Source organism: Serratia aquatilis, from assembly GCF_044865145.1.
GTDB lineage: Bacteria > Pseudomonadota > Gammaproteobacteria > Enterobacterales > Enterobacteriaceae > Chania > Chania aquatilis.
Genome location: NZ_CP173186.1, coordinates 1786853 through 1902195, shown reverse-complemented (window position 1 = coordinate 1902195; position 115343 = coordinate 1786853). Strand labels below are relative to the sequence as shown.

Here is a 115343-nt window from a genome sequence, read left to right as displayed (position 1 = left end):
GCCCTCTATTTGAGGGAACCCGAAAGGAACTGCTGCAGACGCGGGCTTTTAGGATTACCAAAGACCTCGGTTGGTGGCCCCTGTTCTTCAATCAACCCCTGATGCAGGAAAATAACGTGGCTCGATACGTGCCGCGCAAACTCCATTTCATGAGTTACCACCACCATGGTTTTCCCCTCTTCTGCTAGTTTCTGCATAATGCGCAATACTTCACCCACCAGCTCTGGATCCAGAGCCGAGGTCGGCTCGTCAAACAGCAATACTTCAGGTTCCATAGCCAGTGCCCGTGCTATTGATACGCGCTGCTGTTGCCCACCAGAGAGGTGCACCGGGTATTTGATTCGAGCACGTTCATCAATCCCCACCTTGTCGAGGTAGCGTATTGCACGCTCACGCGCCTCGGTTTTGCTCAAACCTAAAACCTGAATCGGTGCCTCCATCACGTTCTCCAACACCGTCATGTGACTCCACAGGTTGAAATGCTGAAATACCATCGTCAGACGGGTGCGCAAAAGTTGCAGTTGTTTCTTGTCGAACACCTTTAGCTGCCCGTCTTTATCGCGCACCATACGAATATCTTGGTTATTCAGGCTGATCGCTCCTTCACTTGGTTTTTCAAGGAAGTTAATGCAGCGCAGAAAAGTACTTTTACCGGAGCCAGAGGAACCAATAATACTGATCACATCCCCCGCGTTGGCGAGCAGCGAAACCCCTTTCAGCACTTCATGGTCACCATAACGCTTATGTAGTTCGGTGACGGCCAATTTATTTTCAGACATGGTGTTATTCCCGTCATTCATCGATGGGTTACGTGAGCCATCCAGCGCTTCTCAGCCTTACGAAATAGGCTGATCAACGTGTAAGACACTATTAGGTACAGCACCGCAGCAATACCGAATGCATAAAAAGGCTGATAGGTTGCCGCATTAATATCGCGGGCAATCTTGAGCAGATCGGGAACTGTAGCGGTGAAAGCCAGTGCCGTGGAGTGCAGCATAAGAATGACTTCATTACTGTAGGCCGGTAATGCCGAGCGCAATGCTGAAGGTAAAATAATGCAGCGGTACATTTTAAAACGCGAGAAGCCGTAGGCATTGGCCGCTTCAATTTCCCCGTGCGGAACTGCTCGAATAGCACCCGCGAAAATTTCCGTGGTATAGGCACAGGTATTAAGGGTAAATGCCAAAATAGTACAGTTTAATCCACTACGGAAAAATGCATTGAGAAAGTCGGTACCACGCACGATGTCCAGGCTATACATACCGGAATAAAACACCAGCAGTTGGACGTACAGTGGTGTGCCGCGAAACACGTAGGTATAAAACCACACCGGGAGCCGTAGCCAGCGAATAGAAGAAACCCGCGCCACCGCCAGCGGAATCGCAAGTAGCCCCCCCATCACCACCGATAAAATCAGCAGCCATAGCGTCATCGCCAAACCGGTAAAACGGTAGCCATCACTCCATAGCAAAGGCTGCCAGTACTGATGCAGGATATCGATCATAGTTCGGCCCTTTTGACGCCTAAAGAATAACGCCGTTCAAGCCACAGCAACACGCCGTTGGAAACGGTAGTGAAAAACAGGTATACCGCACCGGCAACAATGGCATACAAGAAAGGTTGATAGGTTCCTTTGCCCGCCAATTGCGTCGCTTTAACTAAATCGTTCAGGCCCAGAATAGAGACTAGCGCCGTAGCTTTGAGGATGACCTGCCAGTTATTACCAATGCCAGGTAAGGCAAAACGCATCATCGCAGGGAACATTATGCGGCGAAAGATCTGCCCATTGGAGAAACCGAAAGCGGTAGCAGCTTCGATTTGCCCACGAGGTACCGCCAGAAAGGCACCACGGAAGGTTTCAGTGAAATAAGCGCCGTAGATAAACCCGAGAGTAATGATGCCAGCACCGAGTGGATCAACATCGATCTGGGAAAAACCGAGGAACTCAGTGAGGCTGTTCAAGGCAATCTGTAGACCGTAAAAGATAAGCAACATCAACACCAGATCGGGCACGCCACGGATCAAGGTGGTATAAGCGCCGAATATGGCTGATATGATAGGATTTTGTGAAAGTTTCCCACCGGCACCGATTAAACCAATCACCACCGCCAGCAGAACGGAACTGAGGGCAAGCTCCAGCGTAACCAGAGCACCCTCGACTATCAGTTGGGAATAGCCTTGCAGCATTTACTTCACCCTGTCGTCATTGGATCTCGAACCAGCAGGTACAGCTTTGGTTCGCGCGGGCCCGGCTAAACCGGACCCGCAGCTACAGCATGATACAGAACGGGGTATCAGCCACCGTAGACGTCAAAGTCGAAGTATTTTTTCGCAAACTTGTCGTAAGTACCGTCTTTACGCATTTCAGCAAAGGCTTTATCCAGTGCCGCTTTTAATTCCGTGTCATCCTTGCGCAAGCCCATCCCAGTACCTACACCAAAGAATTTATCATCTTTCACCGACTCGCCGGCGAATGCATAATCCTTCCCAGGCGGTTGTTTCAAGAAGCCGTCACTGCCTGCCACCTCATCCTGGAAGGCCGCATCGATGCGCCCAGATGCCAGGTCGGCATATACCAAGTCCTGATTCTGATACGGCACAACCGTTACCCCTTTCGGCTGCCACATAGCGTTGGCATAGGCTTCCTGAGTCGTCCCCTGCAACACGCCTACACTCTTACCCTGCAATGCTTCCGCAGTCGGCAGGACCTTGGAGCCTTTTGGTGCGATCAGGCGCGCATTGGCCGCATAGAGTTTGTCTGTAAAGGCAATCTCCTGCTGACGTTTTTCGGTAATCGACAAGGAAGAAATAATGGCATCGATCTTCTTCGCTTTCAGAGAAGGGATTAGCGCGTCAAAATCGCTTTCAACGAATGTACACTGAGTATTTATGCGCTTGCACAACTCTTTGGCCAGATCGATATCAAACCCGACTAACTCGCCCTGCGCATTTTTAGATTCAAAAGGCGCATAAGTTGGATCGGTACCAATTTTAAGCGTTGTTGGTAAAGCAGCGAATGCACTACTCATTGCGCTCAGCGCCAAGACCAAAGGAAGAACCAAAACTCGCTTTTTCATAGTCACCCTCAAATTGATTTTTCCGATGCCACTACGGGCACTACCTTCATTCACCCAATCATTTGCAGCAATCGTGCCAGATCTCCGTTACATGCCAGGCAGAAAGACTCCAACCCTGGCAAAACGATTTCTATAGACCAGTGCTCCAACAATTGAACGGCCAACAGCAGTCGCACCTCGGCTCCCCAGTAAAAGCTGAAAACCTGATATTGCGTGCTTGATGGAATTAGGCTGTGTCCCTCAATTGCACCTAAACACTATTGGCGATCATTTGAGGGACACAGCCTGGGATCATTATGGTGCATAAACCGCACTAAATCAGTGCTGTGTTGCACAAATGTTTAAATTTAGGGATTAGCGTGTTAATTAGCGCCTTGCCAGCGGGTAAACAGATCTTGCGGGAGTTCGATATCAAACTGGTCGATCACCCGGTTAACGGTCTGATCGATAATGTCGTTCAGCGTTTGCGGGCGATGATAGAAAGCGGGAACCGGTGGCATAATTATCGCCCCAAGTTCTGCCGCCTGGGTCATCAGGCGCAAATGGCCCAAATGCAGTGGCGTTTCACGCACGCACAGTACCAAAGAGCGACGTTCTTTAAGTACCACATCGGCTGCACGAGTAAGTAGCCCATCGCTGTAACTATTCACAATACCCGATAATGTCTTGATTGAGCACGGTAAAATGGCCATTCCCATGGTTTTGAAAGAACCAGAGGAAATACTGGCGGCGATGTCGCGCGAGTCATAGACCACATCGGCCAAAGCCTGAACATCGCGTAGACTCAGCGAAGTTTCCAATGCCAAGGTCTGCCGAGCCGCATTGCTCATCACCAGATGGGTTTCCACGCCTTCCACGCCACGCAAAACCTGCAGCAAACGCACGCCGTAGATTGCGCCACTGGCGCCGGAAATACCGATAATGAGTCTTTTCATCAAGCTGGCCTCTGCCGGGGAATATCTGGTTAGAATAGTCGAATCCGGGCCGACTTTGCAGCAACCTTTGCATATTAGCAAGCAGGGAAGGCGTGCACCGCAGCGGACGCCACGGTGCACCATTTTGGCAAGGGCTTATCCCTCGTTGTGCATTTCCAGATTTTCAGCTTCAGTCTGGCCGCGTAGCGCCTTGGCATCATCATTGCGTAGCGCTTCCAGATACTCCAGATAGCTCTGATCGACATCTTTGGTCACATAAATGCCGTTAAACACCGAACATTCAAACTGAACGATATCCGGGTTATCTTCACGCACCGCCTCAATCAGGTCATCCAGATCCTGGAAGATCAAGCCATCTGCGCCAATGAGCTGACGAATTTCATCCACTTCACGCCCGTGGGCAATCAGCTCCGTAGCGCTAGGCATATCAATGCCGTAAACATTAGGGAAGCGGATTTCCGGGGCCGCAGAAGCCAAATAAACGCGTTTTGCCCCTGCGTCACGTGCCATTTCCACGATCTGTTCAGAGGTGGTACCACGCACGATAGAGTCGTCGACCAGCAATACATTCTTGTCACGGAACTCGGCACGGTTGGCGTTTAACTTGCGGCGCACCGACTTACGGCGAGCTTGCTGGCCCGGCATGATAAAGGTACGGCCCACATAACGGTTTTTAACAAAACCTTGGCGATAGGGTTTATCCAGGATGCGCGCAATTTCCAGCGCGATATCACAAGACGTTTCCGGAATAGGGATCACGACGTCAATATCCAGGTCTTCCCATTCGCGGGCGATCTTTTCACCCAGCTTCTGGCCCATGCGCACGCGTGCGCTATAGACAGAGATTTTATCCATGAAGGAATCAGGACGGGCAAAATAGACATATTCGAACAGGCACGGGTTGGTTTTTGGATTTTCTGCACATTGGCGAGTAAACAGTTGGCCCTTTTCGGTGATATACACCGCTTCACCAGGCGCAACGTCACGCAGGAACTCAAAGCCCAGCGTATCCAGCGCAACGCTTTCAGAGGCGACCATATACTCACAACGGCCATCTTCCAGCTCACGTTTACCGATCACCAACGGACGGATGCCGTTCGGATCGCGAAACGCCACCAGGCCGTGGCCGATAATCATCGCCACGCAGGCATAAGCACCGCGCAATTGCTGGTGCATCGCCGCAACCGCAGTAAAAATATTGTCTGACTCCAACGGGTAATGTTGGATACGGTCCAGCTCGGTAGCCAGCACGTTCAACAAGATCTCGGAATCGGAAGTGGTATTGATATGACGGCGGCCACTTTCAAACAGCTTTTGGCGCAATTGATTGGCGTTGGTGAGATTGCCGTTGTGTGCCAGCGTTATGCCAAACGGTGAGTTAACGTAGAAGGGCTGAGCTTCTGAAGCGCTGGAGCTGCCAGCCGTAGGGTAGCGCACATGGCCGATGCCTATGTTGCCCTGCAAACGCAGCATGTGCCGAGCTTCAAACACATCCTTCACCAAGCCATTTGCCTTACGCAGGCGAAACCCATTATGGTCATCAATGGTGACGATGCCTGCGGCATCTTGCCCACGATGCTGAAGCACCATTAACGCATCATAAATAGACTGGTTTACCGGCGTGAAACCGGCGATACCGACAATACCGCACATGTTGTCTTTTCCTCTAAGCCGCTACCGCCCCGGTAAATGGGTTGGTAAGAAACTCGACGTGCTCTGCAGGTAGTCAAAGAACCACCTGATGATGTAACTGAACTGGGGGATCAACTGTGATTGTTTCCAATCCGCACTTTGCGACAGCGTAGTAAAGGTATCCAGGAAGAATAGTATCGCCGCCACAATCAACACGCCACGTAGTGCGCCGAAACACACACCCAGCACTCGATCGGTACCCGATAACCCGGTTTTCTCTACCAACGAACTAATCACATAGTTAACGATAGCGCCCACAATCAGCGTTGCGATGAACAAAAAGGCAATCGCAATGCCGTTCCGCACCAGCTCATCTTCAAAACGAGTGAAGTAGGCTGCAAGGTAAGGATAGAAATGGCTGGCAACAAAGAACGCGCAACCCCATGTTACAAGTGACAACGCTTCGCGAACAAAACCTCGGATCAGGCTTACCAAAGCCGAAAATCCAATCAACGCTATAATGACGTAATCAATCCAGACCATGAACTATTCCAATGATGAATCGCCCCTGCATCCAATTCGCGGCGAATTCTAACAGAAAAAGAAAACGTTTGCGTAGCGGATTTCCCAACACGCAAAAAATAAAAAACGGTGGTGAAAATTCTCTAGCGCCACGTCTGCATAAGTGGAAAGGCTCCGTTTTACCGGCGTCTTTCCACTCGATGCCATACCAAGATTAACGCACGCCATAAGCCTTGATCTGCCCACTCAGGCCACTGATGGCATTCAGTTCAGGCAACGAAGACTGCAGCTTCTGTTTTGACGCATCGGGGCCGACAAAAATCCGGGTGATCTCACCTTGTACCGGTGTTGATGGCACGGTATAGGCACGATAGCCAGACAGGCGCAACGAGGCAACGATCTCGTTAACCTTGGCGGCGTTTTTCAAGGCGCCTAATTGCACCACAAAAGCTTGCCCTGCTGGGGCTTTTTCTTCTACTGCGGGTTTAGGCTCTGGCTTAGGTTTAGGCTCTGGTTCAGGCTTCACCTGCGGTTTAGGTTCAACCTTCGGTGGCAGTACCGGTTTAGGTTTCACTTCTACCGGCTTAACTTCGACCGGGTTCGGCTTCACTTCGACCGGTTTGGTCTCTACCGGGCTTGGTTTCACTTCTGCCGGTTTTGGTTTAACAGGCTGGAGTGGCTTGGTTTCAACCGGAGGCGCAGCTGCGTTGGACTGCTGCTGACGTTGATTCTGGTTGGCAGCTTGGTTAGCTGCCTGCTGGGCTGCCGCCTCGGACGCTGCTTGTTGTTCTACCAATGCCCCGGCACCTTCCGGTGGTTGGGAAGGTAAAGGTTGGCTCGCCGGTGGTATTAAATCGGTTTCATGGGCATCACCCGGCTTTGGCACCAGAGGAATAGCTGCAAACTCATCCTCGTAATGCTTTTTCTTTCCATCCAGCAACCCCGGCAGGATAATCACGCCCAGGGCCACCAGAATCACCGTTCCAACCAGTCTGTTCTGAAATTTACTTGCCACTCACACTCCCCGCCTCTCGTCTAACGCCGCCATCACATGTGCAACGGTGTGGAACGAACCACAGACGATCACAATATCCTGAATATCTGCATCCTGCATAGCTTGACGCCAGGCAGTTTCGACATCGGCAAACTGCTGCGGTTCCGCCAGATGTTGCGCCAGTAACTCAGCACTGGCACCCCTTGGCCCCTCAAGCGGCGCGCAATACCATTCATCCACCTGCTCACTCAGGCAAGCTAAAGTTCCGGCAATATCCTTGTCAGAAAGCATACCCACTACGGCTCGCACCTTGCCCTCGCCTCGCGGAAGTTTCACCAGCCGCTCAGCCAGATAGGCAGCCGCATGCGGGTTATGCGCAACATCCAGAATCAACAGCGGATTGTGCTGAATAATCTGGAAGCGGCCAGGCAAAGTCGCCTGCTGCAACCCGGCAAAGATCGCCTTCTCATCGATTTCTAACGCAGAATAATGCAGCGCGGCCAAAGCCGTAGCGGCGTTGGCCAGCGGTACGTTAGGCGTCGGTAAGTCTGTCAGATGTGTACCGTCGCACTGCCATTGCCAGCGTTCGCCCTGCTGTTCGCTGAAGGCCCAAGCTTCACCCCGGCGATACAGTAGCGCTCCCAGATTTTCCGCCACCTGGCCAATGCTTTGCGGCATATCAGGCTCCCCCACCACGGCTGGATTGCCGCCACGGAAAATACCTGCCTTTTCACGGCCGATACTCTCGCGATCGCTTCCCAGCCAATCGGTGTGGTCCAAAGCGATACTGGTCACCACGGCAACATCGGAATCGACAATATTGGTGGCATCAAGACGCCCACCCAGCCCGACTTCAAGGATAACCACGTCGAGTTTAGCCTGCTTAAACAGCTGTAGCGCAGAAAGGGTGCCGAATTCAAAATAGGTCAGCGAGATTTCACCACGGCCTGCTTCAATCGCGGCAAACGAACGGCAGTGTTCTGCTTCGCTGAGTTCTTCCCCCTGAATACGCACGCGTTCGGTATAGCGGACCAGATGTGGCGAGCTGTAAACGCCAACACGCAATCCGGCGGCCATCAAGATGGCCTCCAGCGTACGGCAGGTTGTCCCCTTGCCGTTGGTACCGGCAACGGTGAATACCGTTGGAGCAGGAGTGAGTAAGTCGAGGTGTGCCGCAACGCGCTGCACGCGTTCCAGACCGAGCTCTATCGCCTGGCTGTGCAGACGTTCCAGATAATAAAGCCACGAGCTCAATGGCGACGTGGCTTGGGGAATTTGGTGGTTTTGCATGAGTCCCGTCACTGACTTTGGGTTCAAAATCCGTATGGCGCACCACCTTCACCGCGGTTAAGGCGATGCTCTACGTTCTCCGACCGCCGCTTGCCGCAAAATGGCGGTTGGAAAACGCACCAGCCCATTGCTGGTGCGTTATTGCACGGATCAGGCTTCTGTCTGATTTTCCTCTGCGACTACCGGCACAGCGTCGTCAAAAAGCGGCTGCGGCTGATTAGTCAGTTTGGAAAGGATGCTGGCCAATGTCTGGCGCATCTCCGGGCGACGGACGATCATATCTATCGCGCCTTTTTCAATCAGGAACTCACTGCGCTGGAATCCCGGCGGCAGTTTTTCGCGTACGGTCTGTTCGATAACACGTGGACCAGCGAAACCGATCAAAGCTTTCGGCTCTGCGATATTGATGTCACCCAGCATAGCCAGGCTGGCAGAAACCCCACCCATGGTAGGATCGGTCAGCACTGAAATATACGGCAGACCACGCTCTTGCAGCTTGGCAAGCGCGGCGCTGGTTTTTGCCATCTGCATCAGCGACATCAGCGCTTCCTGCATACGCGCACCGCCACTGGCGGAGAAGCAGACCAGCGGGCAGTTATCTTCCAATGCGTGTTCAACCGCCCGGACAAAGCGAGCACCAACAACGGAAGACATTGAACCGCCAATAAAGGCGAATTCAAAGGAGACAGCGACAATTGGCATGCCGTATAGCGTGCCCTTCATCACCACCAGTGCATCTTTTTCACCGGTCGTTTTCTGTGCCGCAACCAGTCGATCTTTATATTTCTTGGAATCCTTGAACTTCAGAACGTCTTTTGGCTCCAGTTCGCTACCCAGTTCCACCTCACTGCCTTCATCCAGCAGGGTATGCAAACGCATACGGGCTGGCATACGCATGTGATGGTCGCACTTGGGACACACTTCAAGATTACGCTCCAGCTCGGCACGATAGAGAACCTGGCCGCAGCTATCGCATTTGGTCCAGACCCCTTCAGGAATACTCGCCTTACGGGTTTGAGTAACATTGCTTTTGTTAAGAATTCGTTCAATCCAGCTCATCGATGACCTTTCTGTTTGAACCTGGCAGACGCCAGTCCGCTGTTCATGCTTTAACAATCCCCCCGAAAACACACCCAACAATAAATACCCGAATCAGGCACTAACTCCAGGGTTGTTCGCAGGAACAGACCATAAATGTCGCTCATTAAACCATATCGGTCCGACACTGTGGATAAAAAACTGGTCGAACCGATGTGCTAAGCGATGTTTTTACTGTTTTTGCTGGCGCGCGGCAGCACGTTTATGGCGCCATATTTCAATAATGCCCGGCAGAATTGAAACAAAGATGATCCCAACGATCAACAATTTCAGGTTTTCCTGCACGATCGGCAAGTCACCAAAAAGATAGCCAGCATAAGTGAATGAGAGCACCCAAAGTAGCGCACCAATCACGTTATAGGCAGCGAAATGACGATAAGACATGTGCCCCATACCGGCCACGAATGGCGCAAAGGTACGGATGATCGGTACAAATCGCGCCAGAATAATGGTTTTACCACCATGTTTCTCGTAGAACTGGTGGGTTTTATCCAGATAACTGCGGCGGAAAATTTTCGAATCCGGGTTACTGAATAATTTTTCGCCGAACAACCGCCCAATAGTGTAGTTGACGGCATCTCCCAGTATGGCAGCAACCAGCATCAGCGCCACCATGGTATGTACGTTAAGATCGTTGGAAGGTAAAGCAGCCAAGGCACCGGCGACAAACAGCAGGGAATCACCCGGCAGGAATGGGGTCACCACCAGCCCGGTTTCACAAAACAGGATCAGGAACAGAATGCCGTACACCCACACACCATATTGCGCGACCAACTCGGCCAGATGCGCATCAATGTGCAAAATAAAATCAATCAGAAACTTAATGATGTCCATAAACTCTCTCTTTTCTCCGGGTGGCTCACTCACCCGGCGCAAGCATCGGTGAACAACGCATTAATCTGCCATCAGGCTGTTTAATCGTCGGCTAAAAACAGCGGCCCCATTGGGGGCCGGGGTAAATCAAACAGCTCTGGATAATCAACGGCGACCAGATACAGCCCTTCAGCCTTTGCCGTTGCGGCCGCCAGATTGCGATCCTTCAACGCCAGCAGTTTAGCCATCCAGTTCTCGTCCTGATTGCCACAGCCAATTTCCATCAGGCTGCCCACAATGTTGCGAACCATATGATGTACAAAGGCATTGGCTTTTATATCGACCACAATATATTCGCCATAGCGTGCAACCTTAACGTGCTTTACGTTACGCCAAGGAGTGCGTGACTGGCACTGCACCGCGCGGAATGAAGTAAAGTCGTTTTCTCCCAACAAAGCCTGCGCTGCTCTATGCATGCGATCCGCATCCAGCGGGTGATAGAAATGGGTCACCCCTTGCTGTAAAACCGCCGGACGGTAGCGATGGTTATAGATGATATAGCGATAACGGCGTGCGGTTGCACTGAAGCGTGCATGAAAATCGCTGTTCACTTCTTTCACCCAGCGCACAGCGATATCCGGCGGTAAATGGCTATTCACCCCCATCGTCCAGGCCGCGTCCTTACGGCGTGCGTGGGTTTCAAAATGCACCACTTGCCCGGTGGCATGCACGCCTGCATCGGTACGCCCGGCACAAAAAACGCCTATCGGCGCATCTGCCACCTTACTCAGGGCCTTTTCCAGGCAAGCCTGCACGCTGGTAACCTCTTGCTGACGCTGCCAGCCGTAATAGCGGCTACCGTCATACTCGATCCCCAGCGCAATCTTTAGCATTGGCTGGGTTGGCAACTCCACTTCAGACATCAGTACATCTGCTCCTGCAACAAGCGTTCTGCGGTTTCGATTGCCATCAGTGCGCCGCCAAAGCGAACGTTGTCGGCTACTGACCAGAATTGCAGTATTTCTGGAATACCGTAATCGTTACGCAAGCAGCCGATGCTCAACACATCACTGCCTGACGCTTCCGTCACCTGAGTCGGATAATCGTCTTCTTCACTCAATTGAATATCTTCTGCCTGCTCCAGTTCGTTGCGAGCTTCTTCCGCAGCGATCGGGCGCAACGCTTCCAGATGGACGACTTGAGCATGGCCATAAAACACCGGGGATTGGATGCAACTTACCGAGATAGGCAACCCTTCGTCCTGTAGCACTTTGCGAACCTGATCGACGATCAGGCGTTCTTCCCTTACGCTGCCCTGCTCATCATTGAGCAATGGCAACAGATTGAACGCCAACTGCTTGGCAAATACCCCAGGTTCTGCAGGAATACCGTTCAACAGACGTGCACTCTGCCCGGCAAGATCGTCCACCGCCACTTTACCGCGGGCTGAAACCGACATCAGCGTAGTCACATGCAAACGAGATAGCCCCGCCTGCTCGGTCAGCGGTTTAATCGCCGTCAGCAGTTGGCACACCATGCTATCTGCCACCGCGACGATATTTCGGTTGCGGTACTCTGCCAGCACCTGCGGGTTCACGCCAGGCACCACCAGCGGCACATCCGGCTCCAAGGCAAATTGCCCACTGGTGTCGATCACCAGGCAGCCCATATTGCCAGCATCATCCGCATAACGGGCTGCGGCCTCGGTACCAGCAGCAAAAAAAGCCAACTGCGCCTGGGACCAATCAAACTCTTCGACATTCTGTACCAACAGGGATTTGCCGTTAAAACGCACCGTCGCACCAGCACTACGTTCACTGGCTAAAGGAAAAAGCTCACCCACCGGGAACTGGCGTTCCTGTAACAATTCCAGCAACGCTTCACCTACTGCGCCAGTGGCACCAAGCAGAGCGATATTCCAGCCATCAGACATTGGGAGTTCTCCAGAGTGTTTCATTCAAATACAAACGGGCGTCGATTTCAGGCCAAAGTCTAAAAGACAACGGAGAGATACAACGCCCGGATAAAAAAGGGTAAATCAGGTTGCTTAAGATAACCTTACGCAGCTTGTTAGCGAACACCAAAACCCAGTTTTTGCAGCAGTTCGGCACTGGCGCTGTCATCACACAACACCTGCAACGAAGACCACTCCCGGCGTTCCTGATAATGCTTGCGCAGACGATCAAACTCACCCGGCAGACCGGCAACTTTGCGTAATGGGGCATCATCGCGGCGCACATCATACACTAAGTGCATCAATCGTTTTAACTTGCCTTCATCCAGTGGCCCATTTAGGCGAACTTGACTGAATTCCGGGATCGGCAGTAGGGCAGCAAGCTCGATAGACTGTGGTTGTCCAAGGTGACGGGAAAAAGCCTCAAAGACCTGGGTGGTCCCACGTGCTTTGCCTTCCAGCGTGTAACCAGCAATATGCGCGGTTGCAATATCCACCCAATCCAGCAGCGATAAGGAGAGATCTGGTTCTGGCTCCCATACGTCCAGTACCGTACTGAGCCTTTTCCCCTGCTCCAGCACCTTGAGCAACGCAGCGTTATGCACCACGGCTCCTCGGCAGGCATTGATCAGGATCCGATCTTCCGGCATAGCTTCAAGCAGCTCTGCGTTAACCAAATGCAAAGACTTATAGGGGCCGCTCTTGTTCAATGGCGTATGGAAAGTCAGTATATCTGCCTCAGCCACCAGTTTTTCCAACGGCCAGAACTCCCCTGCGTCGCCACGAACGACACGCGGCGGGTCACACAATAATGTGCGCACTCCCAGCGCGTTAAGACGTGCATCAAGACGTGAACCTACGTTACCGACGCCAACAATCCCCACGGTTTTATCACGCAGATGGAAACCGTCGCGCTCCGCCAACAATAGTAATGCGGAGAAAACATATTCCACCACGGCGATGGCATTGCAGCCCGGTGCCGCTGAGAAACCAATTCCCGCCTGCTGTAACCAGGCTTCATCAACATGATCGGTACCCGCTGTCGCCGTACCGACAAAGCCAATACTCGTCCCTGCCAGTAGTTCCTGATTCACTTTAGTCACAGAACGCACCATCAGCGCGTTGGCACCGGCCAGTGCATCGCGCGGGATTGGCCGGCCAGGCACGGCCTGTACTTCGCCCAGGCGACCAAAAAGGTCTACCGCATAGGGCATATTTTCATCAACCAGGATCTTCACGATATTCTCCAACAATGGGGGCTCAAGCAGAAAATAGTTTGCCACCGAATGGCCAAGAAACCCAATATTGTTACGCGCGACGTAAGCGTTCCGGTGTAGTTCCAGCAATTTGCTGGAACATGACAATAAACGCTGAAGCCGAGCTATAACCCACTTCGAGAGCCACATCCTGGACGGTTTTCCCCTGTTCGAGCAATGAGAGCGCATGCAGAAAGCGCAGGCGTTGCCGCCATTCACTAAATGACATCCCCAACTCTTGCTGGCAACGGCGCGATAAAGTGCGTTCGGTGGTATAGACCCGTTCAGCCCAGACCGCCAGCGACGTATTGTCTGCCGGGCAACGCTCCAGCGCCTGCAAAACCGGCCCGAGAAATTTGTCTTGTGAGGTGGGCAGATAGGTCTGCTGGATCGGCGAAATGCGCAGTTGGTCGATCATCACCTGGCACAGGCGCAACTCTTCTTCGCTGTGTGGCTCCAACATTTTTCGCGCCAGACAATCTTCGACAATCGCACTGAATACTGGGGAAACGTTAATCAGGCAAGCCTGTTCTGGCAGCCCCACACACCAGGACTTGGCAATATTAATGGTGCGAAACAGCGCGGGTTTGTGATTATAGCTGGAGTGTTTCATTCCGGCTGGCAGCCAGACAGCAAACTCTGGCGGGGCAAGAAAACGCTGGCCAGCGATATTCAGGGCTATCACCCCGGTTTTAACACAAACCAGTTGCCCCCAGTCATGAGAGTGCAGCAGATACTCAGTATCCGCATTGGTTTCTTCACAGCGAAAGAAAAGCGTGCGCGGTGCCGCGACATCGGCGGTGGGAGATTTACGGGTTTCAGCCATAGTGAAGTTGTCTTGATTTAGTCAGATCTTGTCTGGTTATCACTATATATAATAAATCAGACATGGGTAAACTAATCTGCTTGCTGTATGTTGTTGAGAATAATTATCATGAATGCACTTTTTCCTCTATTGGCCGTACTCATTTGGTCGATTAACGCCGTGGTCAGCAAAGTGTCGGCAACCGCCATCGACCCAGCCGCTATCTCTTTCTATCGCTGGCTGCTAGCGCTAATCGTGCTGACTCCTTTCGCGTTGCCGGGAGTGATCCGTCATTGGCCGTCCGTGCGCGCCAATTGGTGGAAACTGATGATCCTGGGCTTGCTTGGCATGGTGTTGTACCAAAGTTTGGCTTACTACGCCGCACACACTGTCAGCGCACTCTTTATGGGGATCATTAACTCATCTATCCCACTGCTGACGGTTCTGATCAGTATCGTTGCGCTGCGTATTGCGCCAACCGTCGGTATCGCCTTAGGCACCCTGCTTTCTTTAGCAGGACTGGTCTGGCTGGTCAGCGCAGGTCAACCCGGTTTGCTATTGCAGCACGGTATCGGTAAGGGGGAGTGGATGATGTTTGGAGCTTCAGCTTCCTACGCACTTTATGGCGTGCTGACTAAACGCTGGGCGATCCCGCTGCCTAACTGGCAATCATTGTATGTACAGATCCTGTTTGGTGTGGCATTGCTGCTGCCAAACTTCATCATGACCCCGGACGTGCAACTCAACAGCCAGAATATCCCGCTGGTACTGTTTGCCGGTATTCCCGCGTCTATCCTTGCGCCATTCCTGTGGATCCTCGGGGTCATGCGTCTGGGGGCCAATAAAGCCTCCATCTTTATGAACCTGACCCCGGTTTTCACCGCCGTGATCGCCGTGTTGTTCCTGCACGAACAGTTACAGAATTATCATCTGATCGGCGGCGGGATCACCCTGCTGGGGGTTATTCTGTCACAGCGCCTGCGAACGCCGCTGGTGCACAGTAAAAAGCAGGTCAGCGGTAAGGGGTGATTCGCGGGTAATAAGGTCACTCAGGTTGAATGCTAATTGCAGGGCCCAAGACGTGGCACGGCACCCTGCTCGGGAGCTTTCACCTAGGCTGTGTCCCTTAATTGCACGCGAGCGCCGCTGGCGGTCATTTGCGCGCAGGGCAAGGCGTGAGCCGCGAGGTTTGGTGGACCAAATAAGCGGCGAACAACGCCGCAATGCGCGCAAATGGCCCCAGCCCGAAGGGTCGCGCCCCAAAAGCCCGTTTTCTGTGTTGTCGGGCTTGAACAGAGGGCCATTCTGCCCTTCACCCTCCGCCTTGATAACGGGCTTTTGGGTCTGCGACGGCACCACGGGCAATTAAGGGACACAGCCTAGCAACATAAGACTACAGGGTGCTTAGCGACCGAAATAAATACTCCCCCCTGTCTCAACGATGTGAAAAGTAACACTCGTTTAAAAAATATAATCAAGACAGCAAATTAAAACGGATCCGTACCAGCAGACCGCCTAACTCAGGGGAACTCAGCAACTCCGGGCGAGTACCATGATAAGCAGTGATATCTTTCACCAATGCCAACCCCAAACCTGCCCCCGGCTGTTCACCCACGTTATCCAAGCGATGAAACGGCTGGAGCGCAGCCGCAGTCTGCTCCTGAGAAATGCCCGGCCCACTGTCTTCAATTTCCAACAGCACCCCCTCGCCAGCCACCAGTAATCGTGCCGTCACAATCCCTCGGTTTGGCGTATATTTCAGCGCATTGTCCAACAGATTGGCACAAAGCTCCGCCAGTAACAGCGCCTCACCAGATACCCAGCATGTCCCCACACCTTCATAGCCCAGATCGATCTGCTTGCTACGTGCCTGAGACAAGCGAGAAAAACAGGCATCCTTTAATACCTGTGCCAGATTAACCGGTTGCAGTTTTTGATCGGTACGGTGTTCATCGGCTTTCAGCCGGGAGAGTGACAGAAGGCGGTCGGTTAGCGCTATGGTGTTGTCCAAGGTGGTACTCATGCCATCAAGGCTTTCTCGCCATTGTTCTGGCCGATCGCTTGCCAAGGCTACAGCTACTTGAGTTTTCAGCACCGTCAGCGGTGTACGCAGTTGGTGAGAGGCATCTGCACTGAAGCGTCCCTGACGCGCCACCATTAATCGTAGCCGCTCAATGTAGCGGTTAAATGCCAGTAACAGCGGCTGCATTTCAGACCATGGCAGCACTATCGGCAGCGGTGTCAATTCCCCCGGATCGCGCCGCAGCATCAAGCTGGAAAGCCTGCGTAATGGTTTCAATACCTTTTTCAGCAGGATATAAGCCAGGATCAACGTCAATACCACCACGGTTCCCTGACTGAGTAGCGCGCTCAACAGCATCTGCCGCGCCAGGTAACGCCTTGATTCCAGCGTCTCCGCCACCAGAATGGTCGCCATCCCCTCCACACCGGAATCATTGACCGGTTGGAACAAGGCGGCGACACGGATCGGAACCCCCTGATATTGCGCATTATAAAAATGTACCAAGGCAGGGTAGAGATTAGAGCGCGGAATATAGGGCGGTAATTTTGGTAGATCGTCATACCCCGAGATGCTTTTTCCCTCGGGTGAAATAACCTGGTAATAGAGTCTATCGTTCATATTGCGTTCGAAACTGTCTAGCATCACGTACGGGACATCAACTTCCAACCGTTGATTGCGTACCACCAATCGTTCCGCTACGGTACGTGCGGAGGCCAGTAAGGTTCTATCGTAAGCCAATGTGGCCGCATGCATGGCGCTGAAATAGTGGGTGTAGATCGAAATCCCTCCCAGCACCAACAGGGGTAAACCAAAAAACAGCAATAATTGGTAGAACAGTGAACGCGGTGCTTTAAACCACTTCATTGCACAGCTCCAGGCTATATCCCAGGCCACGTATGGTCATGATCGACACCGTGCTACCCAGCAGTTTCTTGCGCAGACGGTGGACGTAAAGCTCGATACTTTCCGGATTTGCCTCGTCAGAAAGCGTGAATACCTGTTCAAACAGTTGCTGCTTGGCAACGGGACGACCACGGCGATGCATTAACGTTGTCAACACCGCCAGTTCACGGGGCGTCAGTTGTAACGGTTTCCCGTCCAACAGAAAATAGCCTTCGTCATGGTAGGTCAAGCCACCATATTCCAGGGCCTGCTGCGTCACGCCAACGCTGCGCCGCAGTAATGCCCGGATACGCGCCTCTAACTCATCAAGCTCGAATGGTTTAGTGAGATAGTCGTCAGCTCCCAGATTCAGCCCTTTGACCCGGTCGGCCACTTCTGCCCGCGCCGTCAACAATAGCACTGGCAAAGTCTGCCCCCGTTTGCGCAGCCGGGCCAGCAACTCCAAGCCATTCAACCTTGGCAACGCCACGTCCAGCACCACCAGAGCATAGTTTTCATTCAATAACAGATGGTCTGCAGCCAGGCCATCGGCAGCGGCATCTACGGCAAACCCAAGGCCGGTCAGTGCCTTTTGCAGCCAATGAGATAACTCGGGGTGATCTTCAACCAACAAGAGACGCATATCACATCCTGTAAACTTTTCCGGGCACTGAAAGGTAAATGAAAGGTTATTGTTTTAACAATTCGGCAACCCCTTGTCAGTTGGGGCAATCACAATCTAAAAGAAAACCAATGGGAAAGGATATGAAAAAAATAATTACCCGCACACTTACCGCTACGGCCTTGCTGCTCGCCACCAGTCAAGCATTCTCTGTAGAACAGCCCAACCGTACAGAATGTATCGCTCCGGCCAAGCCAGGTGGGGGCTTCGATCTCACCTGCAAACTGATCCAGGTTTCATTACAGGAAACCAAAGCCATCGATAAACCGATGCGCGTGACTTATATGCCGGGTGGTGTTGGTGCTGTTGCTTATAACGCTATCGTCGCCCAACGACCAGCAGAGTTTGGCACCGTGGTCGCTTTCTCTGGTGGGTCGCTGCTGAATCTTTCGCAAGGCAAGTTTGGCCGCTACAACGTCGATGATGTGAAATGGTTAGCCGCCGTTGGCACAGACTACGGCATGATCGCCGTGCGCGCCGATTCACCTTATAAGAACTTGAAGGACCTGATGGATGCCTTCCAAAAGGATCCAAACAGCGTGGTGTTTGGTGCCGGTGCCTCCATTGGCAGCCAGGATTGGATGAAAACCGCCCTGCTGGCCCGCCAGGTTGGTGTCGATCCTCACAAAATGCGCTATGTCGCCTTTGAGGGTGGCGGTGAGCCGGTAACTGCACTGTTGGGTAACCATATTCAGGCGGTGTCTGGCGATCTGAGCGAAATGGTGCCTCACCTGAAGGGCGATAAGTTGCGCGTATTGGCGGTATACGCCGAGGAACGTCTACCGGGCGAACTCGCTAACGTGCCTACCGCCAAGGAGCAAGGGTTCGATCTGGTGTGGCCGATTATTCGCGGTTTCTATGTTGGCCCTAAAGTCAGTGAGGAAGAGTATCAGTGGTGGATCGATACCTTCAAAAAAATGATGGATACCGAAGAGTTCAAAAAACAGCGCGACCTGCGCGGCCTGTTTGAATTCAATATGACCGGTAAAGAGCTGGATACCTATGTGAAAAGCCAGGTTAACCAGTATCGCGAGCAGGCAAAAACCTTCGGGCTAGCCAAATAACCAAAGGGCATTCCATGAGCGATCGAATTTTTGCTGGCCTGTGGCTGCTACTGTGCCTCGGAGGGCTGTTTATCGGTTGGGGCATACAGAGCGAGTACAGTTACGAACCTCTAGGGCCACGGCCCTTCCCGCTGGCCATTCTTGGGCTGATGGCACTGTTTGCCGTGCTGCTGTTGTTACGTAGGCCGCAAGTTATCGAATGGCCGCATAACAAAGTGCTGCAACGACTGTTGGTGCTGGTAATCACGCTAGTGCTGTATGCCTGGGGATTCGAGTGGCTCGGTTTTCCTTTGGCTACCGCCTTGCTGACTTTCAGCATCGGCCTGCTATTCCGGGCCACCGTGGTGGCAGCGCTGATCTCTGGCGCAGTGATGGGCGTTTCGCTGTTCTTCGCCTTTGATTATTTGTTGGATGTCACACTGCCAATCGGCGTTTGGCTGAGTTAACGGGGGCAATGATGGAAACCTGGATGTATTTGTCTCAAGGGTTCGAAGTGGCACTGGTGCCACAGAACCTGATCATTGCCTTAATCGGTTGTTTTGTTGGCACCATCGTCGGGCTATTGCCAGGCTTGGGCCCGATTAACGGTGTAGCAATCCTGCTACCGCTGGCTTTCGCACTGAAGTTACCGGCAGAGTCCGCTCTGATCCTGTTGGCTACCGTCTATATCGGTTGCGAATATGGTGGGCGCATCTCGTCAATCCTGCTTAACGTGCCGGGTGACGCAGCCGCGATCATGACGGCACTGGATGGCTACCCTATGGCGCAGCAGGGGCGAGCTGGCGTGGCGCTTTCCATTTCTGCGGTCAGTTCCTTCGTCGGTTCACTGATTGCCATTACCGGGATTATTCTGTTCGCCCCCTTGCTGGCTCGCTGGTCACTGGCATTTGGCCCGGCGGAATACTTCGCTTTGATGGTGTTCGCGATTGCCTGCCTTGGCAGCATGATGAGCGAGAATCCGATCAAATCGCTGCTTGCTGCTTTGATTGGATTGGGGCTGGCTACGGTAGGCGTCGATGCCAACACCGGTGTTTACCGCTTCACGTTCGACAGTGTGCATCTCTCTGATGGTATTCAGTTTATCGTGGTGGTCATCGGCCTGTTCTCCGTCAGTGAAATTCTGCTGATGCTGGAAACCACCAGTACCGGGCAAAAGTTGATCCGCAAGACTGGCCGCTTGCTGTTCAACCGCAAAGAGGCTGCAGAATGCGTTGGCCCCACCCTGCGTTCATCAGTGATTGGTTTCTTCGTTGGGATCTTGCCTGGAGCCGGGGCAACTATCGCCAGTGCGCTCACCTATATGACGGAGAAGCGGATCAGCGGTAATAGCGATACCTTCGGAAAAGGGGATATTCGTGGCGTTGCCGCACCAGAGGCAGCCAATAATGCCTCGGCCTGCGGTTCGTTTATTCCCATGTTGACATTGGGCGTGCCGGGTTCGGGTACTACTGCGGTGATGATGGGGGCCTTGACGCTCTACAACATCACGCCGGGACCGGGCATGTTCACCGAACAACCGGATATTGTCTGGGGGCTGATTGCCGCATTATTGATTGCCAACGTGATGCTGTTAATCATGAATATTCCGTTGATTGGTCTGTTCACCCGCATGCTAACCGTACCACTGTGGTTCCTGGTGCCTGCAATTGCCGCCATTTCTGCGGTAGGGGTCTACGCGGTTCACAGCACCACTTTCGATTTACTGCTGATGGTTGGGTTGGGGGTGTTTGGCTATATACTGCGGAAAATGCATTTCCCTATGTCGCCGCTGATCCTGGGTTTCGTTTTGGGAGAAATGCTGGAGCAGAACCTGCGCAGAGCGTTGTCTATCAGCAACGGCGAGTTCGGCATTCTGTGGAGCAGCAGCATCGCGCAATGTCTGTTGGTGCTGGCCGTTGCCGTACTGGTATTACCGCCAGTTTTGCGCAAACTGCGCCATCGCCGTCGCATTACCTCAGAGGCCACTGACAGCAAATAAAAATAACGGGCAGGTAATCCCTGCCCGCCAGACTGCTGACAAACCCAGTTATTAGGGAGAGCGTATCGATGGGGTCGTAACGGCGTAAGCCGTCGGAGCGCCCCCTCGGTGCGCTAGGCCCGGGTATCTCGGGTCGGAAGGCGACTTTGTCATCAACCTTAACGGGCAGGTAATCTCTGCCCGCTTTATTAACACTGGTAACCCAGGTTAAAAACCAGCCCACCATAGCCGGAGTTTCATTCCCCAGTAGCTGGTCCAGCCGGTAGTACTCTGCACCACCTTACCCTGGGATATCACAACAAAGGTTGGCGTCACGCCAATCTGCCAGCGTGAGGAGAGCTCCCCCCGTTCATCGTTTACTACCGGTAGCTTTAGTCTTTTACCTGCCAGCCACTGCTCGACTTGCAGATCGTTCCCTGAACGCAATGCGACGGTCAGCACGTTGCCACCATTCGCCGCCAGTCTGCTCACGTTAGGCGTGGTAAAACGACAGACACCGCACCAACTCGCCCAAAAATAGACCAGCAGGGGCTTATCCTCGCTCAGTTGCGCCAAGGACACCGGCTCGCCGTCCAACGTCTGTAGCATTTGCTGGTTAAAGGCTGGTGGAGCCTGCGGCGCGCGCCACCAGTCCATAACCAACACCACTCCCACCACGATCAGCAGCAAGATCAGTAATTCACGTGCCCAGCGTTTCAACTTAGCCATTTTTTATCTTCGCCAACTGCTGCTGTACCAACGCCTCCAGCTCCTCATAAGACACCGCGCCCGGCAGTATTTGGTCGCCGATCAGGGTGGCAGGTGTACCTTGCACAGCAAACTGCTCCGCCAGTTTCATGTTGCTGCGCAGCGTGGTCATGCTCTGCTCGGTTGGTGCGACCGGCTGCACCCCGGTTTTCTGTTGTGCTGCGGCGATACTGGCACTGTGATGGAAGCCTTTCTTGGCCATCAGACGTTGATGCAACGGCCAGAACTGTTCCGGGTGCTGCTGCCAAGTGGTCAAGGCCACGCGGGCAGAGCTAACCGAACTGTCACCCTTGAACGGCAACAGTTTTATTACCAGTGCCACATCGGGATAATTCTTGACGATCTTCTCCAGATTGGGATCAAACTGCTTGCAGTAGGGGCAATTATAATCAGTGAAAGCCACCAGCGTCAGCTTGGCATTCTTCGCCCCCAGTCTCGGGCTGGCCGGATCCTCAAACAGGATTTTGCTATTTTGTTTGAGCGCTTGGCCGATCTGTTGGCTGGCGTTTTGCTGTTGCCAGGCATCTGCAGCCTCCGCCAGAATTTCCGGGTTGGATACCAGGGTTTCACGGATTAACACCTTGATTCGCGCCTCTTGCTCAGCGGTAAACGGCGCTGCGGCCCAGACCGGGGTAACAATCAACATCAGTAAAATCAGAAAATTTTTCATTATTGGGTTCCTTTGGCTGCGGATAGAGCTTTCAGTACGGCTTCACGCGTTAACAGCGGTGATAACACCTCGCCATCTTGGTTGCCGGGACCATAAATCTGGTTAAAGGGGACGGCTACACTGCCACGCCGCTGCAAGAAGGCTGAAATCTCTGCAGATGGGCGGCTCCAGTCGCCACGCAGTGCCACAACATCATCAGCACTCAGCGCCTTTTGCACATCGTCACGCAGCAATACGTTGAATTTGTTAGCTTTGCAGGTCACACACCAATCGGCAGTGACATCGACAAATACCCGTTTGTGTTGAGCTAACGCCTGAGTGATCGCCTGTTCAGAAAGGGGTTGCCAAGCGATATTGTCGTGCAGGGGTTGTCGCCCAGCGCCCACGGTCAAGGAATTGACCAGCAATACCAGGCCGGCGACTACCAACGTGCTGGCAGTGGCGATACCCGCAGCGCGGCGGCCTAAGCGTATCCCGATTGCCAGCAACAGTCCTGTTAGCAGCAGAGTGCCAACAATCAGCGTTGGCTTCGCGCCAATATGGTTGGTCATCAGGCTTAGTAGCCACAATGAAGACAGCAGCATCAGCAGGCCAAGCCCCCACCTGACGCCATTCATCCAGCGGCCAGGGCGCGGTAAACGCAATGCCAGCGCAGGCCAGGCGGCAATCAGCAACCATGGCAAACTCATGCCAATACCCAGGGCCACGAACATGCCCCAAAGTACCGGCAGTGAGGCTGCTAGCGCAAATGCCACCGCAGTACCGAGGAAGGGCGCAGAACATGGCGTTGCCAATAAGGTGGCAAAGGCCCCCTGCCAGAAATGACCACTAAGCCCTTGCCCATTATGGGTTGCCAGCTTGGTATTCAGCGAAGAAGAGAGTTGCAGGTGGAACAGGCCAAACAGGTTGGCGCTGAACAGCAGCGTTACCAGAACCATAAAACCGATAAACCACGGATTTTGGAACTGGATCCCCCACCCCAGCGCATGATTACTCAAGCGTAGCAGCGTCATCAACAGCGCCAATGCCATAAACGACGCCACAATACCTAATGATGAAGCCAGGAATTGCCAACGCACTCTGTGCCTATCACGCTGCTCAACCTGCAAAATCGAACCTAGCTTCATCCCCAGCACCGGCAGTACACAAGGCATCAGGTTCAGAATGAAGCCGCCCGCCAACGCCATCAACACCGCTTGCCATAGCGGGAAACCGAAAGATGAAGGTAAACCGAGAGACCCGCCAATGGTCAACGTAGTTTCCTGCGCCATGCCCCCATCGCCGATCACTAACCGCAGTTGCTTGCCGCGCAGATCAGGCGCTCCCTCTCCCCAGCCATCACTGACGGGAACCCGTGCTTGCATATGCGTACCATCGCTGCTCACCACGGGCTTGCCAAGATCCGCATCAGTCAGAGTATCGAAAAACAGTTCGGGTTTTTGCCAGCCCGCCGCTCGCTCAGCGCTAATCTGCAACTCGCCGTGCTGATAACCGACACGGATGCTATCTACCAAACCGCTGGCAATAGGCACCTGTCCCATTGCCTGGGCAAAGTCATGATCAAACTGGGGATCGGCAGGTGTAGCGAGATCCAGAGTAAATGGGTAGTCGGTCAGGATACAGACATTGCTACAGGTGGATAGCGTGAGCGTTCCTGCCAACTTACCTACCCCCCCCTTCAGCACCAAAGGAAGTGTTACCCGGTCGTGATAACCTTGGGTGGAGATGCCTGCCACCTCGAAACGTTGTGGCGTTGGCCAATACCAGGTTGCCGGTGGCGGCTCCCCTTGCCAGCTAATGGCTGGTGCAATGCCCCCCTCGCCCGGTGAACGCCAGTAGGTTTTCCACCCTTTTTCCAACTCGACGGACAGCAGCACACGGGTTTGCTCACCCTTGCTGTTATCCGCACGGAGTCTGACCTTGGCATGATCGTTTTGTGGGCTTTGCAGCCAACCGCTATCTGCCGCCTGAAGCGTAGGCAGCCACAACAGTAGCAGGCAAGCAAACGCCAGCCTGATGAAATTAAACATATTTTTTTCTCCGTAAATAAATTAATCACCACGTATAACGAGGGATTAACTCATTCACGGAACACGCATAATCGCAGATGTACCCGCAGGGTGGTTGGGGAAATAACTCGCGGTGGAGGGAAACGCAGACGTGGAGCCATGATCGGGGTCAGAAGCGCCAGCAGTATTCCCATCCCGAACAGCACAGTTTCAAACATCACGGGTGATGCAGCCAACAACGATTTGGCACTCAGTTCACATGGAGTGGAAGTAGATTCGGATTCGCTATCATCGTTAACCGTGGTCTGGCTAGCGCTGACGTTGGGCAACCCCAACGCCAGTTGCAACGAATGCAACCCTGCCATACGCTGCGTGACGCAAGTCAGCACAACCAGGCAAGTCAGGTATAAAAACCATTTTGCAATCCGCTGTCGATTAATCACTGCGCCCCCAATACGTTATCTGCGCTTATCTTAGCGGCGCAAACAGGATAAGCAACGATTAGCCTGTAAAGAAATGTCTTGCAGACAGTATTGATGACCTAAGATTACAGGTATCATAGCGGGCTGTACCCATTATTTAACAGCGCTGGCGGTTAATTAAGGGGCAGCCAAGATTAAGCCTGAGCTTTTCGCCGGGTTAGCCGATTTTTTACTCAGCGAAGGACAGGTGATATGCAACCTTTGAGTGGACCAGGCGCGCCCAGCGCCCTCAATCACCCTCCGACTCCGGGCAAAAGCTCGCCCGCCGATGATGAGCCGCTTTCCCCAGCCCAACGCACCGCGCTGGAAAAACTGTTGGTGAAAATCATGGCACTCAGCCCGGCCAAATCCGCCGAGATTTGGGCCACGCTGCGGCATGAACTGGGCGCTGATAACAACGGTGAGCTGTTGGCCCGTCATTTCCTGCCAGCCGAGCAGTTACTGCAAAATAGACTCGCTGCCGCGCAACAAGGCCACGCCAACCGCCAACTGTTGCAACAGCTTACCGAGCTACTGCCGCAAGGCAATAATCGCCAGGCCGTCAGTGATTTTATCCGTCAGCAGTTCGGCCATACCGTGCTGAGCCAACTTAGCCACCCGCAATTGCAGCAGGTTTTGAATCTGTTACAAACTGGTGAGCTGGCCATTCCCCATCCCCAGCAAACTACCACCAGCGATCGCCCGTTGTTGCCTGCAGAACACCAACATCTTCAGCAACAGGTCACCAGACTCAGTGCCGTCACCGGTGAAACACCAGCCAAAATATGGCAGGCGTTGTTCGACTTGGTAAGGGTAAAAATCAACGATCCGCTCCCTGCACGTCACTTTCAGTTACTCAGCCAGTTTCTGCAGGTAAAAATAGCGCTTAGCTCGCAAACATCGCCTACGTTGCACAACCTGTTGGCGGTGTTGAAACAACCCGCAGGCCAGCAGGAACAGCAACAACTCAGCGACTATTGCCACACGCGTTTCAATGGCAGTCTCAATACGCCGCTCACACCAGCACAGTTGAGTGATGTTATCCAACAGCTCTTTATCCGGCGTTTAGATAAAGCAGCTCCACTGCTCAGGCCTGGCGAAAACCCTGCGGTGCAGCAACCACTCAACCCACTGCAATCTAGACTCAACAAACCGCGAGTGCTGATTGCCATAGCTATCGTTTTGCTGCTGCTATTGTTCTGGGTGTTTTAGCAACCGCATTCTGGTGCTTCTTCCTGCCCTTGCATCGAGCCGGTTTCATCGCCGATGGCCAACGGCAGGCCATCGCGTAACCAGAAATCCAACCCGCCTATCAGTTCTTTGACCTGAAAACCGAGTTTTGCCAGCGCGTAGGCTCCTTTTGTGGAGCCGTTGCAGCCGATACCGTCGCAATAGGTGATATAGACTTTGTCACGAGCGAGCCTCCGGGTGCTGTTTTCGTCCATTGAGCGATGTGGAAAACTCACCGCTCCCGGAATATGTCCAGCGGCATATCTTGCGGCAGCACGGGTGTCGATTACCACAATCTCACCGATGCCGTTGCGCAGATCTTCCGCAACATCGGCTGAGTCGGCGTAATAACTGAGTTTTGCCAGCAGATAATCCAGACTCTGTTGAGCCGTCACCGGGGGAAAAGCCAAAACCAATGAAGTTGCATTCATAATCACACTCCCGTGCAAAAGATTGATGACAATTGTGCCGAATTTTGGCCTTATAAGTAATACCCATTTTATCACTGCTATAAGACCAATTATGTCCCAGGTATTGCTAGCCCTGTTTCAACAAAGTGACAAGTGTGGGCTACAGCCAGATCACACATGACCTGTACCACGGCTGACCTATCTGACACCTTCACATCAATACCCTACCGGTGTTGCGTTGACTCTGGAGCGGCGATTGGCGTTGTTGGAGATAGCACAGCGCACGCATGGTGTTTGATGGGCACTGTGCTCAGTTGATGCAGGCAGTGACGGCAGAGTTTATTCTGCAGGGATATTTTGCATCCCATATCCGCTATATGCGTCAGCTCTATCGTAGCCGTCGAGACTGGCTGCTTTTGCAGATAGAACAGAACCTGAGCCACTTTGCAACACCACAACCTACAGCTAGCGGGTTGCAACTGGCCATTTGGCTCCCTCAGGGCCAAGAGAGGGCATTAACTCAACAGGCGCGAAAGTCCGGCGTCATTACGCCTGGTTTGACGGCCCAGTATCAGACCGCTAGCGCACAGCGCGACGGTTGGTTACTCGGCTTCTCAGCCTTAACGCCGGGAGAAATCACCCAAGCGGTAGCGCAACTTGGCAAAATCCGGCTCGCCTAGGCCCCTTTATTCCGTGCCATATCTCGCATTCCTAGAGTAAACAGCTTTGCGGGATTGGACAGCAGACAAATTTGGCTTTAAAACCATGATAAATCCACTATAAGGAACACTGATGAGCAGCAGCATTACCGAACAGCTTACCGAACGCTTTTTCCGTTATCTGGCCGTTACCAGCCAAAGTGACGCCGCAGCCACTACGCTCCCCACTACGGCAGGTCAGCATGAGATGGCACAGCTGTTAGCCGCCGAGCTGCGCCAGCTTGGGCTGGAAAATGTGCAAGTCGACGAGCATGCTACGGTCACCGCCCGTAAACCGGGTAACCAGCCCGGCGCGCCGCGCATAGGCTTTATTACCCATATTGATACCGTTGACGTTGGCCTGTCTGCCGAGATCCACCCGCAATGCCTGCGCTTCAGCGGCGAGGATCTGTGTCTGAATGCCGAACAAGATATCTGGTTACGCACCGCCGAGCACCCAGAAATCCTGGCCTACATGAACCAGGATATTATCTTCAGCGATGGCACTAGCGTACTTGGCGCAGACAACAAAGCTGCCGTAACCGTAGTAATGACCATGCTGGCCAACCTGAGCGCCACCGATCGCCATGGTGATATTGTCGTAGCATTTGTACCGGATGAAGAGGTGGGTCTGCGTGGTGCCAAGGCATTGGATCTGGCACGTTTTGACGTGGACTTCGCTTATACCATCGACTGCTGTGAACTCGGCGAAGTGGTGTATGAGAACTTCAACGCTGCCGGGGCAGAGATACTGATCGAAGGCGTAACCGCACACCCCATGTCAGCCAAAAATGTGCTGATCAACCCTATTCGCATCGCTACCGATATTATCAACCAGTTCGACGTTCAGGATACTCCAGAACATACCGAAGGGCGTGAAGGCTATTTCTGGTTCAATGACATGGTCGCCAATGCCAATAACGCAACGCTTAAGGTGTCGATCAGGGATTTCGATCTGGCCGCTTTCAATAATCGCAAAGCGCGCCTGCAGGAAGTGGTACAACAGGTTGCGGCAAACTACCCACGAGCCAAAGTAAGTTGCACTGTGCAGGATATTTACAGCAATATCAGCAACTCAATCGGTGAAGACAAACGTGCCATTGAACTGATCTTCGGTGCGCTTGCCGCTCATGGCATTACCCCGAAAGTGATCCCAATGCGTGGCGGTACCGACGGGGCAGCCCTCTCCAGCCGTGGCTTGATTACGCCAAATTACTTTACCGGCGCACACAATTTCCACTCGCGCTTCGAATTCCTGCCGGTCGATTCATTTGTGAAGTCTTATCAGGTGACTCGCAGTATCTGCTTGCTTGCCGCACGCGGTTAACACTGCCTTTTCATTTGTTGCTGCAGCCGAAGTGCCGCAGCAACAAAGCAATCTAACCGTGGCAGAACAACGTTTTTACAGCAACATTCCCCAGCCGACCAATGTTGCCCAGGCGAGAAACGGCAGAGAATAGTAGTGGAACTTTAGCCAAATCATGCGTTCTCCAGCCATTCGCAAGGCAATCAGATTAGCCAGTGAGCCTATCGCCAAACCGAATCCTCCGGCATTGACCGCATAGGCGACCAATACGCTGGAAGGCACGTAACTCAATAGCAATATAGTGGCTGGAACATTACTGATCACCTGAGACAAACCGATCCCCAACATGTAGACACTGCTATCAGGCAAAGAGGCAATTCTCGTCAATAATGGCTGCACGGCGGGTAACTGAGTGAGTAAGCCAATATCGATAAACATGGCGATAAATACAAAGATCAGGCTCCAGTCTATCTGTAACAACACCTTGCGAGCCATTATCAGAAAACAGAGAAATACCACCAGCATACCGTAGAACGGCACATCAAAGTTTAGGCAGACCAGAAAGACCACATACAAAGCCACGCAGCTCATCAATAGACGCGTCTGGTAGGGATAAACCTGGGTGTTAGGCGTTTTACTGATGCTTCTTGCCGAAAAACTAAACCAGGTTAAAACCAGCAGGCTCAGCATCATCACCAGGCTGAAAGGAGCCATCAGCCCCACAAACTCCATAAATGTCAGTGATGACTTGCTCCACAACAGTATATTTTGTGGATTGCCTATCGGTGTCAGTAACGATCCGGCGTTGACCGCCAGTGCCTGGAAAATAATCAACCGGCCAACGGGCAGAGAGGAAAGTTTTCTCAGTGTCAGGGTGAGAGGAATAACAATAAAAAGCGCTACATCGTTGGTGAGAAAAGAAGAGAGTAATGCAGCGGAAAACACCAGAAACATCGCCAACCAGCGTTCACTGCGCAAAGTGTTAATGATCTGGCGACCAATAAAATCAAAATAACCACTGATTTCCACCCCTTTGGTTAACAGCATTAACCCAAGCAGAGTGACAATTGTTCGCCAGTCGACAAAGTCGCAAAGCACCGCTAACGGCTGCGGAGCCATAGCAAAAAGTAGCATGCCCGCTAGCACTAGCATGTGCAGAAAACGGTCAAGCATAAATGGCCTCAATAGACCAAGAACAGCATTTGAACTCATGTTATAACTCTCACTTTCCAAGCCTGATGACAACTTAATGACTCTGGCAATGCTGTCTGATGACGTTAGCTGAAGCGTTCAAATTACGCCAGAAAAAAAGCATTTATTACCGATTTCCCCTTTTCATTTGCCGAGCTTTGCTCTATTTGTAGCGCCATTGTTTGTTTTTAAGGTGTTTTCAATGACTCACTCTATTGCTAAAAGTCTGCTATTAATTACAGCACTTTTTCTACTAACCGCCTGCAATCAACCTGAACCCCGCACACAAATCGATATTGAAGGCAAAACCATGGGCACCTTCTACAGCGTGAAGGTCAGTGGTGCTATCTCACAAAGTAAACAGCAACTACAGCAGGAGATTGAAGCCTTGCTGGAACAGGCGAATGACGATATCTCGACTTATCGCCCCAACTCACTGCTTTCCCGTTTCAACCAGAACGCCAGTAAAGACCCACAACCCATTCCACGCGGTATGGCAGACATCATCCTGACGGCCCAACGGATTGGCCGCGATACCGACGGGGCAATGGATATTACCGTGGGTCCGCTGGTTAATCTATGGGGATTCGGCCCGGATAAACATGCGGCTAAAATACCGAGCCAACAACAGATCGACGATGCACGCAGCCGTACTGGCCTGCAGCATCTGAAATTGCTCAGCGACTACCAGGGCGAATGGTTACAAAAAGATCTCCCGGGGATGTATGTCGATCTCTCTACGCTCGGCGAAGGCTATGGTGTGGATCTGTTAGTCAAGCTGATGGCACGCAAGGGCATTACCAACTACCTGGTTTCAGTCGGCGGCGCTGTTTCTTCACGCGGGGTGAATGGGCAGAACAAACCTTGGCGTGTCGCTATTCAAAAACCGACCGACAGGGAAAATGCCGTACAGGCATTGGTTGATTTGCAAGGTTATGGCATCAGCACCGCAGGAAGTTATCGTAACTATTTCGAAAAGGATGGGCAGCGCTATTCCCATGTGATCGACCCTGTTACCGGCTGGCCAATCACCCATAAACTGGTTTCAGCCACGGTCATTGCGCCCACCGCGCTCGAAGCCGACGGCTGGGATACCGGATTAATGGTCTTGGGCACAGAAAAAGCCCTGAAGCTGGCGGAAGAGAAAGGGCTGGCAGTCTATCTGATCACCAAAACCGATGATGGGTTTAGTGCGGTGATGACGCCACAGTTCAAAGCGTTTTTGGTACAGTAAGTTTTATCTGGCGGCCTGCATGACACGAAAATTGTCGGCACAATAGAAAACGGGCACATGTAATTGTGCCCGTTTACCAGAAATTTGAGTTTCCGATGCTTATTTTTGCAGTTTACGCATTACCAGAGTGGCGTTAGTCCCACCAAAACCAAAGCTGTTCGACATTACGGTAGTCAATTCACGCTTGGTTGGCTCGGTGATGATATTCATACCCGCCGCTTTTTCATCGAGATTTTCGATGTTGATGCTCGGGGCAATAAAGCCGTGCTCTACCATCAACAGGCTGTAGATCGCTTCCTGCACGCCAGCAGCACCCAGAGAGTGCCCGGTCATTGCTTTGGTAGAGGAAATTGCCGGGGTGTTGTCACCGAAAACTTCGCGGATGGCACCCAGTTCCTTCACGTCGCCTACCGGCGTAGAAGTCCCGTGTACGTTCATGTAGTCGATAGGGGTATCTACGGTCTGCAATGCCATTTTCATGCAACGTACAGCGCCTTCACCAGACGGTGCAACCATGTCGGCACCGTCAGAGGTTGCTCCGTAGCCGATGATTTCCGCATAAATGTGCGCACCGCGCGCCAAAGCGTGTTCCAATTCTTCAACAACGACCATACCGCCGCCGCCCGCGATAACAAAACCGTCACGTGCAGCGTCATAGGTGCGTGATGCTTTTTCAGGCGTGTCATTGTAGTTGGTAGAAAGTGCGCCCATGGCATCAAATTCACAGGCCATTTCCCAGCACAGCTCTTCACCACCACCGGCAAAAACCACATCCTGTTTACCCAGTTGGATCAGTTCCATAGCATGGCCGATGCAGTGAGCGGACGTTGCGCAGGCTGAGCTGATAGAGTAGTTCACACCACGGATTTTGAATGGGGTTGCCAGACAGGCAGAAACCCCGGAAGCCATCGCCTTGGTAACCATGTACGGACCAACGCCACGCAGGCCCTTGGCACGCATACCATCTGAACCCGCAACCTGATTGCGCGGAGAACCGCCACCAGACCCCACTACCAGACCGGTGCGATCATTGGAAACCTGATCCGGTTGCAGACCAGAATCTTGAATTGCCTGTTCCATGGAAAGATAAGCATAAACGGACGCATCGCTCATAAAGCGCATCACTTTACGGTCGATCAGACCGGTAGTGTCCAGTTTAACATCTCCCCACACGTGACTACGCATGCCGGAATCTTTTAGCTCCTGAGAGAAGGTGATCCCAGAGCGACCTTCTTGCAGGCTTGCCAGAACCTCCTGCTGGTTGTTACCAATGCTGGAGACGATTCCCAAGCCAGTAATCACTGCACGTTTCATTCAAGTACCTCTTCCACAATTTACATTCGGGATTTTGCAACGCACTTTAGCGTACAGATGTACGCCGAACAAGTCCGATCAGAGTAATTCCAGATTATCTTCATCCTGTTTGCACCCCGGAGTGCCCACCGTTAAAATCCCATTACCCCTTGAGTTATGAGCAATACACTGTGAGCAACGCCCCCATCCAAACCGCAGCATTAAGTTGGAATGAACAGGGTACACCTGTTTCTAAACAGTTTGATGACGTCTATTTTTCTAATCAGGATGGGCTGGAAGAAACCCGTTATGTATTTCTTGCTGGCAACCGGTTACCGGAGCGTTTCCGTGAACATCTGCGCCCACTATTTATTGTGGCAGAAACCGGTTTTGGCACCGGCTTAAATTTTCTTACTCTATGGCAAGCCTTTGACCGCTTCAGCCAGGAAACCCCGGCGGCCTGCTTGCAACGTCTGCATTTTATTAGCTTCGAAAAATTCCCTTTACAGCTGGCCGATCTGGCGGCGGCTCATGCCCAGTGGCCTGAGTTAGCCCCTTTCGCTGATCAGCTCCGTGCACAGTGGCCGTTACCGCTACCGGGTTGCCATCGCCTGCTGCTGGCGCAAGGGCGTATCACCCTCGATCTGTGGTTCGGTGACGTTAATACCTTATTGCCCGATTTTGACGCCAGTATGGATGGTCAGGTTGACGCCTGGTTTCTTGATGGATTCGCACCGTCAAAAAATCCTGATATGTGGACAGAATCGTTGTTTACTGCCATGGCGCGCTTTGCCCATCCCGAAGGGAGTTTCGCTACTTTCACTGCGGCGGGCTTTGTTCGCCGTGGCTTACAGCAAGCCGGTTTTGAGGTGGTCAGACGCAAGGGATTTGGCCAGAAACGCGAAATGCTCACCGGGACACTGCCTGCCAATGCCCAGAAAGCCAGCCATAAAGCGCCGTGGTTTTTGCGCCCGGCAGCTGGCAACACCGATGATATCGCCATTATCGGCGGCGGCATCGCCAGTGCACTCACCGCCTTGGCCTTATTGCGTCGTGGTGCCAGAGTCACTTTGTACTGTGCCGATCCCCAATCTGCGGAGGGCGCATCCGGCAATCGCCAGGGTGCTCTTTACCCGCTGCTGAATGGCCGTGGCGATGCGTTGGAAAGCTTCTTCACAGCCGCGTTCCCCTTCGCCCGCCGTCTGTACGATTCGCTGCTCAAACAGGGGGTTGAGTTTGATCATCAATGGTGTGGCGTCAGTCAATTGGCCTACGATGAGAAGAGTGCCGGGAAAATTGCCAAAATACTGGCTAGCCCTTGGCCAGAATTACTGGTGCACCCCGCCGACCGCAACACGCTTAGCGCCATGTGCGGCGTTGATAGCGGGTTTGGCGGTATTCAATATCCACAAGGCGGTTGGTTGTGCCCGGCAGAGCTGACCAAAGCCGCGCTTGCCCTCGCCGAGCGGCAGAGGCTAATCTGCCATTTTAATCATGCGCTTGAAAGCCTGAACCGCAGCGAAGAAAACTGGCAACTCCATTTCTCCTCAGGGCAAACCCGCAGTCATGCAACGGTGATCCTGGCTAATGGGCACCAATTAACCACATTGGCACAAAGTGCCGCTTTGCCGATGTATGCCGTACGTGGTCAGGTTTCCCATATTCCTACCTCACCAGCATTAAGTGAGTTAAAACAGGTCTTGTGCTACGACGGCTATCTGACGCCCGTCAATCCGCAAAATCAGCAACATTGCATCGGTGCCAGCTACCAGCGGGGGGAAACAGGGATGGAATACCGTGAAGCTGAGCAGCAGGAAAATCGTCAGCGCCTGCTACGCTGCCTGCCAGAACAGAGCTGGCCACAACAAGTGGATATCAGTGGGCATCAGGCTCGCTGCGGCGTGCGCAGCGCTGCGCGGGATCATATGCCAATGGTTGGCGCAGTACCTGACTATCCAGCCACACTGAATCAATACAGGGATTTACAGCAGCAGCGCCAACGCGGGCAGCAGGTTGCCGACGCACCGCTATATCCTGATCTATTTATGATTGGTGCGTTGGGTTCGCGCGGTTTATGTTCAGCGCCTTTGTCTGCAGAAATACTGGCGGCGCAGCTGTTTGGCGAACCTTTGCCAGGGAATAGCGAGATGCTGGCGGCGTTAAACCCCAACCGCATGTGGGTCAGGAAGCTATTGAAAGGGCGGGAAGTCTGATTGCATTTGCAAGTTGGGCCAGCGAACTGGCCCTAACAAAATAGATTAAGCTGAGGGTAACGCTGCTTGGTAAAGGGTTTCCCACATTCCCTGCACTAGTACCTGGTCCGGGGGGGAAAGTTCACCCGCCTTGATGGCCTTATCCAAGCTGCTCAGTACACGCGCTTTAAGCTGCTCGGCGCTATGATCACCCTGCTCTTCCGATTCCGCCACGGCCAGGGTCAGATGACCGCGCAGGTAGCCACCGGCAAACAGTTCATCATCGCTGGCGTGCTCAACCATGTCATCAATCAGCGCTAAAATGCGCGCTTCGAATTCTGCGATCATCAAATTTCCTCGTTAAAAAAACACTGGGGGTTAGAGATCTTCCGGGTAAGGAAAATGTTCAGCCACCAACGGGGGAGTATTGTAAAACGATTGTAACGCACGAATAAAGCGGGCAGGCCGTGTGGGTATTCCCTGTTCCAGCAGTTCCAATACCCGCAAGCGTACTTTTCGCTGGAAAGTGATACGGTCTGGCTCGCAATCGCCATTAAGATTGTCACAGCTCACGTTGAACGGAAAACCTGCGGCAACGCAAAACATCCACTCCAAAGCCTGTGGTTTGATCTCGACGACTTCAAATTCACTTTGCGTCTGGGCATCACGCCCGTCCGGGCAATACCAGTAGCCAAAGTCTACCAGCTTGCGGCGTTCAGCCCCGGCAATACACCAGTGGGAAATTTCATGCATTCCACTGGCGTAGTATCCGTGCGCAAAGACGATACGGTGATACGGATACTGCTCATCAGCAGGGAGATAGATGGGTTCATCGTCGCCTTTCACCAGGCGAGTATTGTAATCTTCGCTGAAGCACTGATTGAAAACTTCAATCAGGTCCGCATATTGGTGTCTGTCAGACATAAAAGAAAACTCAATTAACCACAAAATTTAGCTGGGTATTGTACTCTAAATAATTCGAGTTGCATGTAGGCAGCAAGTCTGAGAGTCGCCAGGAGCATAGCCCACTATGTGACTGGGTGAGTAAGCGCAGCCAACACCCAAGCAACTTGAAGTATAAAGGGTATAAACACATTAAAAGTACAGCGCCAACCACTGCTGGATTTCCGTACCGTGATTGTCATAGAGCAACTTGCAGCTCATCACCAGCGAAACCACCACAATCATTGGCCGAATCAGCTTTTGCCCACGCGTCAACACCATATGGGCACCCATACGCGCACCCAATACCTGCCCCACCAACATCACTAAACCGATGGTCCATATCACTTTGCCACCAATAATAAACAGCACCAGGCTGCCCAGATTGGAAGTGAAGTTCAGCACCTTGGCATGAGCAGTGGCTTTGGCAAGGTTAAAGCCACACAGCGTCACATAAGCCAACGCATAGAAGGAACCTGCGCCAGGGCCGAAGAAGCCGTCATAGAAACCCACACAGCCGCCAGCAACCAGCCCAAATGGTAAAGCCCCCAATCGGCGTTGACGGTCATTCACCCCCAATCGCGGCGTCAGCAGAAAATAGATGCCGATACCAATCACCAGCAGAGGCAACATTTGGCGTAGCAGATCGGCTCGCATGTGCTGAACCAAAATGGCACCGATCACCGACCCCACTAGCGTGAGAAAAATTGTCAGTTTCTGAGTATTAAGATCAACGGCACCACGGCGGATAAAATACAGACTGGCTGAAAACGAGCCGCCAACAGACTGCAATTTGTTGGTAGCCAACGCCTGAGCGGGGGGGACACCGACAGCCAACAGTGCCGGAACGGTCAAAAGCCCGCCACCGCCGGCAATTGAATCAATAAAGCCGGCAAACATTGCTACAAAAAACAGTATCCCGAGTAATTCAGGACCGAACACCAGCCCATCCATAAAACGCCTACCTGTAAGAGTGAAGCCACACCCAGCGGCTCTCAAGTTGTGCCCGTAGGCACCAACGCCGTGGTTTGGGACAACGGAAAAAATCCGTCAGACCAAGTCCCTTAATCGCACCTGCTCCGAAAAACCCTCCTCAAGAGTGAGGGCTAAAAGCTGGGCGGCACCCTGTTCAATTAAGGGACCCAGTCTGGAGTCAGCGGCGGCTAAAGTGGTTGTCCAACAGTGCCTGACAGGTTGGTGGAAGCGGTGGTGGCTCCGTCTTGACCGGATTGGCATTGGGCTGGTGAGGCTTGAACCAACTGGCCAGTTCAGCGCCACAGCCGTCCCCGGCTGGCGGTATATCCTGATCTAAACATTCCAAGCTGCCTGCCGGACAACGCAAACGTACGTGCATGTGCGCTCGGTGACCAAACCAAGGACGAACCTTATGCAACCAGTCGCGGTCTGCCCCGGCATCCTGGCATAAACGCAATTTGATCGCAGGGTTAACGAAGATACGCGTAACTTCGCTATCCTGTGCCGCCATCTTGATCAACGACGCGATCTGCGGCTGCCAATGGCGGTCAACCACCTGCTTACCATTGGCAGACACCAGATCGATGGGCTGCGGTTTAAGCAGTTGCTGCGCAGTCCAACGCTGACGCGGCAGCTGCAACCAGATGTCCACATCCAAACCGGATTGGTGGCTGGCATGGCCGCTACTGAAACGCCCGCCAGCTGGCATCGCCATATCGCCGATCAGCACGGTACCCAAGGCCTTCTGATTGGCCTTGTTGCTCAGGCGTTGGATGAATGCCAGCAGATCCGGGTGACCAAAGTAACGCCGCTGGTCAGTGCGCATCACCTGATAATCAGGCGAATTCAAAGGCAAAGGCTGTGCGCCAATGATACAACCATTAGCGAAACCGCCAACGGCCTGTGGAGCACCGCTGACCGGGTGATCGATTTTTTGCCACGGCGTCAATGCCATTACCGAACCTGATACCATCAGGGCAATCAGGCCTAATATCCCATTCTTCATCGTGATTACCAGCGCGGAACGTCTGAAATTACATCACCATTTTGTGCACGCTGGCGCAATAGGTGGTCCATCAACACAATCGCCATCATCGCTTCGGCAATCGGCACCGCGCGGATCCCCACACAGGGATCGTGACGGCCACGAGTGACCATTTCTACCGCTTCACCTTGGCGATTAATCGTCCGGCCCGGCACCATAATGCTGGAGGTAGGCTTCAGTGCCAAGTGGGCGATCACCGGCTGCCCGCTGCTGATCCCACCAAGAATGCCGCCAGCATGGTTGCTCTGGAAGCCTTCAGGGGTGATCTCGTCACGGTTTTCGCTACCGCGTTTGGTGACAACCGCAAAGCCATCGCCAATTTCTACGCCCTTCACCGCATTGATACTCATCAACGCGTGCGCCAGATCGGCATCCAGACGATCAAAAACCGGCTCACCAAGACCCACCGGAACATTTTCGGCAATAACGGTGACTTTGGCACCAATGGAGTCGCCCTCTTTCTTCAGAGCGCGCATCAGTTCGTCCAGCGCCTCGAGCTTATCCGGGTCCGGGCAGAAAAACGGGTTCTGTTCAACCTGTTCCCAATCTTTTAGCTCACAGCAAACGTCGCCGATCTGTGCAAGATAACCGCGTACCTTAACGCCAAATTTTTGTGCCAGATATTTCTTGGCAATAGCCCCGGCAGCAACACGCATGGCGGTTTCACGCGCCGAGGAACGCCCACCACCACGGTAATCTCGCACGCCGAATTTCTGCTCGTAGGTGTAATCAGCATGGCCGGGGCGAAACACATCTTTGATCGCACCGTAGTCTTGAGAACGCTGATCGGTGTTTTCGATAATCAAACCGATGCTGGTACCGGTCGTCACGCCTTCAAACACCCCGGAGAGAATACGCACCTGATCCGGCTCGCGCCGCTGGGTGGTATAGCGTGAAGTCCCTGGACGACGGCGATCAAGATCTTGCTGCAAATCGTCTTCTGTCAGTGGGATACCCGGTGGCACACCGTCTACGATACATCCCAGCGCCACACCGTGAGATTCACCAAATGTGGTGACGCGGAAAAACTGCCCAATACTGTTCCCTGCCATCACGGCTCCTTATCGTTGGTTATTTTCCCGCTCAACCTGCAAACGGGGCTCAGGTTATTGTTTAGCTGCGGTAGATACTAAAGTGATCTTTGCAGTCAATCAGCTGTTGTTTGGTGAGCATAAATACGCCATCACCGCCGTTATCAAACTCCAGCCAGGTGAAAGGAATATCCGGGTATTGCTCCATCAGATGAACCATGCTGTTGCCCACCTCACAAATCAGCACGCCATCATCGCTCAGGAAGTCTGGTGCACAGGCCAAAATGCGGCGAACCAGTTTCAGGCCATCGGTGCCCGCAGCCAGACCGAGTTCCGGCTCAAAACGGAACTCTTGCGGCAGATCGGACATGTCTTCCGCGTCCACATAAGGTGGATTGGTGACGATCAAATCATACTGGATAGCGGGAACGTCACGGAACAGATCGGAGCGGATCGGGATCACCTGATGTTCAACCCCATGCGCCTGGATATTACGCTCGGTCACCGCCAGCACATCGGTAGAAATATCCACAGCGTCGACTTCTGCTTCCGGGAAAGCGTAACCACAGGCGATGGCTATACAACCGCTGCCGGTACACATATCCAGGATATGGCGCGGCGGGCGTGGAAGCAGAGCACTGAAACGGTCGTTAATCAGTTCACCAATCGGTGAGCGCGGTACCAGCACACGTTCATCAACGTAGAACTCCAGATCGCAGAACCAGGCCTTATTGGTCAGGTAAGCTACCGGGATACGCTCGTTGACACGGCGGATCACCCGCTCAACGATGCGTTGACGCTCACTGGAGGTCAAACGCGCGGTACGCATATCTTCAGGAATATCCAACGGCAGGAACAGGCTGGGCAGAACCAATTGCACAGCTTCGTCCCACGGATTATCGGTTCCGTGACCATAATAGATATTGGCTGCATTGAAGCGGCTGACGGCCCAGCGCAGCATATCTTGAATGGTGTGCAGTTCACCCACTGCTTCTTCGACGAAAATTTTGTCCAATTTGCCCTCCGGCAAGCTCGATGATTCATGATTTAGCCGCATAGTTTGCCACGAAGCCCGCGACAAATCAGCAGCTATGTGAAGTTGCCAACTTATGGATTAACCCCCTGCACGGCAGCGCGGATAAAGCCTGCTCATCGTTGGTTGTTATTGAAGTTGAGTTTTGCATCGACAGAAAGTCTTGACGCGGTAAACTAAGCGAGCTCCTACGAATCAGTTAAGTATTTTCGTAAAACCCTAAGGTTCCGACGGCACAAACACATATTTAGGAACAAAATCGCAGCCTAGTTGATATTCGGTGAAAAATTTAATGAAGAATAAGCACCCTCTGAGCAAAGATGAATTACAGCTCTTCAGAGAGTCGGTATCTGGGGCAAAAAAATTACAGCAGGACACCATTGTCCATGCAAAACCTAAAATGAAAACCAGGCAGATGGCACCGCAACGTCTGCTGCAAGAGCAGGTAGATGCCAGCTTTTATTTTTCTGACGAATATCAGCCGCAACTGGATGATGAAGGCCCTACACGCTATGTACGCCCCGGCTTTAGCCACTTTGAATTGAAAAAACTGCGCCGGGGTGATTACGTTCCGGATCTGTTCCTCGATCTACACGGGTTGACCCAGTTACAGGCCAAGCAGGAATTAGGGGCATTGATCGCCGCCTGCAAACGCGAACACGTTCACTGCGCCTGTGTAATGCATGGTCATGGCAAACACATTCTAAAACAGCAGACGCCGCTATGGCTGGCGCAACACCCGGACGTGTTGGCGTTCCATCAGGCACCTAAAGAGTGGGGTGGGAATGCGGCGGTATTGGTGTTGGTTGAGCTGGCTGAGTAGATGAGTAAAAATGAGCAAGGGCGATGATTAGCATCGCCCTTGGGTATAGCGGTAATCAAACTTTGGCAACGAGCTGAGATGGACCGATCTGCCATTCAAATTTACCGCTGTCGCCATCAGGATCCAATTCAACGCAGGCAATGGCTGAGGTAGCAAACATTGGAGGGCATTCGCTCGGGCACAATTCAGCTACCAGGTAGCCCACCAGCGGCAGATGGGAAACGACCAACACTGCCCCCACGCCCTCTTTGGCCAGCGCAAGCAGATAACAACTTACCAGACCGGCGTCACCGCCTGGCGTCAGTTCAGGCATCACTTCTTGGCCTTCTGGTAACGTTAATGCCTCACGTACCGTTTCCAGCGTCTGCTCGGCCCGTAAATAAGGGCTGACAAGCACCCGTTCAATATCCACTGACTTGCTGTTCAGCCAAGCTGCCATCCGGCGCGACTCATCACGGCCACTAACAGTAAGGGGCCTTACCGAATCGCTGGCTGCATCAAGTGCCGCCTCTCCATGACGCATAATCAAAACTTGCATATTGCACCGCTATTGTTGACAAAATAACGCTATACAGAAACGCCGAATTACTCTCAAAGCAAAGAACTTAAAACAATAAAGGCCGTCTCTAGGGCGGTCGCGCATTTTGCCTGAAAGTTCACGTAAAGAAAACGCTGTTTTTTTGCATCAACGACGCTGTCAGGTAAATTTACCGCTCATAATAGCACCTATTTGACTGAGTAAATTTAAACCTGAACGCTATAAATAATTGTTGGCGCTGGGATGCTCACCAACAAAGCGCTACGTTACCCCTCCCCGATCCCCCTGTACAGCCTTCAACATTGCCCTTATTGCAAGGAGTGATAGCGATCACAGTACGGCCCTGATCAAACTGTAGCGCAAACAGGGCCGCTATGCAGGTTAACTTACTTGCGGATAAAACCGTTCTTGCTGCTGGGCCATGCGCTGTAAGCGTTCGCACGGCGCAAAGCGTTCACCATGGTGCTGTTGCAGATAGCGCAGGGTTTGCACCACTTTCTCCGCACCCAGTTGATCCATATAACGGAAGGGGCCACCGAGGAAAGGCGGGAAACCAATCCCAAACACGGCACCGATATCCCCATCGCGGGCGCTACGGATCACCCCCTCATCCAGGCAACGCGCCGCCTCATTGAGCATCATCATCACACAGCGCTGCGCAATCACCCCATGTTCAATATGGGGCTTGGCGGTGATCCCCAGCAGCGAATAAATCGAGCTATCGGCACTCTTGCGCTTCTGCCGCCGTTTCCCTTCTGCTGGGTAGAGGTAAAAACCGCGCCCATTCTTACGCCCTTTGCGGCCATCCTTCAGTACAGCGTCGAATGCTGCGGGCGCGGCAAACCTCGGCCCCAATTCTGCCGTCAGGATCGGAGTGATCTTGGTGCCAACATCAATACCCACTTCATCCAACAGCATGATCGGGCCGACCGGGAAACCAAAATCGACCAGCGCTTTATCCAAGGATTCTATCGGCTCACCTTCCAACAGGCAGCACGCAGCTTCATTAATATAAGGGGCAAGAATTCTGTTAACATAAAAGCCCGCACGGTCGGCGACCACTATCGCGGTTTTCCCCTGCCTGTGCGCCAGAGCGACGGTAGTGGCGATGGTTTCTTCGCTGGTCGTGGCGTGCGGTATCACCTCTACCAGCGGCATTTTATCCACCGGGCTGAAGTAGTGCAGGCCAATCACCTGCTGCGGCCTAGCAGCATTGGCGGCAATCTGTCCGATCGGCAACGATGATGTATTCGAGGCAAAGATGGTGTGCGGTGCGGCATAGCGTTCAATATCAGCGACCATCTGCTGCTTGAGTGCTATATCTTCAAATACCGCTTCCACTACCACGTCGACACCCGCAAAACCGCTGTAGTCGGTTGAACCAGAGATTAGCATCATCTGTTTCTGACGTTCTGCAGGCCGCATACGCTTGCTGCGCACCCTTTTGCTAAGTAGATCCCAGGTGTACTTCAACGCATGGTTGATACCTAGCTCATTTACATCTTTGATTCGCACCGGCAACCCACCACGGGTGGCAGTGACACAGGCAATCCCGCCCCCCATCAAGCCCCCGCCCAGCACACCGATACGGTGCAGCTCGCGGGGTTTAGCATCACCGCCGCGTTCTTTCTTCAACGCCGTTGAAGCAAAGAACAGGCTGCGCAACGCTGCAGACTGTGGTGACATTGCCAACTCACCAAAAGCAAGAGCCTCCGCTTCATAGCCACTGGCACTCCCCTGCTCCAACCCGGTGCGTACTACCTGAATAATGCGCTCTGCAGCTGGATAATTGCCGTGGGTTTTCTCCTGGGTTTTCTTGCCTACAATGCTGAACAACAGGCTTCGGCCCAATGGGCCGTTAAGCAGACGCTCCTGCCACGGCAGAGCGCGGCGTGATTGCCAACCTTGCTGCACGCGTTCAATCGCGGTTTGCAACAAAATGGAGAGCGGCACCGCATCGTCCACCAGCCCCATCTTTAACGCCTGACGTGCACGGATGGATTTACCGGTAAGGATCATATCCAGCGCCTTGCTGGCACCGATCAAGCGCGGCAGACGCTGAGTGCCTCCCGATCCCGGCAAAAGCCCAAGCTGCACCTCAGGCAGGCCCAACTGCGTTTTATCATCCAACGAACAAACGCGACTGTGACAAGCCAAGGCCAATTCCAGGCCACCGCCCAGGCAGGCACCATGAATAGCCGCCACCACGGGTACGGGGAACGCGGCAATCTGCGCAAAGGTACTCTGCCCTTTCTTCGCCAACAACTCGGCCTCTTTGGCGGTATTGCAGGCGGCAATCATGGTGATATCCGCCCCGGCAATAAAAGAGTCTGCTTTCCCGGACAGGATCACTAACCCTTCTAGGGTGGTGAGCTGTTGCGCTTTCAGCAGCACATCGTTGAACTGCTCAACAAATTCCGCTTTCAGCGTATTAACCTTTTCCCCCGGCACATCGATGGTAATCACGCCGATATTGTCTGGGCGTAGCGTAAGATGAAACGCCGAAGGTTTAGCTCGCTGCTCATGCAATGCGTTTTCGACACTCATTATTCCACCTCTACAATCATCGCGGCACCCAATCCCCCGGCCGCACAGGCCGTGGTCAACCCTAAACCGCCGCCGCGCCGTTTGAGCTCATACAAAGTCTGAGTGATCATGCGTGCACCCGTTGCGGCAAACGGGTGGCCGTAGGCAATGGAGCCGCCCAGTACGTTGAATTTCTCCATATCGACTTCACCAATCGCCTGTTCGCGGCCCAGTTTCTGTTGGGCAAACTCAAGGCTGGCGAACATTTTCAGATTGGCCAGTGTTTGTGAGGCAAAGGCCTCGTGCATATCGATCAAGGTGAGGTCGGCCAGAGTAATGCCAGCACGATCTAACGCCAGCGGCGTGGCATAGGATGGCCCGAGCAACATATCTTCCCAGACATTAATAGCAGCGAAGGCGAAACTGCGTAGATAACCCAACGGCTCCAAACCCAGTTCTTTGGCACGGGACTCGCTCATCATCAGCACCGCCGCTGCGCCGTCGGTTAATGGCGTACTGTTGGCAGCCGTAACGCTACCATGCTTGCGATCGAAGGCCGGTTTCAGCTTGGCGTAAGAGTCAATACTGGAATCTTTACGGATATTATTATCTTCATGCAGCGGAGTTTTATAAGGCGGTACATAGGCGGTCATGACCTCGTCTTGCAACAGCCCCTGTTCCCAGGCTTTGGCAGCCAACTGGTGCGAACGATGCGCCAAGGCATCCTGTTGTTCACGGGTTATGCCATGGCTTTTAGCCATTTGCTCCGCGGTATCCCCCATGCGCAGGCCGGTAGAGTATTCAGCCACGGCAGGGGGAACCGGCAGTAAATCACGAAATTTAAGCTTGCTAAACAGCTTCAACCGTTGCGACAGGCTGCGCGCCTTGTTCACATCCACCAGCGTTTTTGCCAATGCTTTACTGACGCCAATCGGCAGCACGGAAGAAGAGTCAGCCCCACCGGCAATACCAATACTGATGCTGCCTGCCATAATGCTTTCCGCTACGTTAGCGATCGCCTGAAAACTGGTAGCACAGGCACGCGAAACACTGTAGGCATCGGTACTGACGTTCATACCGGTACCAAGCACTATTTCCCGCGCAATATTAGGCGCTTCTGGCATTTGTACCACTTGGCCAAACACCAATTGCTCGATCAAGGCGGGATCGAGACCACTTCGTGCCAGTAATTCGCTTACCGCAATTTTGCCAAGATCCACTGCAGGAATGCCGTGATAGGCGGTCGCCTGTTTAGCAAAAGGTGTACGTATTCCCCGAACGATAGCGATACGATCGCCATGGCGTGTAACCAACGGCAATGGCTTACTCATAAGCACTCCTGAATGTAGGCCGTTAACACAACGGACAGAAGAGGTCCGACCTGATGCGGTCATTGTTAACCAAATGTTTATATTTGGCAAACCGAGAGAAGTGAAAACTGGGAGCGGGAGCAACTTTCGAGGAAGCGATCAACCTGCGTGACAACGCTCACGCAGGTTTACACAGGGTCTTTCACCTTACAGCCAGAGCAAAACCCATGGTAATGGAGCAAAAATTAACGCAGGCCGAGCTGAAATATCAGCGTTTCTGCCTGGCAGGCGAAGGTGAAATCAACATCCAACTGTACGCCACCGTCAACAGGTTTAATGCTACTGCTGATGTCACACGGGTCAGATTCAACGCCACGGGCCTTTTCAGTCAATGCCGCCAAGGTTTTCTCTGCATCTTGCTGATTGGTAAATACTTGGCTATAAGAAGCGGTACAATCCGTATTGTCCATCACGGTACCCACATCCACACAGCAACAAGCCGCAGTTTCCTGAGCATTACACTTATTGATTGCATCTGACATATTCGAAATCTCCTCAGGGTGGCTTTTACGCTCACCTAAATAGCCATTTATGATCTGGCGCAAATATACAAAACACTGTTTTTATTTTACGCCTCGGGCTAACCAATCACTAGCCTTACTTTTCTTAAGTATTTTAAGTGGTGGAAAAAACAAATGAAAATCGTCATGTGCTAAAAATTCGTTGGAATTTTGTTGTGCAACACCATTTTTCTGTTATCCAGATCTCCTTTTTGCTATCAATCGCAAAAAAGTTCAAAACAAAGTTGTAACATTTCGACAGGTCGGACCTATAATTCAGCCACTGGTCTGATTTGTCAGAATGATAGCGGACCCTAAAATCGCGCGCTCTGTGTTACGTTGTGTAACATTGCTTAATGATAAACATATAAAATGAGGTTTTGGTCATGAGCCAGAAAAACCTGTTTACCAAATCAGCTCTTGCAGTTGCAGTGGCAATCATCTCTTCTAACGTAAACGCCGCAGGATTCCAGCTAAACGAATTTTCAGCCGTTGGTTTAGGCCGTGCCTATTCCGGCGAAGGTGCAGTGGCCGATACCGCAGCATCAGGTAGCCGTAACCCGGCAACTATGATGATGTTTAACAGCCCTTCTTTCTCTTCAGGTGTCGTGTTTATCGATCCTGATGTTAATATCTCTGGCACTTCTCCTTCTGGCCAGAGCCTGAATGCCGATGACATCGCCCCGACCGCTTGGGTTCCTGACCTTCACTATATTCATCCAATTAATGAACAGTGGGCAGTGGGTGGTTCTGCGACCAGTAACTACGGTCTGGCAACTGAGTACAGTAACAGTTATCCGGCGGGCTCGGTCGGTGGCACCACAGACCTGACTACCGTGAACCTTAATTTGAGTACAGCCTATCGCCTGAACCAACAATTCAGTTTCGGTCTGGGTTTCAATGCGGTGTATGCCAAGGCCAAGATTGAGCGCTATGCGGGCGATCTGCCACTTCTGCTCGCTTCCCAAGGGAGCAAGCAGGGGATATTAACGCCTCAGCAGGCTGGCGCTATTGCTGCTATACCTGGCGATACACAAATTACACATCTGGAAGGTAATAAATGGGGTTACGGCTGGAACGCGGGTATTTTGTATGAGTTAAATGAAAACCACCGCTACAGCTTTACCTACCGTTCCGAAGTAAAAATCGACTTTGAAGGCGATTACAGAAGCAGTCTGCCTTCCGCCTACAACGGACTGTTAGGGCAGTTTGGTCTGCCAACCGGTACTGATGGCAATAACGTACCAGGGGAGTTAACCCTGAACCTGCCGGAAATCTGGGAAGTATCTGGTTATAACCGAGTGGCACCTCAGTGGGCTATCCACTACAGCATGGCCTACACCAGTTGGAGTCAATTCCAGGAGTTAAAAGCAACCAACAGTAACGGTCAAACGCTGTTCCAGAAGCATGAAGGCTTCCGTGACGCTTATCGCATCGCGTTGGGTACCACCTACTACTATGACGATAACTGGACCTTCCGTGGCGGTATCGCCTTTGATGACAGCCCGGTCCCAGCCCAAAACCGCTCTATCTCGATCCCAGATCAAGATCGTACCTGGCTAAGCGCCGGTGCAAGCTATGCATTCAACAAAAATGCCTCTGTTGATGTGGGCGTTTCCTACATGCATGGTCAGAGAGTCACCATCAAAGAAGGCCCTTATACTTTCGACTCTGAAGGTAAAGCCTGGCTGTACGGTGCTGGCTTCAACTACCGCTTCTAATCCTCTCCTAGTTAGCAAAAGCGCCTCTCACGGGGCGCTTTTTAATTGTATTTCTACAACCCTTTTTGCAATGCATCGTAGGCGGCAATCACCGTTGCCATCTGAACGGTATGCCCGCGAATAAAGCCTGCACCATAAATCGTTTCATCCGGATATTCGGTAAGCAAAGTTAACGGCACTGTATGGCGTTGATCCTCGCCAATCAGGCACGGAAAACCGTTGATCATGCGAAAGCCAGTTTCCCCGGCATGTTGCTCAAACAGGGCAATCTGCGCACTGTTCTCGGTAATCAGCCCATCAATCGCCGCCAGTTGGCGCGTTACTGCATCAAGCAGCCGCTCGGCAGCGTTCTCCCAGCCAGCGTGATGGCGCACGATGAGAAAAAATCCTTTGGGCAAGGTCCACATTTCGAAACCACGGGGAACATAACCAGAAAATGGTCGTGTCCACTCATGAGCAGGATAGCCGTGCAAATTAACATGCAGCTTGGCGTTGGTCAGAACTTCAGCTTGGGTACGGATGGCTTTTTCCCACAGAACCTCACCGGTACGGTATTCCAGATCGTCTCCCAGTGCGGTATAACGCGCGGCATGATGCATATGGTTTGGCTGGGTGGCTCGGAGCCGGTGATGCAACGCGTAGCCATCGGGATTCTCCTGCGGCGAGATAGAGAAATGGCCCCCTTCGCGAGCACTCAGATTCTGTGCGGCACGCAAGGCTCCCACCACACCAGAGGTTTCGTTGGCATGTTGCCCGGCACTGATCATGATTGGCTGGTCGGTCCCATGAATATAACGGCCATAAACGGTTCGGCCTGAACGGGCGGTTGCCGTGAATTCATTGCCTCCCAAACTGGCCAACTCTTCAATAATCTGCCCGGCATACAGCGGTGCCGCCGCCGTAGACAAAACTTGAGTCTCGCCGGTGCTGTCCTGTGTCGACAAGCCTCGCAATGTGATAGTGACAGCGGGATCGCCGCTGGTATAGCGAATATCAGGCACTATCTGCCCTGGCTGCAGACCACGATCCCCCAACGGGCGCCCAGACTTACGCTGGAACACTTCAAGCAGTGAGAAATAAATATCCTCATGCAACCCTTCGGCCAGGCTGATCGCTTCATGGCCATAAGCCAGCGGTTGGTCTTTAACCGGGATTTGCACAGCAATATTCAATTCCGCAAAGTAGGGTTCATTATCTCCCCACTTATGATCCACAACTGCCGTAATGGTTTGCTGGAACAGTTGCTCAAGGTCGATTTCGAAACGTTCGCTGGTTTTACTGCCTTGATGAGTCACCACCAGCCAACCGGTTGGCGAGAGCAGCGTCTCACCAATGCAATCTAGATGGAGCCGGTTGGGAGCAAAAACCTGATGCTGTTCCCGCCGGCCATCCTGATAGGTCAGCGTTACGTCATAGACTATATCTTGAATAGATTCCGTCCGTTGTGCGGCAACAAACTGCACCGGCACTTCCCCCAACAGCGCGCTCAACGGATAGCTTTCCAACAGAAAACGGTTGTGTGCACAAGCCGGATGACTTGGATAGCGGATCACAACCTCCGCGAGTTGGCTGCAATCAATCTCTTCAAGAAAGAAATGCAGTAGCGGCTTATAGGCACTACGAAAGATGGCGTTTACACCACAGGCTTGCAGTTTTGCCGCTGCAGTTTGGCGGCTTTCGCGATCGTCAAACAGCCACGCCTCAACGCTGGCACCCTGCATCGCCGGTTCGGTATAGCGCGCAACCAACTGTTCAAGACTGTGCTCGATATGTTGCTGAAAAATAATGCTCATCGTGATGCCCTTCCTGTTGGATCGAGGCTGTCACGCAGCCAATCCCCCAATAGATTCAACCCAAGAACCGTCAACAGAATAGCCAGCCCTGGAAATACGCTAATCCACCAGGCCGTTTGCAGATAGGTGCGGCCATCAGCCAGCATGCCTCCCCAGCTTGGAATGGTGGGATCGACACCGAGACCTAAAAACGTCAGGCTGGATTCCAGCAGAATGTTATTCGCCACATTGAGTGTACTCAGCACGATCACCGGGCCAAGCAGGTTTGGTAACAGATGCTGGAAGATAATACGCCAATCTTTCACGCCAATTGCATGTGCCGAAAGGATAAATTCACGCTCGCGCAGCGCCAGTACCGAACCACGCACCAAGCGGGCATATTGCACCCATTGCGAGACGATCAGCAGGATGATGGTATTCATCAGCCCGCCACCGACGATGGCAATAAAGGTGATCGCTAACAGAATAAACGGCAATGCCAGTTGCACATCGGCAAAGCGCATCACCACCATATCCCAGAATCCGCGATAATAACCGGCGATCAACCCCATAGTTACGCCAATCACCACGGCACCAATCACCGAAGTGAACCCCACCAGCAGCGATATTTTACCGCCGGTAATAACCCGGGCCAGAACGTCGCGCCCCAGTGGGTCGGTCCCCAACAGGTGTGATGGATTGCTGAACGGCGTTATCAGGCGCGCCATCAGATCCACTTTTTCACCGCCATCGGGAAACAGCAGCTCGTGCATTTTAGGGTCATTGTTATACGGATTCCATTTCTCGCCGGGGTAGTACATGGAGTATGCCGTGTTGTCGAAATCGAAAGTCCAGCCGCCCCAAGACTGTTGGAACATCGCCCCGGTTTTCCCCTGCGGAATAATATCGTTGAGCAGTACGTTGGTTTCATAAGGCTTGATGGTGGCATTGATGCCGATCATTTGCAGGTAGCTGGAAACCGCCTGCACCACCTCGTTAAAGGTGGCGTCATTACCGCGAATATCTATCTGAATTTTGCTGCCGGGTTTAACTCCCACTTCAGTCAGCAGTTTCTTTGCCATGACCGGGTCATAAGGCAGTGGCTTCATTTCCGGGTCACAGCCGAAAGAGCGCGCACCTTGCAGGCTGGCAATAGGTTCTGCCTGCCCACCGAGAATCGATTTGATGATCGTGTCGCGATCAACGCCGAGTATCATCGCCTTACGCAATCGCTCATCCATAGTGATCCCTTGGCGGGTGTTGTAACGCAGTGAGTAAATGGTCGGGCCATCGGTGGTCACCACCGCCAGCTTCGGGTTAGCCTGGATGGTGGGGATCATGCTGATGGGAACGGTTGGTGGGATCGCCAAGTCAACACGGCCAGCCTGTAACTCTGCAACGGCGGTAGCGGGTTCGGTGATGAAGCGATACTCCAGCTCGGAAAGTTTTGGCAGGTTGGCTTCTACAGAGATGGGGTCATCCGTGTTGACTGCGGCGGCGGCTGCTATCTTGTCGCTCATCCAATATCCCTTAATGCTGGCTTGGTTATGTCACCATTTTATTTACATTGTGTCAATTTAATGTAATTGAATTGTTAATATCGTATCTGTAATGCGCAAGGTGTCTAGGCTGTCTGAGGTTCTGACGAGAGTTCGCATGGGGCACAACATCGCTAATGAGGGAAAACTGCCTAACTGTTCGAAGTACGCGTCAGCCGATAAACGCACTTGAGGGGACTTGAAATGTGGGTAAAAAATATGAAAAAACGTAAAAAGCCCCTTAATATCATGGGCTTTTTACAGTAAATAATTTAGAGACGAAAATGACGACTAGCCAGTTTCAGTCCGAAACGCTTATTCCGCCGAGTCGATCTCATCCAAATCGCCCTCAATTGCCTTGGCATTTGGGTTTTCTTGCGCTTGGAGCCGCCCACCATTAGCCAGGAAATCATGACGCTGGAAATAAGCCTCACGCACCATCAGATAAGGATCGGAAGAGTTACGCAGCAAACCGTCGGAATCTAGTAGTTGAGCGCGGGTTTCAATCCCTTCCACTACCCATTTGCCCGCCGACATCCAGAAAGTGAGGTAGCTCAGCACCGGATAAACGCTATCTGCCCAGTCGCCGCCGTCTTCACGAATAGTGAAGTTACCGTAAACCGGCAGGTGCACATAAGGGCCGTAACCGACACCATAGCTGCCCAGCGTACCACCGAAGCGGCGTGGTGCTTCACGCGCCAGTTTCGGGTTAGCCATGCCAGCCACGTCGATCAACCCGCCCATCCCTAGAAGGGTATTGAGGAAGAAACGGTTAAAGTGGATCATCCCCTGGTATGGGTTGCCTCGCAGGAATTCGTTCACCATGCTGGCAGGTTCTTCCAGGTTGGAAGTAAAGTTGCTCAAACCATTGCGTGCTGGGGTAGGCACATAGTCACGCCATGCAACGGCAACCGGACGGAGCACATAGGGATCCATCACATTAAAGTTGAAGTTAAACATCGCCCGGTTAAAGCCCTCAAGGGGATCGGAACGCCCTTGTGGATCATTACTTGATGAACTGGCGCATCCCACCAGTAATACCGTCGCGAAAGCCAGCCCAGTCAGGCGGAAATTCATATATTTCTCCATGAAAATCTATTGATTCTTTTTATCAGGGAACCTGTTTGTCTATCTGAACGCTGACCTGTTCCTTGCCGCTAAACGCCTGCAACCCGCTCTCACCAAACCACTCCCCCGCCTGCGGTGTAGTCAGGTTATCCTGCGAGAGCCGAACGCGCACTTTCACTTGCTGCAATGCCGACAACAGACGTTCAGGCATCATAGCGTTACTGTCATCCAGAGAAAAGACCATAGGAAAACGGCTAACAGGAAGCTGCTTAACCGCTATAGGGACCGGACTTGTTCCATCAGTCACTGAAACGATCAGCATACCTTGTGGCGCAAGTGCTTTCTCTGCCTGTGGTGACAGTGTGACATTAACGGAAAGTTTAACAGTTTCTTCCCCCGCCTGAACCTTTGCTTGTTCAATACTGCGCTTTATGACTTCAACGCGCTGATCGTCTGCCGGAAGTAACTTAAGCATCACTTGCCAAGCCCCAATCGCCTGTTGGTAATCTTCCTGTTCAAAGGCATTAAACGCCAGCAGGCTCAATACGCGCAGATTGGTATGATCTTCAGCCACCATTTTACGCAGCATTTCGGTCGCTTGCTTGTTATCTTGCGGATCATTGGACCGCGTCAGCACTTCGGCATACGCCAAACGCACATCGATATTATTCGGATCCAAACGGTATGCACGCGCAAACGCCTGCGTCGCAGTGGTGGCATTATTCATCGCCATACCGACACGGCCAAGCATCATCCAGTCGTTGATATTCCTATCGTCATTTTGCAGTGAAGTTCGTAGCCCAAGACCAAGCCGAGCAATCTCCTCCATGCTAAGCGGCTTGGCACGCTCGTCGGCAACGCGCTCACGCAACTCGGGCATTTGCGATTCTACTTGATGCCAGGCCATTACCTGAGACAATCCGCCCGTTTTCAGATAAAACCCAACGGCGACCACTACCAGAACCACCACACCGGGTAGCAGAGCCCAGCGATTGATAGGCTGTGCCGGTTGCGCCTGCTGGCCCGGAATATCATTTAACAGGTTTTGTTGTAACTCTTTCACCAACTCAGAGCGCTCAGCGATTACCCCCAGTTCCTCATCCTGCTCAAGTTCACCGAGACGCTCCTGATAGAACGCTTTATTCAACGCATCGCGGCTAGCCGCACTATTCTGTTTGCCATAGCGCATCGCAGGTACCACCAGTAAAGCGGCACTGCCGACCAACAGCACAATTATCATCAGCCAAAAAGCCATTAGGGTTTCTTCCTATCGGTCTCTTCCAGTAGCGCTGCAAGACGCCGTTGCTCCTGATCGGAGAACGCCTCATTACCAGGCCTCACCCGGCGATGTCGAGTCCGCAATATCACCACAGCCCCACCAATCATTACAAATAGCAGCGGCCCGAGCCACAGGATCAGGGTTGCCGGTGTCAGCGGCGGCTCATAGGTAACAAAATTGCCGTAACGCGCCACCATATAATCAACCACCTGCTGCTTGCTTTGCCCCTGCATCAGCAACTCATAGACCTTGGTACGCATGTCCTCAGCGATGATGGCATTGGAATCCGCAATACTGTTGTTCTGACATTTAGGACAACGCAACTGCTCGGTCAACTGGCGGTACTGCTGTTCCTGCTCGAGCGAGTTGAATTTGTAGGTATCGATTGCCGCAGCGGCACTCCAACTTAATAATGCCGCCAACAGCAAGGTTATCAGTCTCATGCATCACCTCCGTATTTACGGTACAGCGGCAATACCTCCTGCTGCCAGACGCGTTCATTCATGTCCCCGGCATGGCGATAGCGAATGATGCCGTCACCGTCGATCAGGAAGGTTTCCGGTGCACCATAAACGCCAAGATCCAGCCCCAGCATGCCATCGCCGTCATACAGACTGAGTGCATAGGGGTTGCCCAACTGATTCAGCCAGTTCACCGCTTTAGCTCTGTCATCTTTGTAATTCAGCCCCACTACGCGTATCCCTTTCGCAGCCAGCGTGTTGAGATACTGGTGTTCCGCACGGCAGGTTGGGCACCAGGTCGCCCAGACGTTAAGCAACATGGGTTTGCCATTGCGTAGCACCGCCTGATCGAAGGTTTTACCAGGCTGTTCGAGCGACTCCAGCTTGAAGGTGGGTACCGGTTTACCGATCAGCGCGGACTCGAGCATCGTAGGGTCTTCCCCTTTGGCGTTTCGCGTCAATTGCACCAACAATGCCACCACCAGCAATAAGAACAGGATTAATGGAATAAAGAGTAATTTACGGTTCATACTGCCCCCTCTTGCTTGGCCGCTTGTTTGAGTTTTTTGCTCATGCGATAGCGTGGGTCAAGAATACACAGCACGCCACCCACTGCCATAAACACGCCGCCGTACCAAATCCAGCGCACAAAAGGCTTGTAATAGAGCCGCACGGCCCAGGAGCCATCGTCCAGCTCTTCCCCCAAAGCCGCATACAGGTCACGGGCCAGCCCACCATCAATCGCCGCTTCCGTCATTACGCTACGTGCCACGCTGTAGTAACGTTTTTCCGCATGCAGCGTTGCTTCCGCTTTGCCGTTACGGGTCACATCAATAATGCCGACAGCGCCGGTATAATTCGGCCCACGAATGTCATGAACATCACGGAAAATAAAGCGATAGTCATGTATTCCCACGCTATCACCGGCCTTCATGCGCACATCGCGTTCGACGCTGTAATTCTGGCTAAAAGCAATGCCAATCACCGTCACCGCAACGCCCAAGTGGCCTAAAACCATCCCCCAGTGGCTACGGGAAAGGTGTGTCAGACCGCGCCAGAAGCTATGACGATGCGTAGCGCGCTCATGGAGTTCCATCAGGGTCAGCACAATCACCCAAATCGCCATAATCAGCCCGACCACCGTCATGCCGACAATCCGATCCTGTAGCAACCAAGGTAAAAGAATTGACAACACCAGTGTAACCACCAAAGCCACGCCCAGGCGGCGCCACAGTTTAGATGGTTCGTCGCGGCGCCAGCGAACCAGCGGCCCAATCCCAAGCAACAGTGCCAGCGGGGCCATCAGCCAGGTAAACATGGTATTGAAGAAGGGTTCACCAATAGAAATACTACCCAATCCAAGCTGTTTGTGTACCAGCGGTAACAAGGTACCCAGCAACACCACCAGCATCGCGGCAATTAGCAGAACGTTATTCCCTAGCAGGAAAGTTTCGCGCGAGAAGGTTTCATGCTGTACCCGGCTGCGCACCTGCCCACCCTTCACCGCATACAGTAATAACGAACCGCCAATCACCAGCACCAAATAGGCAAGGATGAACATCCCACGCGCCGGGTCGGAGGCAAAGGCATGTACGGAAACCAACACCCCGGAACGCACCAGGAAGGTGCCCAGCAAACACAACGAGAACGCGCTAATCGCTAGCAACACCGTCCAGGCTTTGAAGGTTCCGCGTTTTTCCGTCACCGCCAGCGAGTGGATCAGCGCGGTGCCAACCAACCAAGGCATAAAGGAGGCATTCTCCACCGGATCCCAAAACCACCAGCCGCCCCAGCCCAGTTCGTAGTAAGCCCAGGCAGAACCGAGCACAATTCCCAAGGTCAGGAATACCCAGGCGGCGGTGGTCCATGGGCGTGACCAGCGCGCCCAAGCGGTATCGAGCCGCCCGGCCATCAGTGAGGCTATGGCAAAGGCAAAGGCCACCGAAAACCCGACATAGCCCATATACAGTAAAGGAGGATGGAAGATAAGCCCGATATCCTGCAACAGCGGGTTAAGGTCAGCGCCTTCGATAGGGAAACCTGGCAAGGTACGGACAAAAGGATTTGAAGTCAGAATAATGAACAGCAAGAACCCGGCGGTGATCATTCCCATCACTGCAAGCACTCGCGCTACCGCATCCTGCGGCATAGCCCGGCTACACAATGCCACCGCCAGCGACCAACAGCTCAGCAACAGCACCCACAGCAGTAACGAACCTTCATGTGCACCCCATGTCGCCGCAATGCGGTAGTACACCGGCAATTGCGTATTGGAGTTGGCCGCCACATAGGAAACCGTGAAATCATTGGTCACAAAGGCATAAACCAGGCAGGCAAACGCCAATGAGATGGCGGCAAACATGCCATAGGTGAGTGGCCGAGCTACCGCCATCATGCGCGCATCCTGACGCGCAGCGCCCCATTGTGGGTAAATACTCAACAGCAGCGAAATCGCCAATGCCAGGCACAGCAGAAAACTCCCGACTTCTGGCATCATGACTTGCTGCTCCCTTCTTGCGGGCTGGCATAGGTTGAAGCCGGGCCCTGGTGATTTTCTTTCATTGCATCTGCGACTTCAGGCGGCGTGTATTTCTCATCGTGCTTGGCCAACACTTCGCGGGCATTAACCACGTTGCCCTCCCCCAGCACCCCTTGAGCAACAACCCCCTGCCCTTCACGGAACAGATCCGGCAGAATGCCTTCGAACGTTACATCAATTGCACCACGGGCGTCATACACCTTGAAACTCACCTGCAGGCTTTTCTGGTCACGCTTGACCGAGCCCGGCATTACCATGCCGCCGATGCGCAAACGCTGACCTACCTGCGGTTTCTCATGATTTTCGCCCTTACCCTGCAGAATTTCTGTGGGGGTGTAAAACAGATCGATGTTGGAACGCAATGCATACAGCAGCAACGTGGCGGTAAGCCCAATGCCAATCAGGACAACAAGGGCCAGGTAAAGGCGGTTTTTACGGCGTGGATTCACGATAATGTCCCCCGCGAGTTATCAGACTGAGCTATGGCTGATTTTTGTTTTGATTGGTGAATACGCCGTTCGCGCGCCACTTGGCGATGGACTTCAGCCAGCAGTTGTTTACGCTGCCACAGGGTATGGAGCAGTAAACCCAGCAGTGGAAGTAACGTTGCCGCTACCGCCAGCCAAACATAAAACGCGTAACCGCCCATGGCGAAGAACGCCTGCCAGGAACTGAATGCGGCACTCATAGTGGACGCTCCTTGTTAACCAACTCAGCCACCCAAAGGCGGTGACGTTCCTGGATCAGGATCAGGTTGCGTAAACGCATTAGCGTCAACGTAATGAAAAACAATAAATAGCCGAGGATTGCCCAGCGCAGCGGGGTGCGCATAGTGGGGGCAATGCTTTGCTGCATATTGGTGGAGCCCTGATGGAGGGTATTCCACCATTCGACAGAGAAATGAATAATCGGAAGATTTATCACACCGACCAGCACCAGAATACCCGCTGCGCGCCCGGCAAGGCGGCGATCGTCGAAAGCGTTGTAAAGCGCAATAATCCCCATGTAGAGGAACAGCAATACCAGTTCAGACGTCAGACGAGCATCCCACACCCACCAGGTCCCCCACATTGGTTTGCCCCAGGCGGAACCGGTCACTAAAGCAATGAAGGTGAAAACTGCGCCTACAGGCGCCATAGCGGCCACCACGGTATCGGACATTTTCATCTGCCAGACCAAGCCGATAAAGGCCGCTATTGCCATTGAGGCATAAATGCCCATCGACCAGATCGCCGCCGGGACGTGAATGTAGATGATCCGGAAGCTATCCCCTTGCTGGTAATCCTTGGGCGCAAAACCAAACCCCCATACCCAACCCAACAGGAGACAGAAAGCGCCCGCCATCCCCAGCCAAGGGACAAAACGGCCACAGACATGGTACAACCGCTCAGGGCGGGCAAACTGATGTAACCATTTCCACATTGTCTTCATTGCTCACGGTAAAAATCATTCGGTAACCGCTCCCTTCGGTAAGGGGGCGAACGGCTCTTCTGCGGTAAAAGCTCTTAATGGCCTTCATCCGCCACAGATACAAACCTAGGCTGTGTCCCTTAATTGCACGCGAGCGCCGCTGGCGGTCATTTGCGCACAGGGCAAGGCGTGAGCCGCGAGGTTTGGTGGACCAAATAAGCGGCGAACAACGCAGCAATGCACGCAAATGGCCCCAGCCCTGTGGGTCAAGCCCATTCTCTGTGTTGTCGGGCTTGAACAGAGGGCCACTCTGCCCTTCACCCTCCGCCTTGATAACGGGCTTTTGGGTCTGCGACGGCACCACGGGCAATTAAGGGACACAGCCTAATGTACGCTCACACGCAACGCTGCAGAGGTCGCAAAGGGTGCCAGCGTTATGCTGCCAGCCAACATGGCACCCAGTATTGCCAGGTAACCCTCAATCGGCATTCCCATTGATGCCGCATCGATGGCGGCGGTGGCAAATATCAGCACGGGAATATACAGCGGTAACACCAACAAACTCAGTAACACCCCACCTTTGCGCAACCCGACGGTCAATGCCACACCAATAGCACCAATCAGGCTCAAGATCGGCGTTCCCAACAGCAGCGTCAGCGCCACCGCTGTCCAGGTATTCAGGTCCAGCGACAGCAGTAACGCCACCAGCGGCGATAAGATCAGTAACGGCAACCCGGTCACTACCCAGTGAGCGCATACTTTGCCTAGCACCGTCATTGCTAACGGTGCCGGTAACAGTAGTAACTGCTCCAACGAACCATCGAGGAAGTCGTCCCGGAATAGGCGCTCGAGCGAAAGTAACGAAGCCAGCAAAGCCGCGACCCAGATGATCCCCGGTGCAATACGCGCCAGCAATTGCGGTTCTGGCCCAATCCCCAGTGGAAACAGCGTGATCACAATCAGAAAGAACCACAACGGGTTAACAATTTCCGAGCCTTTGCGGAAGGCTATTTTCAGTTCGCGACGCAGTATGATAAAGAACATCAGGCACTCTCCACGCGGGTATCCGCCAAACGGATCTTCTTTACCATCCGCCGAGTATCAATTAAGTCTTGATGCGTGGTTAACAGCACCATACCGCCCTGCTGCGCATGATGTTCAAAAAGCGCACTCAACTCCCCAACCCCCTGCTTATCTATTGCCGTTAGCGGTTCGTCGAGGATCCAAAGCGGGTTGTTACTTAGCCAAAGGCGCGCTAACGCAACACGCCGTTGTTGCCCAGCGGAAAGTTGCGCCACTGGCACGTCTTCATAGCCGACCAGCCCTACCTGCTCCAACGCCAGCCAGAGGGCGTTGGCATCAGGCGGTTGGCGTACGGCCTGATAAAATTGCAGGTTTTCAAACGGGGTCAGCATGGATTTTATTCCCGGCTGATGCCCCAGAAACAGTAAGTCCAGATGGTACTGCTCGCGGTTGCTGCGCGTGTTTGCCCCGTGCCATAACACTTCACCGCTATCAGGCTGAGCCAACCCGGCAATGATCCGCAGCAGGCTGGTTTTACCCGCACCGTTTGGCCCTTCAACCTGAATAATGTCGCCTGGGCTCACCAAAAAGCTCAACCCATCGAAGAGAAGGCGGTCGTCACGAATACAACTCAGATTTTTCGCTTCCAGCATGGGCAACTCATGTTTTCATCGGGATACAGGATCATACCATAAGCCGCTGAGCGCCCGTAGTCCGCAGCCCTCAGCGGAAGTACCCCATTAGGGGTAATATTCAGCACCAGATCAAAATTGCGTAGAAAAAAGCGCCAAATGAAAATTTTTATTCCTATACCAGATGGTGTTCCTTACTCATTCGGTAAGCTTCCTTTGGTTGCTCTCTGGGATGTTGGATGCGAAAACAGGCTCAGCGAGTGAGTTCAAGAGAATGTGGATGTAGAGAAAACGGGAACACGATTGAGGAGGATAAATTCACACGGTCAGGCCACAAAGCGCCATGTAACCGGTCTTACCGTATAAAATTTACTGCATTTTGGCGACAGAATAAGCAAACGCACCGCTAAGCGCTTATTCTACGGGTAAAAAAAGGTATACTGCACCGGCAAATCGGCTAAAGCCCTTTACCCGCATTGTCCCCTTAGTTAAATGGATATAACGAGCCCCTCCTAAGGGCTAGTTGCAGGTTCGATTCCTGCAGGGGACACCATAAACGCTTCTAAACGCATCCCGTAAAGCCTATAAAACCATTTAAAAACAACGATATAGACTCATTGTATGTCTAGCGATTTCCAAGGGTGATAGAGCTACGCGCTGCGGAGTGGTCAGAGTTTGATTTTGATAATGCGTTGTGTGAGCTCCCAAAGGATAGGATGAAGAAGCGCCGCCCTCACCTTGTACCGCTGTCTACACAAGCATTAGAAATACTTGAAAATCTTAACGTGTTGACCGGGCGCTATAATCTGCTCTTTCCTGACCACAACAATGCACGTAAACCAATGAGTGAAGCCAGCATTAACAAAGTAATCAAGATGCTTGGTTATCATGGCCGGGCCACATGGCACGGTTTCCGCCATACTATGAGCACTATTCTGCATGAGCACGGTTTTGAAAGCGCATTGATTGAGATGCAGCTTGCGCACGTTGATAAGAACTCGATTCGAGGAACTTATAACCATGTGCAATATTTGGAAGGGCGTAGGGAAATGTTGCAGTGGTATGGAAATATGCAGATGACATATTAAGACCTTGTACTACCTGCGTCTATTATATCCGTTTCTAAATCTTTAACTTGCTTACTTATTCTCTTCTTGAAATTATAAATTATTTCTGTTGGAGCCATATCAGTAGTGGATTTTTTAAAGTAAAATTCTAATACATGAATCATCTCTTCAATAGTGAAGTCATCAAAGTTAGGTATATATCGTGTTGTTAAACGCTTATGCCTAATGCTATAAATGGTTCTTACGAAATTTTTTAAGTTCAAATCAACATTAAATCTTATGCAAAGTTTTTTTAAGAATAAATCCATCTCATGCAAAAATGATTCATCTGTTATTTCTGAAAAAAAGAAAGCCCACCCCTTTGATTTCCCCTGAAAAACACAACCAGTTATTCTTAAATTTAAACGCCACTCAAGAAATTCAATGCTTTTTATTTTTGAATACTTAAATTCAGTGAATATCGTTAATAATGACTCACGCAACTTAGCCATTGAACTCTGTCTTGCATATACTAATCCGCTGACGAAATCATAGCCTAAATATGAAAACCTATTTACGTTTACGCTACCTATTGATGACTTTCCTGAACTTTCATTAGGTTTATGTATAACCAATCCAATTCTTTTAAATCTTTTAATTATGTCTGCGGTTAAACCAGCACAACGCTTTGCGTCACAAAGAATCAATATATCATCTACATATCTAAAATATTTTATATCACTAAGAGAGTTAAGAGCTTTATCAATATTTGATAAATAAATTGCAGCTAATATATTAGATATCGATAGACCTTGAGGTACACCTACGCTAGGTATTTCATCGAAGGAAGTAGATCGTGCTACGGTAGGGGTTTTTATTGCGCTATTTATTAATGATACTATCCGCTCATCCCTTACTCTTTTTTTGACTCTTTTTATTAATTCTTCATGCTTGATACTGGGATAGAAATTTGAAACATCTAATTTTATGAAAGTATCATACTTGTCATTTTCAAGCTCGTACTTTATCTTACGAATAATAATTTGTGGTAATTCAAAAGATACAGAACCCGCAAATCTAGCTTGTAAAAATTTGCATAAGGCCTTAAGGGCTATTTTGTCCCTGATAGTAGGAATGGAAATTTCTCTTGGTGCTTTCCCTCTACCTTTCCCTATCAACTTTAATTTATACTTTGTGAACTTATAATTACCCACAGTAACTTTTCTTGATATTATTCCGACTTGCTCATCAATAACATTGCGTAGCTTCTCATGTGACATATTGTCGACTCCAGTCGCAGGAGAAAATATAATAGAACTATTATATATATCAAGCAAACTAGCACTATCAAATAGTCGAGAATATTGCTCCCAAACTCTCATATTGTCACCTTAAAAAGCAAAAAATACCAATAGGAAAAACAAACAAAAACATCACCACAATACATCTAAATAAGTAATAGAATAAAACATTAATATTAATAACACATGTAGGGGTCTTTGTTAAACCATCGCGCTTTGCTTTTGGCGTACAGTAATACTCATTAAAAACCGCACACTTATAGTCAATATCCTTGTGATTCTCACAAATACTCAATATATTTTGATACTCTATCTCTAAGTCACACTCATTATAATTAGGCTTTGAAGACTTATTATATATAATACTTAATTGCTCATAACATTGTTTTATCAACATAGACCTCTCTTTGAAAGATCTATTACTGACAAAAAGCGTAGCGCATAAAACTAAGACTGATAATGCAACCATGACAACTGAAAATAATTGACTTTCAGAGGCACTCTTTAGCCCGTAGATTGAATAAAAAACTAAAAATATAGAATACCACAACAAAATAACTTGAGAATAGAAATCATTTGATAATAGGCGTTTCTCGGCCTGAGTTCTGGATTTTTTTGTCCACCACACACGATCAGACAAACTCATATATAGCTCCTTTAAATTTTACTCTTGGGGCGTCAAACGTAGTGAATAGTGTACCGCCTAGAAGGAATAGGCTAGCTAAAGTAGCTAGAGCGTTAGCTCTCAAAATTAGTTACACCCAATATACTAACTGGATGACCGGAAACCGGCACACCCCAAGAGTATTAAGATTTTACTATCAAAGAAAGTTTGAGCAAGGACTAAATTCATATATGACGGAAATGGAACTACACCGCACCCGCCTGCACACTTTGGATCGTAAAATTTTTTCAGTTTTATTTTCCTACAAACAGCCCCGCCAGCACGCGCCATGCCTGGGCTTTCTCAAAAAACCCGCGACTGAAAAAAGTGAAAAGAATTTCAGTGTTTTTCAGTTGAGGCTGCTAGAAACCTGACTCAACCAACATGTAACACTATGATTATTATTAATTATTTTATTTTACGTGGGGAGTGAGCTAAAAACTAAAGCCAGTGACACACAATAATAAAGTGTAAAAGCCGCTTTGGACGCGGCCTTGAGGGTAATAGTAGAAAATAATCGAACTGAAAAAATTGTAATTCAAATCTGTGAAGCAGCTCTTACATTTGGATTGATAAAGACATTATTGCCCAGCCACGTAATCCCCGCGTGTATGCCGCGTAATAACCGGTTTCATGGGGTCGGGTATTCTGGCCTTTGCTTCTTCTCTCTCCTTGTCCTCAGCCGCTTTAAGCCACTCGATAGCCTCAGCACGTTGCTCTGGCGCAATACTTCAGGCTTTGTATCACCTGCCCGTGTTTCAAGGTGCAGGGGCTAAGGGTATAAACATCGGTACATGTTAGGCCGTATTAGTTGTGACTTTATCTAACGCTGCTCTCCTGTGGGGCTGGTGCCAAGCCTGGTGTGGTTCTCCCAGCAATCTGTTTTGTCTATTAATTCGATAGTGGTCGCTAGATCACACATAAGTGTAATGCCACGTAGAATGTTCTCGTTCCAGACAAATAGCCAATATCACCCAACGCAATAGTGTCCTTTGCGTTTTTAAGCGAATGGTGTCCGTTTCTGAGGAATATCGTGGTTTTTCAAGCCATGCATACCGCAAACATTGAACGCCAGTATTACTTTTGATGCAGCATCAACTCGCCGAGTACGCTACTTGATGCTTCTGCTCAATGTGATAAGTAGAGGGGCCACACTCCATGCGAAGAAGAGCTAAACTTGGGTTGGTATAAGCCGAAATTTCGACGGGCATTTTGCCTTACTTAACACCGTTGTTTGCAAAAGTGCTCGTTAGCTGACTGACGATCTAATCGAAGCAAAACATCTCAACGTGTTATATCAAAGAAAAGGATCAAAAATGGAAAAAAACTCTAGCGGGGTCGGTCAATGCCCCTTCGCTTCTGGTGCCACTACTTCCGCCAGCCAGGCGCATCAAGTCTGGTGGCCCAACGCCCTCAATCTCGATATCCTGCACCAACATGACAGCAAGACCAATCCAATGGATGAGTCTTTCGATTATGTCGAAGCCTTCAACAGTCTCGACTACAATGCACTCAAAGCCGACCTCCATGCTCTGATGACCGACAGCCAACCTTGGTGGCCAGCCGACTGGGGCCACTATGGTGGTCTGATGATCCGCATGGCATGGCACGCCGCAGGCAGCTACCGCGCTACAGACGGACGCGGAGGAGCCAACACCGGCAACCAGCGCTTTGCTCCTCTCAACAGTTGGCCTGACAACGGCAACCTGGACAAGGCTCGCCGCCTACTGTGGCCCATCAAACAAAAATACGGCAACAAGATCTCCTGGGCCGATCTGATGATTCTGGCAGGTAACGTAGCCTACGAGTCTATGGGGCTCAAGACCTTCGGCTTTGCCGGTGGCCGTGAGGATATCTGGCATCCAGAGAAGGATATTTACTGGGGCGCAGAAAAAGAGTGGCTGGCACCAAGCGGCAGCGAAGGTAGCCGTTATAGCGGTGAAAGGGACCTGGAAAACCCGCTGGCGGCGGTGATGATGGGTCTCATCTATGTTAACCCAGAAGGGGTCGATGGTAACCCAGACCCTATCAAAACTGCGCACGACATGCGTGTCACTTTTGCCCGTATGGGAATGAACGATGAAGAAACTGTCGCCCTAACTGCCGGTGGTCACACTGTTGGTAAAGCTCATGGTAACGGCAGTGCCGCTCGTTTGGGGCCAGCCCCCGAGGGTGCCGATGTACACGAGCAAGGGCTTGGCTGGATCAACAATGAAACCCGTGGCATCGGCCGCGATGCAGTGACTAGCGGTCTTGAGGGAGCGTGGACCAGCCATCCAACCCGCTGGGATAATGGTTACTTCAAGATGTTGTTGGGCCATGATTGGTGGCTCAAGAAGAGTCCGGCCGGTGCATGGCAATGGGAACCAGTAATAATCAAAGAGGAAGATCGTCCGGTGGATGTAGAGGACCCCTCCATTCGCTGTAATCCCATCATGACCGATGCAGACATGGCCCTACGCTTTGACCCCATATACCGGGAAATCTCAGAGCGTTTCGCTGCCGATCAGGAACTCTTTTCCGATGCTTTTTCCCGTGCCTGGTTCAAACTGACGCACAGGGACATGGGGCCACGCAGCCGCTATCTCGGCCCAGAAGTGCCAAGTGAAGTGCTGGTATGGCAAGATCCGGTGCCGACTGTAAATTATCAACTCTCCGACGACGAGATCCAGGAGCTCAAAGGTAAGCTACTGGCTTGCGGTATAGCTCCTGCTGATCTTATCGCCACAGCATGGGACAGCGCCCGTACCTTCCGTGCCTCCGATTTTCGCGGTGGGGCTAATGGTGCCCGCATTCGTCTCGCGCCGATGAAGGATTGGGAAGGCAACGAACCGGCCCGTCTTGAGAAGGTGCTCAATGCCTTGAACGCTCTGCAATCCACACTAGCCAAACCTGTCAGTCTAGCCGACCTGATAGTACTTGGTGGTAGCGCAGCCGTGGAACAAGCCGCCCAGAAAGCCGGTGTCGAGATCGTCGTCCCCTTTTCGCCAGGACGAGGAGACGCAAGCGCCGAGCAGACTGACTCAGAATCCTTTGCTTTCCTTGAGCCACTGCACGATGGTTTTCGCAACTGGCAGAAGGGGGACTATAAGGTTCAGCCGGAGGAGATGCTGCTCGACCGTGCACAGTTGTTGGGACTCACGGCCCGTGAGATGACAGTGCTGGTAGGTGGCATTCGGGTACTTGGAGCCAACTATGGCCTTTCGCCGCACGGAGTATTCACTGACCGAGTCGGGGTATTGAGCAATGACTTCTTTATCAACCTGACTGATATGAATTACAGTTGGAAACCGATCGGTCGCAATGCTTACCAGATAGTGGATCGCCAGAGCGGAGCTGTAAAGTGGACTGCCACCCGTGTCGATTTGGTGTTTGGTTCAAACTCAGTGTTGCGTGCTTACGCCGAAGTCTATGCTCAACAAGATGGTAAAGAGAAATTTATCCGTGACTTCGTTAAAGCCTGGTTCAAAGTGATGAACAATGATCGCTTTGATCTGAAATAAATAAAGTCAGCACTTGAAAAAACGTTAGCCATAAGGCTAATGCCGATCGTTTAAGGATCGGTTGACCGATCCGCTGGCTGGTGTAAAAAGGGTTCATGTTCATCATGGACCCTTTTTAAATGGAACTTTCTCAAGCCCTTGGCATTATCAATGTCACCTCTCCAGAGCACGCCCGTAGCGCCTCGATAGAGGTTTCTAAGCTAACACCGTTATTTAAACCAGCCCAGTTGTAGCATGCATAGCCTCAATGTGGGTCCGTGTTTCGGAACCACCCTGAAACACATTTAGTACTGAACGCAAAGTTACTGGAAACTGGCTTTGCTCATACCCCAGGCACTTAGTTTACCAAGTGCCTGGGGCATCGATCAGTTTATGCCTAACAGCAACGTGAAAGAACTTGATATAACGGCTGATTTAATTGCAGCTTGAACGCCCTGTTTTATGATTGATTGCACCTTTTTGTATTAATAAATTTGCAACTTCAGTAAAACCATGTTCACAGGCACCACTAAGTGGACTGGTCCCCTTTTCTGGGTTGGCAGGGTCCGTAATAACATCTAAATTAGGGTTAAATTGTAGAATATATTTTACGGTATCGAGGCGACCATCTACAGCTGCAACCATAAATAATGTTTCGCCATCTTTTTCTATGGCATCCCAATCGATTTCGTTCTTCAGCCGTTCATGCAGATATTTAACCACCTCTACATTGTTACCCATAACTGCCGATTTTACCGAATTATAAACGTCTGCTCGGTCGGTGGCACGAATATCAGCACCTTTTTCAGTTAGGTATTGCACGATATCCAAATAACCGATAAACGCAGCCCAACCGAGAGCAGTCTGACCAAGTGAGGCCTCGTCTTTTACTTCAAGATTCTGCCCAGACTCAACCATTTTTTTAACTTGGGCCAAATTGCCTTGCTTAACAGCATCAAACCAAGCAGCATTAGGGCCTTCAGAGGCTTTCTGATAAAAAATACGATGTGGCAATAAACTAGAGTTAGCGATTTTCTGCATTTCTGTATAGCTAAATCTAAACTTTGACAAATCTACGCCTTTATTATTTTCTTGTGCATACAAATTAAAAGCACTGAAGGTAATAAGCCCTGCGATAAATAGTCTTTTCACTATATCAACCCACCTGATGATTATGATTGAAGTTTTTAAATTCCGTATTTTGATAACTATTAATAATTTACTAACTAATTACCAATAACGAATTTGAAGGTCATTTTCAAAAAAATGAACGATTAAAAAGCAAAAATTTGTCTGTCGTAACGCAGACTTGCTGAGTCTGTATACACTGCCTAGATATTGGGCCACACGGCAAAGCTTCCGCTGCTGTTTATGCTGAAAATTGCCTCTGTCGAACCCTGATAGCCACTCATGAAAACGCCCCGCTTTCGACACGAGGGTGGGGGCGTTGTCGTTATCATCTTATGCTTTTAACTGAGCGCTGATTTGCTCCAGTGCTTTTGTCGCACATTGTGCGTCCAAATGCCCACCTGGCGCGCCTGCAACACCGACCGCACCGACGACCTCATCCCCTGCTTTCACAGGCACACCGCCACCTAACAGCAGGAATCCTGGAATGTCTTTCAGGTTATTGGCTGCAGGTGTCTTTTGGCTGTTTTCCATCACTTGCCCGCTTGGGATTTTAGTCGATAGCGCCGTGAAGGCTTTTTGCTCACTGGCTTTAACGGTGTGCGGACCGGCATTATCAGCACGTAACACCGTTTTGATGATGCCTGCGCGATCAACGACAGTTACCGCCACGTTGTAACCATCAGCTTGACAAACAGCGAGAGTACGGCTTGCCAAATCGGTGGCCAGCGCCTGAGAGATATTACGTTCAGTATTCAGACCCGCAGCAGAGGCTTGAGCTATCAGGCCAATGAATAAGGCGGAAGTTAGAGCAAGAGGCTTGAACATATAAAATCCTTTTGTTAGCGAAGTAATTTCATCACTTTGCCGCTATGTTACGACGATAAATGGTGAAAAAACATTCGGCTAACTACTCGCTTTGCTACGTATAATTACCTACCCGCTTCGCGCTTCCGGGTCGCTAATCTGTCTATCCGGTACTTTATGAAAAGGTCCACGCCCTGACATTTAGCAATCTAGGGCGTGTTGACAAGATGAATACCCGCCGTCAAGGAGGGAGAAGAACATAGCGGGTATTTATTCAAGCCCGGCTTTAATTCTGGCGGGCTTTTTGGGGCGCTCTTTCGGGCTGAAGCCACCGAGGACTCAACCTAACACTATGTTTATCCAGCCTGTTTAACTAGGCTGTGTCCCTTTGATGCGCAGGCTCGACCAGAGCAGATGGTTGGCAGCAAAAAGAAATAACAGCTAGGCTGTTGTATGGGACGGAACCACGTGTTTGTTCATCGGTTCCTGAGTTCGTGTCTGCCCCCTCCAAACGCGCTGATGAGATGCTCAGCGTCAGGCTGGCGACGTATTGATTATATTACAGGGTGATCTCATGGCTAACGAAAAGAAAAAGCAAATCGTCCCCGCAGCCAATCTTTCAAAAGAAAAGAACGCCAAGCGCAAACCGGGCAAGGGTGTGCCGCAAGGAAAAGGCATAACAAAACTATCGGAAAAAAAATATCAGCAAGAGCTCAGGTTGTTACATGAAGAACTGGTCCATTTACAAAGTTGGGTGATCGCCAAAGGGCTGAAAGTTTGTATCGTGTTTGAGGGGCGCGATGGCGCGGGCAAGGGCGGCACGATAAAAGCGCTGACCGAAAGAGTCAGTCCGCGAGTTTTCCGTGTCGTCGCCCTACCTGCCCCAACCGAACGCGAAAAAACCCAAATGTACCAGCAACGCTACATGCCTTACATGCCAGCAGCGGGAGAGGTAGTTATCTTCGATCGCAGTTGGTATAACCGAGCTGGCGTCGAGCGAGTTATGGGTTTTTGTACCGAAGAGCAGGTACATACATTTTTGGAGACGGTTCCGATGGTGGAACGGTTAATGGTTGAGTCTGGCATAATCTTAATCAAGTACTGGCTGGATGTTAGCCCTGAGGAGCAAGAGCGTCGATTGCGCGCACGCATTGATGATGGCCGCAAGACATGGAAGCTTTCACAGATGGATATCCGTTCTTTCGAACTCTGGGACGACTATTCCCGAGCCAGGGACGAGATGTTTGCCGCCACTGACAGCCTTTGGGCTCCTTGGTTCGTTGCTAATTCAGAAGACAAGAAGCGGGTTCGGCTAAATGTGATCCACCATTTGTTGCAGCATATTCCGTATGAACGGTTGCCTAAAAAGAAAATTAAACTGCCTAAACGCAAAATCGGAAACTATCATTCACCAGACTATCCGTTAAAACATATTCCAGAGACTTACTGAACAAAAGAATTATTCTGACCCATGGTGAGTTGCTGTTCAAAAATGGATGGTGCCTCTGATTGATTGAATTCGATATACAATACGACCTTTTGGGGTTTGCTTATGGCTTGCGTTAACGTCCATTGTCCGCGTTGTGATTCTGTGCTGGTTTACCGTCATGCTCAGAACCCTCAAGGCCATAGCCGTTTCCGTTGTCGTGAGCGCCGCTCCGTATTCCAATTGACCTACACTTATCAGGCCAGAAAGCCCGGCGTTAAAGAGAAAATTGTTGATATGGCCTTCAATGGTGCCGGTGTCCGGGATACGCCAAGAACCCTAAAAGTCGGTATCAACACTGTCATCCGTACTTTAAAAAACTCGCGCCAAAGCGAATAACGTCTTCACCGGTCGCTCATGCTGATGTCGCGCTCATCTGCGAACTCGATGAACAGTGGAGCTTTGTTGGCAACAAGGCTCGCCAGCACTGGCTCTGGTATGCATACAACACCAAAACAGGCGGCGTACTGGCCTACACCTTTGGGCCCCGCACGGATGAAACTTGCCGCGAGTTGCTGGCATTACTGACCCCGTTCAATATCGGCATGATAACCAGTGATGATTGGGGCAGTTATCGCCGGGAAGTCACGAAGGATAAGCACCTGACGGGTAAAATATTTACTCAGCGTATTGAACGTAACAACCTGACGTTACGAACCCGTATAAAGCGCCTGGCCCGTAAAACAATCTGCTTCTCACGGTCGATTGAGTTCCATGAAAAGGTCATCGGGGCCTTCATCGAAAAGTACATGTTCTACTAATTGGAGGCATCACCCTTTTTTGGCATCCTGATTACTGACAACATTATTATCCCTTATATATTTGGCTTTTTGGCTGGCATGGCCAACAGCTTTCATGATTCTGGCACCTATCCTGCCTTGATGGAGGCGTTTCCTGCCTCCCCAGGTACTGCCAATATCCTGGTAAAAGCTTTCGTATCAGGCGGCCTGTTTCTGTTACGCTGCCCATTCCCCGCACGCAAAAGACCGCCAGCGGTGCTCACGTCCAGTTAAGGGACACAGCCTAGTTATCTAAAAACCAAACCGCCATCGATCATTGGAGCTTGACCCGTCATATAGTCTGAATCGGGCCCGGCGAGATAGGAGACAAAGGCGGCAACATCGGCTGGGGTTTCGGCGCGACCCAGTGCAATACCATCCACAAACTTTTTATAGGTTGCACCAAGCGGTGCACCGGTCTCTTCAGCCATTCTTTTGTCAATCTCAACCCACATATCGGTACCGACAACGCCGGGACAATAGGCGTTAACGGTTATCCCTGAACTGGCAAGCTCTTTTGCCGCAGCTTGAGTCAGCGCACGCACGCTGAATTTGGTGGCAGAATAAATCCCCAGCAGAGCAAACCCCTCATGACCAGCTATTGATGAGGCATTAATAATTTTACCTTTCTGCTTCAGCGCTTTGAATTTTTCCGCCGCAGCCTGGATCCCCCACAACGTACCCTGTACGTTGATACTAAATATTTTTTCTACTTCTTCCTGTGTGACAGTCAGCAAGCTCTTGGTTTGGCTGATACCGGCATTATTTACCATAATGTCGAAACCACCGAGCTCCTTCTCTGCATAATCAACCGCTGCAAAAACCGCGTCACGGATACTGACATCAGCTTTGAAAGTCACACTTTTACGCCCTAGTTTGCGGATCTCTTCTGCCACAGCTTTGGTTTTTTCATCATTTAAATCAACCAACGCAATGTCTGCACCATCATTTGCCAGACGTAGTGCAATCCCTTTACCAATCCCTTGCCCAGCGCCGGTTACCAGCACAACTTTGCCCTTTAATGACATATATTCCCCCTTATCATGAAAATAATTCTCATTTTCAACCATACTCTCATTCCTAAGGTGAATTGGTGTAAACGTGCTACATATGGATTACGGGCGAAATGAAAATAATCAAACTGCTGACAAAGCCCGTTATTTGGAAGATCGTGCCGATGGGGTCGTAAATTGATCATGGTTAATGCCCCCCGACAACTATTAGAACCCGTTATAAGTAGCATTGCGATTTTCGATTTTTGGTTTGTCTTGCGCACTGTTACCTTTAGATAGAAAGGGCCAGACAAGACAGCTTGACTGGCTTAGCTTGCAGTATGTCTATCAGGGAGAGGAGCCATGACTGAGCCAAACAGAGTATCTTCACCACCGGAAATCACTGCATCAGAATCACTGGTCCAGACACTTCACGATTATTTCATTCATCGTATTTTACCACTTGAGCGGCAGTACACTCAGCTGATTGCTCGCCAATATGCCACGCTCAACCAGCTCATGCATCGCCACAAGCTGGAGGCTGAACAGCGCGATGAATTAGTCTCGTGGATAGCTGAGATACGCAGAACGCTCAGTAGCCATAGATTTGCCGAGGGTGGATCATTAACCAGGCCGCCAAATGAGTTCACTTTGTGGGCACTGTTTGGAGCCAGCAGCCATCAAGGCGTGAAGAACAATATTGATAGTTTTTGCCAACGGCGGATCTGTCAGATAGACCACCTCCAGAAAACTTTGCTAAACTTCACGAGTTTATCCGCCCTGCAACAACAGTTAGAAAAACGTAAGTGCAAGGAACCGCACATTGCACGTTTTTTAGACGAGTCACCGAAAATTTATACTACCCTGTAGGTTTATCTGGCCGGAAGAAGAGTCACTGTTCCTGTCTGTTCTTCCCCCGGATCTTTTGCCACCAAGACTGGTTCTATGCGCTTAATCCCTTCACTATTCACAACAATACGTGCACGCTCTAGCAAACACTCTTTATTCCCGTCGGTCACTCGGCGGATAATATTGATGTGGTAGACCTTTTCACCATACACAACATTGTCATCATCAAGCGTTGGCATTTCGTCATGTAATTCATCGGTATGTGTTAAGAATGGCATGATATCAAGCCGGGTGATATCCATAATTGAACGATTCATGCCCGAAAAAAGTTGATTACTGTGCCTCAACCGGACGTGCTTTGAATAATGCAGAATATCCTCACTTCGGTAGTAATTCTGAATATCCAGGCGATGTACCTGATGCCGCATGGTTTTTATATCAGTGGGCAAATGCTGCTCGTCAACAAAAACAAAGGACTCATTGCATCGTCCAACAGGTTGGCGGAGATTTTTATATATTATCTGTTGCCTGTCCGGTAACCAACGACGGAAAGTTGAGAATAAACGTGCACGAAAACCCTCTTTCATCCGGTCTTTAAATATATAGCCAATCACCATGGCGAGGAATAATTGAAAACTCAATGCACCATATTTACCCTGCCAGAAAAAAGCCACTCCGGTAGCAAAAATCATCGCAATGGCAGCTGCTGTACCCGCAATGGTATGCGCCAGGATAGTTTCGCCCCGCCTACGGCGAATATCCAGGTACATTGGGCTACTGATATATTTTTTTAACGTATTAAGCCGGTAAACTACCTGTTCATTATCCGCCAGTGGGGAAGGAAATGAAGCTAAGTAATTCTCCTTACGATAGAGCATCTCTTCACGCCAAAAGTTGCGTAACTCGTCGTATGCGGGGCTGGCTGATAAACTGTTTAAGACCTTTCGACCATAACGGGTGGCGACAATAGCCAAGTATTCATCACAATAATCCACAACGTGGCGGGCATTAGCCACCGCCTGAGTAGGCAGATTACTGCGCATAACACGATAAGACTGCAGGATCACAACCGCCATATTGGTAAAATTCTGCAGTGCCTGTTCCCGTTTCTCACCGCTGAGTTTGTTAATGTAGCGAGCCTCTAGGTGCAACGCCCGTTTAAAAGTCAGACAAAACATTTTTAACCGATATTCATAGCCAACGGTAGCCGCATTATCGCCGCTATCGTTGGCTATAAGACGGCTAATTTCCTCAAGCGTCACCGGACAGGAATCCGCGAGCTTGCGCAGCATAATCGTAGGCGGGCGCAGGCGAATATAATTCTTGAGAAGTTGCTGAAACTGTTTTGGAGAATAGTTCCAATGGTTGACCTGCAAACTGGTAGGGAAAAAAAACCAGGTTTCAATATGATAATTTTCCGTCTGATAGCGTTGAGTTCCCTTACGCTCAGGGAAAGAGACCCCTAACTTAATCTCAATACTGCGTTTCCCAGACGCTCTCAGCGTTTGTCCTGTCATTTTCGCCTCCTGCTAAAATGGCGGTAACCCTTTACCGCCTGAAACTATTTACCAGAGCGCGCTATTGAACCCCATCAGCGGCATAACATATTGTGTCCAAAGGATCAGTAAGGCCCAAATGATCACCATCTGTATCATTCCGTATTTGAAAGACTCCCCTGTGGAGTAATGGTCAAGCAGATAACTGATGTTTGCCGGTTTGGAGTTGAAATACAGCACATACACTTGGTTGATCAGGAAAGCCATCGGCAAACAAAAACCGATAACGTCCCAGCCAAATTTCTTGGCAATGCTGATAATGATCGGGAACATGATGATGGTACGTGCAGTTTTACTCTCACTGATCAATGTCGTTATGGCAAAAACGGCGCTAAGTACCGCAAAGACCATCAGCTTGCCAGTACCAGCAGGATCAATCTGCCACTGATCAAACAGTTTGTGGATATACAACCCCACAATATCGGTTTGATCTACCATCCCGCCGAGAACATAAGCGCCAAAGCTGAACATCAACATGTGCCAGGGAATATCTGCATCATTCCATTTCATTACCCCCATGCGCGGTAATTTACACACGGAGGGCATCAACACCACGCAGGCACCAGCCACGGCAATAACCTCAGCACGCATGCCATGAAGACGGTCAGTCGACCAGAGCAGCAGCACAACCAGGAAAGTCAGGGCTGCTCGGATCTCTGCCGCCGTGATTGGCCCCAGCTGCTTTAACTCGGACTGCAATCGAGTCATACCACCTTCAATTTTTGGAACGGTATCCTCTTTTTTGATTGGAAAAATCCATCGGGTTCCTGTGTACCAGGCGATTGCACACTGAATTAAGGCCAACGGGAACAGGGCCATGAACCAGTCACCGTAAAAGACCTTATAGCCGGCTTGCTCCAACATCGCGGCTGCCAGCAGGTTGGCAGCAGACCCGGTGATAAAAGCACTTGCCGATACGTTATTCGCCAACAGGTTAAGCAGCACCATATTACGACCAACGTTGTTACGCTTTTCTCCCCCCGTGGCACCGTAGATGGCAGAGATCACCATAAACAGGGGCAATAAGAGCGCTGTTTTTGCCGAAGTTGCACTGATAAACGCGCCCAAGATCAGATTGAGCAGGATGAAACACCAGAACAACAACCCCATTTTGTGGCCCATGCGGACAAGCAGCCAGACCGACATTCGTTTTGCCAGACCGGTAACCACCAAGGCGCTTGCCATTATAAAACTGGCGATATTGAGGATCATGACTGGCTCACCCAGCATGGCAAACGCCGGACGCATTTTCATGGTGCCAGTGAGAATGACCACCACCACCACAATAAGTGAAGTCAGATAATTTGGAATGGCTTCAGTCAACCATAGTACCAGTGAAGCAAGGAATATCCCGGTGGCGCTGTAGCAATTGGCAGGCGGAACTTTAGTTTGCGTTTCAAATATCTCGATAGCGCCAATCCACTGCAAATGGAAAGCCAAGAACAGCAGGATAGCTAGTGGCATACCGATAAATTTAATGCGCTCCATCCAGATACCGGACTTGATTTCCTTAAACTTTTCCAAGGAATAATTGCGCATATCCAGTGGATCAAACGAGTGTGTGGAGTCTTTTTGTGACATAGCCTTGTCTCCTCTGGCACCGATAGACAAGAGAAATGCTCTAATCTATCGGTACGTAATAAACTACATCCCAACGACTTGCTTAGCCGCCTTCAGATAGTTGGTATTGGGAAGTTCCGCTATCCCTAACGCGGCTACAGTAGTTTTGATACCTCCGTAGTTCTCACTTTCACAACATGCGGTTTCTATCAGAGCACCGTTAAGCCAAACCTGTGCATATTCACTGATGATGCCGTTAACGGTAAATCCATAGCGCATTTTCTCCACGCTTACCGGCACCAGTTCTCTGCTGGCTTTTGCCATGGCAATAAATGCATCAAGCGTATAGCTTTCCTGATCCAGCTCCATGGGGACTTCAAGGTATTGAAGTATGGTTATCAGTTCATCACGCTTGACTGGAAACTGGAATTTGCCGCGCGGTTGGAAAATTTCATACCCTTCGGGGGTTTCACCAATTTTGGTTTTGATATCCAGCAATCCATCACGCACCTTTACGTTAACTGCATCGGTGTGAACAGAAAGGAAGTAAGTCTCATTGGGCATTTTGCGAGCTTTGAACAACGTCGCGTTTGCCTCCCACATTTTCTCTTTCACACGCTCGATGATACCGTGCCCAAATACCCGGAATTCAGCACGTGGAATGATTTTTTCAGCATCGCTGGAGGAAATGGCGACGTTTTTTTCCATATGGCTATTCATGATATCCATCCTGTTTGGTTAGTCGATTTGAGGTAGAAATAGCGCTATTTTTTCCAGGTACTGTAAGGACATGTCACCAGATTGGAGTTGAAGTAACGTGGATCACCACTCACTTCCTCCCCAACCCAGTCTGGTTTGTCAAAAACCTGGTCCTCACTTTGCAACTCGACTTCTGCAACGATTAGCCCTTCGTTGACGCCCAGAAATTCATCTACCTCCCACACCAACCCTCCATAAGGAATTTTGTAGCGTTTCTTCTCAATAATTGGCCGCTCAGCCAAACCCTCCAACATCTCGGTGCAGTCGTTAAAAGGGATTTCATATTCATATTCTGCACGCGTGGCAGAGACAGTAATACCTTTAACTGTAAGAAAAGCTTTATCATTAATTGTACGAATACGCACGGTACGCTCTTTGATACTGTTAAGATATCCTTGTCGATAATGCGTCCCTTTAGCCAGAGTTCGCCACTCATCCCCACAGAGTAAAAACTTGCGTTCTATTTCTTTTGCCATGGTTAACCCCTTATTGAATTAAATGCTCTATCGAAAAGATTTTTATTATGTTACTGAGTCGATAGTAGATAGCATCAAAATAAATGGGAAATCGTATTAAACCATCAGACCCATAACATAATTTGATAGATTGATAAGGGTCACAAAAATGATTAAAAAACACTATTTTTTACATTATCACCTTGATTTTATTTAAAAAATCGATAGCAGGGGAGTATTCAGCCAAATTTACCTGTAGTTAATTATTGGCCACCTTTAATCAATTTAGTGTTTAAGACTTTTCCAATCACTCTATTTTGGAAAATATAATTTCAAATAGCCTTTACAGAATTAATATTTAACAAGTTGGAAAAGTTTATTCCCAAAGTTTAACGTTTCCTACCGGGAATACTGTTTAGTAACTCCGGAAATGCCCCCCAATCCGTATTTGGTGCATCTTCACGCATAAGAGAAATAAAACCCAGTGCCGCTTGCGAAAGCCGGCGTTCGCTGTGACAAACCAGATAATAATCCACTACCAGATTGAATCCTTTCACCTTCAGTTCGATCAGTTCCCCTTGCGCCAGTTGGTCGGAGACTGCCAGATAGGGTATCGAGGTCACACCATAGCCACTGGCTATAAGCCGTTTCGTCGCCTCAATATTAGATAGAGTGACGGTATTCTCTGGGGTAAGTACGTCAGTATGTCGTTTAAACCAGGCGCTCATTTTAGCGCGGATTTTCGTTCCCTTTTCCCTCATCACAAAAGGCATTTCCAGAAGTATCTCTGGTGACAGGGTTTCCTCGGCATGGGCTGCCAAAGCTGAACTTTTGCCCACTACCATTTTGTAATTTTCACGATGCAATAACACTTGCTGGAGCTGTGAGCGGATAACCGAGCGTCCCGCAAAGCCTAATTCAACCTCACCAGCGGAAACCAATTCCGCAATGCGCCAGGAGTTGCCAGTCAGGATCTCAAGCTCAATACCTGGAAAACATTCATGAAAACGGCGAATAAAGCGAGTCAGATAGTAAGTTCCCATCACTCCGGTGGCCCCTATCCGCAAGCGTCCGACCTGAAGTTTACTGATATCTTGAAACACACTCTGTACTTCATCAAAAAGCGAAAATATGCGTTGAGTGTATTCAAAAAGAACCTCCCCCTCTCTTGTCAAACTCACTTGGCGCCGGGAACGATCAAACAGCGTAACCTTCAGGAAGCCTTCCAGTGCCTGGATCTGCATGCTGATCGCTGGTTGAGACAGGAACAGAGCCTGCGCAGCCTTGGTGAAACTACCGCTTATAACCACTTGGTTGAACGTTTTAAAGTGATGAATATCCATAACACCTCAGAAAATAGCCTTCTATAGCCGTCATTCTTCGAGCTGCCTGGATAGTTGGCTGTATCCGCAAGTACCAGTCACATAGTGGCCTATGCTCCTGGCGCCCCTCGAACTAGCCGCCTACATGCAACTCGAGTTATTTAGGGTATAAACCGGTCGCCGTTCAAGCTGAACAGGCTACCCAAAAAGTCTGTAACTTGAACAATTCAATAGAGATCATACTCTAAATGGAAAGGCTAAAATTTGATAAAACAATCAGTTATAGATAATTTCGAGCAAGATAATAACAATAGCAAAGCGGAAAGTGATAGACAGGGTAACGTTCTGTTCAAGCCAGACGGCTCAGATCGCATGCTGCTCAGTGTAAATTCCCATGGGATAACTCTCTTCTCAGATGGTAATCCACCTGATATTCGCTGGCATTGCGAAACATCACCGAATAATTGAGAAATTGGCCATCATCGCTATACGAAAGAGAGGTAATCCTTAATATCGGTGTTTGCTGTTCAATATTAAGCAATGCCGCCATTTTCTTATCAGCTAATACCGGCGTAAGACTTTCATAGTTACCACAAATAACTATTTTACATTCATCCTCAATATAGCTGAATTTTGATCCTTCAAGATGGGCTACGGATAAATTACGAAATAACTTAAAAGGCATATAACTGTCTTCTACCATTAACGGTTTTCCCTCTACAAAACGCACCCGACGGGAATAATAGATGCGTTCATCAATCTTGATACGTAATTGGCTGGCAATTGCCGGAGGTGCGGGCATAACCACAAACTCCAGAACTTCACTTACCACTTGTTTACCCTGATTTCTCATGACCTCGATAAAACCCGTCAGGTTGGTAGTTTCATGATATACATCCTTTTTTGCGACATAAGTCCCACTGCCATGTCGCCGGATAACCAACCCCCAACCTATCAATAAATCTACTGCCTTGCGAATAGTCATCCGTGACACGTCAAATTCTTCGGCAAGGCGCTTTTCACTGGGTAGCGGGCTGCCAATGTTGTAATCGGCGGAATTCAGCCGAATTCTTAACTGATCGGCAATTGATTTGTAGATCATGACTAGACCTCTTTGAGGTAGGGCAACAGGGAAAAAAATTAACACTTAATACCATTAATAACATACGGTTAAAGTTTACTCAGAACAATCTCACTGCATCTAAAAATTACCGTGTATAGAAAACCAGCTGAAAGTAGACAACTATCCCAACATAAAAACCATGAATGCGATCACGAATTGCTACACCCGGCCAAGCTATATCACTCACAGATTCCTACTCTCATTCCCAGCCCAGTATTAAAAAAATAAGGTCGATTATCTTTCAGGTTGTTAAATGAGGATTTAAGAATGCTCAGTCAAATACAACGTTTCGGTGGCGCGATGTTCACCCCGGTCTTGCTATTTCCTTTTGCAGGTATCGTAGTGGGTATTGCTATTATGTTGCGAAACCCTATGTTTGTAGGGGAAGTCCTCGCAGATCCCAATCATTTATTTGCTCAAATTGTTCATATCATAGAGGAAGGCGGTTGGACGGTATTTCGTAATATGCCGCTGATATTCGCCGTCGGTCTCCCCATTGGCCTTGCCAAACAGGCCCAGGGCCGTGCCTGTTTGGCAGTATTGGTCAGTTTCTTGACCTGGAATTATTTTATTAATGCCATGGGGATGACCTGGGGGCCTTTTTTTAACGTCGACTTCAGTGCCGACCCTAATACTGGAAACGGGTTAACCTTGATCGCTGGGATTAAAACTCTCGATACCAGTATCATTGGTGCAATAGTGATTTCCGGTTTGGTCACCGCTATTCACAACCGCTATTTCGATAAACCACTGCCGGTATTTCTTGGCATATTCCAGGGGAGTTCTTTTGTGGTGATTGTCGCTTTTCTGGTGATGATCCCCTGCGCCTGGCTGACGCTGCTGGGCTGGCCGAAGATACAGTTGGGTATCGAATCCTTACAGGTCTTTCTGCGTGGGGCTGGGGCGCTTGGCGTGTGGGTTTATACCTTCCTTGAACGAATTCTGATCCCGACCGGGTTACACCACTTCGTGTATGGCCCGTTCATCTTCGGCCCTGCCGCCGTTGAGGGCGGGATCCAAATGTATTGGGCGCAACATCTGCAAGAATTCAGTCAAAGCACCGAGCCTTTGAAAACGCTGTTCCCGGAAGGAGGTTTCGCACTGCACGGTAACTCGAAGGTATTCGGCTCAGTGGGCATCGCGCTGGCATTGTACTTCACTGCGGCTCCTGAAAACCGTGTCAAAGTGGCTGGCTTACTGATCCCGGCAACCCTTACCGCAATGTTGGTGGGCATTACCGAACCACTGGAGTTCACCTTCCTGTTTATTTCCCCGGTGTTGTTTGCGGTGCATGCCTTCCTGGCGGCGACCATGGCCACCGTGATGTATATCTGCGGAGTGGTAGGCAACATGGGCGGCGGCCTGCTGGATCAGTTCCTGCCGCAGAATTGGATCCCGATGTTCCATAATCATGCCTCGACGGTGGTCACGCAGATCGGTATTGGCGTTGCTTTCACCGGCGTTTACTTCGTCATCTTCCGCGCGCTGATCCTGCGCTTTAACTTAAAAACACCAGGCCGTGAGGAGAGTGAAATCAGGCTCTACAGCAAAGCGGATTATCAGGCTGCACGTAAGCCAACCACTGCAGCGGCCAGCACAGGTCAAGCTGCGGGATTTCTGCAGGCTCTCGGTGGCAGCAGCAATATTCTCAGCGTTAACAATTGCGCCACACGCTTGCGCATCACTCTAGCAGATATGGCACAGACGCAAAGCGACGAGGTATTCAAATCATTGGGAGCACACGGTGTGGTGCGCCGTGGTAACGGTATCCAGGTGATTGTCGGCCTGCATGTCCCCCAGGTCAGGGACCAGATCGAAAACCTGATGAAAGACATTTCTACTCTTGAAAAAACATCCATGACGGAGGCTGTATCATGAAAAAATTCTCAGTAGCTGTAGCCGGTGGCGGCAGCACCTTTACACCAGGGATTGTCCTGATGTTATTAGCTAACCAGCATCGTTTCCCGCTGCGCGCCATTAAATTCTATGACAATGATGGCGCTCGCCAAGAGACGATAGCAGAAGCCTGCAAAGTCATTCTTCAAGAGCAGGCACCAGAAATTGAATTCAGTTACTCCACTAACCCGCAGATTGCCTTTAGCGATGTTGATTTTGTGATGGCACATATCCGGGTAGGTAAATACCCGATGCGGGAAAAAGATGAAAAAATCCCGTTGAGCCACGGCGTTGTCGGCCAGGAAACCTGCGGGCCGGGCGGTATTGCCTACGGTATGCGCTCTATCGGCGGTGTGCTGGAGATCGTCGATTATATGGAGAAATACTCACCTAATGCCTGGATGCTCAATTACTCCAACCCGGCAGCGATTGTTGCTGAGGCGACGCGTCGTTTGCGTCCTGAAGCCAAAATTCTCAATATCTGCGATATGCCAATCGGCATCGAAGGCCGCATGGCGCAAATTGCCGGGTTGAAGGACCGCAAAGAGATGCGTACCCGCTATTACGGCCTGAATCACTTCGGCTGGTGGAGCGCTATAGAGGATCTGCAGGGCAACGATCTGATGCCTAAAATCCGCGAACATGTGGCAAAATTCGGTTATGTTCCCCCTAGCGATGAACATGCCACCGAGGCCAGTTGGAATGATACCTTCGCTAAGGCGAAAGACGTCTGGGCATTGGATCCCACCACTTTGCCGAATACTTATCTCAAGTACTACCTTTTCCCGGATTACGTAGTACAGCACGCCAACCCGCAACACACTCGAGCAAACGAAGTTATGGAGCACCGGGAGAAGCAGGTATTCGGCTCCTGCAATGCCATCATTCAGGCGGGTAAATCCTCAGCCGGTCACTTGGAGATCGATGAACACGCTTCCTATATTGTTGATCTGGCAACCGCCATCGCTTTCAACACTCAGGAACGGATGCTGTTGATTGTGCAAAACCAGGGAGCGATTGCTAACTTTGACCCGGAAGCGATGGTAGAGATCCCTTGTCTGGTGGGCACTAATGGGCCTGAACCACTGGTAGTCGGCGATATTCCGCAGTTCCAGAAAGGTTTGATGAGCCAGCAGGTAGCCGTAGAAAAACTGGTTGTAGATGCCTGGGTACAACGTAGCTATCAGAAACTGTGGCAGGCGATTACGCTGTCAAAAACGGTGCCTAGCGCCTCGGTGGCAAAAGCGATCCTCGACGATTTGATTGAAGCGAATAAGGAATACTGGCCGGAACTTAAGTAGGTAAATGCCGGTGCCCACATGGGCACCGGCGCTGTTAGATAGGTTAAGCGAGTTCAGTCTGCTTTTTATAAATGGCGCGATAGTGATTGAGCCTTTCAAAAAAGCTGTCGCTTTGTTCACGTGGCATATTTCCTGCCACATCAAGAGCATTGACTTCACGCCCCTGAAACTCTAAGAATGCGACTGTAGAAGCGAGAAAGTCCATATTGCTCGTATTCTTCGCATAGACATAACACTTTTCTAAAGCCTCCATTGGCTCCTCCTGAACGTTTAAGCAAAATAACGTGCTAAAATCAAGAACCAAGTCGCTCATTAAATGAGCTTTACTTCTAAGAGCACTCAATGCGATTAAAAAACATACGCATCCTGTAAAGCTTAGTGCAAAAAAGTTATCTATGCCTACTCAAGTTGAAAAGATTCATCTGTGGCTAGGCTGTGCCCCTTGTACGGGAGGTTCAACAGTAAAGTACATACGTTTTGCCAAGTATCGGTTATTGCAATATGGGGGTCCTATCGTTCTCCATGCCGGAGCAGAACTCTAGCCTGTGTTCGCGTACCATAGTGCAACGCACAAAAAACATCCGATTGACACCTGAAATGTAAGAGCGTACCTGATTGCTCCTCACGACCAGCAGATATTCATCTGGGCGGCATTCTGCCTTTCGTTGCTCTACATAATCCAGAAGATCCCTATTTAAGCTTGGCCCTGGCATTCCAGAAGACGTCGCGGTCGACATAAATACTTTGCAACTTCCTGCTCGGCCAAGGAAAACCTCCTGTCTGGCAAGTGAATTAGTGGTGTACATCGTGACCCCAATCCCCAAAATAAACACAAACCCGGCAAGAGCTATAGCCATGCCCCACCGCCAGCCTTTCTTACGTACCGATGTGGTCGGGACGTTATCAGGCTCAGGTTGCAGCTCTACATCAATAGCGGTATCGGGATCCGTTTCTATTAACGATTCGACTGGAGTTTCAGCCTCCAATTCACGTTCGCTGTCAACCAGCACAAGAGGTTGTTGTGCCAACTCAGGCGCAAGAGAAATCAAGGTAAATTGATCTTCCCCCTCTTGGCTAACTTCAAGCTGTATCTCGCGGCGCAGCATAAACCCCATCTTGGGTACGGTAGCGATTACCTCTTCTCCGATCCCCATCATCCTGATTAAGCGGCGCAGCTTGCTCACGCACTGATTCAGATTGTTATTGCTGGAAATCATGCCATAGTCGTCCCACACCTTTTTGAATATCACCTCTCTGTTGACAGGTTCGCCATAGTGGGCGATCAACAGCAGTAACAGACGTGAAGATGGATTGGATATTGGCGTTGGCTCATTAGATAGGTCACTTGGCCCCAGCGTTCCTGAATCAACATAGAACAGGACACGATCATTAAATCTATATTTCATGTTGTTCCCAATTCTTTTCAGGGAGATAACCTAATTCTGGCAGGAATTGCCAATAAATCATCAGTTGGAAATTAAAAAATACGCTGACAACTTGCCATGTTTTTTTAGCCCATCGTAAGTTGATACATCAGAGCTTTATGATGGTCTGGCATTATTGCCACCAACCGGTCACAATGCCGTTCACTCTTCTATCAAGCAGGAAATATGATGCCTTGCGACTATCCCGCCCATTTCGTTTTCGACAGTGAAAGCGATGCATGGCAAATTACTTTTCGTGATTTTCCTCAACAGCAAGCTGCCTGCTATAAACGCCAGGATGTTGAGCTGGAAGCACTGGAAAGCCTACTGATGGCCATAGCCATTGAAATGGAAGAAGGCCGCCTGGTTCCACCGCCCTCGAAATTACAGGCTGGCGAGATCGCTCTTCATGTACCTGTATTGGTTAATTTGAAACTGTCGCTGCATAACCTGATGGTGAACTCTAGCACTTCGAAAGCGGTATTGGCGCGCCAAATGGGCTTTAATAGCGCGCAGATTGATCGGCTGTTGGATGTTGCTTATGCCTCGAAAGTCGAAGCACTGGAGCAGGCTTTATTCCTGTTGGGCTATGAAGTGCAGACTTCAGTAACGATGATCAAGCAAAGTCAGGCCGTGTAGCCTGCAATTGCGTGTGGGTCATCCTGAGTTATGGTGTGAAATACTTTCTGATGGGGATCTGATTCATGTTTGTCGCATGGATAGGCACTTTCATGCTGATGGTTGCATAACAACAACCTAATCATATTGATAAAGGAGCGCTTTGGTGCTCCTTTATTGTCTCTATTATTTACCTGGCATCATGCGGCGCAGAGTGTCATCCCGCCGGAAGTAATGGTGATACAGTGCAGCCAGCACATGGGCCCCAATGATAAAGTACCCCGTATTTGCCAACGTCTCGTGAATGGTTCTCAACCAACTGCGCATCACAGGATCGGGCGTAATCCATTGAGGAACCTGCCAACCCAGCAACATCCACGTTTTGCCGCCATAAGCGAGCGTCAGGAAACCCAATACCGGTAACGATAAAAACAGCAGATACAGCAACCAATGGAAAACTTTCGACCCTAGTGCCTGCCACTGCGCCAACGGAGGCGTGATAGGCGGTGAGGGGTTACTGTGGCGCAAGCCAAGGCGGATAAACATCAGCACAAAAACCGATATGCCAAAGTTAAAGTGCAAATCCTTCACCAGAGCGATGTTGTCATCCGGCACTGAGTCTTTCAACAACATAGCTGCGTAAGTCAGTATCACCATCAACAAGGTTAACCAGTGCAGAACAATTTGCGATTTAGCAAAGCGAACAACCATAATAACTCCCAATAGGTAAATTCAGTATTCACTGAGCATAGAGGGAAAATCATTAGTAAAGGAAAATTTTATAATTATAATCAGATAAATTTACTGCGAGCGGCCAAAAATCAGCGCCGAGCAGGCCAAGGGTATAAAAACAGCATCAGTCACCCTTCACAAAGAAGGGAACAGTCCAACCGTTCCCTCCCCAATGATGATGATTATTTTATCTTAGGTGCGGCTGCTTGCTGTGGTTTGATCAAACCATCGGCACGGAACATGGCTTTGATGCCACGCACGGCCTGACGAATACGGTCTTGGTTTTCAATCAACGCAAAACGCACATGGGTATCACCGTAGTCACCAAAGCCTATTCCAGGGGAGACACAGACTTTAGCATCGGCTAGCAGGCGTTTGGCGAACTCCAACGAACCTAAATGAGCGTAAGCTTCAGGAATTTTCGCCCATACGTACATCGCCGCTTTCGGGTTATCCACCATCCAGCCGGCTTCGTGCAAGCCTTTCACCAGCACGTTACGGCGCTGCCGGTACTGTTCGGCAATGTCCAAAACGCACTGTTGATCGCCTTCCAACGCGGCAATGGCGGCCACCTGCAATGGAGTGAAGGTGCCATAGTCGTGATAACTCTTGATGCGCGCCAATGCACCGACCAGCTCTGAATTACCGACCATAAAACCAATACGCCACCCTGCCATATTGTAGCTTTTCGACAGCGTGAAGAACTCTACCGCAATGTCTTTCGCTCCCGGCACCTGCATAATTGAAGGCGCTTTCCAGCCATCATAGACAATGTCGGCATACGCCAGATCGTGTATTACCAATACGTCGTACTGTTTGGCCAACGCCACCACGCGTTCAAAGAAATCCAGCTCTACACATTGCGCAGTCGGGTTAGACGGGAACCCCAGGATCATCATTTTTGGCCGAGGAATGGTTTCACGGATCGCACGCTCCAGCTCACCAAAGAAATCCACACCTTCCACCAGCGGCACAGAGCGCACCTGAGCTCCGGCAATCACCGCACCGTAAATGTGGATCGGATAACTTGGGTTTGGCACCAGCACCGTATCCCCATGATCGAGCGTCGCCAGCATAAGGTGTGCCAGCCCCTCTTTCGAACCGATGGTAACAATCGCCTCGCTTTCCGGATCGATATCGACCTGATAGCGCTCCTGATACCATTGCGAAATGGCGCGGCGTAAACGAGGTATACCGCGAGAAGTCGAGTAACCATGAGTATCTTCGCGCTGTGCTACGGCGCAAAGCTTTTCCACGATATGCGGCGGTGTCGGGCCGTCCGGATTGCCCATACTAAAATCGATAATATCTTCGCCGCGACGGCGTGCAGCCATCTTCAGTTCAGAAGTGATATTGAAAACATAAGGGGGAAGACGTTCAATGCGCGTAAAACGGCGTGGGTTGTTATCAGACATAGATCCCTCAAGAGACGTTAGCGCCCGGACCATCCGAGCGACGCTGGCCAGTTTGTGGCCGAATCTCGAAAATAGCGCAGCCCTATCTGGCTGTCGAGCCCTTTTGATAACATTTTTTTTACCGACCTTGTGCCGCAAACTCCGCTTGCAGCAACCCCAGTTGCCAATCATTACACCACTGACCAGCCAAACGATAATTATCGCGCAGCGTCCCTTCCAACTGGAAACCACAGCTCTCCAGTAGATGCCTTGATGCAATATTCCCTTCGGTCACGGTTGCGGTCATCTTGTGAAAGCCGCAGGCATTGAAAGCAAAATCCAACACTGCCAGAAGTGATTCTTTGCCATACCCCTTCCCCTGACCTTCAGGCAGGCTGCCAAAACCCACCTCAGCTTGCTGAAAAGGCCACCACTGGGGGCAGAAGCCGGTTATCCCTACCGCGTTCCCGGTGCTTTTCTCTCTCATCACCAGACACAGCCAGCGTTCACCATGTTTATCCCACTCAGGTAAACGCGCTTCAAAGCGAGTACGGATCTCGCTCTCTGGCAGCGGATCGGCAATATAGCGGATCACCTGCGGGTCTTGGTACAAACGCAGAAATAGCGGCCAGTCATTGGCGGTGATGGAATGAAGCAATAAGCGAGAGGTTTGCAGTTTTAGCACTATATTCTCCGAAAAACGAAAATTATTGAGTTACGAATGAAAGATAACCCTTTATTTATCCCTTTCAAACACAGATAATCATTAACGTCTTTAAAACAAAAAAACAACCTAGGCTCTACCCTAAACAGCTACCCAATAGCGGTAAAAGGAGAACTCCATGGCTTCATTAGTTATCAATGACATTCCTTCCGCAATAAAAAGTGTTAAACAGCAACTGCGCCAGGCGTTACCCAACTATCGCCAAGTATTCCTGGCTCTGGAAGAAAATATTCGTCAGCAGGTTGAACAAATTCGTCTTGAATTGGCTAATGGTCAGGATCCGGTACCACAGATTGATGCCGAGGATATTCTGCAACAACGCGTCACTGAACAACAGAAAGCCATGATAAAACAACGCGGGACATGCGCTATTCGGGGTGTATTCCCCCGCAGTCAGGCTGAAATATGGAACCAGGAAATCGGTAATTATCTCGACCACAATAATTTCGTCGAACGCCTGAAAAATGCCGCCGAAGATAACTACTTTGGCAAACTGGCAGCCAGCAAGCCGCAGATATACGGCATTTACTGGTCCAAGCCGCAGGTGGAAGCACGCCAGGATCAACGCATGCACGCGGTACAGGTGTTTCTCAACAGCCTGTGGGATAGCGAGAGCAACGGTAAACAGCACTTTGACCCAACACGCGTAGCCACTTATGCTGACCGTACGCGCCGCCGCCCACCAAATTCGTCTTCACTGGGCCTTTCGCCACACGTAGACAGTGGCACTATCGAACGCTGGCTGGATGAGAATTTCCGCTATGTTTATCGCCACGTATTTTCCGGTAACTGGCAGCAGTACGATCCGTTTGCTGCCGATGGACGCACCGAAGTACGGGAGATCGCGTCACCCGCAGTCTGTTCCATGTTCCGTACTTTTCAGGGATGGACGGCTTTAACGCCACAGCGAACCAACGCCGGTACGCTGAATGTTGTGCCGATTGCCAACGCCATGGCCTATATATTGCTGCGAGCATTACAGGATGATGTCGCTGACGATGATCTCTGCGATGCCGCACCGGGCCGCGCCTTGTCCATCTCGGAAAAATGGCATCCCCTTTTATTACAAGGGGTGTCCCCTATTCCCGACCTAGAGCCTGGGGATACGGTTTTCTGGCATTGCGATGTGATCCATTCGGTAGAAAACGAGCATAATGGCGAGTTCGACAGTAACGTGATGTACATCGCTGCCGCACCGGGTTGCGAAAAGAATGATGCCTATCTGGAACGGCAGTTACCCAGTTTCCTGTCGGGAAAAACTCCGCCAGATTTCGCCCCGGATGATTTTGAAGTGGACTTCAATGGTCGTGCCACGGCCGAACTACTCACGCCGCTAGGCAAAACGCAGCTCGGTATCAAATAATTTGGGAATGCTGCGGTGGCGGTGGCCACCGCAGATGCAGATTATTACCTACGTGGGCCTCGCCCCTCACGATGGTCGTAATCTCGCGGAGGTGGTAACCGGTAATATTGTGGTGGCGGCGGCATACGATAATGATGTGGACGTCCACGCCATTCGCGCGGTGGCGGTCCGTAATAGACAGCACGTGGCGGTGGACTATAGTACTCATGCGGGCGATAGCGTTCATGCCACCAGCGCGGCTCCCGCCAGCGGTAGCCATCCCAATAATGTCCACGACCGTCACGGTCGCCAATATGCAGTGACAAACCAGGAACATTTACACCAATGGATACATCAGCCTGGCTCACCACCGGCAGCAGTGACAATAACGCTACCAACAACAACAGCACTCTCTTCATTTGATAAACTCCCACAGAGTGTAACCTGCCCATTTGCTGATAACAGTAAATCCATACCGAGCCACACTCTATAAGACGAATACCCAATTACACCTTCCAGACTAATCCTCCATAATTTCCACACAATTTACCGCCGGGGAACTCACAATAGCTCATAGGCCCCCTTTTTCCGCAACGTTGCCAGCTTTAAGAACACAAAAAAGCCTGGGGGACACGGCTTTGTACCCCCAGGCTGCTACCATCGCCCAGAACAGTGGGTTACAGATCGATCCCCAACGTCTGACGCAGATGGGCTCCTGCTCCTAACAACCCCGGTTGGGAATGGGTGATCATAAATACCGGGATCTGCTGCACGTATTCCTTAAACCGGCCTTTGTCTTCAAAGGCAGCGCGGAACCCGGAAGCTTTGAAGAACTCCATAAAGCGCGGCACAATTCCCCCGGCAATATATACGCCACCGAAGGTGCCAAGATTCAATGCCAGGTTGCCACCAAAACGCCCCAGGATCACACAGAACAGCGACAAGGCGCGGCGGCAATCGGTGCAGCTTTCAGCTAATGCCCGTTCGGTAATATCTTTAGGTGCCAGTTTTTCCGGTAAACGGTTGTCGGCCTTGACGATGGCACGATACAAATTCACCAGCCCAGGGCCTGATAAGATTCGCTCTGCGGAGACGTGCCCAACTTCAGCACGCAGCACTTCAAGAATGCAGTCCTCTTCTTCACTGTTCGGCGCAAAATCCACATGGCCACCTTCGCCCGGCAGACTAACCCAGCGGCGGTTGACATGAATAAGATGGGCAACGCCAAGGCCAGTGCCCGCGCCGTAAACCGCTATCGGTTTATCTTTCTGTGCTGTTGCTCCACCGAACTGCAACACATCGGCTTCGGATAACATCGGAATCGCCATCGAAACCGCAGTAAAATCGTTAATCACTTCCAGATGCTTCAGCCCAAGATTGGTTTTCATCGCGCTGATGGAGAATGCCCAGGTGTGATTGGTCATGGCAATCCAATCTTCTGTTACCGGGCAGGCGATAGCAATACAAGCGTCCTGAACCTCTAACTGATGCTCGCTGAGATATTGGCGGATCACCGCTTCCAGGCTGTCAAACTCCAGACCGGAATAGGTTTTTGCCTGGGTGATCTCACCCGTCTCGACAGTGCACAAAGCAAGGCGAGCATTAGTACCACCAACATCCCCTACCAGGGCATAGGTCATCGCTGTTTTCTCCATAAAATGAATAATGCAAAACTGCGTACACTTTAAAATCACGCCACTAAAACAACAATCGCCATTCTATTACCTGCTGTTCAATAGCGATCTTGATCACAAAAAACGTTTCAGCTCACAAGCCTTGCGCAGATTAATTTCTGCTGTTGTAGCCTGTGAGATAGAAATGCAGAAACCGTGGGATGAAGTCAGTTTATCTGTTTCAGGCTGGCAAGTAAGGCGCTACTACCACCAGCCTAGGCCAGCGCGAACTCAGCGGCAGCTCGCGCGTGAATTGCCGTAGTGTCAAAAACCGGCACCGAAGCGTCTTGCTCACCGATCAACAGGCCGATTTCAGTGCAGCCGAAGATAATCCCCTGCGCGCCCTGCTGCTCCAGATCGCTGATAATTCTGCGGTATTCATCACGGGAAGCATCACGGATCTTGCCCAGGCATAGCTCTTCGTAAATGACGCGATGCACAATCTCACGATCGGCTGCTACCGGCGTCACCACTTCGATGCCAAATTTATCCTGCAAGCGCCCACGATAAAAATCCTGTTCCATGGTAAAACGTGTCCCTAACAGCCCGATACGGCGCAGATCTTGCTGACGCACCTGCAACGCAGTGGCATCGGCGATATGAACCAAAGGCAAACCACAGGCTTGCTCCACCACATCGGCTACTTTGTGCATGGTATTGGTACAAATAACGATTGCCTCAGCGCCAGCGGCACGCAGTGAGACAGCAGCGCTTGCCAACAGACGGCCAGCTCCCTGCCAATCCCCCTGATGCTGCAAGCGCTCTATCTCCTGAAAATCAACACTGTAGAGCACGATTTTTGCCGAGTGCAGACCACCCAGCCGATGTTTTACCTGCTCGTTGATCATCCGATAGTAAGGTATGGTTGACTCCCAACTCATCCCACCTAGTAATCCCAGCACTTTCATCCTGTTTCTCCCCGCTATTGTTAACCTCGTCAACCAGACATTACCTGAGAACGATCCGGCTGACGATGGGTTATTTTACTCGCGGGACGAGCGCCGGACGCGGTTCAAACCAGCGCTGGCGTAAAGTATCGTAGGCCCAGTTATAGAACAGGGTATAGGGCAGGAAGAACAGGAAGAAACCGATCTCCATGATAAAGGCCTGCCCCAACGAAATGTTGAGCATAAAAGCCGCCAGCGGCAAACCGAACAAAACCAACCCGCCCTCGAAGCCAAGAGCATGGAAAATACGCACCTTAAGCCCGCGTGCCACACGCTTAACCAGCCAAAGCCGATCAAATATCGTATTGTAAATAATGTTCCACAGCATCGCTAAGGTCGACAGCATGATCGCCAGTGCCCCTACCTGAACCAAAGAGCGGTTGAGCAGCAAGGCTCCCACTGGGGCACAAATTACCACCGCGATAACCTCAAACCCGACGGCATGAACGATACGTTCAATAAAAGACTTGTTTTGCAACTTCATACATCACCTGTTTTTAACTGTTGTTGTAAAAGCCTGGTGATTATCATCGGTTTTATGCTTAGATTAAAAATAGGTTCCATCGATAAAGTAGATACATCATGCGCTACTCACCAGAAGCATTACTGGCATTTGTTGAAGCCGCTGCGCTGGGGTCGTTTTCTGCTGCCGCACGTAAACTGCGGAAAAGCCAATCCACCATCAGTACGGCAATCAGCAATCTGGAAGCCGATCTCGGGTTGGCGCTGTTCGATAGGCAGGCTCGCCAGCCGGTGCTGACGGACGTTGGTCGCAAAGTGCTTGGGCAGGTTCAGGAAATTCTTGCCGCCAGCGAACGCCTTGAGGCGCTCAGTATCCGGTTGGCTGATAATGTCGAACCCCGGTTGACCATCGTATTTTCCGATACCTATCAGCCCAACCATCACGACAACCTGCTGAAACATTTTGAACAGCGTTATCAGGATATCGAGCTGGAATGTATGGTTGCAGAGGACGGTGATGTGCTTGACCTGTTGCAGACTGGCCGTGCTCACCTAGGGATGCTGGCAGTACAGCCTGAATATCCGCCCGATATCGCCGTCGCACGGTTACCAGAGCAAACCGAAATGGGGTTGTTTGTTGCCCATCATCACCCTTTAGCGCATATTCCGGTTCTTTCGCCATCCCATCTTGCCAGCAACCGCCAACTTTACCTTAACACCTTCGCGTTGAGCAGTTCGGCCAGACATCAGGGAAGAGTCTGGTCAGCACCCGGCTATCTGATGCTGCTGGAAATGGCAGAAGACGGGTTTGGCTGGGCGGAGTTGCCTCATTGGCTGGTAAAAAAGTATGGTGGTGGTCGCCTGACAGAGCTGAAGATCCGTGGCTGGCCCAAACTGATCTCGGTGGATGCCGTTTGGTCAAAATTAACCCCGCCAGGGCCAGCGGGGTTTTGGTTGTTGGAGCGGCTAAAGGAAAACGCCGCCGATCAAGCCGCCGCATTACGCGATTGAATGGCTTTGGAGACCGTGTCCAACAGCTCTGGAATATCCATCTTTGGCAACACGACTTCGATAAAGACCAACTGTTGGTGGTCGCCAATGCCTGCCAGAGCCTGGCGCAACTGTTCAGGGGAACTCACCCGTAGGCTGGTCATCTGATGATCGATCGCCATTGCCTGCGGCAACCGCGTCCAATCCCATTGCGCAATATCGTTGTAACGCTGCTCTGGCCCGTGGATCGCCCTTTCGACGGTGTAGCCATCATTATTCAGCAAGAAAATCACTGGCTTTTGACCGTCGCGCAGCATGGTTCCCAGTTCCTGTGCGGTTAGTTGAGCCGCTCCGTCACCTATCAACAACACGACTCGGCGCAAAGGCTCAGCGGTTTGCGCCCCGAAAGCAGCGGGTAAGGTGTACCCGATCGACCCCCACAGCGACTGCACGATAAATTGGCACCCACGGGGTAATGTCAACGCTGCCGCACCAAAGCATGAGGTTCCCTGCTCGGCAATCAAGATATCCCCCGGTTGCAGGAAACTTTGTATCTGCTGCCAGAAGCCATGTTGATCCAGGCAACTCTCACTCGAGTCAGGTAACGATGGGCACTTGAACGTGGGCAGTGACCAAAACCTTGCCAACGGCAGCGTCAACTGATGCAGCGCCTTCACCGCATCACACATCGGGATTTGACTGAACACCTGCTGCCCAACTCGGCACTCAAAGGGCTGAATATCAATACATTTTTGGCTAGGTAAATTATGGCTGAAACCAGCAGTGATCGTGTCGGTAAAGCGCACGCCGACGTTAATGATCACATCGGCATCTTCAATAAGCTGTTTTGTCTGCGGATCGCTGGCCGCAGCAGCGTAAGTACCAGTGAAACAGGCATGGGATTCATCCAGCACACCTTTACCCAGCAATAATGTCGAGTGGGGAATATTTACCTCATTCATCCAGTTTTCCAGCGCGGATCCTGCACCGAAGCGCTCCGCGAGAAAATCCGCCAATAGGGAAACCCGTTTTGCGGCCTGCAACTTTTCACGGGCAGCAACAATAAATGCCTGTAGGGAGTATTCAGAAAGATTGGGCTGGCGCAGTATCAGTGGTGCAGGCCGTGAAGCCAACGAAGCTTCCGCTACGTCACTCGGTAACAGCAGATAAACCGGGCGACGTTCAAACAGTGCGGTGGTTAACACGCGATCGATTTCCGCTTCGGCATTGCTGGCGGTCAGGCTGGCCTGTGCGACGGTCACCTCTTTCGCCATACGGGCAAAGTGACCGAAATCCCCATCCCCCAGAGAGTGGTGCAGTAAATCCCCGGCGCGTTGAGCACGTAAGGCAGGAGCACCAACAATGTGTATCACCGGTAAATATTCGGCGTAACTGCCCGCAATGCCGTTTATTGCACTCAATTCACCCACGCCGAAGGTGGTCAACAATGCCGCTGCCGGTTTACAGCGCGCATAGCCATCAGCCGCATAGGCCGCATTCAGCTCATTTGCGCATCCTACCCAGGTTATTTGTTGGTGGTCGATGACATGGTCAAGAAACTGCAGATTATAGTCACCCGGCACGCCGAAGAAATGTCGAATACCGATTTGGGCCAAGCGATCAAGGAGGTAATCTGCCACTGTGTAGTTTTTGCTCATGATCATCACCTGCAAGAAGGTAGGGATACAACCTAAGTATTGGAGGTGTTGCACAGATTTCGAACTTTACCGCTAAAATAGCACTGGAAAGTCAGCTTTACATCTGCCGAATATCAGCAGGCAAGATACTCCCCATAAGTGGTGTGTTGAAATGGCGTGCAACTTGCGTGATCTCACACTCTGACAGACCTGATGGAAGCGCATACACTAGACTGTGTCCCTTAACAGCATCTGCAAGTCACTGGCAGTAAATTAAGAGGGCAACCCAAAGCCGTTTTCTTGCGCCGATAAGGATTTTTATGGTCTATCAAGCTGACTCTGCACGCTACCTGAATATGGAATTCCGCCGCTGTGGCAGCAGCGGGCTGAAACTCCCCGCGGTTTCTCTTGGAATGTGGCACAACTTCGGAGATAACTCGTTGTATGACAATGCCCGAAGCCTGACACTCCGCGCCTTCGATCTTGGTATAACTCATTTCGATCTGGCGAATAACTACGGACCACCGCCAGGATCCGCCGAGGAGAACTTTGGCCGTATTCTTCAGCACGATCTAAAACCTTATCGCGATGAGCTGATTATCTCCTCCAAGGCGGGCTATACCATGTGGCCTGGCCCTTATGGCGATTGGGGCTCGAAAAAATATCTGGTCGCCAGCCTGCATCAAAGCCTGAAACGTATGGGGCTTGAGTACGTTGATATCTTCTATCACCACCGGCCAGATACGGATACGCCTCTGGAAGAAACCATGGGTGCGCTGGATTTACTGGTGCGCCAAGGAAAAGCGCTGTACGTGGGGCTGTCAAACTACAATGCGGATCAAGCCAGGCAGGCATTTGCTATTCTGAAGCAACTGGGAACCCCGTGTGTGATCCACCAGCCAAAATACTCCATGTTTGAACGCTGGGTGGAGGACGAACTGCTGGATACGCTGGAACAGAATGGGGTTGGCTCTATCGCCTTCTCACCGCTTGCCGGGGGAATGCTGACCGATCGCTACCTGCATGGTATTCCACAAGATTCCCGTGCTGCCAGCAGCAGCCGATTCCTGACGCCCGAACAGCTCACCGAACAGAAACTGCACAAGGTGCGCCGTTTAAACGAGCTCGCAGAGCAACGTGGGCAGAAACTTTCACAAATGGCGTTAGCTTGGGTACTACGTAATGACCGGGTGACATCCGTACTGATTGGTGCCAGTAAAAATAGCCAGCTTGAAGATGCGGTAGGTATGCTGGCTAACCGTTCGTTCAGCTCCGAAGAGATTGCACAAATCGAGCAGATCCTACTGTAACCGCTTACAAACCCCTGCTGTAGCATGCCATGCTTGCTGTGTTGTTCGATACTGGCCTGAGGTTGATGACAAAGTCGCCCTCGGATCCGAGATACCCGGGCCTAGCGCACCGAGGGGCGCTCCGACGGCTTACGCCGTTACGACCCCATCGGCGCGCTCTCCCTAATAGCGGGGTTTGTCAGCAGTCTGAGGCCAGCGTAATGCTGGCCTACTATTCGTCAAGGTGGGGATTAGGCTGTGTCCCTTATCTGTCCGTGGTGCCGTCGCAGACCCAAAAGCCCGCTATCAAGGCGGAAGGTAAAGGGCAGAGTGATCCTCTGTTCAAGCCCGACTTTACTTCGAACGGGCTTTTGGGGCGCGACCCTTCGGGCTGGGGCCATTTTCGTGCAGTTAAGGGACACAGCCTAGAACAGGCTACTTATCAACAGATAGCCGTTTAGACCGACAACCACCAACACGATCAGTTTACCGATGCCCTGAATGGCACGGCTATTGACCATATTCCCCATCAGTTCACGGTTGCCAGTAAACGCCAACAGCGGCACCAAGGCCAGTGCGATACCAAAGCTCAATAATACCTGGCTCAGCACCAGAATACGTGTCGCATCCATCCCCAGCATAATCACGATAAACGATGGCATCATGGTAACCACTCTACGTACCCAGATTGGTATATAGAAGCGTACAAACCCCTGCATCACCACCTGCCCCGCCAAGGTTCCTACCACGGTAGAAGAAAGCCCTGCTGCCACCAGGCTCAAACCAAATATTGTTGCCGCCGCATTCCCCAGCAGAGGTTGCAACGTTAGATAGGCCTGATCGAGATCGGCAACGCCAGTGTGACCATTGAAATGAAAAGCGGCAGCTGCCGTTGCCATCATCGCTAGGTTAACGAAACCGGCAATGGTCATGGCAATCGCCACATCCAGTTTTGTCGATGCATAACGTTCAGCCTGGGAGTTTTTGTTTGCAGTCTGGGTTAACGAAGAGTGCAGGTAAATCACATGGGGCATAATGGTTGCCCCCAGCACCCCGGCAGCCAAAAACACCGCATCACCATTTGGCAAATCCGGTATCGCCATCCCTCTCACCAACCCGCTCAATTGCGGTTGGGAAAAGACCATCTCGACAATGTAGGCTGCCGCCACAAACACCAGCAGGCCACCGATCACCAGCTCCAATGGCTTTTGTCCACGCTTTTGCAACATCAGGATCAGGAAGGTGGCAATGCCCGTGAGGATCGCTCCTTCCAACAGCGTTACGCCCAGCAACAGTTTGAAACCGATGGCGGCACCGATAAATTCCGCCAGATCGGTCGCCATGGCAATAATCTCGGCCTGAACCCAGTAGGCCCATACCGCAGGACGAGGGAACCGATCGCGAATATGCTCAGCCAGGTTTTTACCGGTAGCAATCCCAAGCTTGGCAGAAAGCAGTTGAATAAACATCGCCATAACGTTGGCCCACACCACCACCCACAGCAAGGTATAGCCAAAGGAAGCGCCAGATTGAATATTGGTAGCGAAGTTACCGGGATCGATATAACCGATAGCGGCAATAAAGGCTGGGCCCATCAGAGAAAGTTTGATTTTACTGGATGAGCGACTGGAAGTTGTACTACTGGCCACACGGCTGTTCAGCATCCTGCGAACCCCTTATAAATTTTGAGCTTACCTTTATTCTTACTTTAGTGATAATGATTATCAAGTGCATTTAAAGTGATACTGCTTATCGTTGTGATAGCCGGAAGCGAAGGTTTTGATCGAACAAAACGCATGAATGTTGATTATGTTTTCTATTATCAGTCGGGTTATTCAGGGTGAAGAGCGTTTATTTAATAAATTGGCACATCAATGACACATAAATACAACTTTATTAACAACTTGTTCTCTTGTGTTTTGATGTCATAGTTTAGGCATTTTCCCACCACCTTTTTTTATATTTGCAATGGACATCTCGTTTTTAAACTCGTCGTTACATAAAATGACAAGCGAAATTCAGCCTGCCTCAAATTTGGAGCGAACATGTCCCATATTGCGCACTTTGCGTTAGCGTTAGTGGTGGTGACGATCCTGGCACTGTTGGTGTGCCGTGACCGTAAAAGTATCCGCATTCGCTATGTTATCCAGCTATTGGTTATTGAAATAATACTGGCCTACTTCTTCCTGCATTCGGAATCAGGTCTAGGTTTTGTAAAAGGATTCGCAGCTCTGTTTGACAAGCTGCTCGGGTTTGCAGGGCAAGGGACTGAGTTTGTATTTGGCGGGATGTCTGACAAAGGTATGGCTTTCTTCTTCCTGAAGGTACTGTGCCCTATCGTTTTCATCTCCGCACTGATCGGTATTCTGCAATACATCAAAGTACTACCGTTTATCATCCGGATCATTGGGACCGTATTGTCCAAAGTGAACGGCATGGGGAAATTGGAGTCTTTCAACGCCGTAAGTTCATTGATCCTCGGCCAGTCTGAAAACTTCATTGCCTATAAAGATATTCTGGGCAAGATGTCTGAAAAACGCATGTACACCATGGCAGCGACCGCAATGTCGACCGTTTCCATGTCGATTGTTGGCGCGTACATGACCATGTTGGATGCCAAGTTTGTGGTAGCGGCACTGGTGCTTAATATGTTCAGTACCTTTATCATGCTTACGCTGATCAACCCTTACGACACCAGTAAAGAAGAAGAGCTGCACCTTGGCAATTTGCATGAAGGCCAAAGTTTTTTTGAAATGTTGGGGGAATATATCCTTGCGGGCTTCAAGGTGGCGATCATCGTTGCAGCGATGATGATTGGTTTTATCGCCCTGATTGCCGCGCTTAATGGCTTGTTCAGCGCTATCCTGGGCATGAGTTTCCAGGATATCCTTGGTTACTTCTTCTACCCGTTTGCCTGGATGTTGGGTATTCCCAAGCACGAGGCCTTGCAGGTTGGCAGCATTATGGCTACTAAACTGGTTTCCAACGAGTTCGTGGCAATGATGGAACTGCAGAAAGTCTCAACTGAACTGTCCCCACGTAGTGTCGGTATTCTTTCAATCTTCCTGGTGTCTTTTGCCAACTTCTCTTCTATCGGTGTGGTCGCCGGGGCGATTAAAGGGCTAAGCGAGCATCAGGGCAACGTGGTATCACGCTTCGGCCTTAAGTTGGTTTATGGCTCTACGCTGGTTAGCCTGTTGTCCGCTGCCGTTGCCGGTCTGGTAATGGCCTGATAGCCTGAAAGGCCGCACTGCGCGGTATTGATAAGATCATGCACCCTGTGAGCGCCAAGCTGACAGGGTGCTTTTTTATTACCTGCCGTTGGCGTTTTAAGATGCGCAAAAAGCCGACCTTGAATTCAAGATCGGCTTTTTAAATGGTGGTGGAGCTAGACGGGATCGAACCGTCGACCTCTTGCATGCCATGCAAGCGCTCTCCCAGCTGAGCTATAGCCCCACAAAAGTGGTACGCATTGACCGGCGCTACGGTATTAACCAACCCTTAATCGGACATAAGGTTGGTGGAGCTAGACGGGATCGAACCGTCGACCTCTTGCATGCCATGCAAGCGCTCTCCCAGCTGAGCTATAGCCCCAATCCACAATCACAAAAACCTGTGAACGGGGCGCATAATATGAAACCCCTGAAACCCTGTCAACGGCTAAATTGAATTCCTCGATCAAGCGCTGAAAAAGCCGCCAAATCAGCACGTTTAAAGTTAAAAAAACATCTTCTTGGGCAAAAGTAAGTCAATAAACAAAGCCCCGCGAATTTCTGGCGGGGCTTTATCTGTTTGCATAATCAAGCTGGGGCGTGGGATCAAGCCTGGGCTTCACGCTCTGCAATATAGGCCAACGCTTGATCGATACGCTGCAAAGAACGGGTCTGGCCTATGGCATGTACGGTAACGTCCATACCGGGTGACTGACCTGCACCGGTAACGGCAACACGCAGCGGCATCCCCACTTTGCCCATACCGACACCCAGTTCATCCGCAGTCCCCTGGATGGCGTTGTGCACATTTTCAGGAGTCCAGGCGGTGATGGCCGCCAGTTTGGCGCGTACGGCTTCCAGCGGCTCACGTGCTACCGGACGCAGGTGTTTTTTCGCCGCATCAGCATCAAACTCGCTAAAGTCCTGATAGAAGTAGTGGCAAGACTGCGCCATTTCTTTCAGCGTTTTGCAACGCTCACCCAGTAGTTTGACAATATCTTTCAGCTCTGGGCCGTTACGGGTTTCAATCCCCTGCTGCTCAATATGCCAGGCGAGATACACTGCGACTTCTTCTGCTGGCATATGGTTGATGTAATGATGATTCAGCCACTGCAGTTTCTCGGTATTGAATGCGCTGGCCGACTTGCTAATTGCATCCAGCGTGAACAACTCTTTCATTTCATCAATGGTGAAGATTTCCTGATCGCCATGAGACCACCCCAGACGAACCAGATAGTTCAACAGCGCCTGCGGCAGATAGCCATCGTCACGATACTGCATTACCCCTACCGCACCGTGGCGTTTGGATAATTTCTTGCCGTCATCACCCAGGATCATCGAAACGTGGGCATATTCCGGTACCGGCGCACCCAGTGCTTTCAGGATATTGATCTGGCGCGGCGTGTTATTGATATGGTCTTCACCACGAATCACGTGGGTGATTTCCATATCCCAGTCGTCGATCACCACACAGAAGTTGTAGGTTGGCGCACCGTCGGTACGGCGGATGATCAGATCATCCAATTCCTGATTGCTGAATTCAATCGGGCCACGGATGTTATCATCAAAAATTACCGAGCCTTCCAGCGGGTTACGGAAGCGAACCACATGTGGCTCACCCTCGGTATGGCTGCACTGGCTATCGCGGCAGTGGCCGTCGTAGCGCGGCTTTTCGCCATTTTCCATTTGCTGTTCACGCAAGGCTTCAAGACGTTCTTTAGAACAGTAACATCTATAGGCAGTGCCTTTTTCCAGCATTTCATCAATTACCGCATTGTAACGGTCGAAACGCTTAGTCTGGAAATACGGGCCTTCATCCCAACCCAGATTCAACCAGCTCATGCCATCCATAATTGCGTCGATCGCATCCTGGGTTGAACGTTCGAGGTCGGTATCTTCGATACGCAATACAAACTCTCCGCCCGCATGACGGCTGAATAACCAGGAATAAAGCGCAGTGCGGGCACCGCCGACATGAAGATAGCCGGTGGGGCTGGGTGCAAAACGGGTTTTAATTTTCATTGGGTTCACTGCCTTATTACGCAATGGGCATCGGCAGAATGCCGACGATTGCTCTGAATTTGAAAAGTGGCCGACATTCTACCACTCAATACCAATTCCTCAACGCCGACACACTATTGCCGGATAGCATTACGCTGGCTTTGCGGCCTGTTTCGCATGAGAAGGTGTAAAAAATCAGCACGGCTGTCGATTAATATCACACCCTGCCTAAATTTAAGGCGAACAGATAAAAACGTTTTAAAAACCGTTGACTCACTTTCAACTATCCCTATAATGCGACTCCAACAAGACGGGGCGATTAGCTCAGTTGGTAGAGCATCTCCTTTACACGGAGGGGGTCGGCGGTTCGAGCCCGTCATCGCCCACCATCTTGTTAAGCATTAAAAATGAGAGAATGAGGGTGATTAGCTCAGTTGGTAGAGCATCTCCTTTACACGGAGGGGGTCGGCGGTTCGAGCCCGTCATCACCCACCACTCATTATCTTGTTTAGCAGTAACCTGGAAGTCCTGAAGTGGGTGATTAGCTCAGTTGGTAGAGCATCTCCTTTACACGGAGGGGGTCGGCGGTTCGAGCCCGTCATCACCCACCACTTCTGCGGGTCGTTAGCTCAGTCGGTAGAGCAGTTGACTTTTAATCAATTGGTCGCAGGTTCGAATCCTGCACGACCCACCAATACAGAAAAAAGCGCCTTTAGGCGTTTTTTTCGTTTATAGTCCCCTGCAGCAGCCTTTAATCCCGAATGTTCCATACGCAAAGAGTCGTGTTGGATGAGAACCTGCGTTCAGGTTCGAGCCGAGCGCAGCGAGACGACAACGCGCAGCGTTGCCCGCAGGGCGAGGCCAAAGGCCGAGTCAATCCTGCACGACCCACCAATACAGAAAAAAGCGCCTTTAGGCGTTTTTTTCGTTTATATTCCCCTGCAGCAGCCTTTAATCCCGAATGTTCCATACGCAAAGAGTCGTGTCGGATGAGAACCTGCGTTCAGGTTCGAGCCGAGCGCAGCGAGACGACAACGCGCAGCGTTGCCCGCAGGGCGAGGCCAAAGGCCGAGTCAATCCTGCACGAATTCCACAGTGCTCACAAAAGCTCTCTTGCAAAATTTTGACACGAGATAGATGGCCTAACACACCGATGGCTTATCAGCCGTCTGCAGAACCCACAAGCCCTATATGTGATATCAAAACCATCAAGCTCCCAGCGTCGCCCCGCCGTCAATCACAATATCCTGCATGGTAATATGGCTGGCACGATCTGACGCCAGAAACAGGATCGCATCGGCAATTTCCTGCGGTTGAGCAATTTTGCCCAACGGAATGCCCAGCTTGAACTGTTCTGGGAACCCATTGATCGTATTGCGTTCACCGCTTTCATCCCGCCACATGCCGCGCTGCATCGGCGTATTGGTTGAACCTGGGGAAACTAGATTGCAGCGCACGCCAAATGGAGCCATCTCCAGCCCGACCGTCTGGCACAGACTGCGCAAAGCAGCTTTGGAAGCACAGTATGCCGCCATGCCAACACGCGGAACATGGGCCGCATTGGATGCCACACTCACGATGGCACCGCGTCGTTGACTGCGGAAGATCGGCAACGTATGGCGAAACAGATTAAATGCGCCACCCGCGTTTACCGCCATGCAGGCCAGCCAGTCAGCACTGCTGGTTTCATCGGTCAGTCCCATTCGTAGGATACCCGCCCCATTAACCAGCACATCTAATTGCTGTTGCTCTGCCAACAATCGCTGGCAGACATTATCTACTTGCGTACTATCAGCAATATCCAGCACTTCGGTATGAAATGGGTAGTCAAGTTCGCCAAAGCGAAGGTCGAAACCGACCACTTCAGCGCCGCTGTGCACAAACGCCAAGGCGGTTTGATAACCGATCCCCGCCCCGGCACCGGTCACCCAAACGCGCTTACCGCTAAAATCATGCCCAGGCGTCATCAGGATTTCCCCTCGGAAAGCAGTTTCCACCAGCTATCGATAGTGGGCGATCTTGCCAGTGCAATAAAGTCGATATCTTCACGCACTTTGCGCCAGCGGGTCGCCAGTTCCATCATTCGTACCGAATCCAGCCCATAGTCAATCAGGTTCTCGTCATTGCCGATGTCCGCGCTGTCTTCATCAAGCAACGGGATAATCTGCTGGCGTAGAGCCTCGATACTGGCAATACCCGGTAGCAGATCGGCAGTCATCAGCACGCGGCCACAGCGCCCTGCGGTATAGCGTAACGCCATAAGGTGCTCATCCTGGGAGAAGTCCGCCAAGGCATCGGCCACCATAAAGGGTTTGATATTACGCATGAATGCGTCGATGGCGGTGGTCATACAACCAATATGTGCGTATACGCCACAGATGATCAGTTGGTCACGACCGCTTTCCTGCAGAATTTCCTGCAAAGGTGAACGGTGGAAGGCGCTGTAACGCCATTTTACTAACACCGTGTCCTCTGCATCCGGCGTCAATGCGCTGACGACCGCCTGTTGTTCCGGGTGTTTATTCAGCCCAGGCCCCCACATATCGTTCAGCAAGGCGCGATCCTCATCACTCTGTTGGCTGGGCTGGGCGGTATAAAACACCGGGATCCCCTGCTGTTTACAGTAACGGCGTAGAGCAGCAATATTATCGACTACCTGCTTAATCAACGGGCTATCCGCTCCCCAGAAATTAAGGAAATACTGCTGCATATCGTGGATCAGCAGCGCCGCACGTTGAGGTTCAAAGGCCCAATTCACTTTGTTGGCGGGCAGTTCCCCCTGCGTAGGCAAGGCATAATCATTAAGTTTAGGAATGGTCATTGGTAACTTATTCTCCCTGAGCTAACAGTTGTGCTAAACCTTCACGCAGCCGTTTTTTATCAACCTTTCCGACCGGGGTTAACGGCAGTGATTCAACCTGAATAAAACGATCAGGCAATTTAAATTCGGCAATGCCCTGTTCACGTAAATGACGGCGAAAAACCACCGGTTTAACCACGCTGTGCGCCACCACAAAGGCGCAGCTCTTCTCCCCCATCAAAGGGTCCGGCATCGAAACCAGGGCCGCATTGATCACTTCTGGATGGCGCAGTAGCAGGTTCTCCACCTCTTCGGCGGCAATTTTTTCCCCGCCGCGATTGATCTGGTCTTTTTGTCGCCCTTGAACGCGAACATACCCATCCTCCGTCAGGCTGATCAGATCGCCCGAACAGTAGAAACCGTTCTCGTCAAAGGCTTCGGCGTTATGAGCCGGGCTTTGATAGTAGCCGCGAAAGGTATAAGGCCCACGCGTCATCAACCGGCCCGTTTCGCCAACGGGCAGAGGATTGCCCTGCTCATCCGCAACCCAGAGTTCGTCATCCGGACACATCGGGGTACCCTGGGTACTGAGAATGTGCTGATCGTCATCATCGAGCAGAGTGTAGTTAACCAACCCTTCCGCCATGCCAAACACCTGCTGCAGTTGGCAACCAATCTCATTGCGGATCCGAGCGGCCAGGGTTTCCCCCAATTTGGCGCCACCAACCTGCAATAAAGTCAGGCTGGCTAATTGGTGATTGCAATTCCATTCATCAAGCGCCTGTAACCAAAGCGCCGCAGCGGGTGGCACCAGTGCGGTAACCGTGATCTGATGCTGTTCAATCAGCTCAAAGCAGCGGGCCGCCGCAGGATCGCTGGCGAAAACCGCCAAACCAGCCGCATACAACACCCCCAGCACACCCGGCGAACTCATTGGATAATTGTGGGCAGCCGGTAAGGCACACAGATAACGGGTAGTGCTGTCGAAGCGGCAAATCTCTACGCTACGACGAATGCTGTAGTAATAGTCATTATGGGTACGCGGGATCAGCTTCGGGATCCCCGTGCTGCCACCGGAAAGCTGGAAAAATGCCACCCTGTCGGCAGCGGAAGGCGTGGGTTCAAAGGTTCCACTCTCCTCCTCCAGCCACAATGACAGTGCCTGTTCACCGTCGGCTTGATTACGTAGCCCAACCACACGTAAAGAAGGATGCTGTTCTCTGAACGTATTCAGGAAATGTTCCTGGGTAAAGAGCGCATGCTCACGATCGGCAATCAGTAGCGCAGGCTTTATTTGACTGGCATAGGCGTTAAGTTCACTACGCTGATGGCTGAACAAGGCATTAACCGGAGCAACACCGATTTTCAACAGGGCAAAAAACACCACGTAGAATTCAACGACGTTGCCTAACTGTACCAATGCCGTATCACCGGGTTGTAACCCACGGCGCACCAAGGCAGCCGCCAAGCGATTGGCAAGCTGCTCCAGTTGGCGATAGCTCAGACTACGTTGTGAATCAATCAGTGCGGTGGCGTCGTTGTCTGCCTGGCGGGACAAAATGTCGGTCAAAGGCCGGTCGATCCAATAGCCACGTTGGCGATAAAGGCGAGCGAACTCCTCAGGCCAAGGGGTGAAAGCAATACTCATAGGGGATTCATTATCCTTGATTAAGACCAAAAGCACGCAGAATGGTGCTGAGCTTAGTGCCGGTTTCCAGCCATTCAGACTGTGGAGAAGAGTCCTTGACGATACCCGCACCAGCAAACAGACGAACCTGATTAGCATTAACGGTGCCGCAACGGATAGTGACAACCCATTCACCATTACCTTCGCTGTCACACCACCCGACAATGCCGCCAAACAGACCACGGTCAAAAGGTTCCAGCTGTTTGATCAGATCGCGTGCTGTCAGCGTCGGTGTACCGCACAATGCCGGTGTTGGGTGCAGTAGGCAGGCCAGCGATAGTGCATTTTCTGCCGGGTCCGCCACCTCGCCATCTATCGGCGTAGAAAGGTGCCATAGCGTAGTGGTACTCAGCAGTTCCGGGCTGGCTGGAATGTGCAAATGGCTGCAACGCTTAGCCAATACCTGATGCATGCCCTCAGTCACAATCTGATGTTCGTAGCGATCTTTGTTTGAGGCCAACAGCCGTTGGCTGGCCTGGCGGTCGCGTAGGGGATCATTTTCTCGTGGTGCCGATCCCGCTAGCGGATTGGAATGGAACTGGTTGCCAGATTTGCGTAGCAGCAACTCCGGGCTGGCTCCCACCAACGACCCCTGTTCCAGTGGAACATGGAAATGGAAGCTATTCGGGTTCTGGGCAATGATGCACGCCATTAACGCCTGGCAATCTATCGGTTCACGGGTTTCAATTTCCAGCAAACGGGAAAGCACTACTTTATCCAGTTGTTCGCCGGCAGTGGCCTGCACTGCCTCTGTCACCATCTGTATAAACTGCTGCTGCTCCGGCAGTTCTACCTGATGGACGATTTCGGGAAGCACACCCGCATCCGGTTCCATGCCCGCCATAAATGCTTCTCGCTTAAACCATTGTGTCTTCTCAGGAATGAACAGTGCGGAAGGTTGACGAGTATCGAAAGGGAGTGCGCCGCACAGTATAGGGCTCTTGATTCCCGCCGCACGGGCTTGCGCAAAGGCCTGTTGGATTGTCTGCTGGAATTGGCCTTGCAGATCCTCACCGTCAACGGCAGGTTGAGCGATCTTGGCAAAACACCCCTGGGTACTCAGGCTACGAAAAGGAGAAGTAAAAAAGAAACCTGAAGTCGGAGTTAGCATAGCGGCTTGTGCCAGGCTCTCACGGTGTTGCGGGTTCTTCTGCTCGGCACCCTTAACGGCTAGGTACATAGGTACTTCCTCTCGTTTCATTAATGATAATAGATTATGGTAATGATTATCATTTATATTCAGTCGCGATAAAGTACCTTTCAATATTTGCTATGTCAATAAAGGTGAAGGCTTCTTTATGGGAAAGTTTAAGTATAAACTCTGTGGCATTTATAACTTGAATGATAATAATTAACATCAAAGAGGATCGCGATAATGATAAAGACCCTGCGATTTGGCCTGCTCTTGGGGGCGCTCACCCTGAGCATGGCTCAAGCGGCAGCCCAGGCATGGCCACGCAGTATTGAAACCTCGCACGGTGTGATCACTATAACTCATCCCCCAGAGCGGATTGTTTCCACTAGCGTAACGGTCACCGGTACACTGTTAGCCATCGATGCACCGGTAATCGCCAGTGGGGCTACTACACCAAATAACCAACTGTCTGATAAGCAGGGTTTCTTCCTGCAATGGGGAGAGATCGCCGCCAAGCGTGGGGTGCAACGGTTATACATCGGTGAACCCAATGCCGAAGCCATCGCTGGCGTTGCGCCGGATTTGATCGTAATGTCCGCCACCGGGGCCGACTCAGCGATCCGTCTTTACGAACAGTTGTCAGCTATCGCGCCGGTACTGGTGGTGAATTACGACGATAAAAGCTGGCAGGAACTGGCTCAAACCCTTGGAATAGCTACGGGTCATGAACAACAGGCGGAAAAAATCGTTGCCGAATTTAAACAACGGGAACAGGCACTGAAACAGCAGATGACATTGCCGCCTCAGCCGGTTTCGGCACTGGTATTTCGTAGCGATGGCAAAAGTGCCAATCTGTGGACCGCCGATTCCTCGCAGGGGCAACTCCTGCAACAGTTAGGTTTTACGCTGGCTCCCCTGCCAGAGAAACTTAATGCCAGCACCAGCCAGGGAACACGCAGAGACATTATCCAACTGGGGGGAGAAAGCCTGGCCGATGGGCTGAATGGTGAAACCTTGCTGCTGTTCGCCAACGATGAAAGCGACGCCCAACGGTTGACAAGCAACAGTTTCCTGGCCCATCTGCCTGCGGTACAAAACAAGCGGGTCTACGCACTGGGTAACGATACTTTTCGCCTGGATTATTACAGCGCCAGCAACCTGCTGACGCGTCTGGAAAAGTTGTTTATTTCTCCGTAGCTGCCGTGGCGGGTTGGAACTCCTCATCCTGCCCGCCCATACTCACCCTGCGCAAACCACGCATGACAAACGCCAGCACCACAGCCAGTATCGCGGCACCAAAGCCAAAGCTACTCGAAGTCATTGCTGGCAACATAAATGCGCTCATCGCCCCCAGCAGCAGTGCGCCAAGCGCATCGCCCACTACGTTTTGCGCGGTCCATAAGCCATTGATTCGGCCAAGAAACGCGTCCGGCGTCAGGTTCTGTATCAAGCCGTATTGCAGCAATGAATTCAGCGCACTGAGATAGCCAAACACCACCAGGCACAATAGCGCCATACCGTACCACGGCATCAGGCCAAACAGCCCCACGGCGGCGAAAGCCGCAATCGCAGTCAACAGCATAATCCAGCCCGGTCTTGCCACCTGCGCTACCCGCCCGCTGGTGAATGCGCCAATCGCCGCCCCAAGTGGCACTGCCGCATACATAATCCCCAAGCTGCTGGTGTTGACCTGCCAGACGCCCGCAATCGCAGGATAGAGTACACGCACGGCACTGGCCATGGTCATCAGTGCCCCAATCAGCGCCACCATGCCAATGACTTTGTTCTGGAACAGGAAAGTGAAACCACCAATCAACGCCCGTAACGGGTGCTCACGAGGCTGCGGCGGTGGGGACAACTGCGGTAACTGTAACAGCGGGATCAAGGTTAACAGCGTCCCCAAAGCAGCCAACCCGTAGTTCCAGCTCACTCCGGCGCTGGCGATCACCACGCCGCCGAGAGCTGGCGACAGGATCGAGCCAAAGCGCACGGTGAGCATACTGATCGCCCCTGCTTGAACGACATTTTCGCGGCCAACGATGGCCGGCGTCGCTGCCAGTAACGCGGTTACTCCGACCGCACCAAAAAAACCGTCCCATACCGCCAGCAAGTAAATTGCCGTCAGTGAGGGTGCAGGTAGCGCAGCATTCAGGCATAGGCCAACAAACCCGATACCACAGGTAGAGCGAGCAAACAGGATCAGGCGACGGCGCTCGTAACGATCCGCTAGCACGCCTCCCATCAACAGCCCGGCAAACATGCCGCTGCCAGCCAGCGTTACCGCCAGACCGACCAATAAGGTGGAACCGGTTAGCGCCTGGATCTGTACCGGAATGGCAATCGCCATCAGCCCTAACGCGACAATGGAAATAAAGCGGGCGCAAAAAACGGCGCGAAAAGCGGGGTTGGTCTTCAGCAAACCAAAATCGAGCAGAATAGAGGGTTTGTTCATCGTCTTATCACCACAACTTAACTCCTAGACTCTAAATAATCCGAGTGAATGCCCAAAAGTCGGGGACACAGCCTAGCGCTATTGGACACTGCAAACACTCATGCAACTTGCAGGATAACGCGGATATACCTTTCACAAACAACATGTTGAATTCATCAGTAACAGCGCTGGCGCTGTTTTTGCAGCCATGCTAACATAAACGAATACAATCAATAATGATAATAAATATCATTTATATTCATTTTTCAATGGATTGTCATGTTCCGACTTACACGTAACTCTTTACCCGCGTTACCTGCCCAACAGGGCCCACTATTACCGGGTTTAACCCCTTCATTCTGGCGGCGTATGTTTGCGCTGCTTTTTGCCATCGCCATGCTGCTGTTAGTGGTGATGCTAAGCCTTTCTCTGGGAGCCAAATCAATCCCTTTTACTCGCGTCTTTGAAGCACTCAGTGGCCAGTGTAGCGATGCAGATTGCATCATCATTACCGGGGCCCGATTACCACGAACGCTGATCGGTATCCTCGCTGGTGTGGCGCTGGGCCTGGCTGGCACGCTGATGCAAACCCTCACGCGTAACCCGCTCGCCGATCCGGGTATTCTGGGGGTTAACTCTGGTGCCGGTTTCGCCGTGGTACTGGGGATCACCTTCTTTGGTGCTACCAGCATCAGCCAATATTTGTGGTTCGCCTTTGCCGGTGCGCTGTTTGCTTCGCTGGTCGTGGCGTTGGTAGGTGCCCTGGGAGGCAGCCGTATCAGCCCGATCCGCCTGACTCTGGCAGGGGTTGCACTGGCTGCCGTGCTGGAAGGGATGACTTCCGGCATTTCCCTGCTCAATCCGCTGGTGTTCGATCAGTTACGTTTTTGGCAAGCCGGTTCGCTCGATATTCAAAACATGGCTATCGTCCGAACAGTAGCACTGCCGATCCTGTTGGGCACGCTGATTACCCTGTGGCTTGGTAAAGCACTCAACAGCCTGAATATGGGGAATGAACTAGCTGCAGCATTAGGAACTGGGATCGTTCGCACCCAGTTGCTGGGCTTACTGGCCATCACACTACTCTGCGGTTCTGCCACCGCAGCCGTGGGGCCTATCGCTTTTGTCGGGTTGATGATGCCGCATATCGCCCGGCGGATAGCGGGTTCAGAATTGACGTGGATGCTGCCCTGGACGCTGGTGTTAACCCCGATCCTGATGCTAAGCGCCGATCTGCTGGGCCGTTTTTTGGTTTCAGGGGAACTGCAGGTTTCCATCGTGCTTTCGCTGATTGGCGCGCCGATGTTAATTATGCTGGTGCGTCAGCGCCGTATGTTCCAGCGGAGGGGTTGAAATGAGTCAACTGGTTTCTCGTCTGCCTCAGGCCAAAACATCTTTCCGACCGACGCGCCCGCTGATTACTGCATTCATGCTGTTGCTTGCCTGTCTGGCGTTAGCCGTGTATGCCCTTGGGTCAGGTACTTTGCAGTTGAGCGCTACGCAAGTCATTGATGCACTGCGTGGCGAAGGTCCAACCAACCTGTCGGTGATTGTGACCCAGTGGCGTTTGCCCCGCGTCGCCATGGCGATGTTCCTGGGGGCCGCATTGGGCCTCAGCGGTGCCATTTTCCAGTCCCTGCTGCGTAATCCACTCGGCAGCCCGGACGTTATCGGTTTCAATACCGGTGCCTACAGCGGTGTTTTGATGGCTATCGTGCTGTTCAACAGCAGCGTTGTCGGCATCACTTCTGGCGCATTGGCGGGTGGTATGCTGACAGCCGGGCTGGTCTATTTGCTGGCCTGGAACAACGGCGTTGAAACCTTTCGGCTGATCATTGTTGGTATCGCAGTGCGCGCCCTGTTGGTAGCGGTGAATACCTGGATGATTGTCAAAGCCTCGCTGGAATCTGCCATGACCGCAGGGTTATGGAGCGCCGGTTCTCTCAACGGCATTACCTGGGCCAAAAGCTTACCGGCACTGGCGGTGATATTACTGGCCGTGCTGCTGTTGCTGGCCTTGACCCGGCGAATGCGTCTGCTGGAAATGGGCGATGATACCGCCCGTGCGCTTGGCGTTAGCGTTGAACCATCACGCCTGCTGCTGTTATTGACCGGGGTGGTGCTCACCGCAGCCGCTACCGCTGTGGCGGGCCCGATCTCCTTTATCGCGCTGGTTGCGCCGCAGATTGCCCGTCGCCTGTGCGCCAACCAAAACGTCCTGCTGTTGACTGCGTTAACCGGTGCTTTTCTATTGCTGGCCGCAGATGTCGCAGCACAACGCTTATTTGCCCCCTATCAGTTGCATGTCGGCGTGCTTACCGTCAGCCTGGGCGGTATTTATCTGATTTGGCTGTTAATCCGTGAGTCACGAAAAAATGAATACTGAGTTCCCATCAATTTCACCACTGCAGGCCGAAAACCTGACGCTGGGTTACGACAAGAAAATCATCGCGCAAGATCTTTCCGTTTCTATTCCGCAAGGTGAACTGACGGTGATCATTGGCCCAAATGGTTGTGGCAAATCGACACTGCTGCGTACCCTCAGCCGATTAATACAGCCGCAAAAGGGTATCGTCTGGTTGAATGGTAGACAAATCAGCGAATACCCCACCAAAGAAGTGGCCCGTCAGTTAGGGCTGTTGCCACAGAGCTCAATCGCCCCAGGGGATATTACCGTGTTCGATCTGGTTGCCCGTGGCCGTTATCCCCATCAACGCCTGTTCAGCCGTTGGCGGGAGGAAGATCAGCAAGCGGTGGAGCAAGCCATGGGTTCTACCGGTGTGGCCCAATTCGCCGATCACCCAGTAGATACCCTATCAGGCGGGCAGCGTCAGCGAGTCTGGATCGCCATGGTTCTAGCACAGCAAACACCACTTTTACTGTTGGATGAACCGACAACCTGGCTGGATATTACCCATCAGATCGACCTGCTGGAGCTGCTGCGCCAGCTGAACCGGGTGAACCACTATACCTTGGTGGTGGTGTTGCACGATCTCAACCATGCCTGCCGCTATGCCACACATCTGATCGCCATGCGTGAAGGGAAAGTGATCGCAGAGGGTGCGCCAAAAGATATCGTCACAGCAGAGCTGATCGAGGAAGTTTACGGGTTAAAATGCGTGATTATTGATGATCCAGTCTCTCATACCCCGTTGGTGGTTCCGTTAGGCAAGTAGCCAGCAACCCCGCAGTGGAGTTGCTGGCAGGCATCAGAGTGCCCTCAGTACGCGGTTCAACAGCGGCCCGAGCACTTTGAACGATGCTGGTGAAACAATGTCCACATGGGCACAATCCAACTCATGCACCTGTAGCCGATCAACATAATTGGCCCAGGTTTTCTGTACGTCCATTCCCTGCTGCAAAGTACGTTTTGCCACAAACAGCGTCGCCTGCCCGTTGAAACGGGCGGTGTGGGTGTGTGCCAACAGCCTGACCGAGTCCGCATAGTTAGCCTCTATGTTGTCAAACATCGCGACCCGCGTTGCTCCCAATGCCGAATCGAGCGTATCTTCAGATACTGCCAGGAACTGCTCACGCTCGCGCTGCACTTCCTTCAACACATTGTCGTCCAGCATCACATCCCAATTCTGGGTTTCTGGCGGATAGGTATCCAGCAAGCCGAGGAAGGCGACCTGCTCACCACGCTCTTGTAAACGAGCCGCGATGCCCTGTGCCAGCGTTCCTCCCAATGAATAGCCGATGAAATGATACGGGCCGTGCGGTTGCACCTGCAAAACCGTGGCCAGATGCGCGTCACAGACCTGATCCATATCCTCGCTCACCGCTAACGGCCCATTTGGCCGTGGGGACTGAATGCCCACCAGCGACCAGTGCTGATCGATATAACGCGTAAGGACGCTGAACTGCCAGGAAAACCCAGAGGCTGGATGCAAGCAAAACAGCGTCGGGCCATCGGTAACGCGCACTGGCAATAGGTTGTCGAAACCACATTGGTCGGCCTCCTCCTGCGAGCGATCTTCCGCCAGCAACAGTGCCAGTTGTTCTACTTTTGACGCCACCATCACCTGCCCTACCGATACCGCCTTGCCCAGATCGCGGCGTAGCTCTGCCGCCAGCCGCATGGCAAGCAATGAATGGCCGCCCAAGGCGAAAAAATCGTCATCGGCAAATACCTGTTCACGTTGTAACAAGCGGGCAAATACCCCCGCAATCGCGCTTTCCAACCCAGGTTGTGGCACACGCCCGGCCTTTCTGACGCTGGTCTGTGGTTGCGGTAAGGCGTTACGAGCCAGCTTGCCGTTAGCGCTTAATGGCAACGCCGCCATTTCTACCAACGCCACCGGTACCATGTGCGGCGGCAGACGATCCGCTAGCGCCGCACGAAGTGCCTCACTATCCAATCGAACGCCCGGCTGTGCTACCAGGTACCCCACCAGTTGGCGCGCATCCCCACCGAGGGTGTCAGCAACCGTGCCTTCGAGCACCAACGCGTGAGCAACTGCCTGGCTTACCCCAGGCAGTGACAGTAAAGCATGGTCGATCTCGCTTAATTCAATGCGCTGACCTCGGATCTTCAGTTGATCGTCGCTACGCCCCAGATATTCCACCGTACCATCGGGTAACCAGCGGGCCACGTCACCAGTGCGGTACATCCGGCCACCGTTACCAGCAATGTCAGCCACAAAACGGCTGGCGGTCAGATCCGGTCTGGCCAGATAGCCATGGGCCAGTTGGACCCCGGTTAGATAGAGATCCCCGGCCACGCCCGGCGGTACAGGCCGCAGACGATTATCCAGAATGCGTAAACCGGTATTCCACACCGGCAGGCCGATGGGCACGTTGGCACCGCTAACGGCAGCCAGCGCTTCACCGCAGGCCGGATGCCAGGTGACATCTACCGCCGCCTCGGTTGGACCATACAGATTATGCAAGGGTGTACGCGTACGGCTCTGCCACAGGCGGCACAGCTCGGCGGGCAATGCCTCACCACTACAGAATACCTGGCGCAGTGGCTGACAATCGGCGGTCGCCTGTTCGCTATCTAACGCCCCAACGAAGGCCGCCAGCATCGATGGCACAAAGTGCATGGTAGTGATCTTGTGGCGCGCTATCAGCGAGAGCAACTGTTGAGGGTCGCGATGAGCCTCTGGCGGCGCCATCACTAACCGTGCCCCGACCATCAACGGCCAGAAAAACTCCCAAACCGAAACGTCGAAACTGCACGGAGTTTTTTGCAGCACGACATCGTCTGCCGCCAACGGGTACTGATGCTGCATCCACAACAAGCGGTTAACGATGGCCTGATGCCCAACCAGTACACCTTTTGGCCGCCCGGTTGAGCCGGAAGTAAAGATGAGGTAGGCAGGATAATGTGGCGTAGGGCCGGGGATATTCGCAGCCGTCACTGGCTGCAAGAGCGCGTCGTATACCAACACTTCGCCAAACCCGGCAAAGCGTGCTTGCCGGGGGGCCTCGGTGACAATCAGACGCGGTTTGGCATCCTCCAGCATCATGCCAAGACGCTCATCAGGGTAGCTGGTATCCAGCGGTAAATAAGCCGCTCCCGCTTCGACAATCGCCATCAGTGCCAGCGACAGGAATACCGAACGCGGCAACGCAACGGCAACGATATCCCCCGGCAGTACGCCATGTTCGATCAAGCGTTGAGCCAGAGCGACCACCTGCTCGCGGGTTTCGCGGTAGCTGAACTGATAGTATTGATCCACCAGCGCCGGAGCAGCCGGTGTTTTACGCGCTTGTTCTGCCAATAGGCTACTGAGCGTCTCTGCTGCCACGGGGTAAGCGGTATCATTCACCCGCGCCAGTAAGGCGTGATCTCTCTCAGTCAGCAAGTCGGCTTCACTGACCGGCAGCTTAGGCTGCGTGGCGAACTGTTGCAGTAACAGGGGGAAACGCTGTAAGTGCTGTTGCAAATCCTGCAGTTGATAGCGCTCCGCATTCGCCAACAATTCGATTTTCAGTTCACCTGACCGATCGATAAACAAGGCAATTTCCAGATCGCGTACCGGCCCGGAGGCCAGATCGTGGGTAATACCGTTGATGCCAGCAAAGTCGAGTTGATAGTCGAACATTTTGAAGTTGAATACGGTGCCATATAGCGGCTGGCTATCACCCACCCGCCCAAGATCGCGCTGTATCTGTTCGGCATCATAGCGTTGGTGGCGGCGAGCAATTTTCAGTTCGCGACTAATCTGTGCCGCAACGTCGCCAAGCGTTGCCTGGGGTTGCACCTGCAGCTCTACCGGTAACACATTGATCACTGGCCCGTTGGCGCAGAGTGCCGCCGAACCCATACGGCGCATAAATATAAACCCGGCGCTGAAGCAGGCATGGCCACTCAGGCGGGAAACCCATACGGCGACCAATGCCATTGCCATATCCGCTGCACTCAATTGGTGCTGCTCGGCAGCATTGACCAACGGTGCAAAATCCTGCGCGCGACAAAACTGTGCCAAACGATGAATACGCGCAGAGGGAACCTGACCGGCCAGCGGTTGTGGGCAAAGGGTGGCAGCCGGAGGCAGTTGCCTTGCCTTGTTCAACCAGAAATCAGCATCCCGCTGATAGCCCGGAGAGTGTTGATACTGCTGATATTCGGCAACCACCTCACTGAACGGCGTGAACGGTGTGGGTTCCGGCTGCTGATGCTGGCACAGACGGGTGTAAATATGGGCGATACGGCGGGCAATGGCGGTAAAGCTGAAGCCATCGACAATCAGATGATGGTAGCGTTGGTACCAGAACCAGCGATCATCTGCCAGGCGTATCAGCATATGACGATAGAGTGGCTTACCACTGTTCACCCGCAGCTCGGCGCTGAGATCAATCTGCATCAGGGCATTGGCTGCGGCCTCCGCATCTGCCGAGTCCTGCAAATCAATCGATTCTGCTGCAACTATCGGCATGGTGGCGTCAAACCATTGCACCGGTATACCGTCGCGCTCTTCAAAACGTAGCCGCAGCGTATCGACCTCTGTAAGCCCCTGGGTAATCGCCCGCAGCATTATCTGTTGGTCAATCTTGCCATTGATTTCGACAAAGTGGGCCACGGCATAGGCATTGCTATAAGGGGAGATCTGATCGGCGACCCAAATCCCGGGTTGCGCTGCCACCAGCGGCAATTCGACGATCGCCTGCGGCTCGGTGGGTAAAATAGAGGTTTCTGACACTGTATTTACTCCAGTGGTCGCTAATGACTTCGGCGGAACCATCACGCCTTACGCTGTGATGCGGGCCGCATGTCCTGCCAATGTTGTTCAAGCCAACTGATACATTGTTCACGTGGGGCTGGACCAAAAACGCTGGCCCAGCCCGCCGGAATAGGGCTGAAATCCGGCCACAGGCTGTATTGCTGTTGGTGGTTACGCAAGATAAGGCAGCTTTGCTGCTCGTCGTCGAACGGGTTGAGGAATTCCATAGCAGCTTCCTTAGGCATGAATAGAGAGCGGTTCGAGTGTGAGGCGGTTGTCGATGCTGTTCATCCAGTGCGCCTGTAACCCATCCAGTAATCCCCCACGCCAACACAGTGCATCGTGTCCCCCTTCAACGGTCCGATAATGAACGTGATGGCCACGCTGGCTTAAAAGTTCAGCCATACGCTCATTGACCTGATGGACCAGTTTTTCATGTACTCCAGCCTCTAAAAACACCTTCAGTTTGCTGTGCTGCCCCAATTGGTTTTGCTC

The 115343-nt window shown here is 51.5% G+C and carries 103 protein-coding genes, 7 tRNA genes, 2 other RNA genes and 4 pseudogenes (1 of these 116 cut by a window edge); 37 read left to right on the top strand and 79 right to left on the bottom strand.

Annotated elements, in window-relative coordinates:
• Positions 1 to 5: 5 nt before the first annotated feature.
• The 15 genes from hisP to SAQUA_RS08480 form a co-directional block, all read right to left on the bottom strand.
• Positions 6 to 779 (bottom strand): histidine ABC transporter ATP-binding protein HisP, encoded by a 774-nt coding sequence (hisP, locus tag SAQUA_RS08550; RefSeq protein WP_380672577.1) that lies wholly within the window; start codon positions 777 to 779, stop codon positions 6 to 8.
• Between the two features lie 17 nt (positions 780 to 796).
• Positions 797 to 1504 carry an ABC transporter permease gene (locus SAQUA_RS08545; protein ID WP_380672575.1) on the bottom strand — a complete coding sequence of 236 codons (708 nt, stop codon included), beginning with the start codon at positions 1502 to 1504 and terminating at the stop codon, positions 797 to 799.
• Entirely contained in the window at positions 1501 to 2187 is a 687-nt protein-coding gene (locus SAQUA_RS08540) for a histidine ABC transporter permease HisQ (protein WP_380672573.1), read from the bottom strand. The genes SAQUA_RS08545 and SAQUA_RS08540 overlap by 4 nt, the downstream gene beginning before the upstream one ends.
• A 107-nt stretch (positions 2188 to 2294) precedes the next feature.
• The gene (gene hisJ / locus SAQUA_RS08535; RefSeq protein WP_380672571.1) at positions 2295 to 3077 is read right to left on the bottom strand and encodes a histidine ABC transporter substrate-binding protein HisJ; all 783 of its coding nucleotides are present in this window, start codon (positions 3075 to 3077) and stop codon (positions 2295 to 2297) included.
• A 362-nt stretch (positions 3078 to 3439) separates the two neighbouring features.
• Positions 3440 to 4012, bottom strand: coding sequence for a UbiX family flavin prenyltransferase (locus SAQUA_RS08530; RefSeq protein ID WP_380672569.1), 573 nt, complete (start codon positions 4010 to 4012; stop codon positions 3440 to 3442).
• A 135-nt stretch (positions 4013 to 4147) separates the two neighbouring features.
• Entirely contained in the window at positions 4148 to 5665 is a 1518-nt protein-coding gene (purF, locus tag SAQUA_RS08525) for an amidophosphoribosyltransferase (protein ID WP_380672567.1), read from the bottom strand.
• 21 nt (positions 5666 to 5686) lie between these two features.
• Positions 5687 to 6187 (bottom strand): colicin V production protein, encoded by a 501-nt coding sequence (cvpA, locus tag SAQUA_RS08520; protein WP_380672565.1) that lies wholly within the window; start codon positions 6185 to 6187, stop codon positions 5687 to 5689.
• A 193-nt stretch (positions 6188 to 6380) separates the two neighbouring features.
• On the bottom strand, positions 6381 to 7181 hold the full coding sequence (gene dedD / locus SAQUA_RS08515) for a cell division protein DedD (protein WP_380672563.1): 801 nt from the start codon (positions 7179 to 7181) through the stop codon (positions 6381 to 6383).
• Positions 7182 to 8450 carry a bifunctional tetrahydrofolate synthase/dihydrofolate synthase gene (folC, locus tag SAQUA_RS08510; protein WP_380672561.1) on the bottom strand — a complete coding sequence of 423 codons (1269 nt, stop codon included), beginning with the start codon at positions 8448 to 8450 and terminating at the stop codon, positions 7182 to 7184. It lies immediately after the preceding gene.
• Positions 8451 to 8600: 150 nt separating this feature from the next.
• The gene (gene accD / locus SAQUA_RS08505; protein ID WP_380672559.1) at positions 8601 to 9509 is read right to left on the bottom strand and encodes an acetyl-CoA carboxylase, carboxyltransferase subunit beta; all 909 of its coding nucleotides are present in this window, start codon (positions 9507 to 9509) and stop codon (positions 8601 to 8603) included.
• Between the two features lie 210 nt (positions 9510 to 9719).
• Positions 9720 to 10382, bottom strand: coding sequence for a DedA family protein (locus SAQUA_RS08500; RefSeq protein WP_380672557.1), 663 nt, complete (start codon positions 10380 to 10382; stop codon positions 9720 to 9722).
• Positions 10383 to 10462: 80 nt separating this feature from the next.
• Positions 10463 to 11284, bottom strand: a complete 822-nt coding sequence (gene truA, locus SAQUA_RS08495; RefSeq protein WP_380672555.1) for a tRNA pseudouridine(38-40) synthase TruA — start codon at positions 11282 to 11284, stop codon at positions 10463 to 10465.
• On the bottom strand, positions 11284 to 12294 hold the full coding sequence (locus tag SAQUA_RS08490) for an aspartate-semialdehyde dehydrogenase (protein WP_380672553.1): 1011 nt from the start codon (positions 12292 to 12294) through the stop codon (positions 11284 to 11286). Before SAQUA_RS08490 ends, truA begins: the two co-directional genes overlap by 1 nt.
• 137 nt (positions 12295 to 12431) lie before the next feature.
• Complete coding sequence (locus SAQUA_RS08485; RefSeq protein WP_380673618.1) at positions 12432 to 13553, bottom strand: DUF3410 domain-containing protein; 1122 nt, start codon at positions 13551 to 13553, stop codon at positions 12432 to 12434.
• 70 nt (positions 13554 to 13623) lie between these two features.
• Complete coding sequence (locus SAQUA_RS08480; RefSeq protein WP_380672551.1) at positions 13624 to 14397, bottom strand: helix-turn-helix transcriptional regulator; 774 nt, start codon at positions 14395 to 14397, stop codon at positions 13624 to 13626.
• A gap of 108 nt (positions 14398 to 14505) precedes the next feature.
• Here SAQUA_RS08480 and SAQUA_RS08475 point away from each other — a divergent pair, with 108 nt between their 5' ends.
• The gene (locus SAQUA_RS08475; RefSeq protein WP_380672549.1) at positions 14506 to 15405 is read left to right on the top strand and encodes a DMT family transporter; all 900 of its coding nucleotides are present in this window, start codon (positions 14506 to 14508) and stop codon (positions 15403 to 15405) included.
• A gap of 445 nt (positions 15406 to 15850) precedes the next feature.
• Here the strand turns inward: SAQUA_RS08475 and SAQUA_RS08470 are convergent, their stop codons facing one another.
• Both SAQUA_RS08470 and tctD read right to left on the bottom strand, forming a co-directional pair.
• Positions 15851 to 17263: a sensor histidine kinase N-terminal domain-containing protein gene (locus tag SAQUA_RS08470; RefSeq protein ID WP_380672547.1), complete on the bottom strand. Its 1413-nt coding sequence runs from the start codon at positions 17261 to 17263 to the stop codon at positions 15851 to 15853.
• A complete protein-coding gene (gene tctD, locus SAQUA_RS08465; protein WP_380672545.1) occupies positions 17250 to 17924 on the bottom strand; it encodes a transcriptional regulator TctD in 675 nt (224 codons plus the stop codon). Before tctD ends, SAQUA_RS08470 begins: the two co-directional genes overlap by 14 nt.
• Positions 17925 to 18046: 122 nt before the next feature.
• Between tctD and SAQUA_RS08460 the strand changes: the two genes are divergently transcribed.
• The 3 genes from SAQUA_RS08460 to SAQUA_RS08450 are packed head-to-tail and all read left to right on the top strand — an operon-like array spanning position 18047 to position 21005.
• A complete protein-coding gene (locus SAQUA_RS08460; RefSeq protein WP_380672543.1) occupies positions 18047 to 19027 on the top strand; it encodes a Bug family tripartite tricarboxylate transporter substrate binding protein in 981 nt (326 codons plus the stop codon).
• Positions 19028 to 19041: 14 nt separating this feature from the next.
• Positions 19042 to 19473 carry a tripartite tricarboxylate transporter TctB family protein gene (locus tag SAQUA_RS08455; RefSeq protein WP_380672541.1) on the top strand — a complete coding sequence of 144 codons (432 nt, stop codon included), beginning with the start codon at positions 19042 to 19044 and terminating at the stop codon, positions 19471 to 19473.
• A gap of 11 nt (positions 19474 to 19484) precedes the next feature.
• The gene (locus SAQUA_RS08450) at positions 19485 to 21005 is read left to right on the top strand and encodes a tripartite tricarboxylate transporter permease (protein WP_380673617.1); all 1521 of its coding nucleotides are present in this window, start codon (positions 19485 to 19487) and stop codon (positions 21003 to 21005) included.
• Positions 21006 to 21212: 207 nt separating this feature from the next.
• Here the strand turns inward: SAQUA_RS08450 and SAQUA_RS08445 are convergent, their stop codons facing one another.
• Genes SAQUA_RS08445 through SAQUA_RS08430 form a run of 4 tightly spaced genes read right to left on the bottom strand, consistent with a single transcriptional unit; the run spans position 21213 to position 24874 of the window.
• Positions 21213 to 21713, bottom strand: a complete 501-nt coding sequence (locus tag SAQUA_RS08445; protein ID WP_380672539.1) for a protein disulfide oxidoreductase — start codon at positions 21711 to 21713, stop codon at positions 21213 to 21215.
• The gene (locus SAQUA_RS08440; RefSeq protein WP_380672537.1) at positions 21706 to 22422 is read right to left on the bottom strand and encodes a DsbA family protein; all 717 of its coding nucleotides are present in this window, start codon (positions 22420 to 22422) and stop codon (positions 21706 to 21708) included. The genes SAQUA_RS08445 and SAQUA_RS08440 overlap by 8 nt, the downstream gene beginning before the upstream one ends.
• Positions 22422 to 24452 (bottom strand): protein-disulfide reductase DsbD family protein, encoded by a 2031-nt coding sequence (locus SAQUA_RS08435; RefSeq protein WP_380672535.1) that lies wholly within the window; start codon positions 24450 to 24452, stop codon positions 22422 to 22424. The genes SAQUA_RS08440 and SAQUA_RS08435 overlap by 1 nt, the downstream gene beginning before the upstream one ends.
• Positions 24453 to 24502: 50 nt before the next feature.
• Positions 24503 to 24874 (bottom strand): copper resistance protein, encoded by a 372-nt coding sequence (locus SAQUA_RS08430; RefSeq protein ID WP_380672533.1) that lies wholly within the window; start codon positions 24872 to 24874, stop codon positions 24503 to 24505.
• 231 nt (positions 24875 to 25105) lie between these two features.
• Here SAQUA_RS08430 and flk point away from each other — a divergent pair, with 231 nt between their 5' ends.
• The gene (gene flk, locus SAQUA_RS08425) at positions 25106 to 26104 is read left to right on the top strand and encodes a flagella biosynthesis regulator Flk (protein ID WP_380672531.1); all 999 of its coding nucleotides are present in this window, start codon (positions 25106 to 25108) and stop codon (positions 26102 to 26104) included.
• Here flk and SAQUA_RS08420 read toward each other — a convergent pair.
• Positions 26101 to 26553: a rhodanese-like domain-containing protein gene (locus tag SAQUA_RS08420; RefSeq protein WP_380672529.1), complete on the bottom strand. Its 453-nt coding sequence runs from the start codon at positions 26551 to 26553 to the stop codon at positions 26101 to 26103. The two genes, flk and SAQUA_RS08420, sit on opposite strands and share 4 nt — an antisense overlap.
• 160 nt (positions 26554 to 26713) lie before the next feature.
• On the opposite strand from SAQUA_RS08420, the pseudogene SAQUA_RS08415 reads away from it, so the two are divergent.
• Both SAQUA_RS08415 and pepT read left to right on the top strand, forming a co-directional pair.
• Positions 26714 to 27212, top strand: a pseudogene (locus SAQUA_RS08415) (hypothetical protein); the annotation flags it as partial.
• Positions 27213 to 27324: 112 nt separating this feature from the next.
• A complete protein-coding gene (pepT, locus tag SAQUA_RS08410; protein WP_380672527.1) occupies positions 27325 to 28557 on the top strand; it encodes a peptidase T in 1233 nt (410 codons plus the stop codon).
• A gap of 75 nt (positions 28558 to 28632) precedes the next feature.
• Here the strand turns inward: pepT and SAQUA_RS08405 are convergent, their stop codons facing one another.
• On the bottom strand, positions 28633 to 29748 hold the full coding sequence (locus SAQUA_RS08405) for an SLC13 family permease (RefSeq protein ID WP_380672525.1): 1116 nt from the start codon (positions 29746 to 29748) through the stop codon (positions 28633 to 28635).
• A 181-nt stretch (positions 29749 to 29929) separates the two neighbouring features.
• Here SAQUA_RS08405 and apbE point away from each other — a divergent pair, with 181 nt between their 5' ends.
• Positions 29930 to 30961 (top strand): FAD:protein FMN transferase ApbE, encoded by a 1032-nt coding sequence (gene apbE, locus SAQUA_RS08400; RefSeq protein ID WP_380672523.1) that lies wholly within the window; start codon positions 29930 to 29932, stop codon positions 30959 to 30961.
• Between the two features lie 99 nt (positions 30962 to 31060).
• Here the strand turns inward: apbE and fabB are convergent, their stop codons facing one another.
• Entirely contained in the window at positions 31061 to 32275 is a 1215-nt protein-coding gene (gene fabB, locus SAQUA_RS08395; protein ID WP_380672521.1) for a beta-ketoacyl-ACP synthase I, read from the bottom strand.
• A gap of 170 nt (positions 32276 to 32445) precedes the next feature.
• Here fabB and mnmC point away from each other — a divergent pair, with 170 nt between their 5' ends.
• The gene (gene mnmC, locus SAQUA_RS08390; protein WP_380672519.1) at positions 32446 to 34467 is read left to right on the top strand and encodes a bifunctional tRNA (5-methylaminomethyl-2-thiouridine)(34)-methyltransferase MnmD/FAD-dependent 5-carboxymethylaminomethyl-2-thiouridine(34) oxidoreductase MnmC; all 2022 of its coding nucleotides are present in this window, start codon (positions 32446 to 32448) and stop codon (positions 34465 to 34467) included.
• Between the two features lie 45 nt (positions 34468 to 34512).
• Here the strand turns inward: mnmC and SAQUA_RS08385 are convergent, their stop codons facing one another.
• From SAQUA_RS08385 to prmB, 6 genes are all read right to left on the bottom strand, one after another.
• Positions 34513 to 34794, bottom strand: a complete 282-nt coding sequence (locus SAQUA_RS08385; protein ID WP_380672517.1) for a YfcL family protein — start codon at positions 34792 to 34794, stop codon at positions 34513 to 34515.
• A 30-nt stretch (positions 34795 to 34824) separates the two neighbouring features.
• Positions 34825 to 35370, bottom strand: a complete 546-nt coding sequence (locus SAQUA_RS08380) for an elongation factor P hydroxylase (RefSeq protein WP_380672515.1) — start codon at positions 35368 to 35370, stop codon at positions 34825 to 34827.
• 171 nt (positions 35371 to 35541) lie between these two features.
• The gene (locus SAQUA_RS08375) at positions 35542 to 36342 is read right to left on the bottom strand and encodes a sulfite exporter TauE/SafE family protein (protein WP_380672513.1); all 801 of its coding nucleotides are present in this window, start codon (positions 36340 to 36342) and stop codon (positions 35542 to 35544) included.
• Between the two features lie 199 nt (positions 36343 to 36541).
• The gene (gene mepA, locus SAQUA_RS08370; protein ID WP_380672511.1) at positions 36542 to 37369 is read right to left on the bottom strand and encodes a penicillin-insensitive murein endopeptidase; all 828 of its coding nucleotides are present in this window, start codon (positions 37367 to 37369) and stop codon (positions 36542 to 36544) included.
• Between the two features lie 5 nt (positions 37370 to 37374).
• Complete coding sequence (gene aroC / locus SAQUA_RS08365; protein ID WP_380672509.1) at positions 37375 to 38460, bottom strand: chorismate synthase; 1086 nt, start codon at positions 38458 to 38460, stop codon at positions 37375 to 37377.
• A gap of 61 nt (positions 38461 to 38521) precedes the next feature.
• Positions 38522 to 39454 (bottom strand): 50S ribosomal protein L3 N(5)-glutamine methyltransferase, encoded by a 933-nt coding sequence (gene prmB / locus SAQUA_RS08360; RefSeq protein WP_380672507.1) that lies wholly within the window; start codon positions 39452 to 39454, stop codon positions 38522 to 38524.
• Positions 39455 to 39764: 310 nt separating this feature from the next.
• Here prmB and smrB point away from each other — a divergent pair, with 310 nt between their 5' ends.
• On the top strand, positions 39765 to 40295 hold the full coding sequence (gene smrB, locus SAQUA_RS08355) for an endonuclease SmrB (protein WP_380672505.1): 531 nt from the start codon (positions 39765 to 39767) through the stop codon (positions 40293 to 40295).
• A gap of 55 nt (positions 40296 to 40350) precedes the next feature.
• Here the strand turns inward: smrB and sixA are convergent, their stop codons facing one another.
• The 4 genes from sixA to SAQUA_RS08335 form a co-directional block, all read right to left on the bottom strand.
• Complete coding sequence (gene sixA, locus SAQUA_RS08350; protein WP_380672503.1) at positions 40351 to 40833, bottom strand: phosphohistidine phosphatase SixA; 483 nt, start codon at positions 40831 to 40833, stop codon at positions 40351 to 40353.
• Positions 40834 to 41214: 381 nt separating this feature from the next.
• Positions 41215 to 43380, bottom strand: a complete 2166-nt coding sequence (fadJ, locus tag SAQUA_RS08345; protein WP_380672501.1) for a fatty acid oxidation complex subunit alpha FadJ — start codon at positions 43378 to 43380, stop codon at positions 41215 to 41217.
• Positions 43380 to 44690, bottom strand: a complete 1311-nt coding sequence (fadI, locus tag SAQUA_RS08340) for an acetyl-CoA C-acyltransferase FadI (protein ID WP_380672499.1) — start codon at positions 44688 to 44690, stop codon at positions 43380 to 43382. The genes fadJ and fadI overlap by 1 nt, the downstream gene beginning before the upstream one ends.
• A gap of 224 nt (positions 44691 to 44914) precedes the next feature.
• Positions 44915 to 45211 carry a YfcZ/YiiS family protein gene (locus tag SAQUA_RS08335; RefSeq protein WP_380672497.1) on the bottom strand — a complete coding sequence of 99 codons (297 nt, stop codon included), beginning with the start codon at positions 45209 to 45211 and terminating at the stop codon, positions 44915 to 44917.
• Between the two features lie 404 nt (positions 45212 to 45615).
• Here SAQUA_RS08335 and fadL point away from each other — a divergent pair, with 404 nt between their 5' ends.
• Positions 45616 to 46950 carry a long-chain fatty acid transporter FadL gene (fadL, locus tag SAQUA_RS08330; RefSeq protein WP_380672495.1) on the top strand — a complete coding sequence of 445 codons (1335 nt, stop codon included), beginning with the start codon at positions 45616 to 45618 and terminating at the stop codon, positions 46948 to 46950.
• A gap of 53 nt (positions 46951 to 47003) precedes the next feature.
• On the opposite strand, the gene SAQUA_RS08325 is transcribed toward fadL, so the two are convergent.
• From SAQUA_RS08325 to ccmA, 12 genes are all read right to left on the bottom strand, one after another.
• On the bottom strand, positions 47004 to 48743 hold the full coding sequence (locus SAQUA_RS08325; protein WP_380672493.1) for a hypothetical protein: 1740 nt from the start codon (positions 48741 to 48743) through the stop codon (positions 47004 to 47006).
• Positions 48740 to 50242 (bottom strand): ABC transporter substrate-binding protein, encoded by a 1503-nt coding sequence (locus SAQUA_RS08320; protein WP_380672491.1) that lies wholly within the window; start codon positions 50240 to 50242, stop codon positions 48740 to 48742. Before SAQUA_RS08320 ends, SAQUA_RS08325 begins: the two co-directional genes overlap by 4 nt.
• A 333-nt stretch (positions 50243 to 50575) precedes the next feature.
• Entirely contained in the window at positions 50576 to 51337 is a 762-nt protein-coding gene (gene mlaA / locus SAQUA_RS08315; protein WP_380672489.1) for a phospholipid-binding lipoprotein MlaA, read from the bottom strand.
• A gap of 34 nt (positions 51338 to 51371) precedes the next feature.
• The gene (gene ccmI, locus SAQUA_RS08310) at positions 51372 to 52583 is read right to left on the bottom strand and encodes a c-type cytochrome biogenesis protein CcmI (RefSeq protein WP_380672487.1); all 1212 of its coding nucleotides are present in this window, start codon (positions 52581 to 52583) and stop codon (positions 51372 to 51374) included.
• Positions 52583 to 53050: a cytochrome c-type biogenesis protein CcmH gene (locus tag SAQUA_RS08305; RefSeq protein ID WP_380672485.1), complete on the bottom strand. Its 468-nt coding sequence runs from the start codon at positions 53048 to 53050 to the stop codon at positions 52583 to 52585. The genes ccmI and SAQUA_RS08305 overlap by 1 nt, the downstream gene beginning before the upstream one ends.
• Positions 53047 to 53598, bottom strand: a complete 552-nt coding sequence (locus tag SAQUA_RS08300; protein WP_380672483.1) for a DsbE family thiol:disulfide interchange protein — start codon at positions 53596 to 53598, stop codon at positions 53047 to 53049. The genes SAQUA_RS08305 and SAQUA_RS08300 overlap by 4 nt, the downstream gene beginning before the upstream one ends.
• Positions 53595 to 55565: a heme lyase CcmF/NrfE family subunit gene (locus tag SAQUA_RS08295; protein WP_380672481.1), complete on the bottom strand. Its 1971-nt coding sequence runs from the start codon at positions 55563 to 55565 to the stop codon at positions 53595 to 53597. The genes SAQUA_RS08300 and SAQUA_RS08295 overlap by 4 nt, the downstream gene beginning before the upstream one ends.
• Positions 55562 to 56056 (bottom strand): cytochrome c maturation protein CcmE, encoded by a 495-nt coding sequence (gene ccmE, locus SAQUA_RS08290; RefSeq protein WP_380672479.1) that lies wholly within the window; start codon positions 56054 to 56056, stop codon positions 55562 to 55564. The genes SAQUA_RS08295 and ccmE overlap by 4 nt, the downstream gene beginning before the upstream one ends.
• On the bottom strand, positions 56053 to 56295 hold the full coding sequence (ccmD, locus tag SAQUA_RS08285; protein WP_380672477.1) for a heme exporter protein CcmD: 243 nt from the start codon (positions 56293 to 56295) through the stop codon (positions 56053 to 56055). The genes ccmE and ccmD overlap by 4 nt, the downstream gene beginning before the upstream one ends.
• Complete coding sequence (locus tag SAQUA_RS08280; RefSeq protein WP_380672475.1) at positions 56292 to 57029, bottom strand: heme ABC transporter permease; 738 nt, start codon at positions 57027 to 57029, stop codon at positions 56292 to 56294. The genes ccmD and SAQUA_RS08280 overlap by 4 nt, the downstream gene beginning before the upstream one ends.
• A gap of 372 nt (positions 57030 to 57401) precedes the next feature.
• Positions 57402 to 58061, bottom strand: a complete 660-nt coding sequence (gene ccmB, locus SAQUA_RS08275; RefSeq protein ID WP_380672473.1) for a heme exporter protein CcmB — start codon at positions 58059 to 58061, stop codon at positions 57402 to 57404.
• Positions 58061 to 58693 carry a cytochrome c biogenesis heme-transporting ATPase CcmA gene (gene ccmA, locus SAQUA_RS08270; protein ID WP_380672471.1) on the bottom strand — a complete coding sequence of 211 codons (633 nt, stop codon included), beginning with the start codon at positions 58691 to 58693 and terminating at the stop codon, positions 58061 to 58063. The genes ccmB and ccmA overlap by 1 nt, the downstream gene beginning before the upstream one ends.
• Positions 58694 to 59150: 457 nt before the next feature.
• On the opposite strand from ccmA, the gene SAQUA_RS08265 reads away from it, so the two are divergent.
• Together SAQUA_RS08265 and SAQUA_RS08260 are read left to right on the top strand one after the other, a co-directional pair.
• A tRNA-Arg gene (locus tag SAQUA_RS08265) sits at positions 59151 to 59225 on the top strand.
• Between the two features lie 85 nt (positions 59226 to 59310).
• Positions 59311 to 59760: pseudogene (locus tag SAQUA_RS08260) on the top strand (tyrosine-type recombinase/integrase); the annotation flags it as partial.
• Here SAQUA_RS08260 and SAQUA_RS08255 read toward each other — a convergent pair.
• Entirely contained in the window at positions 59757 to 60998 is a 1242-nt protein-coding gene (locus SAQUA_RS08255) for a reverse transcriptase domain-containing protein (protein ID WP_380672469.1), read from the bottom strand. The pseudogene SAQUA_RS08260 and the gene SAQUA_RS08255 sit on opposite strands and share 4 nt — an antisense overlap.
• A gap of 106 nt (positions 60999 to 61104) precedes the next feature.
• Positions 61105 to 61665, bottom strand: coding sequence for an SLATT domain-containing protein (locus SAQUA_RS08250; RefSeq protein WP_380672467.1), 561 nt, complete (start codon positions 61663 to 61665; stop codon positions 61105 to 61107).
• 209 nt (positions 61666 to 61874) lie between these two features.
• Here SAQUA_RS08250 and SAQUA_RS08245 point away from each other — a divergent pair, with 209 nt between their 5' ends.
• Positions 61875 to 62057, top strand: a complete 183-nt coding sequence (locus SAQUA_RS08245; RefSeq protein WP_380672465.1) for a hypothetical protein — start codon at positions 61875 to 61877, stop codon at positions 62055 to 62057.
• Between the two features lie 942 nt (positions 62058 to 62999).
• On the top strand, positions 63000 to 65186 hold the full coding sequence (katG, locus tag SAQUA_RS08240) for a catalase/peroxidase HPI (protein WP_380672463.1): 2187 nt from the start codon (positions 63000 to 63002) through the stop codon (positions 65184 to 65186).
• Between the two features lie 414 nt (positions 65187 to 65600).
• Here the strand turns inward: katG and SAQUA_RS08235 are convergent, their stop codons facing one another.
• Together SAQUA_RS08235 and SAQUA_RS08230 are read right to left on the bottom strand one after the other, a co-directional pair.
• Positions 65601 to 66317: an ankyrin repeat domain-containing protein gene (locus SAQUA_RS08235; protein WP_380672461.1), complete on the bottom strand. Its 717-nt coding sequence runs from the start codon at positions 66315 to 66317 to the stop codon at positions 65601 to 65603.
• 309 nt (positions 66318 to 66626) lie between these two features.
• Positions 66627 to 67121, bottom strand: coding sequence for a heme-binding protein (locus SAQUA_RS08230; RefSeq protein WP_380672459.1), 495 nt, complete (start codon positions 67119 to 67121; stop codon positions 66627 to 66629).
• 553 nt (positions 67122 to 67674) lie between these two features.
• On the opposite strand from SAQUA_RS08230, the gene ppk2 reads away from it, so the two are divergent.
• The 3 genes and pseudogenes from ppk2 to SAQUA_RS08215 form a co-directional block, all read left to right on the top strand.
• Entirely contained in the window at positions 67675 to 68550 is an 876-nt protein-coding gene (ppk2, locus tag SAQUA_RS08225; protein WP_380672457.1) for a polyphosphate kinase 2, read from the top strand.
• A gap of 102 nt (positions 68551 to 68652) precedes the next feature.
• Positions 68653 to 69347 (top strand): IS1 family transposase gene (locus tag SAQUA_RS08220; protein ID WP_380672455.1). Its coding sequence is split into 2 segments (ribosomal slippage): positions 68653 to 68899 and positions 68899 to 69347, totalling 696 coding nucleotides; the frame shifts between segments, so codons are not numbered across the junction.
• Between the two features lie 15 nt (positions 69348 to 69362).
• Positions 69363 to 69545: pseudogene (locus SAQUA_RS08215) on the top strand (MFS transporter); the annotation flags it as partial.
• 68 nt (positions 69546 to 69613) lie between these two features.
• Here the strand turns inward: SAQUA_RS08215 and SAQUA_RS08210 are convergent.
• Complete coding sequence (locus SAQUA_RS08210; protein ID WP_380672453.1) at positions 69614 to 70393, bottom strand: acetoin reductase; 780 nt, start codon at positions 70391 to 70393, stop codon at positions 69614 to 69616.
• Positions 70394 to 70720: 327 nt separating this feature from the next.
• Between SAQUA_RS08210 and SAQUA_RS08205 the strand changes: the two genes are divergently transcribed.
• Positions 70721 to 71227 (top strand): hypothetical protein, encoded by a 507-nt coding sequence (locus tag SAQUA_RS08205; protein WP_380672451.1) that lies wholly within the window; start codon positions 70721 to 70723, stop codon positions 71225 to 71227.
• A 2-nt stretch (positions 71228 to 71229) separates the two neighbouring features.
• On the opposite strand, the gene SAQUA_RS08200 is transcribed toward SAQUA_RS08205, so the two are convergent.
• From SAQUA_RS08200 to SAQUA_RS08175, 6 genes are all read right to left on the bottom strand, one after another.
• Positions 71230 to 72723, bottom strand: coding sequence for a hypothetical protein (locus tag SAQUA_RS08200; RefSeq protein WP_380672449.1), 1494 nt, complete (start codon positions 72721 to 72723; stop codon positions 71230 to 71232).
• A gap of 48 nt (positions 72724 to 72771) precedes the next feature.
• On the bottom strand, positions 72772 to 74343 hold the full coding sequence (locus tag SAQUA_RS08195; protein WP_380672447.1) for an SLC13 family permease: 1572 nt from the start codon (positions 74341 to 74343) through the stop codon (positions 72772 to 72774).
• A 63-nt stretch (positions 74344 to 74406) separates the two neighbouring features.
• Positions 74407 to 75042, bottom strand: a complete 636-nt coding sequence (locus tag SAQUA_RS08190; RefSeq protein WP_380672445.1) for a hypothetical protein — start codon at positions 75040 to 75042, stop codon at positions 74407 to 74409.
• A 44-nt stretch (positions 75043 to 75086) separates the two neighbouring features.
• Positions 75087 to 75557, bottom strand: a complete 471-nt coding sequence (locus SAQUA_RS08185) for a CYTH domain-containing protein (protein WP_380672443.1) — start codon at positions 75555 to 75557, stop codon at positions 75087 to 75089.
• A gap of 368 nt (positions 75558 to 75925) precedes the next feature.
• Positions 75926 to 76879 carry a LysR family transcriptional regulator gene (locus tag SAQUA_RS08180; protein WP_380672441.1) on the bottom strand — a complete coding sequence of 318 codons (954 nt, stop codon included), beginning with the start codon at positions 76877 to 76879 and terminating at the stop codon, positions 75926 to 75928.
• Between the two features lie 358 nt (positions 76880 to 77237).
• Positions 77238 to 77960 (bottom strand): GntR family transcriptional regulator, encoded by a 723-nt coding sequence (locus SAQUA_RS08175; protein ID WP_380672439.1) that lies wholly within the window; start codon positions 77958 to 77960, stop codon positions 77238 to 77240.
• A 288-nt stretch (positions 77961 to 78248) separates the two neighbouring features.
• On the opposite strand from SAQUA_RS08175, the gene SAQUA_RS08170 reads away from it, so the two are divergent.
• Complete coding sequence (locus tag SAQUA_RS08170) at positions 78249 to 79859, top strand: alpha-glucoside-specific PTS transporter subunit IIBC (protein WP_380672437.1); 1611 nt, start codon at positions 78249 to 78251, stop codon at positions 79857 to 79859.
• Positions 79856 to 81178, top strand: a complete 1323-nt coding sequence (locus SAQUA_RS08165) for a 6-phospho-alpha-glucosidase (RefSeq protein ID WP_380672435.1) — start codon at positions 79856 to 79858, stop codon at positions 81176 to 81178. The genes SAQUA_RS08170 and SAQUA_RS08165 overlap by 4 nt, the downstream gene beginning before the upstream one ends.
• Positions 81179 to 81221: 43 nt before the next feature.
• On the opposite strand, the gene SAQUA_RS08160 is transcribed toward SAQUA_RS08165, so the two are convergent.
• Together SAQUA_RS08160 and SAQUA_RS08155 are read right to left on the bottom strand one after the other, a co-directional pair.
• Entirely contained in the window at positions 81222 to 81431 is a 210-nt protein-coding gene (locus tag SAQUA_RS08160; RefSeq protein ID WP_380672433.1) for a glycogen synthesis protein, read from the bottom strand.
• 238 nt (positions 81432 to 81669) lie between these two features.
• Positions 81670 to 82584, bottom strand: a complete 915-nt coding sequence (locus SAQUA_RS08155; protein ID WP_380672431.1) for a transcriptional regulator — start codon at positions 82582 to 82584, stop codon at positions 81670 to 81672.
• A gap of 207 nt (positions 82585 to 82791) precedes the next feature.
• Between SAQUA_RS08155 and SAQUA_RS08150 the strand changes: the two genes are divergently transcribed.
• Positions 82792 to 83241, top strand: coding sequence for a hypothetical protein (locus SAQUA_RS08150; protein WP_380673616.1), 450 nt, complete (start codon positions 82792 to 82794; stop codon positions 83239 to 83241).
• A gap of 35 nt (positions 83242 to 83276) precedes the next feature.
• A pseudogene (ypdK, locus tag SAQUA_RS08145) lies at positions 83277 to 83351 on the top strand (membrane protein YpdK).
• Positions 83352 to 83406: 55 nt separating this feature from the next.
• Here ypdK and SAQUA_RS08140 read toward each other — a convergent pair.
• The 3 genes from SAQUA_RS08140 to SAQUA_RS08130 form a co-directional block, all read right to left on the bottom strand.
• Entirely contained in the window at positions 83407 to 83931 is a 525-nt protein-coding gene (locus tag SAQUA_RS08140; protein ID WP_380672429.1) for a cytochrome b, read from the bottom strand.
• 203 nt (positions 83932 to 84134) lie between these two features.
• A complete protein-coding gene (gene alaC, locus SAQUA_RS08135) occupies positions 84135 to 85367 on the bottom strand; it encodes an alanine transaminase (RefSeq protein WP_380672427.1) in 1233 nt (410 codons plus the stop codon).
• A 118-nt stretch (positions 85368 to 85485) separates the two neighbouring features.
• Positions 85486 to 86031: a GNAT family N-acetyltransferase gene (locus SAQUA_RS08130; protein WP_380672425.1), complete on the bottom strand. Its 546-nt coding sequence runs from the start codon at positions 86029 to 86031 to the stop codon at positions 85486 to 85488.
• A 157-nt stretch (positions 86032 to 86188) separates the two neighbouring features.
• Here SAQUA_RS08130 and SAQUA_RS08125 point away from each other — a divergent pair, with 157 nt between their 5' ends.
• On the top strand, positions 86189 to 87433 hold the full coding sequence (locus SAQUA_RS08125) for a DUF1479 domain-containing protein (RefSeq protein ID WP_380672423.1): 1245 nt from the start codon (positions 86189 to 86191) through the stop codon (positions 87431 to 87433).
• A 44-nt stretch (positions 87434 to 87477) separates the two neighbouring features.
• Here SAQUA_RS08125 and SAQUA_RS08120 read toward each other — a convergent pair whose 3' ends face one another.
• From SAQUA_RS08120 to SAQUA_RS08105, 4 genes are all read right to left on the bottom strand, one after another.
• Positions 87478 to 87831 carry a DUF2502 domain-containing protein gene (locus SAQUA_RS08120; protein ID WP_380672421.1) on the bottom strand — a complete coding sequence of 118 codons (354 nt, stop codon included), beginning with the start codon at positions 87829 to 87831 and terminating at the stop codon, positions 87478 to 87480.
• 258 nt (positions 87832 to 88089) lie between these two features.
• Positions 88090 to 89052, bottom strand: coding sequence for a glucokinase (gene glk, locus SAQUA_RS08115; RefSeq protein WP_404413173.1), 963 nt, complete (start codon positions 89050 to 89052; stop codon positions 88090 to 88092).
• Between the two features lie 248 nt (positions 89053 to 89300).
• A complete protein-coding gene (locus tag SAQUA_RS08110; RefSeq protein ID WP_380672419.1) occupies positions 89301 to 89993 on the bottom strand; it encodes an aspartate/glutamate racemase family protein in 693 nt (230 codons plus the stop codon).
• Positions 89994 to 90063: 70 nt separating this feature from the next.
• Positions 90064 to 90516, bottom strand: a complete 453-nt coding sequence (locus tag SAQUA_RS08105; protein WP_380672417.1) for a multidrug/biocide efflux PACE transporter — start codon at positions 90514 to 90516, stop codon at positions 90064 to 90066.
• A 98-nt stretch (positions 90517 to 90614) separates the two neighbouring features.
• On the opposite strand from SAQUA_RS08105, the gene SAQUA_RS08100 reads away from it, so the two are divergent.
• A complete protein-coding gene (locus SAQUA_RS08100; RefSeq protein ID WP_380672415.1) occupies positions 90615 to 91505 on the top strand; it encodes a LysR family transcriptional regulator in 891 nt (296 codons plus the stop codon).
• Here SAQUA_RS08100 and SAQUA_RS08095 read toward each other — a convergent pair.
• Entirely contained in the window at positions 91481 to 93142 is a 1662-nt protein-coding gene (locus SAQUA_RS08095) for an alpha-keto acid decarboxylase family protein (RefSeq protein WP_380672413.1), read from the bottom strand. The two genes, SAQUA_RS08100 and SAQUA_RS08095, sit on opposite strands and share 25 nt — an antisense overlap.
• A 299-nt stretch (positions 93143 to 93441) precedes the next feature.
• On the opposite strand from SAQUA_RS08095, the gene mgrA reads away from it, so the two are divergent.
• Positions 93442 to 94431, top strand: coding sequence for an L-glyceraldehyde 3-phosphate reductase (gene mgrA, locus SAQUA_RS08090; RefSeq protein WP_380672411.1), 990 nt, complete (start codon positions 93442 to 93444; stop codon positions 94429 to 94431).
• 404 nt (positions 94432 to 94835) lie between these two features.
• Here the strand turns inward: mgrA and SAQUA_RS08085 are convergent, their stop codons facing one another.
• On the bottom strand, positions 94836 to 96074 hold the full coding sequence (locus SAQUA_RS08085; protein WP_380672409.1) for an Nramp family divalent metal transporter: 1239 nt from the start codon (positions 96072 to 96074) through the stop codon (positions 94836 to 94838).
• 381 nt (positions 96075 to 96455) lie between these two features.
• On the opposite strand from SAQUA_RS08085, the gene SAQUA_RS08080 reads away from it, so the two are divergent.
• Positions 96456 to 97643 carry a NupC/NupG family nucleoside CNT transporter gene (locus tag SAQUA_RS08080; RefSeq protein WP_380672407.1) on the top strand — a complete coding sequence of 396 codons (1188 nt, stop codon included), beginning with the start codon at positions 96456 to 96458 and terminating at the stop codon, positions 97641 to 97643.
• 147 nt (positions 97644 to 97790) lie between these two features.
• Here SAQUA_RS08080 and SAQUA_RS08075 read toward each other — a convergent pair.
• The 3 genes from SAQUA_RS08075 to gltX form a co-directional block, all read right to left on the bottom strand.
• Positions 97791 to 97866 (bottom strand) — tRNA-Ala (locus SAQUA_RS08075).
• Positions 97867 to 97928: 62 nt separating this feature from the next.
• Positions 97929 to 98004: transfer RNA gene (locus SAQUA_RS08070), tRNA-Ala, on the bottom strand.
• Between the two features lie 224 nt (positions 98005 to 98228).
• Positions 98229 to 99644, bottom strand: coding sequence for a glutamate--tRNA ligase (gltX, locus tag SAQUA_RS08065; protein ID WP_380672405.1), 1416 nt, complete (start codon positions 99642 to 99644; stop codon positions 98229 to 98231).
• Positions 99645 to 99936: 292 nt separating this feature from the next.
• Here gltX and SAQUA_RS08060 point away from each other — a divergent pair.
• From SAQUA_RS08060 to SAQUA_RS08035, 6 genes are all read left to right on the top strand, one after another.
• A tRNA-Val gene (locus SAQUA_RS08060) sits at positions 99937 to 100012 on the top strand.
• Positions 100013 to 100042: 30 nt separating this feature from the next.
• A tRNA-Val gene (locus tag SAQUA_RS08055) sits at positions 100043 to 100118 on the top strand.
• 40 nt (positions 100119 to 100158) lie between these two features.
• Positions 100159 to 100234 (top strand) — tRNA-Val (locus SAQUA_RS08050).
• 7 nt (positions 100235 to 100241) lie between these two features.
• Positions 100242 to 100317 (top strand) — tRNA-Lys (locus SAQUA_RS08045).
• A 74-nt stretch (positions 100318 to 100391) separates the two neighbouring features.
• Positions 100392 to 100517: non-coding RNA, RtT sRNA (locus tag SAQUA_RS08040), on the top strand.
• A gap of 74 nt (positions 100518 to 100591) precedes the next feature.
• Positions 100592 to 100717, top strand: a non-coding RNA gene (locus tag SAQUA_RS08035) — RtT sRNA.
• A 114-nt stretch (positions 100718 to 100831) separates the two neighbouring features.
• On the opposite strand, the gene dhbA is transcribed toward SAQUA_RS08035, so the two are convergent.
• The 4 genes from dhbA to SAQUA_RS08015 are packed head-to-tail and all read right to left on the bottom strand — an operon-like array spanning position 100832 to position 105290.
• Positions 100832 to 101590 (bottom strand): 2,3-dihydro-2,3-dihydroxybenzoate dehydrogenase, encoded by a 759-nt coding sequence (dhbA, locus tag SAQUA_RS08030; RefSeq protein WP_380672403.1) that lies wholly within the window; start codon positions 101588 to 101590, stop codon positions 100832 to 100834.
• Positions 101590 to 102444 (bottom strand): isochorismatase family protein, encoded by an 855-nt coding sequence (locus SAQUA_RS08025; protein ID WP_380672401.1) that lies wholly within the window; start codon positions 102442 to 102444, stop codon positions 101590 to 101592. Before SAQUA_RS08025 ends, dhbA begins: the two co-directional genes overlap by 1 nt.
• A gap of 7 nt (positions 102445 to 102451) precedes the next feature.
• Positions 102452 to 104071, bottom strand: coding sequence for a (2,3-dihydroxybenzoyl)adenylate synthase (locus SAQUA_RS08020; protein ID WP_380672399.1), 1620 nt, complete (start codon positions 104069 to 104071; stop codon positions 102452 to 102454).
• Between the two features lie 10 nt (positions 104072 to 104081).
• The gene (locus SAQUA_RS08015; protein WP_380672397.1) at positions 104082 to 105290 is read right to left on the bottom strand and encodes an isochorismate synthase; all 1209 of its coding nucleotides are present in this window, start codon (positions 105288 to 105290) and stop codon (positions 104082 to 104084) included.
• Positions 105291 to 105485: 195 nt separating this feature from the next.
• On the opposite strand from SAQUA_RS08015, the gene fepB reads away from it, so the two are divergent.
• Entirely contained in the window at positions 105486 to 106442 is a 957-nt protein-coding gene (fepB, locus tag SAQUA_RS08010; RefSeq protein ID WP_380672395.1) for a Fe2+-enterobactin ABC transporter substrate-binding protein, read from the top strand.
• Here fepB and entS read toward each other — a convergent pair.
• Entirely contained in the window at positions 106429 to 107697 is a 1269-nt protein-coding gene (gene entS, locus SAQUA_RS08005) for an enterobactin transporter EntS (RefSeq protein WP_380672393.1), read from the bottom strand. The two genes, fepB and entS, sit on opposite strands and share 14 nt — an antisense overlap.
• A 258-nt stretch (positions 107698 to 107955) precedes the next feature.
• On the opposite strand from entS, the gene fepD reads away from it, so the two are divergent.
• From fepD to SAQUA_RS07990, 3 genes are read left to right on the top strand one after another with little or no spacing between them, the layout of a single operon-like run.
• Positions 107956 to 109029 (top strand): Fe(3+)-siderophore ABC transporter permease, encoded by a 1074-nt coding sequence (gene fepD / locus SAQUA_RS08000; protein WP_380672391.1) that lies wholly within the window; start codon positions 107956 to 107958, stop codon positions 109027 to 109029.
• A 1-nt stretch (position 109030) separates the two neighbouring features.
• Positions 109031 to 110062, top strand: coding sequence for an iron-enterobactin ABC transporter permease (fepG, locus tag SAQUA_RS07995; RefSeq protein ID WP_380672389.1), 1032 nt, complete (start codon positions 109031 to 109033; stop codon positions 110060 to 110062).
• Positions 110052 to 110852, top strand: a complete 801-nt coding sequence (locus SAQUA_RS07990; RefSeq protein WP_380672387.1) for an ATP-binding cassette domain-containing protein — start codon at positions 110052 to 110054, stop codon at positions 110850 to 110852. Before fepG ends, SAQUA_RS07990 begins: the two co-directional genes overlap by 11 nt.
• Before the next feature lie 33 nt (positions 110853 to 110885).
• Here the strand turns inward: SAQUA_RS07990 and SAQUA_RS07985 are convergent, their stop codons facing one another.
• From SAQUA_RS07985 to fes, 3 genes are all read right to left on the bottom strand, one after another.
• Positions 110886 to 114779 (bottom strand): enterobactin synthase subunit F, encoded by a 3894-nt coding sequence (locus SAQUA_RS07985; RefSeq protein WP_380673614.1) that lies wholly within the window; start codon positions 114777 to 114779, stop codon positions 110886 to 110888.
• 89 nt (positions 114780 to 114868) lie between these two features.
• Entirely contained in the window at positions 114869 to 115075 is a 207-nt protein-coding gene (locus SAQUA_RS07980; protein ID WP_380672385.1) for an MbtH family protein, read from the bottom strand.
• 10 nt (positions 115076 to 115085) lie between these two features.
• Positions 115086 to 115343, bottom strand: partial view of an enterochelin esterase gene (fes, locus tag SAQUA_RS07975; RefSeq protein WP_380672383.1) — the 3' portion only. 1089 nt of this gene lie beyond the right edge of the window; only the last 258 of its 1347 coding nucleotides appear in the window; its start codon lies off the right edge, out of view — the gene reads right to left on this strand; its stop codon occupies positions 115086 to 115088.

Coding starts and splice junctions, on each gene's coding strand:
- pepT (WP_380672527.1), top strand. CDS start 27,325: ATGAGCAGCAGCATTACCGAACAGCTTACCGAACGCTTTTTCCGTTAT.
- SAQUA_RS07990 (WP_380672387.1), top strand. CDS start 110,052: ATGAATACTGAGTTCCCATCAATTTCACCACTGCAGGCCGAAAACCTG.
- accD (WP_380672559.1), bottom strand. CDS start 9,509: ATGAGCTGGATTGAACGAATTCTTAACAAAAGCAATGTTACTCAAACC.
- SAQUA_RS08480 (WP_380672551.1), bottom strand. CDS start 14,397: ATGGCTGAAACCCGTAAATCTCCCACCGCCGATGTCGCGGCACCGCGC.
- SAQUA_RS08435 (WP_380672535.1), bottom strand. CDS start 24,452: ATGTTTAATTTCATCAGGCTGGCGTTTGCTTGCCTGCTACTGTTGTGG.
- SAQUA_RS08140 (WP_380672429.1), bottom strand. CDS start 83,931: ATGGTTGTTCGCTTTGCTAAATCGCAAATTGTTCTGCACTGGTTAACC.
- hisP (WP_380672577.1), bottom strand. CDS start 779: ATGTCTGAAAATAAATTGGCCGTCACCGAACTACATAAGCGTTATGGT.
- SAQUA_RS08305 (WP_380672485.1), bottom strand. CDS start 53,050: ATGAGACTGATAACCTTGCTGTTGGCGGCATTATTAAGTTGGAGTGCC.
- SAQUA_RS08335 (WP_380672497.1), bottom strand. CDS start 45,211: ATGTCAGATGCAATCAATAAGTGTAATGCTCAGGAAACTGCGGCTTGT.
- mlaA (WP_380672489.1), bottom strand. CDS start 51,337: ATGAATTTCCGCCTGACTGGGCTGGCTTTCGCGACGGTATTACTGGTG.
- truA (WP_380672555.1), bottom strand. CDS start 11,284: ATGTCTGAAGTGGAGTTGCCAACCCAGCCAATGCTAAAGATTGCGCTG.
- ccmB (WP_380672473.1), bottom strand. CDS start 58,061: ATGTTCTTTATCATACTGCGTCGCGAACTGAAAATAGCCTTCCGCAAA.
- ccmI (WP_380672487.1), bottom strand. CDS start 52,583: ATGGCTTTTTGGCTGATGATAATTGTGCTGTTGGTCGGCAGTGCCGCT.
- SAQUA_RS08020 (WP_380672399.1), bottom strand. CDS start 104,071: ATGAGTATTGCTTTCACCCCTTGGCCTGAGGAGTTCGCTCGCCTTTAT.
- SAQUA_RS08450 (WP_380673617.1), top strand. CDS start 19,485: ATGGAAACCTGGATGTATTTGTCTCAAGGGTTCGAAGTGGCACTGGTG.
- SAQUA_RS08205 (WP_380672451.1), top strand. CDS start 70,721: ATGACTGAGCCAAACAGAGTATCTTCACCACCGGAAATCACTGCATCA.
- SAQUA_RS08325 (WP_380672493.1), bottom strand. CDS start 48,743: ATGAGCATTATTTTTCAGCAACATATCGAGCACAGTCTTGAACAGTTG.
- SAQUA_RS08170 (WP_380672437.1), top strand. CDS start 78,249: ATGCTCAGTCAAATACAACGTTTCGGTGGCGCGATGTTCACCCCGGTC.
- SAQUA_RS08405 (WP_380672525.1), bottom strand. CDS start 29,748: ATGAGTTCAAATGCTGTTCTTGGTCTATTGAGGCCATTTATGCTTGAC.
- SAQUA_RS08125 (WP_380672423.1), top strand. CDS start 86,189: ATGGCTTCATTAGTTATCAATGACATTCCTTCCGCAATAAAAAGTGTT.
- sixA (WP_380672503.1), bottom strand. CDS start 40,833: ATGCAAGTTTTGATTATGCGTCATGGAGAGGCGGCACTTGATGCAGCC.
- SAQUA_RS08190 (WP_380672445.1), bottom strand. CDS start 75,042: ATGAATAGCCATATGGAAAAAAACGTCGCCATTTCCTCCAGCGATGCT.
- SAQUA_RS08230 (WP_380672459.1), bottom strand. CDS start 67,121: ATGTTCAAGCCTCTTGCTCTAACTTCCGCCTTATTCATTGGCCTGATA.
- SAQUA_RS08085 (WP_380672409.1), bottom strand. CDS start 96,074: ATGCTGAACAGCCGTGTGGCCAGTAGTACAACTTCCAGTCGCTCATCC.
- mgrA (WP_380672411.1), top strand. CDS start 93,442: ATGGTCTATCAAGCTGACTCTGCACGCTACCTGAATATGGAATTCCGC.
- SAQUA_RS08160 (WP_380672433.1), bottom strand. CDS start 81,431: ATGGAGGCTTTAGAAAAGTGTTATGTCTATGCGAAGAATACGAGCAAT.
- fepB (WP_380672395.1), top strand. CDS start 105,486: ATGATAAAGACCCTGCGATTTGGCCTGCTCTTGGGGGCGCTCACCCTG.
- SAQUA_RS08200 (WP_380672449.1), bottom strand. CDS start 72,723: ATGACAGGACAAACGCTGAGAGCGTCTGGGAAACGCAGTATTGAGATT.
- SAQUA_RS08255 (WP_380672469.1), bottom strand. CDS start 60,998: ATGTCACATGAGAAGCTACGCAATGTTATTGATGAGCAAGTCGGAATA.
- SAQUA_RS08295 (WP_380672481.1), bottom strand. CDS start 55,565: ATGATGCCAGAAGTCGGGAGTTTTCTGCTGTGCCTGGCATTGGCGATT.
- fepD (WP_380672391.1), top strand. CDS start 107,956: ATGTTCCGACTTACACGTAACTCTTTACCCGCGTTACCTGCCCAACAG.
- SAQUA_RS08540 (WP_380672573.1), bottom strand. CDS start 2,187: ATGCTGCAAGGCTATTCCCAACTGATAGTCGAGGGTGCTCTGGTTACG.
- ccmA (WP_380672471.1), bottom strand. CDS start 58,693: ATGCTGGAAGCGAAAAATCTGAGTTGTATTCGTGACGACCGCCTTCTC.
- fadI (WP_380672499.1), bottom strand. CDS start 44,690: ATGAGTAAGCCATTGCCGTTGGTTACACGCCATGGCGATCGTATCGCT.
- mepA (WP_380672511.1), bottom strand. CDS start 37,369: ATGAAGAATGGGATATTAGGCCTGATTGCCCTGATGGTATCAGGTTCG.
- SAQUA_RS08320 (WP_380672491.1), bottom strand. CDS start 50,242: ATGAGCGACAAGATAGCAGCCGCCGCCGCAGTCAACACGGATGACCCC.
- alaC (WP_380672427.1), bottom strand. CDS start 85,367: ATGTCTGATAACAACCCACGCCGTTTTACGCGCATTGAACGTCTTCCC.
- SAQUA_RS07980 (WP_380672385.1), bottom strand. CDS start 115,075: ATGGAATTCCTCAACCCGTTCGACGACGAGCAGCAAAGCTGCCTTATC.
- SAQUA_RS08545 (WP_380672575.1), bottom strand. CDS start 1,504: ATGATCGATATCCTGCATCAGTACTGGCAGCCTTTGCTATGGAGTGAT.
- SAQUA_RS08470 (WP_380672547.1), bottom strand. CDS start 17,263: ATGAAGTGGTTTAAAGCACCGCGTTCACTGTTCTACCAATTATTGCTG.
- folC (WP_380672561.1), bottom strand. CDS start 8,450: ATGCAAAACCACCAAATTCCCCAAGCCACGTCGCCATTGAGCTCGTGG.
- smrB (WP_380672505.1), top strand. CDS start 39,765: ATGAAGAATAAGCACCCTCTGAGCAAAGATGAATTACAGCTCTTCAGA.
- SAQUA_RS08530 (WP_380672569.1), bottom strand. CDS start 4,012: ATGAAAAGACTCATTATCGGTATTTCCGGCGCCAGTGGCGCAATCTAC.
- flk (WP_380672531.1), top strand. CDS start 25,106: ATGCAACCTTTGAGTGGACCAGGCGCGCCCAGCGCCCTCAATCACCCT.
- cvpA (WP_380672565.1), bottom strand. CDS start 6,187: ATGGTCTGGATTGATTACGTCATTATAGCGTTGATTGGATTTTCGGCT.
- SAQUA_RS08420 (WP_380672529.1), bottom strand. CDS start 26,553: ATGAATGCAACTTCATTGGTTTTGGCTTTTCCCCCGGTGACGGCTCAA.
- purF (WP_380672567.1), bottom strand. CDS start 5,665: ATGTGCGGTATTGTCGGTATCGCCGGTTTCACGCCGGTAAACCAGTCT.
- SAQUA_RS08250 (WP_380672467.1), bottom strand. CDS start 61,665: ATGAGTTTGTCTGATCGTGTGTGGTGGACAAAAAAATCCAGAACTCAG.
- SAQUA_RS08175 (WP_380672439.1), bottom strand. CDS start 77,960: ATGATCTACAAATCAATTGCCGATCAGTTAAGAATTCGGCTGAATTCC.
- SAQUA_RS08150 (WP_380673616.1), top strand. CDS start 82,792: ATGCCTTGCGACTATCCCGCCCATTTCGTTTTCGACAGTGAAAGCGAT.
- tctD (WP_380672545.1), bottom strand. CDS start 17,924: ATGCGTCTCTTGTTGGTTGAAGATCACCCCGAGTTATCTCATTGGCTG.
- SAQUA_RS08490 (WP_380672553.1), bottom strand. CDS start 12,294: ATGTCTGATGGCTGGAATATCGCTCTGCTTGGTGCCACTGGCGCAGTA.
- ppk2 (WP_380672457.1), top strand. CDS start 67,675: ATGGCTAACGAAAAGAAAAAGCAAATCGTCCCCGCAGCCAATCTTTCA.
- fepG (WP_380672389.1), top strand. CDS start 109,031: ATGAGTCAACTGGTTTCTCGTCTGCCTCAGGCCAAAACATCTTTCCGA.
- katG (WP_380672463.1), top strand. CDS start 63,000: ATGGAAAAAAACTCTAGCGGGGTCGGTCAATGCCCCTTCGCTTCTGGT.
- SAQUA_RS08375 (WP_380672513.1), bottom strand. CDS start 36,342: ATGGATGGGCTGGTGTTCGGTCCTGAATTACTCGGGATACTGTTTTTT.
- apbE (WP_380672523.1), top strand. CDS start 29,930: ATGACTCACTCTATTGCTAAAAGTCTGCTATTAATTACAGCACTTTTT.
- SAQUA_RS08100 (WP_380672415.1), top strand. CDS start 90,615: ATGCGCTACTCACCAGAAGCATTACTGGCATTTGTTGAAGCCGCTGCG.
- SAQUA_RS08025 (WP_380672401.1), bottom strand. CDS start 102,444: ATGACCATTCCTAAACTTAATGATTATGCCTTGCCTACGCAGGGGGAA.
- fadL (WP_380672495.1), top strand. CDS start 45,616: ATGAGCCAGAAAAACCTGTTTACCAAATCAGCTCTTGCAGTTGCAGTG.
- entS (WP_380672393.1), bottom strand. CDS start 107,697: ATGAACAAACCCTCTATTCTGCTCGATTTTGGTTTGCTGAAGACCAAC.
- SAQUA_RS08245 (WP_380672465.1), top strand. CDS start 61,875: ATGACGGAAATGGAACTACACCGCACCCGCCTGCACACTTTGGATCGT.
- SAQUA_RS08280 (WP_380672475.1), bottom strand. CDS start 57,029: ATGTGGAAATGGTTACATCAGTTTGCCCGCCCTGAGCGGTTGTACCAT.
- ccmD (WP_380672477.1), bottom strand. CDS start 56,295: ATGAGTGCCGCATTCAGTTCCTGGCAGGCGTTCTTCGCCATGGGCGGT.
- aroC (WP_380672509.1), bottom strand. CDS start 38,460: ATGGCAGGGAACAGTATTGGGCAGTTTTTCCGCGTCACCACATTTGGT.
- SAQUA_RS08155 (WP_380672431.1), bottom strand. CDS start 82,584: ATGAAATATAGATTTAATGATCGTGTCCTGTTCTATGTTGATTCAGGA.
- SAQUA_RS08165 (WP_380672435.1), top strand. CDS start 79,856: ATGAAAAAATTCTCAGTAGCTGTAGCCGGTGGCGGCAGCACCTTTACA.
- SAQUA_RS08015 (WP_380672397.1), bottom strand. CDS start 105,290: ATGTACCTAGCCGTTAAGGGTGCCGAGCAGAAGAACCCGCAACACCGT.
- SAQUA_RS08185 (WP_380672443.1), bottom strand. CDS start 75,557: ATGGCAAAAGAAATAGAACGCAAGTTTTTACTCTGTGGGGATGAGTGG.
- SAQUA_RS08455 (WP_380672541.1), top strand. CDS start 19,042: ATGAGCGATCGAATTTTTGCTGGCCTGTGGCTGCTACTGTGCCTCGGA.
- SAQUA_RS08105 (WP_380672417.1), bottom strand. CDS start 90,516: ATGAAGTTGCAAAACAAGTCTTTTATTGAACGTATCGTTCATGCCGTC.
- glk (WP_404413173.1), bottom strand. CDS start 89,052: ATGACCTATGCCCTGGTAGGGGATGTTGGTGGTACTAATGCTCGCCTT.
- SAQUA_RS08110 (WP_380672419.1), bottom strand. CDS start 89,993: ATGAAAGTGCTGGGATTACTAGGTGGGATGAGTTGGGAGTCAACCATA.
- SAQUA_RS08210 (WP_380672453.1), bottom strand. CDS start 70,393: ATGTCATTAAAGGGCAAAGTTGTGCTGGTAACCGGCGCTGGGCAAGGG.
- SAQUA_RS08440 (WP_380672537.1), bottom strand. CDS start 22,422: ATGAAAAATTTTCTGATTTTACTGATGTTGATTGTTACCCCGGTCTGG.
- SAQUA_RS08500 (WP_380672557.1), bottom strand. CDS start 10,382: ATGGACATCATTAAGTTTCTGATTGATTTTATTTTGCACATTGATGCG.
- dhbA (WP_380672403.1), bottom strand. CDS start 101,590: ATGACGCCTGGGCATGATTTTAGCGGTAAGCGCGTTTGGGTGACCGGT.
- SAQUA_RS08380 (WP_380672515.1), bottom strand. CDS start 35,370: ATGTCTGACAGACACCAATATGCGGACCTGATTGAAGTTTTCAATCAG.
- SAQUA_RS08460 (WP_380672543.1), top strand. CDS start 18,047: ATGAAAAAAATAATTACCCGCACACTTACCGCTACGGCCTTGCTGCTC.
- fadJ (WP_380672501.1), bottom strand. CDS start 43,380: ATGAGTGTCGAAAACGCATTGCATGAGCAGCGAGCTAAACCTTCGGCG.
- SAQUA_RS08095 (WP_380672413.1), bottom strand. CDS start 93,142: ATGAGCAAAAACTACACAGTGGCAGATTACCTCCTTGATCGCTTGGCC.
- SAQUA_RS08445 (WP_380672539.1), bottom strand. CDS start 21,713: ATGGCTAAGTTGAAACGCTGGGCACGTGAATTACTGATCTTGCTGCTG.
- hisJ (WP_380672571.1), bottom strand. CDS start 3,077: ATGAAAAAGCGAGTTTTGGTTCTTCCTTTGGTCTTGGCGCTGAGCGCA.
- fabB (WP_380672521.1), bottom strand. CDS start 32,275: ATGAAACGTGCAGTGATTACTGGCTTGGGAATCGTCTCCAGCATTGGT.
- SAQUA_RS08300 (WP_380672483.1), bottom strand. CDS start 53,598: ATGAACCGTAAATTACTCTTTATTCCATTAATCCTGTTCTTATTGCTG.
- gltX (WP_380672405.1), bottom strand. CDS start 99,644: ATGAAAATTAAAACCCGTTTTGCACCCAGCCCCACCGGCTATCTTCAT.
- SAQUA_RS08195 (WP_380672447.1), bottom strand. CDS start 74,343: ATGTCACAAAAAGACTCCACACACTCGTTTGATCCACTGGATATGCGC.
- SAQUA_RS08475 (WP_380672549.1), top strand. CDS start 14,506: ATGAATGCACTTTTTCCTCTATTGGCCGTACTCATTTGGTCGATTAAC.
- SAQUA_RS08385 (WP_380672517.1), bottom strand. CDS start 34,794: ATGATCGCAGAATTCGAAGCGCGCATTTTAGCGCTGATTGATGACATG.
- SAQUA_RS08080 (WP_380672407.1), top strand. CDS start 96,456: ATGTCCCATATTGCGCACTTTGCGTTAGCGTTAGTGGTGGTGACGATC.
- SAQUA_RS08120 (WP_380672421.1), bottom strand. CDS start 87,831: ATGAAGAGAGTGCTGTTGTTGTTGGTAGCGTTATTGTCACTGCTGCCG.
- SAQUA_RS08180 (WP_380672441.1), bottom strand. CDS start 76,879: ATGGATATTCATCACTTTAAAACGTTCAACCAAGTGGTTATAAGCGGT.